At 44.7% G+C, this 115,343-nt stretch carries 96 protein-coding genes and 5 tRNA genes (2 of these 101 only partly in view); 64 read left to right on the top strand and 37 right to left on the bottom strand.

The genetic code is table 11. The features are described from left to right. Positions 1 to 643, top strand: partial view of an oxygen-independent coproporphyrinogen III oxidase gene (gene hemN, locus L9Q39_RS12945; RefSeq protein ID WP_237485439.1) — the 3' portion only. Its footprint begins 749 nt before the window's first position; 643 of the gene's 1,392 nt are visible here — the last part of the coding sequence; the start codon falls outside the window, past its left edge; its stop codon occupies positions 641 to 643. A 115-nt stretch (positions 644 to 758) separates the two neighbouring features. On the opposite strand, the gene glnG is transcribed toward hemN, so the two are convergent. From glnG to glnA, 3 genes are all read right to left on the bottom strand, one after another. Next, positions 759 to 2,162: a nitrogen regulation protein NR(I) gene (gene glnG, locus L9Q39_RS12940; RefSeq protein WP_237485438.1), complete on the bottom strand. Its 1,404-nt coding sequence runs from the start codon at positions 2,160 to 2,162 to the stop codon at positions 759 to 761. Positions 2,163 to 2,206: 44 nt separating this feature from the next. After that, a complete protein-coding gene (glnL, locus tag L9Q39_RS12935) occupies positions 2,207 to 3,256 on the bottom strand; it encodes a nitrogen regulation protein NR(II) (protein WP_290369153.1) in 1,050 nt (349 codons plus the stop codon). 343 nt (positions 3,257 to 3,599) lie between these two features. Continuing rightward, positions 3,600 to 5,009 (bottom strand): glutamate--ammonia ligase, encoded by a 1,410-nt coding sequence (gene glnA, locus L9Q39_RS12930; RefSeq protein WP_237485437.1) that lies wholly within the window; start codon positions 5,007 to 5,009, stop codon positions 3,600 to 3,602. A 574-nt stretch (positions 5,010 to 5,583) separates the two neighbouring features. Between glnA and typA the strand changes: the two genes are divergently transcribed. After that, on the top strand, positions 5,584 to 7,416 hold the full coding sequence (gene typA / locus L9Q39_RS12925) for a translational GTPase TypA (protein ID WP_237485436.1): 1,833 nt from the start codon (positions 5,584 to 5,586) through the stop codon (positions 7,414 to 7,416). A gap of 104 nt (positions 7,417 to 7,520) precedes the next feature. On the opposite strand, the gene pssA is transcribed toward typA, so the two are convergent. Together pssA and L9Q39_RS12915 are read right to left on the bottom strand one after the other, a co-directional pair. After that, the gene (gene pssA, locus L9Q39_RS12920) at positions 7,521 to 8,861 is read right to left on the bottom strand and encodes a CDP-diacylglycerol--serine O-phosphatidyltransferase (protein ID WP_237485435.1); all 1,341 of its coding nucleotides are present in this window, start codon (positions 8,859 to 8,861) and stop codon (positions 7,521 to 7,523) included. A gap of 93 nt (positions 8,862 to 8,954) precedes the next feature. Further along, positions 8,955 to 9,386 carry a GNAT family N-acetyltransferase gene (locus L9Q39_RS12915; protein WP_237485434.1) on the bottom strand — a complete coding sequence of 144 codons (432 nt, stop codon included), beginning with the start codon at positions 9,384 to 9,386 and terminating at the stop codon, positions 8,955 to 8,957. 59 nt (positions 9,387 to 9,445) lie between these two features. Between L9Q39_RS12915 and murB the strand changes: the two genes are divergently transcribed. Both murB and birA read left to right on the top strand, forming a co-directional pair. Beyond that, the gene (gene murB / locus L9Q39_RS12910; RefSeq protein ID WP_237485433.1) at positions 9,446 to 10,480 is read left to right on the top strand and encodes a UDP-N-acetylmuramate dehydrogenase; all 1,035 of its coding nucleotides are present in this window, start codon (positions 9,446 to 9,448) and stop codon (positions 10,478 to 10,480) included. 14 nt (positions 10,481 to 10,494) lie between these two features. Further along, positions 10,495 to 11,457, top strand: a complete 963-nt coding sequence (gene birA, locus L9Q39_RS12905; RefSeq protein WP_237485581.1) for a bifunctional biotin--[acetyl-CoA-carboxylase] ligase/biotin operon repressor BirA — start codon at positions 10,495 to 10,497, stop codon at positions 11,455 to 11,457. Between the two features lie 56 nt (positions 11,458 to 11,513). Here the strand turns inward: birA and coaA are convergent, their stop codons facing one another. After that, entirely contained in the window at positions 11,514 to 12,443 is a 930-nt protein-coding gene (coaA, locus tag L9Q39_RS12900) for a type I pantothenate kinase (protein WP_237485432.1), read from the bottom strand. A 209-nt stretch (positions 12,444 to 12,652) separates the two neighbouring features. On the opposite strand from coaA, the gene L9Q39_RS12895 reads away from it, so the two are divergent. The 13 genes from L9Q39_RS12895 to rpoC all read left to right on the top strand — a co-directional run bounded on the left by L9Q39_RS12895 (position 12,653) and on the right by rpoC (position 26,693). Beyond that, positions 12,653 to 12,728, top strand: a tRNA-Thr gene (locus tag L9Q39_RS12895). Between the two features lie 46 nt (positions 12,729 to 12,774). Then, positions 12,775 to 12,859, top strand: a tRNA-Tyr gene (locus tag L9Q39_RS12890). A gap of 35 nt (positions 12,860 to 12,894) precedes the next feature. Then, positions 12,895 to 12,969 (top strand) — tRNA-Gly (locus L9Q39_RS12885). 13 nt (positions 12,970 to 12,982) lie between these two features. Beyond that, positions 12,983 to 13,058: transfer RNA gene (locus tag L9Q39_RS12880), tRNA-Thr, on the top strand. Between the two features lie 138 nt (positions 13,059 to 13,196). After that, entirely contained in the window at positions 13,197 to 14,381 is a 1,185-nt protein-coding gene (gene tuf, locus L9Q39_RS12875) for an elongation factor Tu (protein WP_237485431.1), read from the top strand. 286 nt (positions 14,382 to 14,667) lie between these two features. Further along, the gene (gene secE / locus L9Q39_RS12870; protein WP_237485430.1) at positions 14,668 to 15,045 is read left to right on the top strand and encodes a preprotein translocase subunit SecE; all 378 of its coding nucleotides are present in this window, start codon (positions 14,668 to 14,670) and stop codon (positions 15,043 to 15,045) included. A gap of 13 nt (positions 15,046 to 15,058) precedes the next feature. Beyond that, entirely contained in the window at positions 15,059 to 15,607 is a 549-nt protein-coding gene (nusG, locus tag L9Q39_RS12865; protein WP_237485429.1) for a transcription termination/antitermination protein NusG, read from the top strand. Positions 15,608 to 15,773: 166 nt separating this feature from the next. Next, a complete protein-coding gene (gene rplK / locus L9Q39_RS12860) occupies positions 15,774 to 16,202 on the top strand; it encodes a 50S ribosomal protein L11 (protein ID WP_237485428.1) in 429 nt (142 codons plus the stop codon). A 4-nt stretch (positions 16,203 to 16,206) separates the two neighbouring features. Further along, on the top strand, positions 16,207 to 16,908 hold the full coding sequence (gene rplA, locus L9Q39_RS12855; protein WP_237485427.1) for a 50S ribosomal protein L1: 702 nt from the start codon (positions 16,207 to 16,209) through the stop codon (positions 16,906 to 16,908). 258 nt (positions 16,909 to 17,166) lie between these two features. Beyond that, positions 17,167 to 17,661, top strand: coding sequence for a 50S ribosomal protein L10 (gene rplJ, locus L9Q39_RS12850; protein ID WP_237485426.1), 495 nt, complete (start codon positions 17,167 to 17,169; stop codon positions 17,659 to 17,661). A gap of 59 nt (positions 17,662 to 17,720) precedes the next feature. Then, complete coding sequence (rplL, locus tag L9Q39_RS12845) at positions 17,721 to 18,089, top strand: 50S ribosomal protein L7/L12 (RefSeq protein ID WP_237485425.1); 369 nt, start codon at positions 17,721 to 17,723, stop codon at positions 18,087 to 18,089. Between the two features lie 250 nt (positions 18,090 to 18,339). Next, entirely contained in the window at positions 18,340 to 22,368 is a 4,029-nt protein-coding gene (gene rpoB / locus L9Q39_RS12840; protein ID WP_237485424.1) for a DNA-directed RNA polymerase subunit beta, read from the top strand. 122 nt (positions 22,369 to 22,490) lie between these two features. Continuing rightward, a complete protein-coding gene (gene rpoC, locus L9Q39_RS12835) occupies positions 22,491 to 26,693 on the top strand; it encodes a DNA-directed RNA polymerase subunit beta' (RefSeq protein ID WP_237485423.1) in 4,203 nt (1,400 codons plus the stop codon). 319 nt (positions 26,694 to 27,012) lie between these two features. Here the strand turns inward: rpoC and rsd are convergent, their stop codons facing one another. After that, on the bottom strand, positions 27,013 to 27,507 hold the full coding sequence (gene rsd / locus L9Q39_RS12830; protein ID WP_237485422.1) for a sigma D regulator: 495 nt from the start codon (positions 27,505 to 27,507) through the stop codon (positions 27,013 to 27,015). A 161-nt stretch (positions 27,508 to 27,668) separates the two neighbouring features. On the opposite strand from rsd, the gene nudC reads away from it, so the two are divergent. From nudC to L9Q39_RS12815, 3 genes are all read left to right on the top strand, one after another. Further along, positions 27,669 to 28,463, top strand: coding sequence for an NAD(+) diphosphatase (gene nudC, locus L9Q39_RS12825; RefSeq protein ID WP_237485421.1), 795 nt, complete (start codon positions 27,669 to 27,671; stop codon positions 28,461 to 28,463). A 128-nt stretch (positions 28,464 to 28,591) separates the two neighbouring features. Continuing rightward, complete coding sequence (hemE, locus tag L9Q39_RS12820) at positions 28,592 to 29,659, top strand: uroporphyrinogen decarboxylase (protein WP_237485420.1); 1,068 nt, start codon at positions 28,592 to 28,594, stop codon at positions 29,657 to 29,659. A gap of 127 nt (positions 29,660 to 29,786) precedes the next feature. Further along, a complete protein-coding gene (locus tag L9Q39_RS12815) occupies positions 29,787 to 30,317 on the top strand; it encodes a DUF4136 domain-containing protein (RefSeq protein WP_237485419.1) in 531 nt (176 codons plus the stop codon). 80 nt (positions 30,318 to 30,397) lie between these two features. Here the strand turns inward: L9Q39_RS12815 and L9Q39_RS12810 are convergent, their stop codons facing one another. Continuing rightward, positions 30,398 to 31,324 (bottom strand): D-2-hydroxyacid dehydrogenase, encoded by a 927-nt coding sequence (locus L9Q39_RS12810; RefSeq protein WP_237485418.1) that lies wholly within the window; start codon positions 31,322 to 31,324, stop codon positions 30,398 to 30,400. 67 nt (positions 31,325 to 31,391) lie between these two features. Between L9Q39_RS12810 and L9Q39_RS12805 the strand changes: the two genes are divergently transcribed. Together L9Q39_RS12805 and greB are read left to right on the top strand one after the other, a co-directional pair. Continuing rightward, entirely contained in the window at positions 31,392 to 31,979 is a 588-nt protein-coding gene (locus L9Q39_RS12805; RefSeq protein ID WP_237485417.1) for a YjaG family protein, read from the top strand. Positions 31,980 to 32,009: 30 nt separating this feature from the next. Further along, positions 32,010 to 32,492: a transcription elongation factor GreB gene (gene greB, locus L9Q39_RS12800; protein ID WP_237485416.1), complete on the top strand. Its 483-nt coding sequence runs from the start codon at positions 32,010 to 32,012 to the stop codon at positions 32,490 to 32,492. 167 nt (positions 32,493 to 32,659) lie between these two features. On the opposite strand, the gene L9Q39_RS12795 is transcribed toward greB, so the two are convergent. Beyond that, positions 32,660 to 32,744, bottom strand: a tRNA-Tyr gene (locus L9Q39_RS12795). Between the two features lie 429 nt (positions 32,745 to 33,173). On the opposite strand from L9Q39_RS12795, the gene ompR reads away from it, so the two are divergent. Both ompR and envZ read left to right on the top strand, forming a co-directional pair. Then, a complete protein-coding gene (gene ompR / locus L9Q39_RS12790) occupies positions 33,174 to 33,893 on the top strand; it encodes an osmolarity response regulator transcription factor OmpR (protein ID WP_237485415.1) in 720 nt (239 codons plus the stop codon). A 229-nt stretch (positions 33,894 to 34,122) separates the two neighbouring features. Further along, positions 34,123 to 35,436 (top strand): two-component system sensor histidine kinase EnvZ, encoded by a 1,314-nt coding sequence (gene envZ / locus L9Q39_RS12785; protein ID WP_237485414.1) that lies wholly within the window; start codon positions 34,123 to 34,125, stop codon positions 35,434 to 35,436. Between the two features lie 22 nt (positions 35,437 to 35,458). Here the strand turns inward: envZ and recG are convergent, their stop codons facing one another. Further along, a complete protein-coding gene (gene recG / locus L9Q39_RS12780) occupies positions 35,459 to 37,546 on the bottom strand; it encodes an ATP-dependent DNA helicase RecG (protein ID WP_290369152.1) in 2,088 nt (695 codons plus the stop codon). Positions 37,547 to 37,700: 154 nt separating this feature from the next. On the opposite strand from recG, the gene L9Q39_RS12775 reads away from it, so the two are divergent. Next, positions 37,701 to 38,069: a four helix bundle protein gene (locus tag L9Q39_RS12775; protein WP_237485580.1), complete on the top strand. Its 369-nt coding sequence runs from the start codon at positions 37,701 to 37,703 to the stop codon at positions 38,067 to 38,069. Between the two features lie 137 nt (positions 38,070 to 38,206). Here the strand turns inward: L9Q39_RS12775 and trmH are convergent, their stop codons facing one another. From trmH to gmk, 4 genes are all read right to left on the bottom strand, one after another. Further along, positions 38,207 to 38,893 carry a tRNA (guanosine(18)-2'-O)-methyltransferase TrmH gene (trmH, locus tag L9Q39_RS12770; RefSeq protein ID WP_237485412.1) on the bottom strand — a complete coding sequence of 229 codons (687 nt, stop codon included), beginning with the start codon at positions 38,891 to 38,893 and terminating at the stop codon, positions 38,207 to 38,209. A 64-nt stretch (positions 38,894 to 38,957) separates the two neighbouring features. Next, entirely contained in the window at positions 38,958 to 41,075 is a 2,118-nt protein-coding gene (gene spoT / locus L9Q39_RS12765) for a bifunctional GTP diphosphokinase/guanosine-3',5'-bis pyrophosphate 3'-pyrophosphohydrolase (protein WP_237485411.1), read from the bottom strand. 42 nt (positions 41,076 to 41,117) lie between these two features. Then, positions 41,118 to 41,390 carry a DNA-directed RNA polymerase subunit omega gene (gene rpoZ, locus L9Q39_RS12760; RefSeq protein ID WP_006071268.1) on the bottom strand — a complete coding sequence of 91 codons (273 nt, stop codon included), beginning with the start codon at positions 41,388 to 41,390 and terminating at the stop codon, positions 41,118 to 41,120. Positions 41,391 to 41,609: 219 nt separating this feature from the next. Next, the gene (gmk, locus tag L9Q39_RS12755) at positions 41,610 to 42,233 is read right to left on the bottom strand and encodes a guanylate kinase (protein WP_237485579.1); all 624 of its coding nucleotides are present in this window, start codon (positions 42,231 to 42,233) and stop codon (positions 41,610 to 41,612) included. A gap of 971 nt (positions 42,234 to 43,204) precedes the next feature. On the opposite strand from gmk, the gene L9Q39_RS12750 reads away from it, so the two are divergent. The 13 genes from L9Q39_RS12750 (at position 43,205) to wbaP (ending at position 57,745) form a co-directional block, all read left to right on the top strand. Beyond that, positions 43,205 to 44,335 carry a polysaccharide export protein gene (locus L9Q39_RS12750; RefSeq protein ID WP_237485410.1) on the top strand — a complete coding sequence of 377 codons (1,131 nt, stop codon included), beginning with the start codon at positions 43,205 to 43,207 and terminating at the stop codon, positions 44,333 to 44,335. A gap of 64 nt (positions 44,336 to 44,399) precedes the next feature. Beyond that, positions 44,400 to 44,843 (top strand): arsenate reductase/protein-tyrosine-phosphatase family protein, encoded by a 444-nt coding sequence (locus L9Q39_RS12745; protein ID WP_237485409.1) that lies wholly within the window; start codon positions 44,400 to 44,402, stop codon positions 44,841 to 44,843. A 312-nt stretch (positions 44,844 to 45,155) separates the two neighbouring features. Then, positions 45,156 to 47,321 carry a polysaccharide biosynthesis tyrosine autokinase gene (locus tag L9Q39_RS12740; protein ID WP_237485408.1) on the top strand — a complete coding sequence of 722 codons (2,166 nt, stop codon included), beginning with the start codon at positions 45,156 to 45,158 and terminating at the stop codon, positions 47,319 to 47,321. Between the two features lie 288 nt (positions 47,322 to 47,609). Then, on the top strand, positions 47,610 to 48,356 hold the full coding sequence (locus tag L9Q39_RS12735) for a sulfotransferase domain-containing protein (protein ID WP_237485407.1): 747 nt from the start codon (positions 47,610 to 47,612) through the stop codon (positions 48,354 to 48,356). A 108-nt stretch (positions 48,357 to 48,464) separates the two neighbouring features. Further along, positions 48,465 to 49,139 (top strand): sulfotransferase family 2 domain-containing protein, encoded by a 675-nt coding sequence (locus tag L9Q39_RS12730; RefSeq protein ID WP_237485406.1) that lies wholly within the window; start codon positions 48,465 to 48,467, stop codon positions 49,137 to 49,139. Between the two features lies 1 nt (position 49,140). Continuing rightward, entirely contained in the window at positions 49,141 to 50,172 is a 1,032-nt protein-coding gene (locus L9Q39_RS12725) for a hypothetical protein (RefSeq protein WP_237485405.1), read from the top strand. Between the two features lie 670 nt (positions 50,173 to 50,842). Continuing rightward, entirely contained in the window at positions 50,843 to 51,298 is a 456-nt protein-coding gene (locus L9Q39_RS12720) for a hypothetical protein (protein WP_237485404.1), read from the top strand. After that, positions 51,276 to 52,337 carry a glycosyltransferase gene (locus L9Q39_RS12715; protein ID WP_237485403.1) on the top strand — a complete coding sequence of 354 codons (1,062 nt, stop codon included), beginning with the start codon at positions 51,276 to 51,278 and terminating at the stop codon, positions 52,335 to 52,337. Before L9Q39_RS12720 ends, L9Q39_RS12715 begins: the two co-directional genes overlap by 23 nt. A 16-nt stretch (positions 52,338 to 52,353) precedes the next feature. Beyond that, positions 52,354 to 53,151: a 3-deoxy-8-phosphooctulonate synthase gene (gene kdsA / locus L9Q39_RS12710; RefSeq protein ID WP_237485402.1), complete on the top strand. Its 798-nt coding sequence runs from the start codon at positions 52,354 to 52,356 to the stop codon at positions 53,149 to 53,151. 61 nt (positions 53,152 to 53,212) lie between these two features. Then, entirely contained in the window at positions 53,213 to 53,986 is a 774-nt protein-coding gene (kdsB, locus tag L9Q39_RS12705) for a 3-deoxy-manno-octulosonate cytidylyltransferase (protein ID WP_237485401.1), read from the top strand. Next, positions 53,964 to 54,893 carry a KpsF/GutQ family sugar-phosphate isomerase gene (locus L9Q39_RS12700; RefSeq protein ID WP_237485400.1) on the top strand — a complete coding sequence of 310 codons (930 nt, stop codon included), beginning with the start codon at positions 53,964 to 53,966 and terminating at the stop codon, positions 54,891 to 54,893. The genes kdsB and L9Q39_RS12700 overlap by 23 nt, the downstream gene beginning before the upstream one ends. A gap of 27 nt (positions 54,894 to 54,920) precedes the next feature. After that, positions 54,921 to 56,231: an oligosaccharide flippase family protein gene (locus tag L9Q39_RS12695; protein WP_237485399.1), complete on the top strand. Its 1,311-nt coding sequence runs from the start codon at positions 54,921 to 54,923 to the stop codon at positions 56,229 to 56,231. A 47-nt stretch (positions 56,232 to 56,278) separates the two neighbouring features. Further along, positions 56,279 to 57,745 carry an undecaprenyl-phosphate galactose phosphotransferase WbaP gene (gene wbaP, locus L9Q39_RS12690; RefSeq protein ID WP_237485398.1) on the top strand — a complete coding sequence of 489 codons (1,467 nt, stop codon included), beginning with the start codon at positions 56,279 to 56,281 and terminating at the stop codon, positions 57,743 to 57,745. Between the two features lie 71 nt (positions 57,746 to 57,816). Here wbaP and rfbB read toward each other — a convergent pair whose 3' ends face one another. Then, entirely contained in the window at positions 57,817 to 58,821 is a 1,005-nt protein-coding gene (gene rfbB / locus L9Q39_RS12685) for a dTDP-glucose 4,6-dehydratase (RefSeq protein ID WP_237485397.1), read from the bottom strand. A gap of 173 nt (positions 58,822 to 58,994) precedes the next feature. On the opposite strand from rfbB, the gene L9Q39_RS12680 reads away from it, so the two are divergent. After that, a complete protein-coding gene (locus tag L9Q39_RS12680; RefSeq protein WP_237485396.1) occupies positions 58,995 to 59,549 on the top strand; it encodes a nucleotidyltransferase family protein in 555 nt (184 codons plus the stop codon). A 285-nt stretch (positions 59,550 to 59,834) separates the two neighbouring features. On the opposite strand, the gene L9Q39_RS12675 is transcribed toward L9Q39_RS12680, so the two are convergent. Next, the gene (locus L9Q39_RS12675; RefSeq protein ID WP_237485395.1) at positions 59,835 to 60,059 is read right to left on the bottom strand and encodes a hypothetical protein; all 225 of its coding nucleotides are present in this window, start codon (positions 60,057 to 60,059) and stop codon (positions 59,835 to 59,837) included. Positions 60,060 to 60,495: 436 nt separating this feature from the next. Here L9Q39_RS12675 and L9Q39_RS12670 point away from each other — a divergent pair, with 436 nt between their 5' ends. The 3 genes from L9Q39_RS12670 (at position 60,496) to L9Q39_RS12660 (ending at position 64,929) form a co-directional block, all read left to right on the top strand. Continuing rightward, the gene (locus L9Q39_RS12670) at positions 60,496 to 61,866 is read left to right on the top strand and encodes an NCS2 family permease (protein WP_237485394.1); all 1,371 of its coding nucleotides are present in this window, start codon (positions 60,496 to 60,498) and stop codon (positions 61,864 to 61,866) included. Between the two features lie 201 nt (positions 61,867 to 62,067). Further along, complete coding sequence (locus tag L9Q39_RS12665) at positions 62,068 to 63,507, top strand: mannose-1-phosphate guanylyltransferase/mannose-6-phosphate isomerase (protein WP_237485393.1); 1,440 nt, start codon at positions 62,068 to 62,070, stop codon at positions 63,505 to 63,507. Positions 63,508 to 63,510: 3 nt separating this feature from the next. Continuing rightward, positions 63,511 to 64,929: a phosphomannomutase gene (locus L9Q39_RS12660; protein ID WP_237485392.1), complete on the top strand. Its 1,419-nt coding sequence runs from the start codon at positions 63,511 to 63,513 to the stop codon at positions 64,927 to 64,929. Positions 64,930 to 65,127: 198 nt separating this feature from the next. Here L9Q39_RS12660 and L9Q39_RS12655 read toward each other — a convergent pair whose 3' ends face one another. Beyond that, positions 65,128 to 65,994 (bottom strand): YicC/YloC family endoribonuclease, encoded by an 867-nt coding sequence (locus L9Q39_RS12655; RefSeq protein ID WP_237485391.1) that lies wholly within the window; start codon positions 65,992 to 65,994, stop codon positions 65,128 to 65,130. 223 nt (positions 65,995 to 66,217) lie between these two features. On the opposite strand from L9Q39_RS12655, the gene rph reads away from it, so the two are divergent. From rph to L9Q39_RS12640, 3 genes are all read left to right on the top strand, one after another. Beyond that, positions 66,218 to 66,934: a ribonuclease PH gene (rph, locus tag L9Q39_RS12650; RefSeq protein WP_237485390.1), complete on the top strand. Its 717-nt coding sequence runs from the start codon at positions 66,218 to 66,220 to the stop codon at positions 66,932 to 66,934. Positions 66,935 to 67,050: 116 nt separating this feature from the next. Then, positions 67,051 to 67,692, top strand: coding sequence for an orotate phosphoribosyltransferase (gene pyrE, locus L9Q39_RS12645; protein ID WP_237485389.1), 642 nt, complete (start codon positions 67,051 to 67,053; stop codon positions 67,690 to 67,692). A 145-nt stretch (positions 67,693 to 67,837) separates the two neighbouring features. Next, positions 67,838 to 68,965, top strand: a complete 1,128-nt coding sequence (locus tag L9Q39_RS12640) for a glycosyltransferase family 4 protein (RefSeq protein WP_237485388.1) — start codon at positions 67,838 to 67,840, stop codon at positions 68,963 to 68,965. Positions 68,966 to 69,066: 101 nt separating this feature from the next. Here L9Q39_RS12640 and L9Q39_RS12635 read toward each other — a convergent pair whose 3' ends face one another. Genes L9Q39_RS12635 through coaD form a run of 4 tightly spaced genes read right to left on the bottom strand, consistent with a single transcriptional unit; the run spans position 69,067 to position 72,498 of the window. Then, complete coding sequence (locus tag L9Q39_RS12635; protein ID WP_237485387.1) at positions 69,067 to 70,044, bottom strand: glycosyltransferase; 978 nt, start codon at positions 70,042 to 70,044, stop codon at positions 69,067 to 69,069. A gap of 57 nt (positions 70,045 to 70,101) precedes the next feature. Further along, a complete protein-coding gene (gene lpxL / locus L9Q39_RS12630) occupies positions 70,102 to 71,049 on the bottom strand; it encodes an LpxL/LpxP family Kdo(2)-lipid IV(A) lauroyl/palmitoleoyl acyltransferase (RefSeq protein ID WP_435532820.1) in 948 nt (315 codons plus the stop codon). Positions 71,050 to 71,060: 11 nt separating this feature from the next. Next, on the bottom strand, positions 71,061 to 71,987 hold the full coding sequence (locus L9Q39_RS12625) for a glycosyl transferase family 90 (RefSeq protein ID WP_237485386.1): 927 nt from the start codon (positions 71,985 to 71,987) through the stop codon (positions 71,061 to 71,063). A gap of 28 nt (positions 71,988 to 72,015) precedes the next feature. Beyond that, positions 72,016 to 72,498: a pantetheine-phosphate adenylyltransferase gene (gene coaD, locus L9Q39_RS12620; protein ID WP_237485577.1), complete on the bottom strand. Its 483-nt coding sequence runs from the start codon at positions 72,496 to 72,498 to the stop codon at positions 72,016 to 72,018. Between the two features lie 204 nt (positions 72,499 to 72,702). On the opposite strand from coaD, the gene L9Q39_RS12615 reads away from it, so the two are divergent. Continuing rightward, positions 72,703 to 73,404, top strand: coding sequence for a 3-deoxy-D-manno-octulosonic acid kinase (locus L9Q39_RS12615; protein ID WP_237485385.1), 702 nt, complete (start codon positions 72,703 to 72,705; stop codon positions 73,402 to 73,404). 99 nt (positions 73,405 to 73,503) lie between these two features. Here the strand turns inward: L9Q39_RS12615 and waaA are convergent, their stop codons facing one another. The 5 genes from waaA to rfaD all read right to left on the bottom strand — a co-directional run bounded on the left by waaA (position 73,504) and on the right by rfaD (position 78,473). Continuing rightward, positions 73,504 to 74,787: a lipid IV(A) 3-deoxy-D-manno-octulosonic acid transferase gene (gene waaA, locus L9Q39_RS12610; protein ID WP_237485384.1), complete on the bottom strand. Its 1,284-nt coding sequence runs from the start codon at positions 74,785 to 74,787 to the stop codon at positions 73,504 to 73,506. 7 nt (positions 74,788 to 74,794) lie between these two features. Continuing rightward, the gene (locus L9Q39_RS12605; protein ID WP_237485383.1) at positions 74,795 to 75,190 is read right to left on the bottom strand and encodes a GtrA family protein; all 396 of its coding nucleotides are present in this window, start codon (positions 75,188 to 75,190) and stop codon (positions 74,795 to 74,797) included. Beyond that, a complete protein-coding gene (locus tag L9Q39_RS12600; protein ID WP_237485576.1) occupies positions 75,174 to 76,190 on the bottom strand; it encodes a glycosyltransferase family 2 protein in 1,017 nt (338 codons plus the stop codon). Before L9Q39_RS12600 ends, L9Q39_RS12605 begins: the two co-directional genes overlap by 17 nt. A gap of 154 nt (positions 76,191 to 76,344) precedes the next feature. Further along, complete coding sequence (gene waaF / locus L9Q39_RS12595) at positions 76,345 to 77,376, bottom strand: lipopolysaccharide heptosyltransferase II (protein ID WP_237485382.1); 1,032 nt, start codon at positions 77,374 to 77,376, stop codon at positions 76,345 to 76,347. Positions 77,377 to 77,531: 155 nt separating this feature from the next. Continuing rightward, positions 77,532 to 78,473, bottom strand: coding sequence for an ADP-glyceromanno-heptose 6-epimerase (rfaD, locus tag L9Q39_RS12590; protein ID WP_237485381.1), 942 nt, complete (start codon positions 78,471 to 78,473; stop codon positions 77,532 to 77,534). Between the two features lie 268 nt (positions 78,474 to 78,741). Between rfaD and L9Q39_RS12585 the strand changes: the two genes are divergently transcribed. From L9Q39_RS12585 to cysN, 9 genes are all read left to right on the top strand, one after another. Beyond that, positions 78,742 to 78,963 carry a hypothetical protein gene (locus L9Q39_RS12585; protein WP_237485380.1) on the top strand — a complete coding sequence of 74 codons (222 nt, stop codon included), beginning with the start codon at positions 78,742 to 78,744 and terminating at the stop codon, positions 78,961 to 78,963. A gap of 337 nt (positions 78,964 to 79,300) precedes the next feature. Beyond that, positions 79,301 to 79,942 (top strand): YjbF family lipoprotein, encoded by a 642-nt coding sequence (locus tag L9Q39_RS12580; protein ID WP_237485379.1) that lies wholly within the window; start codon positions 79,301 to 79,303, stop codon positions 79,940 to 79,942. 64 nt (positions 79,943 to 80,006) lie between these two features. Then, on the top strand, positions 80,007 to 80,783 hold the full coding sequence (locus L9Q39_RS12575; protein ID WP_237485378.1) for a capsule biosynthesis GfcC family protein: 777 nt from the start codon (positions 80,007 to 80,009) through the stop codon (positions 80,781 to 80,783). 11 nt (positions 80,784 to 80,794) lie between these two features. After that, on the top strand, positions 80,795 to 83,011 hold the full coding sequence (locus L9Q39_RS12570) for a YjbH domain-containing protein (RefSeq protein WP_237485377.1): 2,217 nt from the start codon (positions 80,795 to 80,797) through the stop codon (positions 83,009 to 83,011). 206 nt (positions 83,012 to 83,217) lie between these two features. After that, positions 83,218 to 84,951 carry an SLC13 family permease gene (locus tag L9Q39_RS12565; RefSeq protein WP_237485376.1) on the top strand — a complete coding sequence of 578 codons (1,734 nt, stop codon included), beginning with the start codon at positions 83,218 to 83,220 and terminating at the stop codon, positions 84,949 to 84,951. Positions 84,952 to 85,008: 57 nt separating this feature from the next. Beyond that, positions 85,009 to 85,923 carry a sulfate adenylyltransferase subunit CysD gene (cysD, locus tag L9Q39_RS12560; RefSeq protein WP_237485375.1) on the top strand — a complete coding sequence of 305 codons (915 nt, stop codon included), beginning with the start codon at positions 85,009 to 85,011 and terminating at the stop codon, positions 85,921 to 85,923. Beyond that, positions 85,923 to 86,567, top strand: coding sequence for an adenylyl-sulfate kinase (gene cysC, locus L9Q39_RS12555; RefSeq protein WP_237485374.1), 645 nt, complete (start codon positions 85,923 to 85,925; stop codon positions 86,565 to 86,567). Before cysD ends, cysC begins: the two co-directional genes overlap by 1 nt. Position 86,568: 1 nt before the next feature. Continuing rightward, the gene (locus L9Q39_RS12550; RefSeq protein ID WP_237485373.1) at positions 86,569 to 87,531 is read left to right on the top strand and encodes a DHH family phosphoesterase; all 963 of its coding nucleotides are present in this window, start codon (positions 86,569 to 86,571) and stop codon (positions 87,529 to 87,531) included. 46 nt (positions 87,532 to 87,577) lie between these two features. Then, on the top strand, positions 87,578 to 88,987 hold the full coding sequence (gene cysN / locus L9Q39_RS12545) for a sulfate adenylyltransferase subunit CysN (RefSeq protein WP_237485372.1): 1,410 nt from the start codon (positions 87,578 to 87,580) through the stop codon (positions 88,985 to 88,987). A 103-nt stretch (positions 88,988 to 89,090) separates the two neighbouring features. Here cysN and galE read toward each other — a convergent pair whose 3' ends face one another. Next, a complete protein-coding gene (gene galE / locus L9Q39_RS12540) occupies positions 89,091 to 90,104 on the bottom strand; it encodes a UDP-glucose 4-epimerase GalE (RefSeq protein ID WP_237485371.1) in 1,014 nt (337 codons plus the stop codon). 272 nt (positions 90,105 to 90,376) lie between these two features. Here galE and L9Q39_RS12535 point away from each other — a divergent pair, with 272 nt between their 5' ends. From L9Q39_RS12535 to L9Q39_RS12520, 4 genes are all read left to right on the top strand, one after another. After that, positions 90,377 to 91,543, top strand: a complete 1,167-nt coding sequence (locus L9Q39_RS12535; protein ID WP_237485370.1) for a nucleotide sugar dehydrogenase — start codon at positions 90,377 to 90,379, stop codon at positions 91,541 to 91,543. Positions 91,544 to 91,649: 106 nt separating this feature from the next. Beyond that, positions 91,650 to 92,609: a hypothetical protein gene (locus tag L9Q39_RS12530; RefSeq protein ID WP_237485369.1), complete on the top strand. Its 960-nt coding sequence runs from the start codon at positions 91,650 to 91,652 to the stop codon at positions 92,607 to 92,609. Positions 92,610 to 92,850: 241 nt separating this feature from the next. Beyond that, entirely contained in the window at positions 92,851 to 93,531 is a 681-nt protein-coding gene (locus L9Q39_RS12525; RefSeq protein WP_237485368.1) for an acylneuraminate cytidylyltransferase family protein, read from the top strand. A 2-nt stretch (positions 93,532 to 93,533) separates the two neighbouring features. Next, positions 93,534 to 95,792, top strand: coding sequence for an N-acetylneuraminate synthase family protein (locus tag L9Q39_RS12520; RefSeq protein WP_237485367.1), 2,259 nt, complete (start codon positions 93,534 to 93,536; stop codon positions 95,790 to 95,792). A 117-nt stretch (positions 95,793 to 95,909) separates the two neighbouring features. Here L9Q39_RS12520 and rraA read toward each other — a convergent pair whose 3' ends face one another. The 7 genes from rraA to priA all read right to left on the bottom strand — a co-directional run bounded on the left by rraA (position 95,910) and on the right by priA (position 104,061). Next, positions 95,910 to 96,428 (bottom strand): ribonuclease E activity regulator RraA, encoded by a 519-nt coding sequence (gene rraA / locus L9Q39_RS12515; RefSeq protein WP_237485366.1) that lies wholly within the window; start codon positions 96,426 to 96,428, stop codon positions 95,910 to 95,912. Between the two features lie 74 nt (positions 96,429 to 96,502). Then, positions 96,503 to 97,420, bottom strand: coding sequence for a 1,4-dihydroxy-2-naphthoate polyprenyltransferase (locus L9Q39_RS12510; protein ID WP_237485365.1), 918 nt, complete (start codon positions 97,418 to 97,420; stop codon positions 96,503 to 96,505). Positions 97,421 to 97,733: 313 nt separating this feature from the next. After that, positions 97,734 to 99,068: an ATP-dependent protease ATPase subunit HslU gene (hslU, locus tag L9Q39_RS12505; protein WP_237485364.1), complete on the bottom strand. Its 1,335-nt coding sequence runs from the start codon at positions 99,066 to 99,068 to the stop codon at positions 97,734 to 97,736. 55 nt (positions 99,069 to 99,123) lie between these two features. Continuing rightward, complete coding sequence (gene hslV, locus L9Q39_RS12500; protein ID WP_237485363.1) at positions 99,124 to 99,657, bottom strand: ATP-dependent protease subunit HslV; 534 nt, start codon at positions 99,655 to 99,657, stop codon at positions 99,124 to 99,126. 295 nt (positions 99,658 to 99,952) lie between these two features. Further along, on the bottom strand, positions 99,953 to 100,507 hold the full coding sequence (locus tag L9Q39_RS12495; RefSeq protein ID WP_237485362.1) for an SPOR domain-containing protein: 555 nt from the start codon (positions 100,505 to 100,507) through the stop codon (positions 99,953 to 99,955). A gap of 73 nt (positions 100,508 to 100,580) precedes the next feature. Next, positions 100,581 to 101,591, bottom strand: a complete 1,011-nt coding sequence (gene cytR / locus L9Q39_RS12490) for a DNA-binding transcriptional regulator CytR (RefSeq protein WP_290369159.1) — start codon at positions 101,589 to 101,591, stop codon at positions 100,581 to 100,583. Positions 101,592 to 101,859: 268 nt separating this feature from the next. After that, on the bottom strand, positions 101,860 to 104,061 hold the full coding sequence (gene priA, locus L9Q39_RS12485; protein WP_237485360.1) for a primosomal protein N': 2,202 nt from the start codon (positions 104,059 to 104,061) through the stop codon (positions 101,860 to 101,862). Positions 104,062 to 104,350: 289 nt separating this feature from the next. Here priA and rpmE point away from each other — a divergent pair, with 289 nt between their 5' ends. Together rpmE and L9Q39_RS12475 are read left to right on the top strand one after the other, a co-directional pair. Further along, positions 104,351 to 104,569 (top strand): 50S ribosomal protein L31, encoded by a 219-nt coding sequence (gene rpmE, locus L9Q39_RS12480; protein WP_237485359.1) that lies wholly within the window; start codon positions 104,351 to 104,353, stop codon positions 104,567 to 104,569. A 295-nt stretch (positions 104,570 to 104,864) separates the two neighbouring features. Beyond that, entirely contained in the window at positions 104,865 to 106,124 is a 1,260-nt protein-coding gene (locus tag L9Q39_RS12475; protein ID WP_237485358.1) for a malic enzyme-like NAD(P)-binding protein, read from the top strand. A 123-nt stretch (positions 106,125 to 106,247) separates the two neighbouring features. On the opposite strand, the gene metJ is transcribed toward L9Q39_RS12475, so the two are convergent. Next, positions 106,248 to 106,568: a met regulon transcriptional regulator MetJ gene (metJ, locus tag L9Q39_RS12470; protein WP_237485357.1), complete on the bottom strand. Its 321-nt coding sequence runs from the start codon at positions 106,566 to 106,568 to the stop codon at positions 106,248 to 106,250. A 298-nt stretch (positions 106,569 to 106,866) separates the two neighbouring features. On the opposite strand from metJ, the gene L9Q39_RS12465 reads away from it, so the two are divergent. The 3 genes from L9Q39_RS12465 to metF all read left to right on the top strand — a co-directional run bounded on the left by L9Q39_RS12465 (position 106,867) and on the right by metF (position 111,691). After that, entirely contained in the window at positions 106,867 to 108,036 is a 1,170-nt protein-coding gene (locus tag L9Q39_RS12465) for an O-succinylhomoserine (thiol)-lyase (protein ID WP_237485356.1), read from the top strand. Positions 108,037 to 108,044: 8 nt separating this feature from the next. Beyond that, positions 108,045 to 110,456 (top strand): bifunctional aspartate kinase/homoserine dehydrogenase II, encoded by a 2,412-nt coding sequence (locus tag L9Q39_RS12460; RefSeq protein WP_237485355.1) that lies wholly within the window; start codon positions 108,045 to 108,047, stop codon positions 110,454 to 110,456. Positions 110,457 to 110,794: 338 nt separating this feature from the next. Next, positions 110,795 to 111,691, top strand: a complete 897-nt coding sequence (gene metF / locus L9Q39_RS12455; protein WP_237485354.1) for a methylenetetrahydrofolate reductase — start codon at positions 110,795 to 110,797, stop codon at positions 111,689 to 111,691. A gap of 94 nt (positions 111,692 to 111,785) precedes the next feature. On the opposite strand, the gene L9Q39_RS12450 is transcribed toward metF, so the two are convergent. Together L9Q39_RS12450 and ppc are read right to left on the bottom strand one after the other, a co-directional pair. Further along, complete coding sequence (locus L9Q39_RS12450; RefSeq protein ID WP_237485353.1) at positions 111,786 to 112,325, bottom strand: PadR family transcriptional regulator; 540 nt, start codon at positions 112,323 to 112,325, stop codon at positions 111,786 to 111,788. Between the two features lie 413 nt (positions 112,326 to 112,738). Then, positions 112,739 to 115,343, bottom strand: partial view of a phosphoenolpyruvate carboxylase gene (gene ppc / locus L9Q39_RS12445; protein ID WP_237485352.1) — the 3' portion only. It continues 29 nt past the right edge of the window; 2,605 of the gene's 2,634 nt are visible here — the last part of the coding sequence; its start codon lies beyond the right edge, outside the window — the gene reads right to left on this strand; the stop codon is at positions 112,739 to 112,741.

Below are 115,343 nucleotides of genomic sequence, written 5' to 3'. Positions count from 1 at the left end.
TATGCCCAATCTGTTTGCGGCTCAGCGCAAGATCAAAGATGAAGATCTGCCCGCACCGAAAGAGAAGATGGCGATTCTACAAGATACCATCACTCGCTTAACCGATGCCGGGTATCAATTTATCGGTATGGACCACTTTGCCTTGCCAGAAGATGAACTGGCGACCGCTCAACGTGCCGGTGAATTACATCGAAATTTCCAAGGCTATACGACACAGGGTAATTGTGATCTGGTTGGTTTTGGGGTTTCTGCTATTTCTATGATTGGCGATAGCTATGCACAGAATCAGAAAGAGCTGAAAAAATACTATGAACAGGTCAATGAGCAGCGCCATGCACTGTGGAAAGGGGTGGTACTTGACCAAGATGATCTGATCCGTCGCGAAGTGATTAAGCAACTCATTTGCAACTTTAAGCTCGATGTTCAAGGCATTGAAAGAGACTTTGCTCTAACGTTTAACTCATATTTCGCCGAAGATATGAAACTGCTACAGACCTTCGTTGACGATGAATTGGTGAAGGTTTCGGAGACCAGTATCGAAGTGACCTTACGAGGTCGACTACTCATTCGTAATATCTGTATGTGTTTTGATAAATATCTGCGCCAGAAAGCGAGGCAGCAACAATTCTCGCGCGTGATTTAACCTACACTCAATACGCGCTACAAAACTTCCAATATGGACAGTAGTTCCAATACGTACAACAGAAAAATGGCCACAGCGAAAACTGTGGCCATTTTTATAAGCGCAATATAAAGGATTAATATAATTCTTTGAGCTTACGAGTTAGGGTGTTTCTACCCCAGCCCAGCACCTTAGCCGCGTCCTGTTTATGGCCGTTAGTATGGTTTAGAGCTGCTTCCAACAAGATGCGTTCAAATTGTGGCTGAGCTCGGTTGAGGATCTCAGTCTCTCCCGACTGCAACGCATTTTCGGCCCATGAAGAGAGCAGTTGTTGCCAATCACCACTGCCCATCTCAGAAGCGCGTTTAGGTTCATCGAGTAACTCTGACGGTAAATCGTTGGGCAGTATTTCACTGCCGCTCGCCATCACGGTGAGCCAACGACAAGTATTTTCTAATTGACGTACGTTACCTGGCCAGTCGAGCTTATTGAGGATATCCACAGTTTCAGCGTTGAGTGACTTGGTCTCTACGCCTAATTCATCAGCCGCAAGCGACAAGAAGTGAAGCGTCAGTTTCTCTATATCTTGCTTACGCTCTCTCAGCGCTGGAATATGGATGCGAATAACGTTAAGGCGATGGAATAAATCCTCACGGAAATCCCCCTCGGTCACCAGTCGTTCAAGATTTTGGTGGGTTGCGGCCACAATGCGTACGTCCACTTTTACTGCGGAATGACCACCAACGCGATAAAACTGTCCATCAGCGAGAACACGCAGCAGGCGAGTTTGAATGTCTAAAGGCATGTCGCCAATCTCATCCAAAAACAGTGTGCCGCCGTTGGCCTGTTCAAATCGCCCTTGGCGCACGCTGTTAGCACCCGTAAACGCGCCTTTTTCATGGCCAAATAGTTCAGACTCAATCAAGTCCTTGGGAATGGCTGCCATGTTAAGGGCGATAAAGGGCTTGCTGGAGCGGGGACTATGTCGATGTAAGGCATGGGCGACCAGTTCTTTACCGGTACCAGACTCACCATTGATTAGCACCGAGATCGATGAACGAGAAAGGCGTCCGATTGCTCTAAACACTTCCTGCATTGCCGGCGCTTCACCAATGATTTCTGGTGCGTCGGTGGTAATCACTTCATCCGTGACTTGGCTACTCTTTTGCTCGTGACTGTGGACAATTGCACGCTCAACCAGAGTTAAGGTCTCATCGATATCAAAAGGTTTAGGAAGATATTCAAACGCCCCTTTCTGATAGGCATTGACAGCAGCATCAAGGTCGGAGTGTGCGGTCATAATAATAACAGGCAGATCCGGTGCCATTTCTTGTACACGATGCAGCAGTTCAATACCGTCGATACCAGGCATGCGGATATCTGACACCAATACATCGGGTAATTCACGTTCTAGCGCCAACAACACACTCTCAGCATCAGCAAATGTCTCGCATTTGATATTTGCTGAAGAGAGGGTTTTGTCCATTACCCAACGAATTGAGCTGTCGTCATCGACGACCCATACATATCCTTTACTCATAGCCAAACTTCCTTACAGCGGGCCAATCTTAATTGTTCACTTTATTAAATTGGCAGATAAATAGTAAAAATGGTGCGACCAGGCCAACTTTCAACGTCAATCTTGCCGTTGTGTTGGTCGATCAAATTTTGTGAAATTGATAAGCCTAAACCTGTGCCGCCTTCTCGACCGCTCACCATGGGGTAGAACAGCGTATCTTGCAGATCAGAAGGGATCCCCGGACCGTTATCAATAATCTCGATACGCGCCGCTAACTTGTGTCGGCAGCCGTGAATATTGGCTTGGTGAACCGTTCGAGTACGGAAAATAATCTGACCATTGTCTTGTTTTGATAGTATTTGTGCAGCGTTACTGACGATGTTGAGCAGAGCCTGCTCTATCTGGTCGGTGTCCATCACAAGGTGAGGCAAACTCGGGTCATAATCGCGTTCGATAATAAGATCCGTACCCGCCTCAAGTTCCACCAGTTGGCGTACTTTTTCCAAGATTAGGTGCAGGTTTTCTTCGGTTTTTTTGCCGGGTTTTTGTGGACCCAGCAGTCTATCCACTAGGGCTCTCAATCGATCGGCTTGCTCGATAATAATATTGGTGTATTCATTCAGTGATGGGTCTGGCAACATTTTGGCCAGTAACTGAGCGGCGCCCCGCAACCCACCCAGCGGATTTTTGATTTCGTGAGCCAGCCCTCTAACCAACAACTTCGCCGCTTGCTGCTGTGCGTGCTGGTTTAATTCTTGTGACAAACGTTTCTGCTGACCAATTTTTCTCATTTCAATAAGTAACATCAGTTGCTTATTCCATGAGAGTGGACTGACCGTTACCTCTAAAAGCAGAGGTTTACCGTCGACGACAAAAGTGACATCACTGTCGGTAATACTTTGACCACTTTGCAACGGCTGCGACAGTAGCGCTAAATCCAGTGAAGCGTGTTGGATGAACTGAGATAAGTGGGCATCGATTAATCGCTTAGAGCTTTGAGAGAACAATTGCTCAGCGGCGGGATTGGCGTACTTCACGGTCAGACCTTCGTCCAACATCAAAGTTGCCGTTACAGTATTATCCAAAATCGTTTTAGTCAGTTCTGAGTCCGTCACTGGATATCCTTAGATTGCTCAAAAAAAGTGCAATGCACAGCTGTTGATAATACATATGCACCAAAAAAGTGCAACATCAACTATCATGCGTCCTGCGATGGTTTAATAATCTCGCAGAAGACGTTTATTCTCTAGGTTTGCACCTAAAACGACACGATTGCACTATTGCTCTTGATAACAATGCAATAACAATGCCGATTCATGAGATTATTCAGTGCAATCTATTGTTCTTCAAAGGAAACCTAAAAACAGAGGTATTGTTTGGAAGGAGAAAGGTGTAGTACGGAATAAAAAAGGCTTGCCGATTGGCAAGCCTTTGAGTGTTAGCTAATAACAACGAGAATTATACAGAGTAGTATAGTTCGAACTCTAGAGGAGTCGTTGTCATGTTAACTTTCTCTACGTCTTGAGCTTTAAGATCGATGTAAGAATCGATAAAGTCATCAGAGAATACGCCACCAGAAGTTAGGAACTCACGGTCAGCATCAAGTTCTGCTAGCGCGTCTTTTAGTGAGTAAGCCACTGTTGGGATCTCTGCTGCTTCTTCAGCTGGTAGATCGTAAAGGTCTTTATCCATCGCTTCGCCTGGGTGGATCTTGTTCTTAATACCGTCAAGACCAGCCATAAGCATAGCGGCAAATGCTAGGTATGGGTTAGCTGCTGGGTCACCGAAACGAACTTCGATACGACGTGCTTTAGGGCTAGGTACCACTGGGATACGGATAGAAGCAGAACGGTTACGAGCAGAGTAAGCTAGCATTACCGGTGCTTCGAAACCTGGTACAAGACGCTTGTACGAGTTAGTCGCAGGGTTAGCAAATGCGTTGATTGCACGAGCGTGCTTGACGATACCGCCGATATAGTAAAGAGCCGTTTCAGATAGACCGCCGTACTTGTCACCAGCAAATAGGTTAACACCGTCTTTTGCTAGAGATTGGTGAACGTGCATACCAGAACCGTTATCACCCACTAGTGGCTTAGGCATAAATGTTGCTGTCTTGCCAAATGCGTGTGCTACGTTGTGAACAACGTACTTGTAGATTTGGATTTCGTCAGCTTTAGTGGTTAGCGTGTTGAAACGAGTTGCGATTTCGTTCTGACCCGCTGTTGCCACTTCGTGGTGGTGAGCTTCAACAACAAGACCCATCTCTTCCATAACGAGACACATTGCAGAACGGATGTCTTGAGAAGAGTCAACAGGAGCAACTGGGAAGTAACCACCTTTAACGCCTGGACGGTGACCTTTGTTGCCTTCTTCGAAATCAGAACCCGAGTTCCAAGAAGCTTCTACGTCGTCAATTTTGTAGAAAGAACCAGACATGTCAGTTGAGAACTTAACATCGTCAAATAGGAAGAATTCTGGCTCAGGACCGATAAGAACGGTGTCAGCGATACCAGTAGAGCGCATGTAGTCTTCAGCGCGCTTAGCAATAGAACGTGGGTCACGATCGTAGCCTTGCATCGTTGCAGGCTCAAGGATGTCACAACGAATGTTCAGAGTTGCATCTTCAGTGAATGGGTCAAGAACTGCGCTAGATGCATCCGGCATCATAACCATGTCTGATTCATTGATGCCTTTCCAGCCAGCAACAGATGAACCGTCAAACATTTTGCCTTCTTCAAAGAAGTCTGCATCTATTTGGTGAGCAGGGATAGAAATGTGTTGCTCTTTACCCTTAGTGTCTGTAAAGCGTAGATCAACGAATTTAACTTCGTTCTCTTGGATCAGCGATAGAACATTTTCTACTGACATCTCGGAAAACCTCCAGTGTTATTAAAGCGGTTAATAGCTCGATAGTGATAATCGGCATTGATTAACGTCTGCGTATTTGAAGTGCGTTAATCGATGCTGATTTAGCTATAGCTAAAACTGTGCCAAAAATAAAAATCCTTTTAATTCATAACCTTAAAAGTTACTGCGACATATTGGTTCATAGATTTGCACCATTATGGATCGCTGTTGTGTCAAATTGGTGCAAGAATTAAGTTTTGCACCAATTTGATACAACAAGCCCATATATTCAGCATGGTTTTTGGTGAGCTGTCAATAACATACCGCGACAGAGTAAAAAATTATCTCTGCACCCTATTTTACAACCCCATTTTTGCAAACCTATTTTTGCGAATAAGTCGTGAGCGTAATCAAAGCGACACTATTGATACCTTAAATGAACAAAGTAAGGAAAATTTACTATAAACAGGCTATGTTTAGGCAAGATTTCAACGAAGAAGATCACAACTCTCGTAATTTCTGTTATATTGCGGGCGTTTTTTTAATCGAGTCAGCGGCGATAGTGCGGCGACTCTTGACTGAGTGAAAGAAATCCATGTCAACTCCACAGATTGATAAGTTAAGAAACATAGCGATTATCGCGCACGTTGACCACGGTAAAACTACCCTAGTTGACAAGCTACTTCAGCAATCCGGGACGTTAGAGTCTCGCGGTGAAACTGAAGAACGCGTGATGGACTCGAATGATATTGAAAAAGAGCGTGGTATTACCATTCTTGCAAAAAACACGGCGATCAACTGGAACGATCACCACATCAATATCGTAGATACTCCGGGACACGCGGACTTCGGTGGTGAAGTAGAACGCATCATGTCGATGGTAGACTCTGTACTGCTTATCGTTGACGCTGTTGACGGTCCTATGCCACAAACTCGTTTTGTAACGCAAAAAGCGTTTGCACACGGTCTGAAGCCAATTGTTGTTATCAACAAAATTGACCGTCCAGGCGCACGTCCTGATTGGGTTATGGACCAAGTATTCGACCTATTCGATAACCTAGGTGCAACTGACGAACAGTTGGACTTCCAAGTGGTTTACGCATCAGCACTTAACGGTTGGGCAACACTTGAAGAAGGCGAAATTGGCGAGAACATGGAACCTCTGTTCCAAGCAATCGTTGACAATGTTGCTGCACCAGATGTTGACCTTGATGGTCCATTGCAGATGCAAATCTCTCAGCTAGACTACAGCTCTTACGTTGGCGTTATTGGTGTAGGTCGCGTAACACGCGGTACTGCGAAACCAAACCAACAAGTGACAGTCGTCGGCGCAGATGGCAAGACTCGTAACGGTAAAGTAGGCACAGTACTGGGTTACCTTGGTCTTGAGCGTCACGAAGTTGAGCAAGCGAACGCGGGCGACATCATTGCGATCACGGGTCTGGGCGAACTTAAAATCTCAGATACGATTTGTGCGCAAAACCAAGTAGAAGCACTACCAGCACTGTCGGTTGACGAACCAACCGTTACCATGACGTTCCAAGTAAACACGTCGCCTTTCGCTGGTAAAGAGGGTAAGTTCGTGACGTCACGTAACATCCTTGAGCGCCTTGAGAAAGAACTGGTACACAACGTTGCATTGCGCGTAGAGCAGAGTGATGATCCAGACAAATTCCGTGTTTCTGGTCGTGGTGAGCTTCACCTTTCTATCCTGATTGAAAACATGCGTCGTGAAGGCTTCGAGCTAGCGGTATCTCGTCCAGAAGTTATCATCAAAGAAGAAGATGGTCAGCTGATGGAACCGTTTGAAACCGTAACGATTGATGTTCTTGAAGAACATCAAGGCGGCATCATGGAGAAAATCGGTCTACGTAAAGGTGAGCTGAAAGACATGGCACCAGACGGCAAAGGTCGTGTGCGTATGGACTTCAATATGCCTTCTCGTGGCTTGATCGGTTTCCAAACTGAATTTTTGACGCTAACTTCGGGTTCAGGTCTGCTTTACCATACGTTTGATCACTACGGTCCACACAAGGGCGGTACCATTGGTCAACGTAACAACGGCGTATTGATTGCAAACGCAGCGGGTAAAGCACTGACTAACGCACTGTTTAACCTACAAGAGCGTGGTCGCCTATTTATCGGTCACGGTGTTGATGTTTACGAAGGTATGATCATCGGTATTCATAGCCGTGATAACGACCTAACCGTTAACGCACTGAAAGGTAAGCAGCTAACCAACGTTCGTGCATCTGGTACTGATGAAGCTCAGGTTCTAACGCCGCCAATCAAGCACACGCTTGAGCAAGCGCTAGAGTTTATCGATGAAGATGAACTAGTAGAAGTGACGCCAGAAAGCATTCGTCTTCGTAAGAAGTTTCTTTCTGAGAGCGATCGTAAGCGCGCAAGCCGCGTAGCGAAGTCTTAATTGGACTGCTTATTATGAAAAAAACCAGCTTCGGCTGGTTTTTTTGTGCTTGCTGTAATGTCGCAGTGATGGTTATTAAAAGTGATGGTTATTAGTGATGGTTATTAAAGCAGTCGCTTCAACACTCGATCCGCTTTAACGCGAGTAATTTTGCGAATCAATTTCTGTGCAGGCACTGGGTAGTGCTCTACTTTCTCGAACTGCTTATAAGTGCAGATAAGCTGAGTATGCTCAAGAATATTGGCTACTTCTTGTTCAAACTTCTCAACTAAATGTCCATGTGGATCGCGAATTAACAGTGCGTTCTCTAAGTCCAAAGTCCATGCTCTTGGATTGAGATTATTGCCCGTGATCAGCATATTGGTCTTATCCACCCAAATACCCTTGAGGTGGAAACTGTTATCGTCGTGCTTCCAGAGTTTGATACTCAAGCGACGACTAGCAATGTGCGCTTCATTCGACTTGGCAAAACGGCGCAAGTTGAGTTCGTACATATAAGGCAGACCGCCAATGGTTTTAAACTCTTCTTCTGGCGAGATATAAAAGTCATTCGCCGTTTTATCGCCCACCACGATGCTGACTTTGACGCCACGTTTTAGTGCGCGTTTAATCTGTTTAGCCACCGATTTTGGGAAGTTAAAATAGGGGGTGCAGATAAATATTTCATTCTTGGCTCTTGCCAACAGTTGGTTTACGGCATGATTGAGTCTATTACGACGCTTACCAATACCGACCAGAGGAGTGACCGCCACTTGATCCGCGTTCAATCGCTCAGGCGTGAATTGATATTGTGCCTGTGATAGTGAGCCACGGAGTTGACGAATATCCGACTTGATCTGCTTAGTGGTGGGTTTTTCGCTCAGAGACAGGTCGTTGACAGCAGGGTTGGCAATCATCTCTTGGTTGATGAATTGCACCATGGAATCAGCAAGAGACGGATTTCCCAGAACATGGTAGCGATCAAAGCGATAGCGATCTTTATAGTTGAGATAGATATTGTTCAAGCTAGCGCCGCTGTATATTACGGTATCATCGACCACAAAGCCTTTTAGGTGAAGTACGCCAAAGACTTCTCGACCACGCACAGGAACCCCAAAGACGGGAACCCCATGCTGATGGTTTTGGCGATACTCACGATACATCACAGCATTACCGTCAGATTGGTCAGCACCAATCAGACCGCGTTGGGCGCGATGCCAGTCAACGCAGACCTTGATATCTAAGTCAGGATTGTTTTGCTTGGCGTTGTATAATTCAGACAGGACAGCGCGTCCCGCTTCATCATCTTCGAGATACAATGCAACTAGGTAGATTCTAGATTTTGCTTCACGAATCGCTTGAATCAAGTACTCACGGTATTCACTGGCTGATGCAAGAACATGAAATTTATTCGGATCTTGCGCAAGTGAAGGGAGTTGTTCAAAAGAGTTCCTAAGAGCCATCATGATGAAAGAGATTACCTTTATATCGTTGCAAAATTGCCAACACACGATTTTATCAAACTTTGATGACAGTTGGATAGTAAACAGTTTATAAGTTTAATCGCGATCATGATATCGCATTGCGACAAGCGCTTTACCACTGCCGGTATAGCGACTGAATAATTGTTTCAAAGTATTGGGGAGCGCTTCAGTATCAATGTGTTGAAAACCATGTTGATTGTAAAAGCCCTCTAAATGAGCAAGGGCGAAGCAGTAATCATTGTCGGTCAACTCATTCTGTTTTAGATGCTGCATCAGTTGATGAGCAATCCCTAGACCACGGCATGCTGGAATTACTAACATACCCGTCATCAAACGTTGTTGCTCAACGGTTTTCAGCCTTACGACGGCGACCGTTTGGCTCTCTTGTGTCGCGATAATAATACGCTCGTCGGATTTGGGCTTACCCGCTGGGTAATGAGACTTATAGATCTTTTTCACTAGCGGTATTTTTACCGGGTCAAGAACACTGAACTTGAAGCTAGTCATAGCCAACTCTGGTTGCTAGAGGATAGAATGGCGCAAGTTTAAATCATCAAAGAACGCTCATGCAAATTCAACACAATGCACAATTGTCTCACTTCCATACCTTTGGTATTGCTCAAACCTGTGCCGTCTTAGCCAAAGCCCAAACCATTGACGATTTGATTGCTCTTTACCGAGATGAGCAGTGGCAGGCAATGGAAAAGCTGATGTTAGGTAAGGGCAGCAATATGCTGTTTACTCAACCGTATCAAGGATTAGTTGTAGTGAATCAATTGATGGGGCGTGAACATCGACAAGATAGTGAGTATCACTATTTGCACGTGAGCGGTGGTGAGGATTGGCCTGAACTGGTTGAGTGGGCGACGAAAGCAGGCTTTTCTGGATTGGAAAATCTGGCTCTAATTCCCGGTTGTACCGGTAGCGCTCCGATCCAAAACATTGGCGCATACGGGGTAGAATTCAAAGATATCTGTGAGTATGTGGATTACCTCTGCTTAGAAAGCTTCGAGGTGAAGCGTCTGACTCAAGTGGAATGTCAGTTTGGCTATCGTGACTCTATTTTTAAACACCAACTGAAAGACAGAGCCATTATTACTGCGGTAGGTATTAAACTGGCAAAACAGTGGCAACCTAATCTCAACTATGGACCGCTGCAGCAATTAGATGAGCAAACCGTAACTGCCCAGCAAATCTTCGACATTGTTGTCGATGTTCGTCAACAGAAATTGCCCGATCCCGAAGTGACCGGCAATGCGGGCAGCTTTTTTAAAAACCCCGTGATCTCTCAGCAACAGTATCAACAACTCAATCAGTTGTTCCCCAATTTAGTAGCTTACCCTGCGGGTGAGCAGATGAAACTCGCTGCGGGCTGGTTGATCGATCAGTGTGGACTTAAGGGCTATACGTTAGGCGGCGCTATGGTGCATCCAAACCAAGCTTTAGTGTTGGTGAATGCGAAACAAGCAACGGCACAAGATGTGGTTGCTTTAGCAGCCTATGTTAGAGATCGAGTGCTGGAGAAATTTAACGTAGAACTGGAACATGAAGTTCGCTTTATGGGTGCGTTGAATGAGGTGTATTTAAGGGATTTGGTATGAAAGAGCGATTTGTTATGAAAGAGCATAACACCAAGTTGGCGATACTGTCTCTATTAGCACAAGGCGGCTTTCATTCCGGTGAGCGACTGGGAGAACACTTGGGCATATCTCGAGCTGCCGTCAGTAAGCATATAAAAGGCATCCAAGAGTGGGGCGTTGATATTTTTCGCGTCCAAGGCAAAGGCTATCAATTGGCAACACCGATAGAACTGCTCGACCCTAAGCAACTGGAACAAAACCTAGTGGTGCCTTTCGAATTGATCCCAATTATTGACTCGACCAACCAATATTTGATTGAGAAGCAAGACACCTTGCCGTCTGGAGCGGTATGCCTAGCGGAATATCAAGCGGCAGGACGAGGAAGGAGAGGGCGTCAGTGGGTTTCTCCATTTGCAAGCAACCTTTATTTGTCGATGTATTGGCGTCTCGACGCCGGTATGGCTGCTGCGATGGGGCTGAGCTTAGTCGTGGGTGTTGCTATCGTTGAATCTCTGGAGCAGCAGGGGATCCATGATGTAAAACTCAAGTGGCCAAATGACCTCTATTATAAAGATAAAAAGCTAGCTGGCATTTTGGTTGAAATGTCAGGGCAAGCAGGTGGAGCTGCAAACTTAGTCATAGGGATGGGAATGAACCTGATGATGAGTGGTGAAGTCTCCGCTATTGATCAGCCTTGGACTTCATTAGCCGAGGCGAGCGATCAACCTTTGCAGCGAAATCAGTTGGCAGCTTCGTTTGCTAATGCTTGGTATAGCGCCTTGAAGCAGTATGAATTTCAGGGGATGCAAGGATTTGTGGAGCGCTGGAATCAATACGACAACTTCTTAAATCGCGAGGTGAAGCTGATTATGGCTAACCGCGAGATAAAAGGGATCGCCAGAGGAATTGATGCCAGTGGCGCTATTCTTCTGGAAACCGATGAAGGCATCACGCCCTATATCGGAGGTGAGATCTCATTGCGAGGTGACGACCGCTAACCAGCGTCAATGCGTGAGTTAATGAGTGTGTGAGTCAGAGCGCTGGCAGCATCATGCTACTGCTTACGCAAATAGATTTTCTCGACACTATGATTCATGCCTTTTTGCAAAATCAGATGTGCGCGCTCTTTAGTGGGAAGAATATTGTTTTCAAGGTTGATGCCATTGATAGAAGTCCAGATGTTTTTGGCTTTCTTAATGGCTTCTTGCTCATGCAGTTGGGTGTAATGACTGAAGTAGGAGCCCGGCTTGGTAAAAGCACCTTGACGGAACTTCATAAAGCGATCCACATACCAATGCTCAATCAACTCACTCGGAGCATCCACATAGAGTGAGAAATCAAGGAAGTCAGAAATAAACACCCGATGCGGATCGTGTGGATAATCCATTCCTGACTGCAATACATTGAGCCCTTCAATAATTAAGACATCGGGTCTGTCGACTACTTTCTGCTCGTCGGTAATATCATAAGTGATATGGGAATAGACAGGGGCGACGACATCGCGCTTGCCTGATTTAACATCAGACACAAATTGAACCAGGCGGCGAATATCATAAGACTCTGGAAAGCCTTTGCGAGCCATCATACCTTTCTCGTCCAAGACTTTATTGGGGTATAAGAAACCGTCAGTGGTAATTAACTCCACTTTTGGATGGTTCTCCCAGCGTCTAAGCAGCGCTGTTAATAAGCGAGCCGTTGTCGATTTACCGACTGCCACACTACCGGCAATGCCAATAACGAAAGGTGGAGGGGTTTGCGTGGTTTTACCCAAGAACTCACTCAGCACGGAATTACGGCGCTGCCTTGCAGCAACGTAAAGGTTGAGTAAACGCGATAGAGGTAGGTAGATCTCCATCGCTTCTTGCATCGTCAGGTTTTCATTAATACCTTGCAATTCGATGAGATCATCCTGTGTCAAAGTCATCGGCACAGCGTTACGCAGCTTAGCCCACTGTTCACGACTGAAGGAAATGAAAGGACTCATGATTAATCCATCTAATGTTGTTTAATGAAGAGTGCTGAACATACCCTAACAAGACGAGAAATCAAAGAATTCCGACAACATACACCGTGCTCAGCCTAGAAATTTGAACAAAAAAACATCAAATAACTCGAAACTGGCAAAAAAGCGTTTTTTTTTTGATATAACGGTTGCATCACTTTAATGGATTCAATAAAATGCGCCCCACTTGTGCCGACTTAGCTCAGTAGGTAGAGCAACTGACTTGTAATCAGTAGGTCACCAGTTCGATTCCGGTAGTCGGCACCACTTTCACTTTGCCTAGGGCAATGATGACGAAAGTGGCAAGTAATTTGGAGGGGTTCCCGAGTGGCCAAAGGGATCAGACTGTAAATCTGACGGCACTGCCTTCGATGGTTCGAATCCGTCCCCCTCCACCATATTCTTAAGGAAATAGCTCTCTGAGTTACGTGTTGCGGGCATCGTATAATGGCTATTACCTCAGCCTTCCAAGCTGATGATGCGGGTTCGATTCCCGCTGCCCGCTCCAACTCTTTTAGAGTGCTGATATAGCTCAGGTGGTAGAGCGCATCCTTGGTAAGGATGAGGTCGGCAGTTCGAGTCTGCCTATCAGCACCAGCTTTCTAAGCAATTATTTCCTTTTGATACTTTCTTTTGGCTAAACTATGTTTAGTGCTTAAGAGAAGGTTTATTACCAATATTTTTTGGTTGCGTGGTCCACAAAGCCACCTAAATCCGTACCTAGAGGGACAACTCATGTCTAAAGAAAAATTTGAACGTACGAAACCGCACGTAAACGTTGGTACTATCGGCCACGTTGACCACGGTAAAACAACTCTTACTGCTGCAATCTGTACTACACTTGCAAAAGTTTACGGCGGTGTAGCGAAAGACTTCGCATCTATCGATAACGCTCCAGAAGAGCGTGAGCGCGGTATCACAATCGCAACTTCTCACGTTGAGTACGATACTCCAGCTCGTCACTACGCACACGTAGACTGCCCAGGACACGCGGATTATGTTAAAAACATGATCACTGGTGCTGCGCAAATGGACGGTGGTATCCTAGTTGTTGCTGCAACTGACGGTCCAATGCCTCAGACTCGTGAGCACATCCTACTTGGCCGTCAGGTTGGTATCCCATACATCATCGTGTTCATGAACAAATGTGACATGGTTGATGATGAAGAGCTTCTAGAGCTAGTAGAAATGGAAGTTCGTGAACTTCTATCTGAGTACGATTTCCCAGGTGATGACCTACCAGTTATCCAAGGTTCTGCACTAGGCGCTCTAAACGGCGAAGAGCAGTGGGAAGCGAAAATTGTTGAACTTGCTGAAGCACTAGACAGCTACATCCCAGAGCCAGAGCGTGCAGTAGACCTACCGTTCCTACTACCAATCGAAGACGTATTCTCGATCCAAGGTCGTGGTACAGTTGTAACTGGTCGTATCGAGCGCGGTATCCTACGTGTAGGTGACGAAGTAGAAATCGTTGGTATCAAAGAGACGACTACAACGACTTGTACTGGTGTTGAAATGTTCCGTAAGCTTCTTGACGAAGGTCGTGCAGGTGAGAACGTTGGTGCACTTCTACGTGGTACTAAGCGTGATGACGTTGAACGTGGTCAAGTTCTAGCGGCACCGGGTTCAATCAACCCACACACTAAGTTCGAATCAGAAGTATACGTACTGTCTAAAGATGAAGGTGGTCGTCACACTCCATTCTTCAAAGGCTACCGTCCACAGTTCTACTTCCGTACAACTGACGTAACTGGTGATATCTCTCTACCAGAAGGCGTAGAAATGGTAATGCCAGGCGACAACATCCAAATGCAAGTTGAGCTAATCGCTCCAATCGCAATGGATGAAGGCCTACGTTTCGCTATCCGTGAAGGTGGCCGTACAGTAGGTGCTGGTGTTGTTGCTAAGATCTTCGACTAATTCTTAGAATTGTCGCAAGCTCAGGTAAAATCTTTGAATAAGATTTGACTAAGCACTAGCAAAAAGGGCATCATTTGATGCCCTTTTTATGCACTACTCTTTTGGGTTGTGCATTATTCGCTCACAGGGCGGGTAAATAAAGGATTATAAAGGCTGAGAGTTTTTAATTCTGAGTCTTCACGTATCGAGGTTCGACTCAAATGAAACCTTGGTACAGAGTAGGAATAAGCCCTGCAACAGCGGGGTTGTTGTCGTCTAATAGTTAGACTTGTCACAGGTTGGTTTTATGAAAGCAAATGCTGAAACTCCTGATAGCTCAAATGCAGCAGATGTAATGAAGTGGATTATCGCTTTTGTCCTGCTAGCCGTTGCTGTTGTGGGTAATTACCTGTATGGAGAATATTCTTTCGTTCTTCGAGCAGCAGGTGTGGTTGTATTAATTGCTGCAGCATTAGGTGTAGCTGCAACTACAATTAAAGGTAAGGCAGCGATTACCTTCGCACGTGAAGCACGTGTTGAAGTGCGCAAAGTGGTTTGGCCAACGCGTCAAGAAACGATGCAAACAACGCTAATTGTCCTTGCGGTAAGTATTATCATGGCGCTCGCGTTATGGGGTATCGACGGCATTATGGTTCGTCTTGTTGCTTTTGTAACCGGGTTATAGAGGGTTTTAATTCATGAGTGAAGCTCCTAAAAAACGCTGGTACGTTGTTCAAGCCTTCTCTGGTTTCGAAGGACGTGTGGCTCAATCTCTTCGTGAACATATCAAAATGCATGGTATGGAAGAATACTTTGGTGATGTACTAGTACCGACTGAAGAAGTTGTGGAAATGCGTGCAGGCCAACGTCGTAAGAGTGAGCGTAAGTTCTTCCCAGGCTACGTTCTTGTTCAAATGATCATGAACGATGAATCTTGGCACTTAGTACGCAGTGTTCCGCGAGTAATGGGCTTCATTGGTGGTACCTCAGACCGCCCTGCACCTATCACAGACAAAGAAGCTGACGCTATCTTGAATCGTCTTGAGAAAGCGAGCGAAGCTCCTCGCCCAAGAACCATGTTTGAAGCTGGTGAAGTGGTACGTGTTAATGAAGGTCCATTTGCAGACTTTAACGGTACCGTTGAAGAAGTGGATTACGAGAAGAGCCGCATTAAAGTGTCTGTATCGATCTTTGGTCGTGCAACACCGGTTGAACTCGAGTTTGGTCAAGTTGAAAAACTAGACTAAACCACTCTTTTTAAAAGAGTATAAAAAATAGCCTTTTTAGGCTTGTATAAGGCGCGAATTATGCTTATAATTTCGCGCCTTTTTGCAGCAAGACTGCAGAAAGTTTTATCTAAACAACGGGGAGCTTTCCACTCGGACGGCGCTTGTACCCAAACTAGGAAATATCATGGCTAAGAAAGTTGAAGCTTATATCAAGCTGCAAGTTGCAGCGGGTATGGCAAACCCAAGTCCACCGGTTGGTCCTGCTCTAGGTCAACACGGTGTGAACATCATGGAATTCTGTAAAGCGTTCAACGCAAAAACAGATTCTGTTGAGAAAGGTCTACCGACTCCAGTTGTTATCACTGTATACAACGACCGTTCTTTCACATTTGTAACTAAGACTCCACCAGCTGCAGTTCTTCTTAAGAAAGCAGCAGGCGTTAAGTCTGGTTCTGGTCGTCCTAACACTGAAAAAGTGGGTACTGTGACTGACGCTCAAGTCCAAGAAATCGCAGAAACTAAAGCTGCAGATATGACTGGTGCTGACATTGAAGCGATGAAGCGTTCTATTGCGGGTACTGCTCGTTCAATGGGCCTAGTGGTAGAGGGTTAAGAACATGGCAAAACTTACTAAGCGTATGCGCGTAATTCGCGAAAAAGTTGACGTAACTAAAGAATACGAAATCAACGAAGCAGTTGCTCTTCTTAAAGAACTAGCAACAGCTAAATTCGTTGAGTCTGTTGACGTTGCAGTTAACCTAGGCATCGATGCTCGTAAATCTGACCAGAACGTACGTGGTGCAACTGTACTACCTCACGGTACTGGCCGCGACATCCGCGTTGCAGTGTTCACTCAAGGTGCAAACGCTGAAGCAGCTAAAGAAGCTGGCGCAGACATCGTAGGTATGGAAGATCTTGCTGAGCAAGTTAAGAAAGGCGAAATGAACTTTGACGTAGTTGTTGCTTCTCCAGATGCAATGCGCGTTGTTGGTCAACTAGGTACTATCCTAGGTCCTCGCGGTCTTATGCCAAACCCTAAAGTTGGTACTGTAACTCCTAACGTTGCTGAAGCGGTTAAGAACGCTAAAGCGGGTCAGGTTCGTTACCGTAACGACAAAAACGGCATCATTCACACTACCATTGGTAAGGTGTCTTTCGAAGCAAACCAACTACAAGAGAACCTAGAAGCTCTACTAGTTGCGCTTAAGAAAGCGAAGCCGTCTTCAGCGAAAGGTACTTTCCTGAAGAAAGTTAGCATCTCAACTACAATGGGTGCTGGCGTATCAGTAGATCAATCTACTCTAGATACTCAAGCTTAATTGCTTGCATAGGCGCAAAATTTCAGTATAATTTTGCGCCTATCAATTTGTGGTTGGGGCTGAAATTCCTTTGGAAATTTAGCCTCCGTCCAAGACCGTAGGCGTTCTGAAAAGAACTTAATCATACCTACGTAGATGGTGCCAGACTGAAAGAAAGTTGAGCGTAATGTTTATCTTTCTTCTGGAAAAAGCACCGTATGAACTCCCAAAATCGTGAAGATTTCGGGTGGTGTAAAAACAACCAGGAGTAAATCCAAGATGGCTTTAAACCTTCAAGACAAAAAAGCAATTGTTGCTGAAGTCAACGAAGCAGCCAGTGGTGCACTTTCTGCAGTTGTAGCTGATTCTCGTGGCGTTGAAGTAGGCGCGATGACTTCTCTACGTAAACAAGCGCGTGAAGCGGGTGTTTACATGAGAGTTGTTCGTAACACTCTAGCACGCCGTGCAGTAGAAGGTACTGAGTATGAGTGTCTAACAGACACTTTCACTGGTCCAACTCTACTTGCATTCTCTAACGAGCACCCAGGTGCTGCAGCGCGTCTTTTCAAAGACTTCGCTAAAGAGAACAAAGATTTCGAGATCAAAGCTGCTGCATTTGAAGGCGCGGTTACTGATGCTGACGTACTAGCGACACTACCAACTTACGACGAAGCAATTGCACGCCTAATGATGTGCATGAAAGAAGCTTCTGCAGGCAAGCTGGTACGTACTATCGCTGCACTACGCGACCAGAAGCAAGAAGAAGCTGCTTAATCAGCTTGCTTTTTACTGGTTGCAAAATAAACTTATTGTTGACTTAAAAGAGAATTGTTATGTCTATTACTAACGAGCAAATCCTAGACGCAGTTGCAGAAATGTCTGTAATGCAAGTTGTTGAGCTTATCGAAGCTATGGAAGAGAAATTCGGCGTATCTGCAGCAGCTGCTGTAGTTGCTGGCGGTGCTGCAGCTGGCGAAGCTGCTGCTGAGCAAACTGAATTCGACGTAATCCTAACTGCTGCTGGCGGTAACAAAGTTGCTGTTATCAAAGCGGTACGTGGCGCAACAGGTCTAGGCCTTAAAGAAGCTAAAGGTCTTGTAGACTCAGCTCCAGCACCTCTAAAAGAAGGCGTTGACAAAGCTGAAGCTGAAGCTCTTAAAGCTCAGCTAGAAGAAGCTGGTGCTTCTGTTGAAGTTAAGTAATTTATACTTAATTTCTTAGCCTAACAGGCTAATGGCTGGTGGTTTATTGACCACCGGCCTTTTTGCGCTGTAGGGCGTAGGTGAATTTTCCTGCTGTTTAAGCACCTGCGTATCCATGCAAAAAACGTTGCTCTTTGCTTGAGTTAACGTCACTACAGTAAACAGTTGTTAGTCACTGTCTAATCACCCGCCTTAAGTAACTAGGTTGGGCAGACAGTTTGGGTCACTTATCAGCGAGCTGAGGAACCCCATGGTTTACTCTTATACCGAGAAAAAGCGCATCCGTAAGGACTTTGGTACTCGTCCACAAGTGTTGGACATTCCATACCTGCTATCGATCCAGCTTGATTCTTTCGACAAATTCATCGAACAGGATCCGGAAGGGCAATATGGACTTGAAGCTGCTTTTCGTTCTGTATTCCCGATTCAGAGCTATAACGGCAATTCTGAGCTGCAATACGTTAGCTACCGTCTTGGTGAGCCTGTATTTGATGTTAAAGAATGTCAAATCCGCGGCGTCACTTACTCGAAACCACTACGCGTAAAACTACGCTTAGTTATTTTCGATAAAGACGCACCAGCAGGTACTGTAAAAGACATTAAAGAACAAGAAGTCTACATGGGCGAAATTCCGCTTATGACAGACAATGGTACCTTCGTTATCAATGGTACCGAGAGGGTTATCGTATCCCAGCTGCACCGAAGCCCAGGCGTGTTCTTCGACAGCGATAAGGGTAAGACCCACTCATCAGGTAAAGTTCTTTATAACGCACGTGTTATTCCTTACCGTGGTTCATGGCTCGATTTCGAGTTTGACCCGAAAGATAACCTGTACGTTCGTATCGACCGTCGTCGTAAGCTACCAGCATCGATCATTCTTCGTGCATTAGGCAAAACTTCAGAAGAGATCCTAGACGTCTTCTTCGAGAAAGTTAACTTCGAAGTGAAAGACCAAACTCTACTTATGGAGTTGGTTCCTGAGCGCCTACGTGGTGAGACGGCTTCATTCGATATTGAAGCAAACGGCACGACTTATGTAGAAACTGGTCGTCGCGTAACTGCGCGTCACATCCGTCAACTAGAAAAAGACGGTGTGGAATTCATTGAAGTACCTGTTGAGTACATCGTAGGTAAAGTCTCATCGAAAGACTACGTCAATGAAGACACAGGCGAGATCGTTATCGGTGCAAACCAAGAGATCAGCCTAGAAGGCTTAGCTAACCTATCTCAAGCAGGTCACAAGCAGCTTGAAGTGCTATTCACAAACGACCTAGACCACGGTCCGTTTATGTCAGATACACTACGTATCGATAGCACAGTAGATCGCATCTCTGCATTGGTAGAAATCTACCGCATGATGCGCCCTGGCGAGCCACCAACAAAAGAAGCTGCAGAAGCGCTATTTGAAAGCTTATTCTTCGCTGAAGAGCGTTATGACCTATCGACTGTTGGTCGTATGAAGTTTAACAGCTCTATCGGTCGTGAAGACGCTGGCGAACAAGGTACGCTAGACGAGACCGATATCGTTGAAGTGATGAAGAAGCTGATCGCGATCCGTAACGGTATTGGTGAAGTTGATGATATCGACCACCTTGGTAACCGTCGTATCCGTAGTGTTGGCGAAATGGCAGAAAACCAATTCCGTGTTGGTTTAGTACGTGTTGAACGTGCGGTTAAAGAACGCCTAAGCCTTGGTGATCTTGACGCTATCATGCCTCAAGACCTAATCAACGCTAAGCCGATTTCTGCTGCAGTTAAAGAATTCTTCGGTTCTTCACAGCTGTCTCAGTTTATGGACCAGAACAACCCACTATCAGAAGTCACGCACAAGCGTCGTATCTCTGCATTGGGTCCTGGTGGTCTAACTCGTGAGCGTGCTGGCTTTGAAGTACGTGACGTACACGTAACGCACTACGGTCGTCTATGTCCTATCGAAACGCCTGAAGGTCCGAACATCGGTCTAATTAACTCGCTATCTGCGTTTGCACGTTGTAACGAGTACGGTTTCCTAGAAACTCCGTACCGTCGTGTCGTCGATGGTGTAGTGACAGACGAAGTGGATTACCTATCTGCAATCGAAGAAGGTCAATTCGTTATCGCACAGGCTAACGCTGCGTTAACGGAAGAAAGCACTTTTGCAGACGAGCTAATCACTGCACGTCAAAAAGGTGAATCTGGTCTTCACCCACGCGACCATGTTAACTACATGGACGTTGCAACAAACCAAGTAGTATCTATCGCTGCGTCGCTTATCCCGTTCCTAGAACACGATGATGCGAACCGTGCATTGATGGGTGCGAACATGCAACGTCAGGCTGTTCCAACACTTAAGGCAGATAAGCCTCTTGTTGGTACGGGTATCGAACGCAACGTAGCCGTTGACTCTGGTGTAACAGCAGTCGCTAAACGTGGCGGTACCGTTCAGTCTGTAGATGCTTCTCGTATCGTTATTAAAGTTAACGAAGATGAGCTGATCCCTGGCGAAGCCGGTATCGACATCTACAACCTGACTAAGTACACGCGTTCAAACCAGAACACTTGTATTAACCAGCGCCCAACCGTACTACCTGGTGAACCAGTAGCACGTGGTGATGTTCTTGCTGACGGTCCTTCAACCGACCTTGGTGAGCTAGCGCTTGGTCAAAACATGCGTATCGCGTTCATGCCTTGGAACGGTTATAACTTCGAAGACTCGATCTTAGTATCTGAGCGCGTAGTTCAAGAAGACCGCTTCACGACGATCCACATTCAAGAGCTTTCTTGTGTGGCACGTGATACTAAGCTGGGCTCTGAAGAGATCACAGCGGATATTCCAAACGTAGGTGAGTCTGCTCTGTCTAAACTAGACGAGTCAGGTATCGTTTACATCGGTGCTGAAGTTAAGGGTGGCGACATCCTAGTTGGTAAAGTAACGCCTAAGGGTGAAACTCAGCTAACGCCTGAAGAGAAGCTACTACGTGCTATCTTCGGTGAAAAAGCATCGGATGTTAAAGATACTTCACTGCGTGTACCTAACTCTGTTTCAGGTACCATCATTGACGTTCAAGTCTTCACTCGCGATGGCGTAGAGAAAGACAAGCGTGCTCTAGAAATCGAGCAGATGCAGCTTAAAGAGGCGAAGAAAGACCTTACCGAGGAGTTCCAAATCCTTGAAGGTGGTCTTCTAAACCGTGTTAGAGCTGTACTTCTACAAGGTGGTTACTCTGACGCTAAGCTTGATGGTGTTGACCGTAAGCAATGGCTAGAACTGACTCTTGAAGATGACGCACTGCAAACTCAGCTTGAGCAACTTGCAGAGCAGTATGACGAGCTAAGAGCAGACTTCGATAAGAAGTTTGAAACTAAGCGTCGTAAGATCACTCAAGGCGATGACCTAGCACCTGGCGTTCTGAAGATTGTTAAGGTTTACCTAGCGGTTAAACGTCGTATCCAGCCTGGTGATAAGATGGCAGGTCGTCACGGTAACAAGGGTGTAATCTCTAAGATCAACCCTGTAGAAGACATGCCTTACGATGAGAAAGGTCAGCCTGTAGACATCGTACTTAACCCACTGGGTGTACCATCGCGTATGAACATCGGTCAGATCCTTGAGGTTCACTTAGGTCTGGCAGCGAAAGGTATCGGTGACAAGATCAACGAGATGGTGAAACAGCAGCAAGAGCTAGCGAAATTCCGCGAATTCCTGCAGAAAGTTTACGATCTTGGTGGCACTCGTCAGAACGTTGACATTGCGTCACTGTCTGATGACGAAGTACGCACACTGGTTAAAAACCTACGTGGCGGTCTACCGATTGCGACACCTGTCTTTGACGGTGCATCAGAGAAGTCAATTAAAGAGCTTCTAAAACTGGGTGACCTACCAGAATCTGGTCAGCTAACTCTGTTTGATGGTCGCACGGGTGATGCGTTTGAGCGTCCTGTAACTGTTGGTTACATGTACATGCTGAAACTAAACCACCTTGTTGATGACAAGATGCACGCTCGTTCAACGGGTTCGTACAGCCTAGTAACTCAGCAACCACTTGGTGGTAAAGCTCAGTTCGGTGGTCAGCGTTTCGGTGAGATGGAAGTATGGGCACTAGAAGCATACGGTGCGGCTTACACTCTACAAGAAATGCTAACTGTTAAGTCAGATGACGTTAACGGTCGTACCAAGATGTATAAGAACATCGTTGACGGTAACCATAGCATGGAACCTGGCATGCCAGAGTCATTCAACGTACTGTTGAAAGAGATTCGCTCGCTAGGTATCAACATCGAGCTAGAAGACGAAGAGTAATCTCTTTCTCTCTCAACTTTACTGCACTGAATGCTTAGGGTTGAGAGAGTAAAAAGCGGATTATTTGGTAGAAGGTGCTCACTTAACGGTGAGCTCCTTTTAACTCCTTACAGGAGCTGATTGTGAAAGACTTATTAAACTTTCTAAAAGCACAGCATAAGGCCGAAGAATTTGATGCAATCAAAATCGGTCTATCTTCACCGGACATGATTCGTTCATGGTCTTTTGGTGAAGTGAAAAAACCTGAAACGATCAACTATCGTACGTTCAAACCTGAGCGTGATGGTCTGTTCTGTGCGCGTATTTTTGGTCCAGTAAAAGACTACGAATGTCTTTGTGGCAAATATAAGCGTCTAAAACACCGTGGTGTGATCTGTGAGAAGTGTGGCGTTGAAGTAACCCAGACTAAAGTTCGTCGTGACCGTATGGGCCACATCGAGCTTGCGTCTCCAGTTGCACACATTTGGTTCCTAAAATCACTACCGTCTCGTATCGGTCTACTGATGGATATCCCTCTGCGTGATATCGAGCGTGTTCTTTACTTCGAAATGTACGTAGTAACAGAACCGGGTATGACGGATCTAGAAAAAGGTCAGATGCTTACTGAAGAAGAGTATCTTGATCGTCTAGAAGAGTGGGGTGACGAGTTTACCGCTAAGATGGGTGCAGAAGCGATCAAAGATCTGCTGTCTACAATGGACATGCACGCTGAAGCGGAAATGATGCGCGAAGAGCTAGAAACAACTAACTCTGAGACTAAGCGTAAGAAAGTCACTAAGCGTCTAAAACTGGTTGAAGCGTTTATCCAATCTGGTAACAACCCAGAGTGGATGATCCTAACTGTACTTCCAGTTCTGCCGCCAGATCTACGTCCTCTAGTTCCACTAGATGGCGGTCGTTTTGCGACTTCAGATCTGAACGACCTATACCGTCGTGTGATCAACCGTAACAACCGTTTGAAGCGTCTACTAGAGCTTGCTGCTCCGGACATCATCGTACGCAACGAAAAGCGTATGCTGCAAGAGTCTGTTGATGCGCTTCTCGATAACGGTCGTCGTGGTCGTGCGATCACAGGTTCTAACAAGCGTCCTCTAAAATCTCTTGCTGATATGATCAAGGGTAAACAAGGTCGTTTCCGTCAGAACCTACTTGGTAAACGTGTAGACTACTCTGGCCGTTCTGTAATCACAGTAGGTCCATACCTTCGTCTACACCAGTGTGGTCTTCCTAAGAAGATGGCACTTGAGCTATTCAAACCATTTATCTACAGCAAGCTAGAAACTCGTGGCATGGCGACGACGATCAAAGCAGCGAAGAAGATGGTAGAGCGTGAAGAAGCGATCGTTTGGGATATCCTAGACGAAGTTATCCGCGAACACCCAGTACTATTGAACCGTGCACCAACACTTCACCGTCTTGGTATCCAGGCGTTCGAACCAGTACTAATCGAAGGTAAAGCGATTCAGCTACACCCACTTGTGTGTGCGGCGTATAACGCGGACTTCGATGGTGACCAAATGGCGGTACACGTGCCTCTAACTCTAGAAGCACAGCTTGAAGCTCGTACTCTGATGATGTCGACAAACAACATTCTGTCGCCAGCGTCAGGTGATCCGATCATCGTACCTTCTCAGGACGTTGTATTGGGTCTTTACTACATGACTCGTGAGAAGATCAACGTTAAAGGTGAAGGTATGTACCTTGCTGGCCCGGAAGAGGCTGAAAAGGCATACCGTACTAAGAGCGCAGAGCTACACGCTCGCGTAAAAGTACGTATCACTGAAACCGTGGTTGATGAAGATGGCAACAGCACAACAGAGACTAAGATGGTTGATACCACTGTTGGTCGTGCAATGCTATGGCAAATCGTACCAAAAGGTCTTCCATACAGCTTGGTAAACCAAAAGCTAGGTAAGAAACAAATTTCTAACCTACTGAACGAGGCATACCGTAAGCTGGGTCTGAAAGATACCGTTATCTTTGCTGACCAAGTAATGTACGCCGGTTTTGCTTATGCAGCACTTTCTGGTGTTTCTGTTGGTATCGACGATATGGTTGTACCTCAAGCGAAGTACGACGAGATCGAATCAGCAGAAGAAGAAGTTCGCGAAATCCAAGAGCAGTTCCAATCTGGTTTGGTAACGGCAGGTGAGCGCTACAACAAAGTGATCGATATTTGGGCATCGACCAATGATCGCGTAGCGAAAGCGATGATGGACAACCTTTCATCTGAAACGGTAACTAACCGTGACGGTGAAGAAGAACAGCAAGAGTCGTTTAACAGCATCTACATGATGGCTGACTCGGGCGCTCGTGGTTCTGCAGCTCAGATTCGTCAGCTTGCTGGTATGCGTGGTCTGATGGCACGTCCAGATGGTTCAATCATCGAGACGCCAATCACCGCGAACTTTAAAGAAGGTCTAAACGTACTTCAGTACTTTATCTCAACGCACGGTGCTCGTAAGGGTCTTGCGGATACGGCACTGAAAACAGCGAACTCGGGTTACCTAACTCGTCGTCTTGTTGACGTTGCTCAGGACGTTGTTGTTCACGAACATGACTGTGGCACCCATGAAGGTGTTGACATGATGCCTCACATCGAAGGTGGTGACGTTAAAGTTGCACTTTCTGAGTTGGCACTAGGTCGTGTTGTTGCTCAAGACGTTCTTAAGCCAGGTACTGAAGATGTTCTGATCCCACGTAATACTCTGATTGATGAGAAGTGGTGTCAGATCATGGAAGACAACTCTGTAGATAGCATGAAAGTGCGCTCAGTAGTGACCTGTGACGCGGACTTCGGTTGTTGTGCACAGTGTTATGGTCGTGACCTAGCACGTGGTCACCTAGTGAACCAAGGTGAAGCAGTTGGTGTTATCGCTGCTCAGTCTATCGGTGAGCCGGGTACACAGCTTACGATGCGTACGTTCCACATCGGTGGTGCAGCATCGACAGCAGCAGCAGAGAACAGCATTCAAGCGAAGAACACAGGTTCTGTGAGACTTCACAATGCTAAGTTTGTTATCAACAAAGACAAGAAACTTGTTATCACCTCTCGTGCGTCAGAAATGACCATTATCGATGAGTTTGGTCGTACTAAAGAGAAGCACAAACTTCCTTACGGTTCGATGCTAACTAAGGGTGACAACGACGCAGTTCAAGCTGGTGAAACAGTGGCAAACTGGGAAGCGCACACACTACCAATCATTACTGAAGTAGCGGGTCGCATCCAATTTGTTGACATGATCGACGGTGTAACAGTATCTCGCCAAACTGATGACCTAACGGGTCTATCTTCAAGCGAAGTAACTGAACCAGCCGCTCGCCCAGCAGCAGGTAAAGATATGCGTCCAGCGATCAAACTTGTTGATGAGCAAGGTAACGACGTAATGATCGCCGGCACAGATATGCCAGCACTTTACTTCCTACCAGGTAAAGCGATTGTAAACATCGAAGATGGTGCTGAAGTAGGCATTGGTGACACATTAGCTCGTATCCCTCAGAAATCTGGCGGTAACCGAGACATCACCGGTGGTCTACCTCGCGTAGCAGACCTATTTGAAGCACGTAAGCCGAAAGAGCCTGCAATCCTTGCTGAGCACTCAGGTACCGTTTCATTTGGTAAAGAAACCAAAGGTAAGCGTCGTCTAGTGATCACTCGCGATAGCGGTGATGCATACGAAGAGATGATTCCTAAGCATCGTCAGCTAAACGTGTTCGAAGGTGAACGTGTTGAGCGTGGTGACGTTATTGCTGATGGTCCAGAAACTCCGCATGACATCCTACGTCTACGTGGTATTCACGCTGTGACTCAATACATCGCGAACGAAGTTCAAGAAGTATACCGTCTACAGGGTGTTAAGATTAACGATAAGCACATTGAGACTATCGTTCGTCAGATGCTACGTAAGTGTACGATCACTCACGCAGGTGACTCTGAGTTCCTACCAGGTGAGCAGGTTGAGTACTCTCAAGTTAAGATTGCTAACCGTACACTAGAAGCAGAAGGCAAAGAGCTTGTACGCTTCGAGCGTGACCTACTAGGTATCACGAAGGCATCGCTAGCAACAGAATCGTTCATCTCTGCGGCATCGTTCCAAGAAACGACGCGCGTACTAACAGAGGCAGCGGTATCTGGTAAGCGTGATGACCTACGTGGTCTGAAAGAGAACGTGATTGTGGGTCGTCTGATCCCAGCGGGTACTGGTTTTGCGTATCACCAAGACCGTCAAGCTAAGCGTAACGAAGAGCAAGAAGGTCCATCTGCTGAACAAGCAACGGACAATCTAGTCGCTCTACTGAACGCAGGTTTCTCTGCTGAAGAGTAATCGATAGCGAGATAGTAAAAAGGCACCGAAAGGTGCCTTTTTTGTGTCTGGAGCTTTTTTGTGTTATTGAGCCGCTCGTTAATCTTTGACGTCTTTCGTAATTCACTACGTCTTTCCTAATTAATTACGTCTTTCCTAATTAATTACGTCTTTCCTGCGAAGGCAGGAATCTACTTGAGTGGGGCACGCGCTTTGAGTAGGTCCCTGCCTTCGCAGGGACGACGTTAATAAAGGAGAGCGTTAATAAGGGAGAACGTTAATAAGGAACGACGTTCATTGTGTTAGGCGGCGACGCTCATTGTATTAATAGAACCTAATCTCAAGCCCCGGGCGGTATCGCTAAACTATCCGCAATCAACTGTATCAAATGGTCTTCCACTTCAAACCTTAGCTCAAGGATTTCTCCCACCTTGGACATATCCGTTTCAAAAGCGGTCAGTTCATCATCGGCGAGAAGTTTTGAATACTTGTCGTTAAATTCAAGCAGAGGTTCAGTGGTCATCACTATCTTGGCATAAGTAGCATCAATGTCTTCATTGGTTTTAAAGCCGGTTGCTTGCCATTTATCCATGACCATGTCGTAGATTTTAAAATGACCTTCCGAGATGTAGTCAACCAAGTGACCTGAGAAAGACTTGAGATCTTTAGGCGAGGGGAGTTCCGCAACATTGCCTTGAGAGGAAGAAGGCTGTAGTGATGCGAGTTTACAATATTCAACAATAAGCGCTTGGCGCGTTTCTAACCAATGATCGATGACCTCACTTGAGCCACCCCATTGTTCTTGTACTTGCTTGAATTTATTTAGCATGACCATGTCCTCATGATCGGGGCTGCAAATCAACAGCCTCAAAAATTTTAATGAAAATTACGTGCTGATTTCCCTAACATACCACGTTTAGAAATCTAAATTTTCTATGTTGGTATCGTTTTAGATTGCCAGTAAAATGGTCGAACTGCAAGTAAAGAGGATGGAAGATGTTAAAAAAAAGTGACAGTAAAGATTTGAAGGCTTACTGGTGTATCGTTGCTGGAAATGACGTCTGGTTGATCAACGATCAACTTCCTTTGGCAACCGCCAATGAGCTTGAGCTCAACACAGAACAGGCGATACAAGTCGGAGACTTTGATGGGTATCCAGTGATGTGGCTGAACGACAGTGAGTTAGAGGGTCAGCGCGAGCTGTTTTCATTGCGAACGTTACTGCACTTGCCAGAAGCACTTTTTTACTTAGTCTCAAAAGCGATACAGTATGGCTACATGACGCAAAGTATGCGCTATTGTCCCCAATGCGGCGGTCGTAATCATCTCAATCACAATCAACTTGCTATGCAGTGCCAAGATTGTCGAACGCTGCACTATCCTCGTATCTTCCCGTGTATCATCGTTGCAGTACGCAAAGGCACCCAAATACTGCTCGCCAATCACAATCGACATACTAGCGGAATGTATACCGTGATCGCTGGCTTCCTTGAAGTAGGCGAAACGCTAGAAATGTGTGTCGCCCGTGAAATTGAAGAAGAGACCGGGATCAAGGTCAACAACATTCGCTACTTCGGCAGCCAACCTTGGGCATTTCCTTCCAGTATGATGATGGCATTTCTCGCCGACTATCAATCGGGAGAACTTAAGCCCGATTTTAGTGAGCTAAAAGATGCTCAGTGGTTCGAAACGACCCAATTACCTCATGTTGCCCCCGAAGGAACCATCGCCAGAGCACTGATCGCCGAGACCGCACAACAAGTTCAGCAAGATGTGATTCGGAAAGTGTGACGGTGATGGCAACGGATTGGACGATATTTAGCCATAAGGTCGGTATTTGGTAACAGAAATGTTATCTGATAGTGCCAATGCTAAGGAATTAGCGATACACTAGCGCTTTCTATGGGAGAGAAAATAGAATGACAGAATTGAAGAATGATCGCTATCTAAGAGCGTTACTAAAGCAGCCCGTTGATTACACGCCAGTATGGATGATGCGCCAGGCCGGTCGTTATCTACCAGAATATCGCGCAACCCGAGCGGTGGCCGGTGACTTTATGTCGCTGTGTAAAAATGCTGAGCTAGCGTCAGAGGTAACGTTGCAGCCTTTGCGCCGCTTCCCACTTGATGCAGCTATCTTGTTTTCTGACATCCTTACGATCCCAGATGCAATGGGACTAGGTCTTTACTTTGAAACTGGTGAAGGACCTAAGTTTGAGCGTCCAATTACTTGTAAAGCAGATGTTGACAAGATTGGCTTGCCTGATCCAGAAGGTGAACTGCAATACGTTATGAATGCGGTTCGCCAAATTCGCAAAGACCTGAACGGCGATGTGCCTTTGATTGGCTTCTCCGGCAGTCCATGGACACTGGCGACCTACATGGTTGAAGGTGGCAGTTCAAAAGCGTTCACCAAAATTAAGAAAATGATGTATGCAGAGCCACAAACTTTGCACGCTTTGCTGGATAAACTTGCTGATAGCGTTATCGAATATCTAAACGCACAGATTAAAGCGGGCGCTCAGTCCGTGATGGTCTTTGATACTTGGGGTGGCGTATTGACACCTCGTGATTACAACCTATTCTCACTGCAATACATGCACAAAATCGTTGATGGTTTGATTCGTGAAAACGAAGGTCGTCGAGTGCCTGTGACGCTATTCACTAAGAACGGTGGTATGTGGCTAGAACAGATCGCCGCGACAGGTTGTGATGCGGTTGGTCTAGACTGGACGATAAACATCCAAGATGCCAAGCGTAGAGTGGGTGATAAGGTTGCCTTGCAAGGTAATATGGACCCTTCTGTTCTTTATGCACCGAGAGAGCGTATAAGAGAAGAAGTAGCGACGATTCTTGAAGGTTACGGCGATACTGGCACGGGGCACGTGTTCAACCTTGGACACGGCATTCACTTAGATGTGCCGCCAGAAAACGCAGGCATCTTTGTCGAAGCCGTTCACGAGCTATCAAAACCTTATCATAAGTAACTGCTATTAATAATAATCATTCCCACTTTGCTTGCTGGTGATTATTCTTTTAAGCTAACATAAGTGACTTAATATCATTGCTCTGCCTTAAGCGTCGCTTGAGGCAGAGAAAACCAAAGGTGTTCGCATGTATAAAGCTCTTATATCCGCTGTTGTTAGCTTATTCTTGGTTGCGGGTTGTGCCTCGGATGTAGCCACAGACTTCAATGCCGATGTTGATTTTTCCTCATACACTCAATACCAATATAAAGAAGACCCTGATACGCCTATCAGTTTAGATGCCGCACGAATCAAATCCGCCGTTGACCAACAATTGGCACAAAAAGGTCTTAAAAAAGTCGACGCTGATGCAAATATGTTGGTTTACTACAGCATTATCGAAGCCAGCGAACTGCTCGCCGACGGTCCAAGTTTTACGTTTGGTGTCGGTAGTGGGCGTTATCGCGGCGCAGGTTATGGTGTCGGCGTCAGCACCCCAGAGCGTATTAAAGAACGTAAATACGGCAAGATTAATGTCGAACTGATCGACGCTAAGACCAATCAGGTAATTTGGCGTTCAATCTCTCAACGACAATTAACAGAGTCCATGTCACCGCAAGACCGCGAAGCGTTTATTAATGATCAGGTCGCGAAGATGTTTGTGGAGTATGGTAATTAGAGGACTAGGTTTTAGGTACTAGGCGCTAGGGAAAGCCCCCCTACAACCTAGACTCTAGTACCTACAACCTTCAGTTTATTCTAATACCCTTTCTCAAAATCAATCAAAAACTTTAGCTGATAGCCATCAATCCAACGCTGATAGTTTTCGGCAAAGACTTCAATCACTTGTTCTGGCAAGCTGATTGCTGCGATGTGCGGGGTGACGGTTACCTGAGGGTTGTGCCAGTAGGGGCATTCTTGGGAGATAGGTTCGTCGATAAAAACGTCCAAGAAGGCGTGTTCAACATTTCCAGCCTCCAATGCACTCAATAGCGCACCGCTGTCCACGGCATGACCGCGACCCACATTAAAGAACAGCACGCGATGACAAGCCTCAAATAACGGTTTATCGAAAAGACCGACGGTCTCCGGGGTGTTGGGTAAGGTATTCACCACAATGTCCGCTTTAGATAATGCCAATTTCGCTTCATGCACGTGATAGGTCGCCTCAAAAGCCGATTGTTTTGGGGGAATGCCAGTGCGATTGACGCCAATCGGCACTAAACCCAACGCTTTGACACTATTGGCGAGAGAGTTCCCGATGGCACCTGTGCCAAATATCACGATCAGTTTTCCGCTCAGTGATTGATAGGGATGCGGTTGCCAATCTTGATTGCGCTGCTGTGAATGATAAAGATTGAAATGGCGATAGTGGCTAATGGCATAACCCAGTACATACTCGCTGATCAAAGGTCCAAACATGCCCTTCACATTGGTGAGCTTATAGTCTTTTCTTAACGCTTCATTAAGCAGAGCATCGACACCGGCATAAGTGGATTGAACCCATTCGAGTTGGCTTGCGTGGTCGAGAGACGGGACCAGTTGCGGAGGCGCTGCTAATACAATCGTCGCATCGGCGAGGTTATCGACCACCTCTAGCTCAGGGAGTTGCAGGTTATTGAGCAGAGCAAGATAGCGTTCGTTGTCTTCGGTAACAAGGGCTAAACGATGCGAAGATACAGTCATAACTGGCTATTTTCCTTATGTATGAGTTACACTTCCGATGTTTAATATTCACCATGGCAGAGCCACTATGTTAAGAAACCCTATTCAGGTACGTATCGAAAAATTTGAGCCTTGGCAGCATATCACCTTTATGACCTGCTTGTGTGAGCGCATGTACCCAAATTTCGCAGCTTTTTGTGAAAATACCCAGTTTGCCGAGGCCCGAATCTATCGCGATATTCTGGATAGCGTTTGGGAACTGTTGACGGTGAAAACGGCTAAAATTAACTTTGAAAAACAGCTCGAAAAGCTCGAAGAGATCATCCCAACCTCAGAAGAGTTTGACTTCTACGGCGTATATCCAGCGATTGATGCCTGTGTTGGGTTATCGACTCTGCTACATGGTCTACTCGATAGAGACTACCTCTTTGATTCGACGCTAAAAATTAGTCAACAGTCTGTCGTTACCGTCGCAGAGTTAGAAACCGCACAAACCGGTGAAGAAATCACAGATGAAAACCAAAAGGAAAATGAAGCCGTGTGTGCAGAATGGGACATGCAATGGGCCATCTTCCGTCCGCTAAGAGACGCGACAGAGCGCGATATTGATCTCATCAAAGATCTAAGAGTCGAACTGAAAGAGCAGGGTATCAGTAACATCGGCATTGAGCTGTAACCACAGCGACGAATAGGTGAGGAGTTTCGATTGAAAACCAAACTGATTACTCGTGAGGGTTACAACAAGCTAAAGCAAGAACATGATTACCTGTGGAATGAACGACGTCCAGAGGTGACCAAGATAGTGACTTGGGCGGCAAGTTTGGGCGATCGCTCAGAAAACGCAGACTACACCTTTAATAAGCGCTTGCTGCGTCAGATTGATCGCCGAGTGCGCTTCTTAAGAAAGTTTTTACCCGAGGTGACGATTGTTGATTATTCACCTCAACAAGAAGGGAAAGTCTTCTTTGGTGCTTGGGTGGAGATAGAGAACGAAGCGGGTGACATTAAGAAGTTTCGTATTGTCGGACCGGAAGAGATCTACGGTGACGCTAAAGAGTATATCTCCATCGACTCACCAATGGCGCGAGCGCTCCTTAAGAAACAAGTCGACGATGAATTTGTGGTACGCACCCCCGAGGGTGATAAAGAATGGTTTGTGAATTCCATCGAGTACAGCAAGTCGCAATAAAACAGGTCGCAATAAAATAAAGCGCTATAAAACAAGTCGCTATAAGTCATCCCACCAAGGCATCAATGGCTGTAGCTAGCAACGATGGCGGCAGTTTGAGACTCAAGTTAGAAATAACTCAAGCCAAAAACGACGAAAGCCAGCACATTGTGCTGGCTTTCTTTATATGGTGGAGGGGGACGGATTCGAACCATCGAAGGCAGTGCCGTCAGATTTACAGTCTGATCCCTTTGGCCACTCGGGAACCCCTCCAGAGGGCAGAAATAATAGCAAACAATATTGACCAAAGTACAGCAACTTTTTTTAAATTATCACAACGAACCGCCGATCAAGATCGTTCACCGGAAACGTAACGAAAGTACAAAAGTGGTAAAAAACCGCACTAAGCAGACACATATCATCAAGTATATTAATGAAGAATGGACCAATTTGTACTAGTGGGTTGCTAAAACAGGGACTTATCCAGCGCAGTTGTGTAAATTTTATGTAAGAAGTAACCCGTATTAATAAACGTTAACAATTATATGAACAAAAAAGCATCATCTAATGTTACATTTAGCCCTGTTCAATTTTGCCGTATAGCTGCTCCAAATAAGTCTATATTTATATGAGTGTCGATTGATATTAATCGATAGCTATAGGGTTAAAGTGTCAATGGCTTAAGAGTGGTGGAATCGAAATATGCAAGAAAATCTAAAGATTTTAGTTGTTGATGATGATGCACGTTTGCGTGCATTACTAGAGCGTTACTTATCAGAGCAAGGATTCCAAGTACGCAGTGTTGCTAACAGTGAGCAGATGGACCGCCTGTTAACCCGAGAAAACTTCCACCTAATGGTACTGGATCTCATGCTACCTGGTGAAGATGGTCTTTCAATCTGTCGTCGTTTACGCAACGCCAACAACATGTTGCCTATTTTGATGTTGACTGCAAAAGGTGATGAGGTTGATCGCATTGTGGGTCTTGAAGTCGGTGCTGATGACTATCTGCCTAAACCGTTTAACCCTCGTGAATTGCTAGCTCGTATTAAAGCGGTACTTCGTCGTCAGACGATTGAGGCTCCGGGAGCACCAAGCCAAGAGGAAGCAGTGGTTGAATTTGGTGAGTTTAGACTTAACTTAGGCACGCGTGAAATGTTCCGCGGTGAAGAAAGTATGCCACTGACTTCGGGTGAGTTTGCTGTGCTTAAAGCCTTAGTTACCAACGCTCGCGAACCGATGTCCCGTGATAAGTTGATGAACATGGCCCGTGGTCGTGAATACTCAGCAATGGAACGTTCTATTGACGTACAGATCTCCAGACTGCGCCGCATGCTAGAGATTGACCCAAGCAAACCACGCTACATCCAAACGGTGTGGGGGTTAGGTTACGTCTTTGTTCCGGATGGTAAAGAAGCGTAATACTATAAAAGGCTCTGGTTATTCCAGAGCTTTTTGCGTTAGGGGGAAAAGAAAGGTATTAGGTGGAAGAAAAGGTACTAGGTGCTAGGCGGTAGGAAAGTGCCTTTCTCATTGTAAAGCGAACTAAAGATGGGCAAAGGGATTTTGCTTGCGAAACTTTAGTGAGTTTGTTTAGCTTGTTAAGCAAGCAAAAATAGCTTTAAAAAATATAACTCAAGGAAATGTTGTTATGCGATTTCGCAGTTCTTTTACGCAATCAATTTTACTCTTCTTTACCCTGCTGATTGCTAGTCAAATTTTCTCTTACTATGCGGTATACAATTATGCATTAGTGCCGAGTTTGCAGCAGTTCAACAAATTATTAGCCTACGAAATGGCTTTTTTCCTCGAAGATCAAGAAGAAGAAAACGAAGAGTTAGAGATGGATGCGCCGTTAAAAAGGCGAGTGCTGGAAGAGCTGGGCGTAACGATTCATGCTGAGAATAGCGACATGGCGAGCGAGTTTATGCACGCAATGCCGATTGATCTCATGAGCGAAGAGATGACCGATGAGTTGAAATCCAACACTGAGGTTCGGCTGATTCTCGGCGAGGAAAGTTATATTCTTTGGATGAAAATAGATGCACTGCCAAGTTCCTTGATCCGTATTCCTTTGGCTGAACTGCAGCAAGAAGATTTTACCCCTCTATTCCGTAATAGTGTGATTATGGCCTTGCTGGTGATTTCTGGTGGTTGGCTGTTTATTCGATTGCAAAATCGTCCGTTACTCGCCCTTGAAAAAGCGGCGCTTTTAGTCGGTAAAGGTGAAACGCCACCGAGTATGCCAGAAACAGGCGCGATAGAAATCCGCTCGGTGACGCGGGCATTTAACCAGATGGCAGAGGGCATTAAGGCGCTAGAGGAAGATCGATCCTTGCTGATGGCGGGAATCAGTCATGATATTCGCACCCCATTAACGCGAATCCGCTTAGCAACGGAAATGATGTCACCAGAAGACAGTTACCTTGCCGAGGGGATTATTAGCGATACCGAAGAGTGTAATGAAATCATTGGTCAGTTTATGGATTACCTTAAACCGGCTAATACCGAATCTTATGAGTCGTTGAGCGTCAACGACATTGTAAAAGACATTGTTTACTCGGAGCGTAACCAAGACGTCACTATTGACTATGAACCCTACCAGCAGGTCAAAGAGATACAAGGCAGCCCGATTGCATTGAAGCGCGCCATTACCAATCTTGTCGTTAACTCTGTTCGTTATGGCAATGGTTGGGTGAGAGTCAGTACGGGTATTACGGCAAACAGCAAGCATGTCTGGGTGATCGTAGAAGACAATGGTCCCGGTATTGAAGATAGCCAGATCAGTCGATTGTTTGAACCTTTCACCCGAGGTGATACCGCGCGAGGAAGTGAAGGGACAGGGCTAGGCTTAGCGATTGTGAAACGTATTATTGGTCAACACCATGGCGCGGTCAGCGTATCGAATCGCAGTGAGGGAGGGTTAAAGGTGCAGCTTAATTTCCCTGTTATCAAAGGGGCATAATGCCCCTCTTATCTATCGCTGTTTACGCTTTAGCATAGAGTTCTCTATCGCCCAACCAACGGTCGATAATTTTTTCTGCATTGTCTGGGTATTGCTCGTGAACATGGCGAGCAATTCTTTGTACTTCCGGAATCAACCGTTGATCTCGCACTAAATCGGCAATTTTAAAGTCCGCCAGTCCGGTCTGTTTGGTACCCAATAACTCACCGGGACCGCGTATTTCCAGATCTTTTTGGGCAATCACAAAGCCATCGTTACTTTCTCTGAGTACCCCAAGACGCTTTTGTGCCGTTTTAGATAAAGGTGAGTGATATAAAAGCACGCAATGACTCGCCACCGATCCTCGCCCAACTCGCCCTCGCAACTGATGCAATTGGGCAAGACCAAGGCGCTCTGGGTTCTCGATGATCATCAAGCTTGAGTTGGGTACATCCACACCGACTTCGATCACCGTTGTTGCCACCAAAAGGTGCAGTTCGTTGTCTTTAAACTGCTGCATCACCTGCTGTTTTTCGGCTGACTTCATTCGACCATGTACCAAACCTATTTTTATTTCGGGTAGTTTGCGTTGCAGCTCATCGGCGGTTTCCGCTGCCGCTTGCGCTTCCAAGACTTCCGACTCATCAATTAAGGTACAAACCCAATAGGCTTGTTTGCCTTCATTGAGACAGGCGTTTCTCACCCGCTCGATAATGTCATCACGCTTGGTATCAGGGATGGCGACGGTTTGTATCGGTGTTCTCCCCGGCGGTAACTCGTCGATCACCGAGGTTTCAAGATCGGCATAAGCGGTCATCGCCAGAGTGCGAGGAATTGGCGTGGCGGTCATAATCAACTGGTGCGGATGGAAACCTTGCTTTTCACCCTTGGCTCTTAGCTCCAAACGCTGGTGAACACCAAAGCGATGCTGCTCATCAATAATCACCAAAACCAGACGTTCAAACTCAACCGACTCTTGAAATAGCGCATGAGTGCCGACCACCATCTTAGCTTCACCACTCTTAATCAAATCCAGTTGCTGCTGCTTCGCCTTACCCTTTTGCTTGCCGGATAACCAGCCCACTTGGATACCTAGCGGCTCAAACCATTGCGAAAAATTGATCGCATGCTGCTCTGCAAGCAACTCGGTCGGTGCCATCATTGCTACTTGATAACCCTGCTCAATCGCTTGCAGCGCGGACAATGCAGCGACTAACGTCTTGCCAGAACCGACATCACCTTGCACCAATCGCATCATTGGAATCGACTTTGCTAGGTCGCCGACTACCTCGTCAACTACGCGACTTTGAGCACCAGTAGGTGAGAAAGGTAACTGCGCGAGCAACTGTTGTACAAGCGTTGTAGATCGAGGAAGAGAGATCGCATCATCTTGCTGACCTTTCGCTCTGACGGCCAACATCGAAAGATTCTGTGCCATTAACTCTTCGATGATCAGACGTTGCTGAGCAGGATGCTTACCTTGGTCAAAATCATCAAGGTTAATGTTCGGTGGTGGCCGATGAATGGTGTGCAGCGCTTCTACGAGGGTCATTTGTTGGTGATATAAGCCACTTGGCAGCAGCTCATCGACCGCGGCTTTATTCATCAACGCCAACGCTTGGTCAGTCAGGCTTTTGAGTGTGAGCTGTCTAAGCCCATCAGTGGTTGGGTAAACCGGCGTCAGGGTTTGCTCTAGCTTGACGTTGTTGCCTTCGGTATGAAACTTATATTCAGGATGAATGATTTCCAGTCCATGGTTACCTCGTTTCACTTCCCCATAAGCAACAACGACTCGACCTTCACTAAAGTTATTCTTCATCGCTGCAGTGAAGTTAAAGAAGCGCAGGGTAATCGTGCCATTACCATCACTCACCTTAACCGTCAGCATCTTGCGTCGACCAAAAGCAACATCGCTCGTCATTATCCTCCCCTGAACAGACCCCCAAAGCCCGGGATGGAGCTTAATAATCGGATAGATCCGAGTACGGTCTTCATAACGATGAGGCAGATGAAACAGCAAGTCTTGAACACTATGCAAACCCACTTTCTCCAGCTTCTCCGCGACCTTAGCCCCAACACCATTAAGTGAAGTTAAAGGAATTGCTGAGAGTAACTGAGCCATATCGACCATCCGATTTTGTTTTTGGTAATGAGTAAATATATTACTGTTATTTTGTACAGTTTTAAAGGTTGGAAGGGACTAGAGGTTGTAGAGGCTAGGTTGTAGGTGCTAGGCGGTGTTTTGTGAGATTCTGAGGAAAACTAGTTGATTGGAGGGTGTGGTGATGCGTTTTGAGCGACTTAATGTTTGGAAGAGAAGTTGTCGTTTGTGTGTTGATATTGTTCGAACAATGGATAGCTGTAAGAATTTCGGACTAAAAGACCAACTATGTCGAAGTTCGCTCTCCGTACCTTCTAACATCGCGGAGGGAGAAGAACGCCAGACTAAGCGAGAGTCAGCTCGATTTTTCTACATAGCAAAAGGCTCATGCGGCGAAGTTATCACTCAGCTCTACATCGCTTCCGAGCTAGGTTATATAAGAAAAACTCAAGCTATTGAATTTATTAATGAAGCGAAACAAATCTCAGCGATGCTAGCGCAATTGATAAAGATTAGGGAAAGGGAAGGAAAGGGACTAGATTCTAGGAGTTAGAGGGAGCGCGCTTTAATGTCTAAGGTATCGATAGTTTTTCTGTAGTAGCAGACTTTTAGTCGCTCGCTCAGCCTATTACCTAGCACCTAGCACCTAGCACCTAGCACCTAGCACCTAGCACCTAGCCCCTTCTTCTACTACTTATTTTGCATTTCACCCCACCACCCCTCATCCGCCACAACCTGTCCTTGCTCATCCAATGCTGGATAGGCTAACCCTTTCTTCTTCGCTACCTTCGCTAAAACCGGATGCCCGCGTTCAAACAGAATGCGATGAATGGTCTCTTGCGGCAAAGCACTGTACTCACGGTCATACATCCCCGCTAATTGGCGCTGCCTTTGTGCTTCAAACAGGATCAAAGCGCTTGCTACGGAGACATTGAGTGACTGCACCATGCCGACCATGGGAATAATAATATCTTGGTCTGCTTCAGAGAGTGCGTCTTGGGTAATGCCGTGCTTCTCGCCGCCGAGGATAATTGCGGTTGGTTTGGTGTAGTCGATTTCACGAAAGTCGACGGCACTGTCCGATAGGTTGGTCGCTAAAACTTGCATTCCTTGTGACTTTAACTCGCGCACCGCGTCGGCGACGGTGTCATGGGTTTCGACTTCCACCCAGTTTCTTGCGCCGGCGGAGGTATGGCTGAGAGTACGCATTTTTTCATCAGGCCAGACGGCGTGAACTTTATGAACACCCGCGGCATCGGCGGTACGGATAACCGCAGACACATTGTTGGGCTTATGGACTTGCTCAAGTAGCAGAGTGAGATCAGGTTGGCGTGCTTTTAGCACCTCTAAAATGCGCTGGTAACGTTCTAAATTCATTAATAGATTCCAAATAAAACGGGCTCGATATGATATCGAACCCGTATTAAATTAAGCGTTGGTACTAGTTTTTACGACGTCTGACACGAAGTGCATGAGGCATCACGCGAATACGCTTCATAATACCAGCGAGGTGGACACGATCTTTGGTCGTCAACAGCACGGTGACGGTATACAAACGACCATCACGCTCTTCGGTTGAAATACCGTGAATATTCGAGCCAGTTTTCGCAATGACATTGGTCAATTCTGCCAGTGCACCTTGGTGGTTTTGTAGGTCCACTTTCAGTTCGGCCGTAAATTCCTGTTCGTAATCATCACTCCACTCAACTGCCATATATTTATCCGGCTCTTTTTGATAGCCACGAACATTTGGACAGGTTTCACGGTGAACCACAAGACCACGCCCCGGAGAAACGTGCGCAATAATATGATCGTCTGGAATCGGATGGCAGCAATTGGCAAAGGTCAGCAAAATACCTTCCGCGCCACGAATCGGCAGTCTCTTACCAGATGATGGAACCGAACTGGTTTGTGTCAGTTCATCGGTATCACCCAATAGTCGGCGAGCAATCACGATGCTCATCAATTCACCAAGACCGATAGCGGCAAGCAATTCATCGGTGCTTTCCAGTCTAAGATCGCTTAATACTTCGGCCACATTTTCTGGATAGATAGTATCAATCGAGTGACGACCTAAAGCATGGTTGAGTAAACGACGACCCAACACAATCGATTCTTCGCGACGCATCGTCTTAAGTACCTGGCGGATCTTAGTGCGAGCCCGAGAGGTCACCACATAGTTCAGCCAAGCGGCATTTGGTCTGGCACCAGGGGCGCTGATGATCTCAACCGTCTGTCCGTTCTTAAGGGCTTTGCTCAAAGGATAAGGGCTGCGATCGACTCTGGCGCCAACACAAGTATTACCCACATCGGTATGTACCGCGTAAGCAAAATCAACGGCAGTAGCACCCAACGGCAATTCGACGATGCGACCTTTCGGTGTAAAGACGTAAATCTCATCAGGGAACAGGTCAGATTTTACGTTTTCGATAAATTCAAACGAGTTACCGGCGCTTTGCTGTAGCTCAAGTAGGCTTTGCATCCAGCGTTGTGCTTTAATCTGTGCTGTGGTGCCAGTGCGGTCACCATTACCTTTATAAGCCCAGTGTGCCGCCACACCTTTGTCTGCCATCTGGTCCATATCTTCAGTACGAATCTGTACTTCAACAGGAACGCCGTGAGGACCGACCATCGAGGTATGCAAAGATTGATAGCCGTTCGCTTTCGGAACCGCGATGTAATCTTTCATGCGACTTGGACGAGGCTTGTACAGGCTGTGAACCTGACCTAACACGCGATAACAGGTGTCAGCACTATCTACGATGACGCGAAACGCATAGATGTCCATAATGGTATGGAATCTCTGCTCTTTCGATTTCATCTTGTTGTAGATGGAATAGAGGTTCTTTTCACGACCTAAGACGCGACATTGCAAACCGAACTCGTCTAAGCGACCTTCAATTTCACGGTGAATGCGCTGAATCATCTCTTTACGGTTACCGCGAGCCGCCTTAACGACGTCACGCAATACGCGATAGCGATTCGGATAAAGTGCCTCAAACCCCAACTCTTCTAGCTCGGTCTTAATATTATGGATACCAAGACGGTGAGCGAGTGGCGCGTAGATCTCCAAGGTTTCACGCGCGATACGACGTTTTTTGTCGGGACGCAGGGCACCAAGGGTACGCATGTTGTGGGTTCGGTCACTAAGCTTAATCAGGATGACGCGAATATCTTGCACCATCGCCAGAACCATTTTTCTAAAGTTCTCGGCTTGGGCTTCTTTACGATCGCGGAATTTCAGCTTATCGAGTTTAGAAACACCATCAACCAGTTCGGCTACACTGTTACCAAATTGCGCTTCTAGCTCTTCTTTCGTGACTTCAGTGTCTTCAATGACATCATGCAACAGTGCCGCTTGTAGCGTCTCCAAATCCAGGCGCATTTCTGCCAAGATGCGAGCTACAGCAACAGGGTGAATGATGTAAGGTTCCCCGCTTGAGCGGGTCTGCCCTTCATGGGCATCTCTTGCTACCACATAAGATTGACGCAGAGCCTCAATTTGAGGCTCTGTTAGGTATTCTTGGGCAACGTCTTTAAGGCTATCGAATAGGTACAAATTTTAGGCCCGAAAGTCGATGAAACTCTAAGTAGGAGAGAATTAACGGTTGTGAGCGATGCTGCTGACTGCCGCTAGTTCTGCTGCTTCTTGCTCTTGCTGCTCTTGACGCTCACGTGCATCAAGAACTTCTTTAGTGATCAAACCTTCTTCGATTTCGCGTAGAGCGATAACCGTTGGTTTATCGTTCTCTTCTGGCACAAGTGCATCTTTACCACCGATTTGCATCTGACGTGCGCGGCGAGCCGAAATAAGAACAAGATCAAAGCGGTTACCAACTTTTTCAACAGCGTCTTGAACAGTTACGCGTGCCATAAGAACTCCAATAATTAACTAAATTTTGAATGACGAGAAAGTATACAAGTTATTAAGAATAGATTCTAGATAACAATTAATAAATAGATATCAGACTTTAGGGTCTAGGGGGCTAGATTCTAGGATGTAGGGGGCTTTACCCTAACACCTAACACCTAACACCTAACACCTAACACCTAACACCTAACACCTAACACCTAACACCTAAATTCTAAAACTCTACTCCGAAAGCAAAGCATCAAGCATACCCTTATACTTCGTCGACTGCTTATCTTGCTTTAGACGTTCAGCACGAAGGATCGCTTTGAAATCAACCAGCGCACCATCAAAGTCGTCGTTAACGATCACATAGTCGTACTCGCCATAATGAGACATTTCAGACTTCGCTTCGCTCATGCGCTTGGCGATCACTGCTTCGCTATCTTGACCACGGACATTCAGGCGACGCTCGAGCTCGCTGTTTGATGGCGGCAGAATAAAAACGCTTTTTGCTTGTGGCATCTGTTCACGAATTTGGCGTGCACCTTGCCAGTCGATATCTAGGAAAACATCGATACCTTTATTCAAGGTCTCTTCAATCCATGGGCGTGACGTACCGTAGTAGTTACCAAACACCTCAGCGTACTCTAAAAAAGCATTTTGTTTGATCAGGGCTTCAAACTCATGTTTCTCAACAAAGTGGTAATGGACACCATGCTCTTCACCCGGACGCATACCACGAGTCGTGTGTGATACCGACACCTTCATGGCATAGGTCGGGTTGGTTTCTAGCATAGCGGAAATCAAGCTCGATTTACCTGCGCCACTTGGAGCAGATACGATATAAAGAGTGCCTTTGCCGATCATCTGTTTGAACCTTTGAGTTTGGTAAGAACCGACTTACTTATCGGAGAGTCAGTGATGAAATTGGGTTATCAACTTAATCTTCTATTTGTGAACCTTCTAACAACTACCCATAAGTGTAGAAAATTCACTCAGAAAAAGGGAGGCGAAGATTAACATACCTTGTGAGTTAAGGACAAGATTGCAGATTTACTCCGAGATTTGCAAGCCCCCTTGTTCCTATGAAAAAGGAAAGCGAATGCATAGGAATATAACTAACATGGCAATAAAAATAAAGACGTCAAAGAAGTTACAAATATGACCAGTTTGCTTTTGTATCTTACGCAATAAAATAATAATCAATCTGTCAATAAATGCTGGTCATTACTGGGTTTGTGGGGATTTACTGATGAGTAAAGTGTTATTATCTTGTCATCTATTTCGTAGGTGGAAAATTGGTACGTTAATATTTGTTATTTAAGGTATGCATCAATTGTAAAAGCGACCATATTATGGATAATGGTGCGGCAGATTTGCATGCGTGATTAGCGATGTTCAAACTATCGCAACTTTGATTGTGACATTTAAGCTTCACATTTGTGGCATAAAGTTATGTGGCATAGAACGACTGCTGTAACTAACTAGCCACGATACTTAGCAACAACGAGTAAACTCGCAGCGACATTAACGGACTAAATCGAATTGCACAAAATGGTTGAGTGCTGAACACCGGCGGGCGGTAGCGTACCAACTTGATGTTAATCGCAATTTACTAACAAAACTATAATCAAGCCTTGACTTGAGACGGCTAGACAAAACGATAATGGAACCCTAGACCCTAGACCCTAGACCCTAGACCCTAGACCCTAGACCCTAGACCCTAGACCCTAGACCCTAGACCCTAGACCCTAGACCCTAGACCCTAGACCCTAGACCCTAGACCCTAGACCCATAAAATTATCCTTGCTGTAAAACTCGGAACTTACACTTTAATGAACAACGTCAAAAAAACTACGATAGCGTTATTCCTACCTCTGATCATCGCAGGATGTGCAATGCCCGGAGGACACATCTCCACTAAAAACAAGCATGTCATCCAAGCAGAGGATGAAACCACCGATATTTCCTCTTTGGTTAACGTCTATCCTCTCACCCCAGAGCGTGTTGCTTCATTTAAATCCCCGGAGCCAACCGCCCAAGCCAACACTTCTCTTGACCTTGAAATCGCCCAATACCAATACCGTGTTGGTCCTGGTGATATCCTTAATATTACCGTTTGGGATCACCCAGAACTAACGATTCCCGCTGGTTCGTACCGTAGCTCCGAAGAGTCGGGCAATTGGGTCAATGCCGACGGCACCATCTTCTATCCCTATATCGGTTTTGTACAAGTGGACGGAAAAACCACGCGTGAAATTCGTGCCGAGATGCAACAGCGCTTGACCAAATACATTGAAAGCCCGCAAGTGGATGTCAATGTGGCGGCGTTTCGCTCTAAGAAGGTCTATGTGACTGGTGAAGTTGAAAACCCAGGTCAACAAGCGGTCACCAATATTCCCATGACGCTGTTGGACGCGGTGAATCAAGCGGGTGGCTTGGAAACAGATGCAGACTGGCGCAATGTCGCTTTGACTCGTAATGGGGTTGAACAACGCATCTCTCTTTTTGCTTTAATGCAAAAAGGCGATTTAACTCAAAACCGTTTGATGCAACCTGGCGATATTATCCATGTTCCACGTAACGATGCGCAAAAAGTATTTGTGATGGGTGAAGTTGTCTCACCGCAAACATTAAAAATGGAACGTAACGGTATGAGCTTAACCGAAGCGTTAAGCACCGTCGGCGGTATTAATGAGATTGGCGCCGCAGCAACGGGGATCTTTGTTATTCGACCGAATGCGAGCAAGGAGCTATCAGATAAAATCGCTAATGTTTATCAGCTAAATATGCAAGATGCGACATCGTTGTTTTTAGGCACCGAATTTGAGTTAGAGCCATACGATGTGATTTACGTAACAGCGACACCGCTAACACGTTGGAACCGTCTACTAGCGCAAATTATCCCAACCATTGATGGCATTAATACCGTCACCGAAAGTGTCAACCGAGTTCGCACTTGGTAAGTAATTTACCTAGGTCCTAGATTCTAGGACCTAGGATCTAGGATCTAGGATCTAGGAATTAGATATGTTCGATAAAATTCTTGTAGTCTGCGTAGGCAATATCTGCCGCTCTCCAATCGGCGAAAGACTCCTTAAGAAACTATTACCACACAAAGACGTCGCTTCAGCCGGTATTGCCTCTGCCAAAAGTGGATTGGTTGGCAAACCAGCAGATCGAACCGCCATTGAAGTCGCTGCTGAGCATAATGTGAATGTGGCAGAACACGCCTCACAACAATTGACCAGTGAATTATGTAAGCAATATGACTTAATTCTAGTGATGGAAAAAGGACATATTGAAGCACTCACCAGCATCGCCCCTGAAGCACGCGGCAAAACAATGCTATTTGGACAGTGGATCGGTCAAAAAGACATCCCAGATCCTTATAGACAAAGTAAAGAAGCGTTTGAATTCGCTTATGACTTGATTGAACAATCAGCGAATGAGTGGGTTAGAAAGTTAAAATGAATGTACTTAAAGGGGCTAGGTCCTAGAATCTAGGGTTTAGGGGTGTTTGTTGTTAGTGCAAACCCGCCTCTTTTGTTTCATGCTTGACTAAAAAACTATTGACATCACTAACTCAAAATTAAAAATTTTACCTAGCACCTAGCACCTAGCACCTAGCACCTAGCACCTAGCACCTAGCACCTAGCACCTAGCACCTAGCACCTAGCACCTAGCACCTAGCACCTAGCACCTAGCACCTAGCACCTAGCACCTAGCACCTAGCACCTAGCACCTAGCACCTAGCAATTAAAATAAATCGGATTTATATAAACAATGCAAACCCCAACTTCTCCACAAAGTTCCAATTCCAATTCAGCCGACGAAATCGATTTAGGCAAACTGTTTGGTATTTTACTTGATGCAAAATGGTTAATTGTTTTTGTTACCTTCCTATTCGCTTGTTTGGGTGTAGCTTATGCCTTGATGTCGACGCCGATATATAAAGCGGATGCTTTGATTCAGGTAGAACAGAAAAGTAGTGGTATGTCTTCACTGATCGGTGAAGGATTAGGGGATATGTTTGCACAAGAGTCTTCGGCGACCACGGAAATCGAGTTAATTAAATCTCGTATGGTGTTGGGTCAAACGGTCGATAAGCTAAATTTAACCACCGTCGCATCCCCAAGCTATATACCAGTCATTGGCAAAGGTATTGCTCGTTTAACGGGGCAGCAAGGTTATATCAGTGTTGGCCGACTTGAGTTGCCAGAGCAGTGGTACTACAAACAAGACCAATCACTCACGTTACGCCAAACCGATGAGCAAAATACTCAATACGATTTGTTGGATGCTGAAGACCGCATTGTTTTATCCGGTGTGGTGGGTGAACTTGCTCTAGACGGTGGCTTTAAACTGTTTGTAACGGAATTAAGTGGTCAACTCGGGCAAGAATATAGTTTAGGTAAAATTGCTCGCATTGATGCTATTTCAGAGTTACAAAAATCACTGTCAATTTCTGAACGTGGCAAGCAAACCGGCATTTTACAAATGTCACTAGAGGGCGAACACAAACCAACCATTGAGCGTGTTCTTAATGATATCAGCCAGAACTATTTTCTTCAGAATGTAGAAAGACAGTCTGCGGAGGCTGAGCAAAGCTTAGAGTTTTTAAAAAGCCACTTGCCGGATATTAAAGCGAGCTTGACTGTAGCGGAAGATACGCTAAACAGCTTTCGTCAAGAAAATGAGTCGATCGATCTAGGCTTAGAAGCGCAGTCAACGCTGAAAGTGATGGTCGAGCTCGAAGCGCAATTGAATGAGTTAACCTTCAAAGAGAGTGAAATTAGTCAGCGCTTTACCCAAGATCATCCATCTTATCGTGCGCTACTAGAAAAACGTCAAACCTTACTTGGCGAAAAAGAGCGTCTAAATCAGCAAATCCAAAAGTTACCCAAGACCCAACGTGAAGTGTTGCGTATGACACGTGATGTTGAAGTGAACCAACAAATCTATCTGCAACTATTAAACAAAGTTCAAGAATTGAATATTGTTAAAGCGGGCACGGTGGGTAATGTGCGCATTGTTGATGCTGCAACGTCATACACTGAAGCCGTGAAACCTAAGAAGCCGTTAATAGTAGTCTTGAGTATATTGTTGGGTGGCATGCTGAGTGTGGCATTTGTGTTGGTGAAAGCGGCTTTCCATAAAGGTGTGGAAAGTGCAGAAGAAATCGAAGCGATGGGTCTTCCTGTGTATGCAAGCGTTCCTAAGTCGGATATTCAGGAACAACTGGACCAAAGACGTAAATCCAAAAGAGGTAAGCAGGAACTGCTAGCTATCCATAACCCGGCTGAATTATCGATTGAAGCGTTGCGTGGCTTACGCACGAGTTTGCACTTTGCCATGATGGAAGCAAAAAATAATGTCGTCATGATTTCGGGTCCAGCGCCAAGTATCGGTAAATCATTTATCTCAACCAACTTTGCCGCGGTAGTGGCAAATACCGGACAGCGCGTGTTGTTGGTGGATGCCGATATGCGTAAAGGTTACCTACAGCGCCCATTTAACTTGGATTGGGACAACGGTCTATCCGAATTGCTCAGCGGCAAGATTGAGCAAACTCAATCGGTTAAAAAAACCAATATCGAGAACTTAGACATTGTCACCAGAGGACAAGTTCCACCAAACCCGTCAGAACTGCTGATGCATCCCCGTTTTGCTGAGTTTGTTGAGTGGAGTTCGCAGAATTATGATTTGGTAATTATTGATACACCGCCGGTGTTAGCAGTGACCGATCCAAGTATCGTCGGTGCTTTAGCCGGTACCACATTGATGGTTGCACGCTACGGGCAAAATACCGTGAAAGAGATTGAAGTCGCAAGAGGTCGCTTTGAACAATCAGGGATTGAAGTGAAAGGGGTGATCTTCAATGCGATCGAAAGAAAAGCGAGTAACTCATATGGTTACTATAATTATTCATATATTAGTGATAAAGGCTAAGTTAAAAATATAGGCATAATTGTAAAAGTATTTTTATGCTAAAGTTGGTTGATAACTAGTAAATACATAACGATTAGTAATGATTCTTACTAGAATAAATTCAGAATTTATATAAGATGAATTATCAACTCTTATGTAGGGAAACTAAATTTATTTAATGAAAAATATCAACTGAATATAGTGTAAGTGTGCGAATGAAGTAGTTGGTAGAATAGCTGGAAGTTGTATATAAAAATCATATATCTTTTGGGTTATTTATGCTCACCTGGGACTAATTAAGGTTATTGTATGTGGAAAATGAAAATTGGCAACAAACTGTTAAGGTTAACCAATTTAGTGAAAATGTTATTTTCGAAAGAAGTTATTATTGTTTATCAAATGGGGAAGGTAGGTTCTACATCTTTATATAATAATATTAAACGTTCAACGACTGTTCCTGTTATTCAAATTCATCGGCTTAGGCTTGTGCCAGGTACATTTGTTAATAGAGGTGGTGTCAGATTCCAGTTGAGGAAAATATGGGTCTATGTGATAAAGAAAGCAATCAGGAACAAGAACATAAAAATAATATCAGTGACACGGAATCCGATTAAACGCAACATATCTGATTTTTTTCAAACTTTAGATCATTTTATAAAAGTAAATGAATTAAACGTTAAGCAACTCAAGACAGACGAGTTGATTGAAATATTTTTAACCCAATATCCTCAATATAGTTCGATTAGTTGGTTTTATGAGCAAGTTGAGAAGTATTTTGAAATCAATGTTTATGAAAGTAAATTATTGAAAAAAAATAAGATTGCCAAATTTAAAAACAAAAATGTAGAATTGCTTGTTTTTAGAATAGAAGATATAAAAGAACGAATGTTAGAAATAGAAGGTTTTTTAGGTTTTGATATAGGTGAGTTAAAAAGAGATAATAGCGCGGAAAAAAAATGGTACGGTGATGTATATGCGAACTTTATTAATGAGTTTGAACCACATAGATTGAATTATTTAAAAGATACCCAGTACTATGAATTTTTCTATAAATAATGCTTAGTCTGTGAATTTATCTGCATTTAAAAATTTACTCGATTTATAGTCTTTATTTTGATAGTTGTCATCAATGGATTTTATACTATCCCTTTAAAAGGTTTTATTATGATGATAAAAATAAGGTATTTTACAGAGCTAGGGAAGGTGAAGTTTCCTAACTTTAGGCGTTTCTATTTAGAAGTGCGAGGGTTTATGGGAAAGAAAATAGTCAATGAACAGTATGTGAAATGCAAAGCTATATTTATTCATATACCAAAGGCTGCAGGGAGATCGGTTGCAGGTGAAATATTTGGGAATGAAAAACCTGGGCATTACTATTCGATTGACTATTTTAAAGAATGCTCACATAAATTTGAATCTTATTATAAGTTTACGTTTGTTAGAGACCCTTTAGATCGTATTAGCTCTTCATATCATTACCTTATTTCAGGAGGGGGTAATGAAGTTGACAAAATGTTCGGAGAAAAATTAAAAAGAGAAACTTTGGATTTTGAAGACTTTGTGATGAATTGGCTTGATGATAAGAAGATTCGAAGTTGGATACACTTTGTTCCTCAATATGAATATATAACAATTGAGGGGGATTTGTCTGTAGATTACGTGGGAAGGTTTGAAAACATTGAAAGTGATTTCAAAGAAATATGCTTAAACTTAGATATAGACAAGACTTTAAAGCATAGAAATAAAGGTCGTGTTTGTAAGCCTAAGGAATATAGTGAATTAGTTAAAGAAAAAATCAGGTCGCTTTATAAACTAGATTACAAGCTATTAGGTTATTAGATTGAAAATACTATTTATCGAGCCAAGGTTTTATTTTGAACGGCTGATTTCAATTGAAGATTTAATTATTAAAGGGCACGAAGTAAGGTTCGGTGTCCCAGTCGTTATAACAAGCTTAAAAAGTTTTTGTGAACAGTACGATTTAGTTGTTACGTGCATTGAGCATAGTGCTGTATCTAGAAGACTTATCTCGTATTGTAACTATTTAGGTTTAAATACAGTGTTAATTATGGATGGTACATATGAATTTAGCAATTCACATAGTAATCCATACTTGAAGAAAATAAAATTTAAACTTCTACATAGTAACAAGTTTACATATGTGTTTTCTATTGATTTAATGATGAAGGGATACATAGAATCTCTTGGTTCTAAATTTGTTGGGTACTGTCCAAGGCATGCGAATCCTATAAAAAAAATGAAAAACTTAACTAATGATAAGATTCTTTTAACTACAGCAAATTCTGCTTACTTTGATGAATTTGAATTCTGTAGTTTGATTAGATTGCTTACTAAAATTATAGACTATCTAGAAAAGAGTAATATTGATTATAGTTTTAGGATATATGATAAAAGAGTAATAAATGAATTGAATATTGAACAAAATAAAAATGACATTAATGAGGGTTTTCAAGAAACTTTACTCAAGTATAGTCATGTTGTGAGTACTCCATCAACTATTATAAATACGGCGGTTGAAGCTAATATTCCAACTGCATTGCTTTTATATCGAGATGCGCCAATTACTCAACCAGCTGGTTGGATTATATCAGATGGTGTTGAATTAAATCGAACATTTATTTCTTTTCTAAGTAAATCATCAGATAGAATGAATTTCCAGAAGCGATTTAGCCTCGACTCAAACATTGATGCGTGTAAAACCATAGATGACTTGGTGTGCGGAAATGAAAATGAATCCATCTCAGAGCATATTAATAAAGATTATTTAAATTTATCAATTGAATATAAAGTTAGACTTTTAAATACCTTTAACTGGTTCAAGAGCGTTATCTCTAAGGTCAAAAAAAAATAAAATGGCAATTCTAACAAAGAGTAGATTGTCTGCTGTTATAATATCCTTGCTAATATCGATATATTCTATCGTTCTATCATCTGATCTGTTATCAATATCATTGAAATCCATATCTTTTTTATTGATATACTTCACGACCATAATCATAATTATGCTTCGCGGTAGCATTCGATTATTTATTTCTAGTCGGGTTGTTGTTTTCTTTTCTTTTTTGATTTTTTTACTCTTCAAAGACCTTTATCTATTTGCTTATATGAATGCATCTATACATATAGTGCAGTATTCATTTTTAAGACTTATTGTTTGTGTTCTCACCTATATTGTAATAATAAATGTCACTTTTAATCAAGAAAGAAAAGTACTGGATTCGCTTTTTTTAGCTTCAGTGGTTACATTTATCTTATCAGTGGTGCTGAATATAAAGCTCAGCGGCAATATTATATTGATCATGGCATTGTACTCTATAATGACAGTCAGTTCCCTGAGAGTAAAATTTGTTAGGTGTCTATTTATTGCTTTTCTATCAATATATTTAGATTCTCGCACGGGACTTGTTGTTGTTTTTTTGTATCTTGTCCATGGGGCATTTTTGAAGGTAAGTATATACCAAAGGAATTGGATCAATATATTGATTTTTTCGTTGATTTCTATAGTTGTTATTCAATTGTATATGGCTGTTTTTCTATATGATGACGCTTATTTAAATACCTTGCTAACTAAGCGTCCTTACATTTGGGGAGTCTATATAGAGAATGCATTATCAAATGTTATGAGCTTTCTTATGGGGCATGGTAGAATATCTGGTGATTTTGCTGAGCAAGTAGGCGTTATAGTTTCAGAAGAATTTGGAATCGGAAGGAAATATAGTGCGCATAGTTTTTATATTAACTTTATTTATGAGCACGGATTTGTTGGTTTAATCACTTTCCTTAGCATGATATTTTATGCATTAAAGAAAAATGTTTCTCTCGCTTTGATGAAATATAATGAATATGTATTGTTTACATTGATTGCTGGGCTAGTCATTCCGATGTATATCGGTGGTGTTTCCGTGTTTGACATATTGTTAACGTATTTAATTTTAAGGTTGTTTGTGGTGAGTAATGAAAATAGTACATATAATTGAATCTACCGCGACAGGTACATTGTCAATTTGTTCTTTGATGGCAAATATACAAGCCAAATACAAACACAATGTAAGTGTAATATTTTCTAGAAGAAAGGATACACCTGATGATGTTAAAGCTAACTTTGATTCAAGTGTGAAGCTTATCGAATGCAACTTGTCTATTGTGAATGCTTTTAGGTCTGTCATTAGGCTAAGGAGAGAGTTAAAAGAAATTGCTCCTGATGTGGTACATGCGCATTCTTCAATTGCGGGATTTATATCACGTATGTCTTGTTTGGGGTTAGATATTGATATTTTATATAGTCCTCATTGTATATCTTTAATGCGAAAAGATATTGGACATGTGAAGAAGTTTCTTTTTCGAATGTTTGAGTGTTTTGCCTGTATAAAGAAATCCAAATACATTGCTTGCTCAAGAAGCGAACAGGAAGTAATCGCAGCAGCGCTTCCTAATGTAGACGTAGTGTTACTAGAAAATGCAGTAGTATTGTCGGACTTTAAATACAATCCAATTGCTAGAACAATTGGTGATGAATTGAAAGTTATAACTGTAGGAGGTATTAGACCTCAGAAAGGTTATCTTGAGTTTATTAGAATTGCAAAAAATTTTAAATGCAAAAATGTTAGTTTCATCTGGGTTGGAGATGGAAATGATACTGAAAAAAAATTACTTAATGAAGCTGGCGTTACTGTAACAGGTTGGAAATCTAAGCAAGAGGTTATTCAAGAATTATATTCAGCTGACTTATACCTCTCTACCGCTCGATGGGAAGGAATGCCGGTATCATTGATAGAGGCAAGTGCAGCATGCTTGCCAATTATTGCCAATTCATGTCTCGGAAATGTTGACATCATTGAGCATAAAGAAACTGGTTATCTATTCAATACTACTTCCGAAGGTATTGAATTAGTAGAACAATTTATACAGGATCGGACTCCTTATAAAAAGTGTGCTGAAAACGCATATCATGTTGTTTTTGAGCGTTTCTCCGTTGAACGTTTTTCAAAAGAGCTTATTGCACTATATAAAAGTTAAGATATTAGAGGAAGTTATGTTTTTAATCTCAGGACCATGTGTTATTGAATCAGAAGATCTTGTATTTGAAGTTGCTTCTACTATGAAGCAGATTACAAACGAGTTAGGTATGGAATATATTTTCAAGGCAAGTTTTGATAAGGCTAACCGCAGTTCAACATCTAGTTACCGAGGTCCAGGAATAGAAAAGGGTTTAGAAATTCTTGCAAATGTAAAAAAAGAATTGGGTTTACGCGTATTAACAGATGTGCATGAAGATACTCCCATCGATGAAGTTGCTTCGGTGGTTGACGTTATGCAAACCCCAGCTTTTTTGGTGCGTCAAACGAATTTTATTCAGAAAGTGGCTGCAGCAGGAAAGCCTGTCAATATCAAAAAAGGTCAATTCCAAGCCCCTTGGGATATGGAGCAAGTAATCAATAAATGTCACGAAGTAGGAAATAAAGATATTTGGTTGTGCGACCGAGGAACCTCTTTTGGTTACAACACTCTCGTTTCGGATATGCGCGGTCTATCAGTAATGCGACAAACTGGATGTAAAGTTGTTTTTGACGCGACACACTCTGTACAACAGCCAGGTGGTCAAGGCGCGACTTCAGGTGGGCAGCGTGAGATGGTGCCTGTACTTGCGCGTGCAGCCGTTGCTGCTGGTATCGATGGCTTATTTATGGAAACCCATCCCAACCCAGAAGTTGCGTTAAGTGATGGACCCAATATGCTGCCATTATGCCATATGAGAGAGTTGCTTGAGACTTTACTCGAACTTGATGAGGTTGTGAACAAGCGTCCATTTATTGAATCTAAATTGGTTTAAGAGTAAAGCTGGAGTTTGATCACTTATTGCAGCTGCTTTTTGTTGACTATGGTTAAAAGCAATGACTAACAAAATTAAAGTCGTGATCCCGGCAAGGTATGGATCTTCTCGTTTACCAGGTAAGCCGTTATTAGAGTTATGTGGAAAACCGATCTTTTGGCATGTTTATCAACGTGCTATTGAGGCAGGTTTGCATTCTGAAGATATCGTTCTAGCGACAGACGATGAACGTATTTTCAAGCTGGCTTCTCAATCAAATATCGCGGTTATTATGACTGATGCTAGCCATAATAGTGGAACTGATAGATTGAATGAAGTCGCGACTAAATTAAATTGGAGCGATGATACCTTAGTTATTAATGTGCAAGGAGACGAACCATTAATCCCCAGCACTCTAATAAGTCAGCTTATTAAATTTACTCAGCAGAACCTGCAATTTGACATTACAACAGTGATTTCCCCCTTAAGTTGTCACGAAGATGCTAACAATCCAAGTATCGTTAAGGTTGCTGTGGGGGAATCAAGTCAGGCTGTATACTTCTCTCGTCTACCAATACCTTATAATCGTGATCATTCGGGAATTCTCGATGCAATCTACAGACATATCGGGATCTATGCATATTCAGTTAGGAGTCTTCGACAGTTTTGCCAATACCCAGAATCAACATTAGAGCGTATAGAGAAGCTTGAACAACTAAGAGCACTAAGTAACGGCTTGTCCATTGGCGTAACAGTAGTAGAGCAAGCCCCTCCGCATGGTATTGATACAGAACAAGACTATTTAAAAGTTAAAACAATAATGGAAAAATTACATGTCAGTAATAGAACGTGCTAGAGACGTTATTCGCACCGAAATTGGTGGATTGGAATATATGTCCAAACAGCTTGGTCAATCATTTGAAGTTGCCATTGCTACTATCCTAAATAATAAAGGTCGTACTATCATCTGTGGTATGGGTAAATCCGGTATTATCGGTAAAAAAATTGCCGCGTCATTGGCAAGCACTGGGACAGCGAGTTTTTTTATGCACCCAGGAGAGGCATTTCACGGTGATTTAGGTATGGTTAAGCCTGAGGATGTATTTATTGCTATTTCCAACTCCGGTGAAACAGATGAAGTACTGAAATTACTCCCTTTTTTACGTGATAATGGCAATTTCATTATCGCTATCACTGGTCGTGCAGAATCGACTTTAGCACAGGCTGCGCAATGTCATTTGAATGTTGCCGTGCCTAAAGAAGCTTGCCCTTTACAACTCGCACCCACAGCATCGACGACGGCCACGTTGGCTATGGGTGATGCTTTAACTATTTGTTTAATGGAGCAGCGTAATTTTAAACCTGAAAATTTTGCTCGCTTCCATCCTGGAGGGAGTCTTGGTCGCCGTTTGCTAGGGCGAGTGAGTGATGAAATGGTGTGCAAAAACTTACCCGTTATTCATACTCATAGTGTTTTGCCAGAGATTATTGCGAAAATATCGGAAGGTCGCTTGGGGTTAGCTATTGTGTTGAGCGATGGTGAAATTCAAGGGATGATTACAGATGGTGACCTTCGTCGAACAATAGAAAAATATGGTAAAGATTCGTTTTCTATTACTGCTGAGTCAATATATACACCAAACCCGATTACAACTACACCACAAATGTCGATTCAAAGTGCTTATGAATTGATGGATGTATCCAATATAAGTGCGCTAGTCGTTGTAGATGATCGTAAACTGGTAGGTATTTTGAAAAAGTGAGCTTATTAATTATGAAGGCTAGAAATAATGGCTAGCTTTATTTCTAGAATGGGTAAGAGACTAAAAGATCCCTCACTAATAATTGGTGCGCTCAGTGCTTTCGGTGTAAAGCTGTTAGCAGCCGGCGGAGCATTTTTGCTCAATGTTATTGTCGCTCGTAATCTTGGTGCAGAGCAAGCGGGGTATTTTTTCCTAGCGCTGGCCGTTTGTATAATGATTGCCAACCTAACTCGACAAGGGTTGAATAACGCCTTGGTTCGTTTTATTGCTGGTTATAGAGTGTCTGGCGATATAGAGAAAGTTGGTGGTTTATTTAAATATGCGTCTTTACGAGTATTTTTTGTCGGCTGCTTGGTTTCTTTAATTTTATACTTTCTGTCTCCATGGCTTAGTAATACAGTATTTAACAAACCGCTATTGACACCAATACTTGAGGCTGCAAGTTTTTTAATAGTGCCATTGGCTCTGAGTCAATTGATAGGTTTTTGTTTCCAAGGTATGAAAAAGGTTGTACCTGCAATATTTTATCAATCAGCTTTGTTAGCTACGCTCGCTGTCGTGGTACTTTGGCTTCTGTCGCCTGACGATTCATTATCAGCGATTTGGATCTACGTTATTTGTACTTTTACTGTTGCGACACTGGCTTTTTTGCATTGGCTTAAAGTCGTTGGGAGAACTTATGAAGTGCTAGGCGCAAGGGATAAGTATGAAGTTAATCAAGCAATTAAACCACTCTTTTTGATTTTATTGATGTCGCAGGTTACACAGTGGGCGGGGCAGTTGGTGCTGGGTATTTGGAGCACGCCCCATGAAGTTGCTCTGTTTGCAACTGCACAGCGCACAGCAATGCTAACCAGTTTCATCTTGGTTGCTGTTAATGCTATTGCCGCTCCAAAGTTTGCTGAGGCTTTTAAGAAAAATCGCCATGATGAAATTGAACAGATAGCACTTTCATCTAGTCGTCTTATGACCGCAGCCGCCATCCCAGTACTAATATTTATGGTCATTTTTGCTCCTTGGTTAATGAGCTTATTTGGTCCTAGTTTTGCGGAAAGTGCGATAATATTACGAATTCTTGCAGTTGGACAGTTTATTAATGTTATTACTGGTTCAGTAGGTTATTTATTACAAATGACAGCGAATGAGCGTGTGTTACGAAATAACATGGCTATATCAACGCTAATTCTTGTTGTGGGTTCAGTTATATTCACACCTATTTTGGGTATGTTAGGGGTAGCTGTGATTACAGCATTGGCTATCGCAACGCAAAATATATTGTGTATATATCAAGTGAAAAGGATTTTTGGCTTTAACACTTTAAATATTTTTGCTCGATAGTATTTATGAATTAAAGTCACTAAGAAAACTTTAAGAGGTATAGTTGTATGAGTGAATTGCAAACATTGGAACATGCTTGCAGGTTGGATCTTAAGGGTAATTTTTCTGCAAGTAAAAATAAAAAATTCCTTATATTAAGTGATACTCTGTCTTTTTTTGTGGCGGCTTTAATAGGAAGTGTCACTTATTTCTCTAGCTTCAATTTTTTTGATTTCGAAATAAATAACGATACAGTAACTAGAGCAATTGTATTCTCAAGTGTGACATTTTTATCAATCGCTTGGTTTTGGGGTAGTAAGCGTCACTACACGTATCGAAAACCATTTTGGGATGAACTTAGAGAATCCTATATAACTTTGTCATCTATCGCACTTATTGATTTGGCATTAACAACATTTGTTGCATTGGAAGCTAAACCGATGGTTTGGTTAATTACCTGGTCAAGTTTGTTTGTTATTTTGCCTTTGTTTCGAGCTTGTACAAAGTACTATTTGAATCTAGTTGGTTCATGGGCGATGCCAAGTGTTATTATTGGTGATGAAAAAAATGCAAATGAGGCATATTTGGCTATTAGAAGTGAACCATCGACAGGATTCAGAATAGACGCTTTTATAGCGCCAAAGTATAAAGTACAGAAGGCAACTTTTGTGGATGATATTCCATATTTATCGCCATTGGATTTCTTACAACAGAGTGAATCTGTTCCATTTAAGATATTTATTGCACTAGAAAAAAACCAAACTGAATTAAGAGATGAGTGGTTTAGAACTCTTGCTAAAATGGGAATAAGTAATATTTCTGTTGTGCCTGACTTACGTGGTGTGCCGCTTGTGGGTATGGATGTATCACATTTCTTTAGTCACGAAGTGATGATGCTTCGGATTAGGAATAATTTAGCTCGAAAGTCATCGCAGTTTATAAAGCGCCTTTTTGATATTTTTGTGTCTTCCGCGCTATTGTTAGTGTTAGCTCCATTTTTTGGTTACATTTCATATAAAGTAACTCGAGATGGTGGCTCTGCGACGTATGGGCATGAGAGGATAGGGTATAAAGGTAAGCCATTTAAGTGCTTAAAGTTTCGCTCTATGGTTATGAACTCTAAGGAGGTTCTTGAGCAGCTCTTAGCGACAGACCCGATAGCAAAGGCTGAGTGGGACAAAGAGTTTAAGCTTAAGCACGATCCACGAGTGACGCCAACAGGTGCTTTTTTGCGACGAACAAGCCTTGATGAATTACCTCAGCTATGGAACGTGCTTAAAGGAGAGATGAGTTTAGTTGGTCCACGCCCAATTATAGATGAAGAGCTTCAACGGTATAAAGAGGATGTTGCCTATTACTTGATGGCTAAACCTGGTATGTCTGGTTTATGGCAGGTAAGTGGTAGGAGTGACACTGACTATGAGACCCGAGTCTATTTAGATGCTTGGTACGTTAAAAATTGGTCATTGTGGAGTGACATTGTTATTTTATTTAAAACCGTTGGCGTTGTTCTGAAGCGTGATGGCGCTTATTAACCATGCTAATTTCGTGATCAAAGGGTGTTTATGCTGACGCTAATAAGCAACTTAAACACCCGCTGTTGTCATTAGTGCTCAGTTTGTAGAATGAAGTGTCTAATTAAATAAGGCAGTTCATACTCAAGACTTTTTGATGGATACCAACCTAAGTTTTTAATTTTGTTCGTATTAACTGAATAGCGTACATCGTGCCCTTCTCTATCCTTCACATGTTGGATCAAGTCGATATGCGGTGCATGGTTTGGAAACAAGCCATCCATCGTTTCACAAATACGGTTAACTATTTCTAGGTTCGCTCTTTCGCATTCCCCACCCACACAGTATGTCTCCCCAACTTTTCCCTTTTCCAGTAGTAACAACATTGCTTGAGCATGATCGTCAACATGCAGCCAATCTCGAATTTGCTGTCCATCACCATAGATAGGCAAAGGGAGCTGTAGATAAGCATTATGGATTAATTTAGGAATCAGTTTTTCCGCATGTTGATACGGTCCATAATTATTGCTGCAGTTACTGATTAAAATCGGCAGTCCATAGGTTCGGTGCCAAGCTCTAACCAAATGATCGGACGACGCTTTAGAGGCTGAATAAGGGCTACTTGGTTTATAGCGGGATCGCTCGGTAAACGGAGCGTCATTAGGTTCTAAATCACCAAAAACTTCATCTGTTGAGATATGGAGTAAACGAAATGCTGACTGTTTGTCCGTTTCTAGGGTGTGCCAATAACCTAATGTACACTGCAATAATTGATAGGTTCCAATAATATTGGTTTGAATAAAGGCGCTCGAGGCGTATATCGATTTATCCACGTGGCTTTCTGCCGCTAAGTGGACCACATAATCAGGCTGGTGTTTATCAAAGGTCGCTTCTAACTGATCTCCATCGCAGATATCGCCATGAATAAAGGTGTAGTTGGGATGTGATTGGTAGTTATCCAGCGACAAAGGATTGACCGCATAAGTGAGCTTGTCAAAGTTAATCACACGATGTGACGTGTTATCAAGTATATGTCTAATCAGCGCAGAACCGATAAAACCAGAGCCACCAGTAATGAGTAGGGTTGATGCTTTCATGGTGAGCATTGTACAGGAGCGAAAGAATATTGGGTAGAGTGGTTGACAGGTGTCGATAATCTTAACTAAGCCTCACTTTTTCGCCTTAGCTTCCATCGTCAAACTTGCTATACTCCCATTCATCTTTAGTCATATCAGATTATTTATAACTCAGTTAAAGTCGTGGAGGTGGGATGAAAGGGCAAGTTAAAAAGCTCGTTGAAGAGATCAATAGAATTCATAAAGAGTTTTCAGAGTCTTGCTTCGATAAGGGGATGTTTGAGCGAGTGAAACTATCTAGGACAATCTCGAACGTTCCAACCTCTCATATCTATAAATACCGATTGGTGCTTCATGAAAGCATCAATGACTATTTGATGACATCCCATATTGAGTTGAAATTCTTTTATCGAGTAAAAACAAGAGAGAGTATCGACGACAAAATTGTGCGTTATAGTGAGCGTGAAAATCAGTATCCGGTGAACAATTGGCTCAATGATATTTTTGGAGCTAGGGTCATTTTAACCGAGTCTGAGATCGCAGAAGTGATGGAAGAACTGGATAACTGGCAAGATGAACTTGGTTTAAAAAACTGGTATTTGCGCGATAAGGAAGGCTATAAAGGGCTTCATATCTATTTTAAGAATAGTAGTAATTTTTACTTCCCGTGGGAACTTCAAATTTGGGATCGAGAAGATTTAAAATCGAATGTCGAAAACCATGAAAAGTTTAAACGAAGTTTCATTTAACACATTGAACCCTCGCGTTCTAACCTTTCAGCACAAATAATATAGTCAACACGCCAATCATTCTCCCCACTCCGTCATTCCTTTCCATCCCCGTCATTCCTTTGTAGAAAGGAATCTTGTTAAAGCGAACACTTGCTTCAAGTAGCCCCCAGCCTCCGCTGGGGAGACGTAAATCTTGGGGGAGACATAATTTTTTGGGGAGACGTAACCTATTAGGAGAGCTCAATTTTTGGGTTAATCTAGCACCTAGCACCTAGCACCTAGCACCTAGAAAACCTTTATCACCTAATCCGCCATCGTCCTTCTCATCTTCTCTGCACGGTTAAAAAACCAAAACGACACAATACAGAAGAAAATCGTGCCGAGCGCTGAAAGCAGCACGTTAACATTAGAGCTGATTAACATAGCGGCACAGGCTGTCATGGCAAGCGCAACCATCAAAAACTCAAAACAACGACCCATCATTTTGTTCTTGTGGCGGAAAATGGCGTAGCGTAGAGTTAAATTCATGATATCGACCCATTTACAGTTATTAGGATATGAAACTTCAATTCTTTCAACCGGAACACACATCCTAAGTTTGTATAATAGTTATTTTTAATTTTTACGGCATTTTGCATTGTTTGGTTATTCGTCTCAATGCGCTATTGACAATAAAATCAGTGGTATTTTGTGTTTTTGGTAGAGTATCACAAATTGGCGCAATAATTGCCAGACCGATGGTAAGTGTATTGTTGTTTTTTGTTACTTATGAATTACGTATGTTTTATTATTGTATGCTTTGTGTGAAATAAGCAACTGGCTGTAATAAAGATTGAATTATTTACAAAGATCCTTACAATTCGCGCAAACGTTTGCTCCAGTGCGATATGAGTCGGTTAATTGATTCAAATTCATCAGGTATCGAGAGCAAATCATCATTTCGTCAAATTGATAAGGTTGTAAAGTGAATACCCAAGTAAGTGCAGACCGTACTAAGCAAGGCGGTTGGTTAGAATCTACTTTTAAACTCTCTGAGCGTAAGACCACGGTAGGTACTGAGGTTTATGCTGGTTTTATTACCTTCCTCGCGATGAGTTATATCCTAGCGGTTAACCCAGCCATTTTGGGTGGGATCCCTGGAATGGAGAAGGGCGCGGTATTTACTGCAACCGCACTGGCGGCGGCGCTAGCGACTCTCATCATGGGTATCTGGGGCAACTATCCTGTGATGTTAGCGCCCGGCATGAGTATGAATGGCTTTTTTAAAGGTATGCTACTCAGCGGCTCGGTTGCTTTGGTTTGGCACGAAGCGTTATTTGGTATCTTCTTGTCCGGTGTGTTGTATTTAATCTTGTCTTTGACCAATATTCGCAAAGCTATGATTGAATCAATACCCGAAGATCTTAAGTTGGCGATTACCGTCTCCCTTGGATTGTTTATTGCGTTCTTAGGATTAAAAAACGCCGGTATTATTGTTTCCAACCCTATCATCCTCGTCAGCATGGGCGACATCGCCGACCCTAAAGTTATCATTGCTTACATCAGTATCTTTGTCGCCTTGGGTTGTATGGTACGTGATATCAAATTGGCGACCTTTGTCTCGTTTATTACGGCGATTGTGCTGACTATTCTGGCGGATGTGATGATGGGCACCAACAATGCACCAATCCCCGAACAATTCTTTACCGCACCACCGAGTATTGCCGGTAGCTTTGGCGCTGTGTTTGATTTTTCAGGCTTAACGGCGGATAAGATGTTTGACCTGCTGTTTATTGTCATTATCTTCCTGATTGTCGATTTCTTTGATGGTTTAAGCACGATCATCGGTGTTGGTCGCGATGCGGGGATTATCGACAAAGACGGCAAGGTACCGAATGCCCGCTCTGCGCTGGTGGCGGATGCAGGCGGTACGGTGATAGGCTCGGTATTGGGCACAACTTCAATCACCGCTTTCTCTGAATCGGGGATAGCCTCTTCACAAGGTGCGAAAACAGGGCTTGCTGCGGTCACGGTTGCGGGACTGTTTCTGCTATCACTGTTCATGTATCCGATTTTCTCTATTTTCTCTGCGGGAATGGTGGCACCTGCCATGGTCGTTGTCGGTATCTATATGATTGGTCGACTGGGTCAAATCAGTTGGGACCAGAAAGAGTCACGTATAGCGGCGTTTTTCACCATTATGTTTACGGTTCTTAGTTTTTCTCCTGCGAATGGTATGGCGATGGGCTTTATTAGTTATGCCTTTAGCATGGTTGTAGCAGGCAAAGGTAAGCAGGTTCATCCGGTAATTTATGTGTTGTGTGGACTGTTTATGACGTATTTGATTTTGCTCTAGTTATTGGTCTTAATTAGAATTAACGGTACTATTTCTTGTCAATAACTATTAAGCCCCAAGCGTTGATATACAACGATTGGGGCTTTGTCGTTTATGGTAGCGTTACTGTAGCTTTTTGCAGATTTTGGATAGAGTCGGCGATAATCTTTATGGTACGCTTGAGCTAAATTACGCACAGAAGCGGAAAGATCCGAGGATGATATGTTAGTACCGATAATTATGGCTGGTGGAACAGGCAGTCGACTTTGGCCTTTGTCTCGTGAATTGTATCCAAAGCAGTTTTTAAAATTGTTTGGTGAGCAATCTATGCTTCAGCAAACAGTATCAAGATTACATGGCTTGGAACATCAAGCGCCTTTATTGATTTGTAATGAAGAACATCGTTTTATTGCAGCGGAGCAGATGCGACTGGGTGGCTTCGAGCATTCGGGGATTATCTTAGAGCCAGTGGGGCGTAATACGGCTCCCGCTATTGCACTGGCGGCTATCCATGCACTTACGCAAGCTCAAGAGAGTGACTTACAACAAGATCCTATTCTTTTAGTTCTCGCTGCAGATCACTTGATTGAAAATCAAAACGCTTTTCAAACTTCGGTCAGCAAAGCACTCGACTATGCTCGTAAAGAACATCTTGTTACTTTCGGTATTGTTGCGACAGCTCCAGAAACCGGTTACGGCTATGTTAAAAGAGGTGAAAACCGAGATGACGGGGCGTTTACAGTGGCAAACTTTGTTGAAAAACCAGACGTAAACACTGCACAAGAGTATCTTGATTCTGGCGAATACTACTGGAACAGCGGTATGTTTATGTTCAAGGCGTCAGCGTACCTTGATTCACTGAGAAAGTATCATCCTGATATGCTCGATGCTTGTAAAAAGGCGATGGAAAATACTCAAGCAGATCTTGAGTTTGTTCGAGTCAATAAAGAGGCATTTGAAGCCTGCCCATCCGACTCGATTGATTACGCGATTATGGAGCCTGTGTGCGCCGATGGGCAAGCAGACTTGACGGTTGTGCCTATGGATGCCGGATGGAGTGATGTAGGTTCTTGGTCTGCGCTATGGGATGTATCTAAGAGAGACGGTGATGACAACGCTCACATTGGTGATGTTTTATCGGTAAACTCTAACAATAACTATGTCCACTCAGAGAATAAGTTGATTGCTACCGTAGGCGTCAGTGATATGGTGATCGTAGAAACCAAAGATGCCATCTTGGTGGCTGATAAGTCTCAGGTTCAAGATGTAAAAGCGGTTGTTAAGCAGCTTAAAGAGGCTGGGCGTGGTGAGTATAAAGTCCATAGAGAGGTTTATCGTCCTTGGGGGAAATATGACTCCATAGACGTGGGTCAACGTGACCAAGTAAAACGAATTACCGTCAATCCCGGTCAGAAGTTGTCGATTCAAAAACACTATCATAGAGCTGAGCACTGGATTGTGGTATCAGGAACTGCAAGTGTGACGAATGGTGATGAAGTGATTTTAGTCACGGAAGATCAATCCACCTATATTCCATTGGGCACCATTCATGCTTTGGAAAACCCAGGGAAAATTCCGTTGGAGATGATTGAAGTGCAAACCGGCTCATACTTAGGTGAAGACGACATCGTTCGTTTTGACGATCGCTATGGGAGAGTGTAACTCATGCTTAAAAGTGCAGAAGTAATATCAGGTAGCGGTATTCAATTTGGAACCAGCGGCGCGAGAGGGTTAGTTGAACAGTTTACATCTGATGTCACTGCTGCTTTTACTCACGCATTTATCCATGGAATGCAGCAAGAGTTTAGTTTTGATACCGTCGCAGTGGCAATAGATAATCGTCCAAGCAGTGAACGTATGGCTCAAGCTTGTATTAGGGCTCTAGAGCAAGCAGGTATTAATGCGGTGTATTACGGTGTTGTTCCGACACCAGCTTTAGCGTATGTTGCCATGCAAGATGACATGCCATCCATTATGGTGACTGGTAGCCATATTCCTTTTGATAGAAATGGACTTAAGTTTTATCGCCCTGATGGTGAAATCACCAAAGCTGATGAGCAAGCTATCATTGCTGCCAATGTTGCTTTTGAATCAATAGATGACCTGCCTGAATTGTGTGTCTCACCTAGAGCCGGCAAAGAGTATATTGAGCGTTATACTCGCTTGTTTAGCCCTGATTTTTTAAAGGGTAAGCAGATAGGTATCTATGAACACTCGAGTGCAGGTCGTGATCTTTATGGAGAATTGTTTACTCGTTTAGGTGCAGATGTCCTGTCTCTTGAGCGCAGTAATGAATTTGTTCCAATCGACACCGAAGCCGTCTCGCAAGCCGATCAGCTAAAAGCGAAAGGTTGGGCGGAAAAACATCACTTTGATATGATTTTTTCTACCGACGGAGACGGAGACCGTCCGCTGATCGCTGATGAAAATGGCATTTGGTTACGTGGAGATATACTTGGTCTGCTTTGTTCAAAAGCGCTTAACATAGAGGCGTTAGCAGTACCAGTGAGCTGTAATACATCGATTGAAGCTAGCGGTTTGTTCGATTTTGTCGAGCGTACAAAAATAGGTTCTCCTTACGTTATTGCTGAGTTCGCTACACTCAATGCTCGCTTTCAAAGAGTCGCTGGCTTTGAGGCCAATGGTGGCTATTTGTTGGGAAGTGATGTTGTAATTAACGGTCATCATTTAGCCGCTCTTCCAACCCGTGATGCGGTGCTTCCTGCCATCATGCTACTCCTAGCGGCAAGTGAGACGAGTATCGCACAGTTGACCATGAGCTTACCAAGTCGTGTGACCTGCAGTGATAGAATCCAGAACTTTGCCACTGAACGTAGTCAGCAAATTATCGCTGATGGCATTAATGCCCCAGCCACATTGATAGCCAAGCTTGGTCTAGAACCGCTCGTAGCATCTAAGCTGGATTTGACCGATGGATTGCGTGTTACATTATCGGACAATAACATTATCCATTTACGTCCGTCAGGAAATGCACCAGAGCTGCGCTGTTATGCAGAAGCTGATACAGCTGAGCGAGCAAAGCAGTTGGTGGATGAGGTTCTTGCTCATATCGTTGACTGTTAACTGGTGCCAGATTGTGAGAACGAGACCTCAATGAATATTGGGGTCTTTTTTTTGAAAGTGAAAAGGGGATTGGTGTGGCCGTTGGGTAGATCCCGGCTTTCGCCGGGATGACGTCATCTTTAATTTTAATGACATAAAATTGGATTTTTGGATAAGGTAAAACTCGCGTTGTTGGTGAGTTAACCAGCCAATATGAGGTTATTCAATATTCTGGATCTGCTCTCTCATTTGCTCAATGAGTACTTTCAATTCTACGCCTGATGCTGTGATGTCAGTGCTGATCGATTTAGATGCCAGAGTATTTGATTCACGGTTAAACTCTTGCATCATAAAGTCCAAGCGACGACCGACTGCGCCACCTTTGTTTAAGATGTTGAGGGTTTCTTTTACGTGAGAGTCTAGGCGATCTAACTCTTCAGCGACGTCGGATTTTTGAGCCAGTAAAATCAGCTCTTGTTCGGTGCGTGAAGGATCAAGTTCGATTTTTGCGTCTTCAAATTTGCTCTGTAGACGTTCACGTTGCCATTCGATGATTTCAGGCATACGAGCGCGCACTTTGACCACTTCATCGGTGATGGTCGTGAGACGTTGCTCGATTAGGCTGCGCATGTTGCTACCTTCACGACCACGAGCCTCAATAAAGTCCGACAGTGTGTTTTCAAATGCTTCAAGCAGCTGTGTGTTGATACTGTCCATATCCTGTTCAGGTGTTTCCATCACGCCGGGCCACTGCATCACTTGGAATGGGTTGAGACGGCTCTCTTCGCCAGTCAATGTCATGATCTGCTGTGCGGCACCAATGACTTGCTTTGCCAACGTTTCATTGATATTGAGCTCACCTTTTGCCGCTGGGTTCGCTTCAAAGCGCAAGTGACATTCAACCTTGCCACGTGCTAAACGTTTACGGAATTTTTCACGAAGAACGGGCTCTAGACCACGAAATTGCTCAGGTAAACGGAAGTAGGTCTCTAGGTAACGTTGATTGACTGAGCGAATTTCCCATACTGCGCTGCCCCAGTCCGCTTTGACTTCCTTACGTGCATAAGCTGTCATGCTGTAGATCATGGATAGATGTCCTTGGTAAATGAATCATTGATAAACGGCGATTATGTTAGCACATCAGAGTGTCACTGGTTAATTTTTTGCGTCGATGCTTAGGGCTGCATTGATGGTATTAGTCATCAATAGCTTCAGTCATTAATGGCTTCAGTTTCAATCCTATGCAGTATTCAGGAATTCCGCTATAATCCTTTTCCAATCTAATAGACTCCCAACCAAAGGTACTTCCATGCGTCCAGATAATCGCGCAGCAGACCAAGTGCGCCCAATAAAAATGACTCGCAACTATACCGCTTATGCAGAAGGCTCTGTACTTGTTGAATTCGGTAATACCAAAGTGCTTTGCAACGCGACAGTAGAAGATAATGTGCCTCGTTGGCTAAAAGGCCAAGGTAAAGGTTGGGTAACCGCAGAATACGGAATGCTGCCACGTTCGACGCACTCAAGAATGCGCCGCGAAGCCGCGAATGGTAAGCAAGGTGGACGCACGATGGAGATCCAAAGGCTGATCGCTCGTAGTCTGCGTGCCGTGGTCGATCTTGAAGCGATGGGTGAGGTTATGGTCACCGTTGATTGTGATGTCATTCAAGCTGATGGTGGAACGCGTACCGCGTCTATCTCTGGTGCCAGCGTTGCCATGGCAGATGCATTCCAATCGCTGGTGGAAAGCGGCAAGCTAAAGAAAAACCCGATGAAAGGTCATGTTGCCGCGGTTTCTGTGGGTATCCTTGGCGAAGAGGTTCTTTGTGACCTAGAGTACGTGGAAGATTCTGCCGCGGATACCGATATGAATGTGGTGATGACGGAAGACGGTCGTATGATAGAAATTCAGGGTACGGCTGAAGGCGAACCGTTTAGTCATGAAGAATTGCTGGCGTTGTTGGCCTCGGCGAAGAAAGGCATTACAGAGATCGTCGCAGCGCAGAAGCAAGCGCTCGAAGACTAATTTATTAAGCTCCCTTTTTTGGGAGCTTTTTGTATCGGCATTACCTTGCTAAGTGATAGACGTCGTCCCTGAATACGTCGTCCCGCTTTTAGACAGTAACAATAGAGAGAAGAGACATGAAAGCATATCAGCGTGAGTTTATTGAATTTGCACTAGAAAAACAGGTTCTAAAGTTTGGTGAATTCACTCTTAAATCGGGTCGTAAAAGCCCTTACTTTTTTAATGCTGGTCTGTTTAATACAGGTCGTGATTTAGCGCGTCTTGGTCGTTTCTATGCGGCAGCGCTAGCAGATTCAGGTATTGAATATGATGTGCTATTTGGTCCAGCTTACAAAGGTATCCCAATTGCGACCACAACGGCGGTCGCGTTAGCGGATCACCATGACGTTGATACGCCTTATTGCTTTAACCGCAAAGAAGCTAAAGACCATGGTGAAGGCGGTAATCTCGTCGGCAGCGCGCTTGAGGGACGTATTATGCTGGTGGACGACGTCATTACAGCGGGCACGGCGATCCGTGAGTCAATGGAGATCATCCAAGCTAATGGCGCTGACTTGGCGGGTGTACTTGTCGCGATTGACCGACAAGAAAAAGGGAAAGGCGAGCTATCGGCAATCCAAGAAGTCGAGCGTGACTTTGGCTGTGCGGTTATCTCTATTGTTAGCCTGACCGATCTGATTACTTATCTTGAAGAAGCGGGCGGTGATACGGAACATTTGGCTGCGGTTAAAGCCTATCGCGCGGAATACGGCATTTAAAATAATAAATATTTTTCTTAAGCTAGGTCAGAGGGTATGATTCCTCTGACCTTTTTTATTTTAGTGAAAATAATGGATTACCTAGGGCGCTAGGGTTTACTTGTACTCGTTTCGTTTTCCATCTGTTTTTAGGAGATGCCAAGTTATGAAAATCGCCATCGTTCACCTTCGCCATGGATATTCCGGTGGAGTTGAACTCTATTTGAATAAAATGGCTGCGTATTTGGCAGAGCGAGGCGCTGAGGTATCGATTATCTGTCGCTCTCACGAAGACACCCCGCCGCACCCCAACGTCAAGTTTGTGCGTTTACGTGGTTTCAGTATTGGTAAAACTCACCGCTTATGGAAGTTTGCTAAATCAGTAGAAAAGCATGTTCAAAGCGCTGACTATGATCTTGTTTACGGTCTGGCTCATGCTTGGACCCACGATGTACTGCGGATTGGTGCGGGTACGGCGCTGCATATGTCGCAGGCATTAAACCGTCCAATGCGATTTAAAGATCGAGTGAACAATATCATCGAACGAAAAGCGATGTCTCCGGGGGCGTATTATCACGTGATATGCAACTCGCACAAAAGTGCCAGTGAGGTGCAAGATATTCATGGCGTTCCAGAAGATAAAACGACCGTTATACACAACTTTGTCGATACTAAAAAATTCTCAGCTGAGCGCGTCGCTGAACCTGCGCTGGCATTGAAGCAAGAGTTGGGGGTCGATGATGGCAAACCGGTTTATCTGTTCTTGGGCACGGGCTATGAGCGTAAGGGCTTAAAGCAGGCGCTTGAGGCATTCTCTAAGCTAGAGTTTCCGGCTCATATGCTCATTGTCGGTAGAGAAACCCATGATGGTGAGTACAAGGCGCACGCCAAGCAATTGGGTGTTGCCGATTCTTGTCAGTTCTTAGGAGAAGACAAGCGCCCAGAACTCTTCTTTGCGCTTGCTGATTGCTATGTCCTACCAACACTCTACGAACCATTTGGCTTTACCGTGATTGAGTCTATCGCATCCGGAACGCCAGCGATTTTGACTGAAAACTCAGGTGCGAAAGAGGTGGTGAATGAGCAAGTGGCGACGGTCATTGGTGGTGATGTCAATATCGATGAACTGACACAGGCGATGATCTATTGGGCCGACAAAAAGCGCACCACAGAGGTTAGTCAAACCTGTCGTCAACTGGCATTGTCTATGGATGTTGATATTGTGCTTGAGCAAAACTATCAAAAATTGCTTGAGGTTTATGAGATGAAGAGAGCTGGTAAAGCGAGCCAGTAATCGCTCACTAAATCAATAAAAAGGTCGCAAATTGAACTGAACCCCAATAGTTGTTCTCTTGCGACCTTTTTGATTCCAATCCGTGGATTTATATCTGTCGATTACTTGATATAAGTGAGCCCTTTCTTTTTTTCTAACGGTGTCGATAAAAACTGGTTGAGAGGTTGCTGTGCGATCGCTTGCTCATATTTCTCAATATAGCTTTTTGCCATGCTGAGGTGATCAAAGTATTCACGCGCATATTCATGGCACAGGCGAGGTGAGAAGTTGCCATGCTTCACTGCCTCAACTAACTCGTCTTCCTTGTTGGATAGAACACCAACCTCATTGGTGATTAACTCAGGTAGTGAACCATAAGGCGTGCTATATACTGGGCAACCCATATACAGGCTTTCGGTAATGGCTAAACCGAAAGGTTCTTCCCAAGTGACCGGGAAGATCAGTCCTTTTGAGCGCTGCAAAACCTGACACTTTAGATCGTTGCCAACCATGCCGTGAAATTTCACATGCATGTCGAGGGTTAGTCTAAAACCCATTTTAAGATTTAATCGACTGCCGCCTAATACGTCCAGTTTGGTACCAGACTTTTTGGTAATGTCGATGGCGCCTTGAACGTTCTTAATACGCCAAGCTGCTTTACCTAAAAAGTGATAGCGGTTATCTCGGTTCTCGATCTGTAGGTTCGGTTGTTGATAGTCACTCCAGTCCAAACCATTGTGAACATACGCCTCACCACCATGATTTAAGGCATGTTTGTGAGAAACAAAAATGGTATTGGCGTCGTGTTTGTCGGTAGCAGCACTATTGCCATGACGAGTGATAACGTAAGGTTTGTCGCTTTTTCCGCTATTTTGGAAATGCACAACATCAATATAGCTTGGTATTTGTGCTTCTAAAGGCTTGGATTTGTCTCGATGGATACAAGTTACCCACGGAGAATCGATCGGCTCGCTGGTCAGCAAATACACTTTGTGGTTGAGTTGTGCTAATCCTTTGATCAAGCTCCAAACAACACGTTGTGTGCCGCCATAAGTGGTCGGTGGCAGTTCACCGTTATAGACCATCAGAATATTTAACAAAACTTCCTCTATCTTATTGTTGTCGTGAAAATTAAATGAATGAGCCATAACCTTTGGTTATTGGTAGAGCTTACCTTTTTTGGTGCTGGGATCTTTAGCCGTCTTGAATCTTTTATGTAACCACATCCATTGTTCAGGAGCGCGAAGAATCGTCTCTTCGACATATTGATTCATATACGCCGCTGCGGCTTGTTCATCTTTTTGTGGGTAGTGTTCGTCAATGGTTTTATCGGCCATAAGTTGGTACTTACCCTCATCATTTCGAAACCCTGAGCCTGGAATAATCGCGCAACGACTGGTATAGGCGAGAATGCTGGTTCCCGTCGTTGTACAGGCTTCTTTTACCGCAAAGAAAGGCACAAAGACCGATTTATTTCGACCGTAGTCATGATCGGGTAGGTAAAACAGTCGTCCCCCTTGTCGAAGCACTCTGATCATTTGTTTGAGATCTTTACGATCGATCAGCTTGTTTCCATTTTGAGTGCGACCACGATATTGAATCCAGTTATAGGCGGGATTGGCATGTGGACGATACGCGCCATACCCAGCATAACCTAGCACCGCAAATGCTCGGGCGGTGATTTCTAAATTGAGGGCATGTACGCAGCACAGCAGCACGCCTTTATTGTTCTCACTGCAACGTTTAAGTGCGTCGATGTCTTGCTCGACGATCAGGCGCTTAAAGCGCCACGTTGGCCAAAACCAAGTGATGCCAGTTTCAATTAATGCCATGCCGGTATTGGCAAAGTTTTTAACGATGAACTGGTCTCGTTCAGTATCAGACATCTCTGGAAAGCTAAGCTCTAGGTTACGGCGCACAATATGAGCGCGCTTTTTGCCGTATTTGAGTCCCAGCCGACCAAAGGCTTGTCCCATCTTGGACAAAATCGCATAAGGCAGTAGGTTGACTACAAGGGCAAGCAAACCAAACCCCAGCCATACTCCCCAGTTTTGTGGTTTGAGTAGTGAAAGTGAAAACACTGGCTGATCGTATTTATTATTCATAATGGTAGAACCTACATTTGCCCCGATTTTTCAAAGTACTTTTTAGCGACTAATAGTGAGATAAGACGCTCACGTTTTTGGTCTCTAAATTGATCGACCCATTGATGCGCATTGGCAATAATCGCTTCGGCGGCTTCTGGATGCTCATTGTAGTATTCCATCTTCTCGATAAGATCGGAGTAATCGGCTTTGACTTCCGCATAATGGACATTGGGCTCAAGGCGACCTTCCATAAACCAAGTCTCAAATTTGGGTTTTGCCATCAGCACTAAAGAGTTAGAAGACATGGCCCATTTTAGACCACTGGCGACATCATTGCCTTCGATAGAAACCAGATATTTGTATTCGAGTTGTTGCTCGATGGACAGAAAACCTTTCTCCCACGGATCGCCATTGATCGGTTTGGTCTGCCCAATATCACACAGAGGGTGTTGGTAGTATTGCTGGATCACCACTTGTCGATGCCGTTTCTTGCCGATGCCTCGCCAAACCGCCATGGGCTTTTTATCCTTGAAAGCTCGCTTGTCATCAACAAAATTGAAGTGACGCACGGCATTGAGTTTTAATACCACACCATTTTGGTTGTTGTCGGCGATGGGACGACTTTTGAGAAAGCTTGGACGCTCGGGAATAAATTGAATGTCGCCATTAAGGACATGAAAGCGAAACTTGGCGTTGAATCCCTTGATGACTTTGAGCATATCGAGGAAATAGGTAGTTCCTCCATTCTTTTTAAAATCTTTAATCGCAATAGCTTCGTTGTCTAAGGTAAAAGTTTGCTCAAGCTTATTGTAATAATCGACTCGGGTTTGGATATCGCTGGATTCTTGTTGAGAATACTCAGCCAGTCGCTTGTTCGCCCAATGGCGAAACAGAACCCTTGGAATAAGCGCTAACAGAGCCGATTGACTGTAATAATGCAGTTTAGTGAATTTCATAAATGGCTATCTAAGCAAAGTTGAGAGGTTAGGCGGTTTTTTGTTTTATCGCATTCTGTACACATTCTGGTACAAAGCGGGTGATATCACCACCGTGAATGGCGACCTCTCGCACGATAGTCGAGGAAAGAAACGCATACTCTTCAGAGGGAGTCAGGAAGATGCTCTCTAAATTGGGTAAAAGGCGTCGATACATGCTGGTGAGTCCGAATTCATATTCAAAATCCACCGTGGTACGCAACCCGCGCACGAGAATGTTCGCCTGTTGCTGTTGGGCAAAATCAACCAATAAGCCACTAAAACCCATAGCGCTGACGTTCTCAAGTGAATGACAAGCTTCAGAGATAAGATCAACTCGTTCCTCTAAACTAAACATGGTTTTTTTCGAGGGACTCGCTGCGACGGCAACCACGACCTCATCAAACATATTGGCCGCTCGGTGAATAATATCAATATGACCATTGGTCACTGGATCAAAAGTGCCAGGATAGATGACTTTTTGCGTATTCATTGCTGTGTATTCACCATGAGTTATCGGAGTTACTGCGCCTTGGCGGATTTCACTCACCAGGGCAAGTCTCTGTGTTAGTTATTAAACTAGCAAAATCTATGTGGTAAGAATTATGCAGCTCAACGGTTTGAATGTAAAATCATTGCCCAAGATTTGCTGAATAAAGCCGATGACCGAATCAATGGTGAATAAGGATTGCTGACGATGGAAACCTATAAACACAACCAAACCTGTTATTGGTTTGATAAAGCGCTACTAACCGAGCCCGTTGAGTCTGTGTTTGATGTCGCTTTTTGGCAGCAGCAAGATAAAGTGCTAGGCAGTGCACAGGGGCGCGGCACAACGTGGTTTGTCGCCACGCAACAACTGCCCGCTGCACTAAGACATTATCGCCGCGGGGGACTGTTTGGCAAACTGGTAGAAGACCAGTATTGGTTTACTCAGTGGGAGAAAACCCGCAGTTATATGGAATTTGAACTACTCACTCGCTTGCGAGAGGCGGGCGTTAATGTTCCGAGACCTATCGCAGCTCGAGCGGTGAAGTTTGGTCTATTCTATCGTGCCGATCTATTGAGTGAAAAAATCCCCAACGCACAGGATTTGGTCGGCATTATTCAGCAGCAAGCATTGCCAGTCAGCATGTACCAAAAGATCGGGCAGGAGATCGCTAAAATGCATCAAGCTCAGGTCAACCACACTGATCTGAATATCCATAACATCTTAATTGATGACCAACAGCAAGTGTGGATCATCGACTTTGACAAGTGCTATCAACAATCAGGCGATGATTGGAAACAAGGCAATTTAGACCGCCTTAAGCGTTCGTTTTATAAGGAACGTGATAAATGCGGCGCGAAATTCAGCGAAGAAGACTTAAACATTTTGTTTGAAGCCGTAAGTTATTAGAATCTAGGCGCTAGGTCCTAGAATCTAGGGGTGATCCTGCCACTTTTAAAGGCTCATATCGAAATCACTTCCTAGCCCCTAGCCCCTAGCCCCTAAAATCTAGCCCCTTTTGTCTAAAATCTCAATCGTCCTCCCAACCGCTCCTTTACTTTGTCTCACAAACGCCTTCGCATTTCGACCTTGCTCAATTCGATCCGTCTCCGAATCAATCAACCCTTCAACCGCCTTCGCAATGGCTTCCGGTGTCTCTACAACCTGACACGCCCGAAGTGCTATCAACTGCTCACTGATGTCTTTAAAGTTAAAGTAACTCGGTCCGGTTAGCATAGGCATACCGATCTCTGCCGGTTCTAATAGGTTATGTCCACCCACCTTATCGCCAAGCAGACTGCCGCCCATAAAGCAGATATCAGCCGCTGATAGCATGGACATCATCTCCCCCATCGTATCGGCAAGATAGACTTGGGTGTTTGGGGTAATGGTTTCTCCGCTGGTGCGAGTTACGATAGTTAAGCCTTGTTGGCTTACCAAGTTTGCAACAGCATTAAAGCGCTCAGGGTGGCGAGGCACTAGGATTAATAGCGCGTTAGGGTGCGATTTTAAAAGAGTTTGATGAGCTTTTATAATGGGCAGATCTTCACCCTCATGGGTACTCGCTGCAATCCAAACTGGGCGTTGGCCGATTGGTTGGCGTAGTGCTTGTCCTTGGGTTAGTGCCGTCGGGTCAACTTGGATATCAAACTTAATCGAGCCCGTCACAAATACTTTTTCAGCATCGACTCCTAGGCGAATAAAGCGCTCGGCGTCATCTTGATATTGGCAAAGTAGCGTGGTGAGATTTTTAGAAACGAGATCAAACACGGATTGGAACTTGGCGTAACGTTGGTATGAGCGCTCAGAAAGTCGAGCATTGATGACTGAAATAGGGATCCCTGCTTGCGCCACCTTGTGTAAGGTGTTGGGCCAAAGTTCAGTTTCGACGATGTACAGTGCTTGAGGTTGGATGGCTTTGATAAAACCCGAGACCGCAAAGCCAAAATCAATGGGCATATAGCGATGTTCAACCCACTCACCGAGTTTACTCGCTTGCTCGGCACCGGTTGGTGTGGTGGTGGTAAGGACAATCGTGGTTTCTGGTTGCTGTTGTTTCAACTGGCGGATTAGAGGCGATATTGCAATCACTTCGCCGACGGAAACCGCGTGAATCCACACTGGGCGAGCGTTGGGATTACTGAGCTTAGGCGTGCAGCCAAAATGCTCTTTCCAGCGAGACCCTACAGAGGGTTTACCTGGTTTTTTTTTGTATAACCCCAAGAGTAAAATTGGGCTAGCCACAGCAAGAATAAGGGTATAAATCAGTCGAATCATAGGCTTCGGTTTCATCGATTGATCAGATTTTGCTTGGTTGAGCAAAGGTCCAAAAGCGATGAATCAAATAAGTGATAATAGGCAATATAATAACAACAAACAGCACCTTAAGGTAACTGTTGCTGTGGGTCAGTAATGCACTGCTGGCTTGACTAAGCATTAATGCGCCAAACTGCACCATGAAAAAACGTAGGGCATTGTGCAAGTTGAGTTGGCGCTGAAAAACCAGTTTGGTTTGTGCAAAGTAAGAGAAGACAAATGCCAAACAGAACCCCAGTATGTTCGCGAGCAAGACACTGTCTTTAATTAAATAGAGAAAAGCAAAGGCAACACTGAGGTGGATCGCGGTGGCAATCCCACCGACCAACCCGAAGCGTACGATTCTTATTGCTAACAGTTTGTCACGCCAACTTGTCAAAGTGTTCACTCTTCTCTTGGGTTAATGATGGGCTTTCAACAGGGTTGTGATGAAAGGGATCGCTAGCTGATTCTGCATCATCATGTTCAACAATATAAATCGGACGTCGTTTGGATTCCATATAGAGTCGCCCAACATATTCACCCAATACGCCAATTCCGATCAACTGCACGCCACCCAAGAACAGAATAACGGTGAGCATGGAAGCGTAACCGGGCGCGTCGATACCAAACATTAAGGTTTTTAATATCGTGAAGCTGCCGAATAGGAAAGACAGAGCCGAGATAACGCAGCCAATATAAAGCCAGATACGCAGCGGGGCAGTGCTAAAACTTGTGATGCCGTCCAGTGCGAAGTTCCATAGTTTCCAACCATTAAAGCTCGATTCACCAGCTTCCCTTGCATCGCGTTTGTATTCCACCACCGAGGTTTTAAAGCCAACCCAAGAGAACACCCCTTTCATAAAGCGCTGGTTCTCGGGCAGTAATTGAATCGCTTGCACGACTCGACGATTGATTAGGCGGAAATCGCCGACGTTTTCTGGGATCTCGACTTGGGCAACCATGTTGTGAAACTTATAGAACATCTCTGCCGAGAATTTCTTAGCCCAAGTGTCGCTGCTACGGTCGACGCGTTTTGCCACCACGACGTCATAACCTTTTTGCCACTCGCGGATAAAATCGTGGATCAGCTCTGGTGGATCTTGCAGATCGGCATCGATCGGGATCAACACTTCTCCCTTGGCGCGATCAATCCCCGCGGTCAGAGCGGCTTCTTTGCCAAAGTTGCGAGATAAATTGATGGCACGAACTCGGGTGTTCTGTTCACTCAATTGGTAGATCACATCAAGTGTATTGTCCTTGCTGCCATCATTGATGAGTAGGATTTCATACTCCAAGTTGGTTTGTTCGAGCACAGGAGTAATGCGTTGCATAAAGCTGTTTAAGCCCTCTTGCTCATTGTAGCAAGGGCAAATAACAGAAATGGTGGGGGTTGGCATAGACATGATAATAGCCACTCGCAGTCAATGGTGAATGTTAGCTTAGAGCTGCATGTTAACTTAGCGTAGATAGAAAAATCGTGAACAGCCCTATAAAGCGCCATTTGGATACAAGATGCCCTCCCAAATCTTTGAGATTGGAAGGGCATTTCACTTAAGTATTTTCTAATTCTTCTATCGCGGTAATGATTCGTTGCGGCTCAAGGTCGACTAAACATTTAAGGTGTCCAAGGGGACATTCTCGTTTAAAGCACGGACGACATTCAATATCAGTATGAATAATGCGAACTTTATCCGTTAATGGCGGGGTGTAATCTGGCGAGGTAGAACCATAAACCGCAACGATATTACAACCCACAGCCGCAGAGACATGCATCAAACCTGAGTCGTTACTGACGACAGTTTTACAAGCGGCAAGAAGATCGAGCGCTTCGGTGAGTGAAGTTGCGCCAGCAAGGTTAAAACAGGACTGCTGAGCCTCGGGAGTTAGGGCATTGCGAATCTTATCGGTTGTCTCTTTATCTTTGGCGGAACCAAATAACCAAACCTGCTTGCCACTGTCGATTTGTTGCTGAGCGACCGAGGTGTAATGCTGTTCTGGCCAACGTTTTGCTGGACCAAACTCTGCCCCGGGGCACATACCAATAATCGCGGACTCGCGGGTAAGTGAGAACTTACTTAGGGTTTGTTGTTGCTGTTGTGGATTCACCGACAGACTAGGTCTTGGGCAGTGTTCTATGGACACTTCTTGTTTCATTGCGGCTTTACTGGAAGCAAGGGCGACAAAACGCTCGACATAAAACTGGAAGTCACGTTTGTTAGGGCGCAGGTCTGTGAGCAGGCCGTAGCGGCTTTCTCCCTTCCAGCCGATACGGTTTGGAATACGAGCAAACAGAGGAATCAATGCGGATTTGGCAGAGTTCGGCAACACAAAAGCGTGGCTGTATTGCTCAGATTTGAGCTGACGACCAATTTTCCAACGACCCGCTAAGTCAAATGAGCCGTGACCGATAGGCATTTCAATCGCTCGATTCACTTCTGGCATACGCTCAAGGATTGGCTTACACCATGCTGGAGCCAGGACATCGATTTGTGCTTGTGGATGACGATGTTTCAGTTCGCTGTACAGGCTTTGCGACATCACCATATCACCGACCCAGGATGGGCCTATAATTAGAATTTTCATTGTATCGGGTCCGAAAGGGTCTGTTCGATCTATTGATTAGGCTAATGAAACAAGCAAAGTAACTACTTACTTTGCTTGTTTATGAGTGAGTATAACACTTGGTTAATCTCAGGGTTATTGGCTAACAATTAACAGTTAAAAATTAGCAATAACAATTAGCCATTAACAATCGCCAAGTACTCCGCCACACCTTGTGCGACAGTCTTGAAGCTATGTTGGCAACCCGCAGCGCGGAGATTGGTTAAATCGGCCTGAGTAAACTCTTGGTAAGCGCCTTTTAAATGCTCAGGGAAAGGAATCGTTTCAATTTCTCCACGTTGGTGGAACTGGATAACCGCTTTGGCGACTTCCTCAAACGATTCCGCATTGCCCGTACCGAGGTTGAAGATACCCGAGGTTCCATTTTGCAAGAACCATAAGTTAACGGCGGCAACATCACCCACATAGACGAAATCACGCCTAAAACCTTCACTACCTTCAAACAGTTTTGGATTTTCACCTGCGTTCATTTGGTTATTGAGGTGGAATGCAACAGAGGCCATGCTGCCTTTGTGTTGTTCACGTGGACCGTAGACATTGAAGTAACGGAAACCTGTGATTTGCGAAAGGGTTTCACCATGCTCTTTGGCATCTTGCCATAGGCGGCGTACATAGTTGTCGAATTGCTGTTTTGAGTAGCCGTAGACGTTGAGCGCGCCTTCGTATTGGCGCTCTTCTTTAAAGATCTTGGTTTCGCCGTAGGTTGCCGCCGAAGAGGCGTAAAGGAAAGGAATCTCACGGTCTAGACAGTAGTGCAGAAGCTCTTTTGAATACTCGTAGTTGTTGAGCATCATGTATTTTCCATCCCACTCAGTGGTTGCTGAGCAAGCGCCTTCATGAAACACCGCGTCAATAGGACCGAAGTCATCACCAGCCATGATCTGGGTAAGGAAATCATCGCGATCCATATAGTCGGTAATATTAAGGTCGACCAAGTTTTGGAACTTGCGACCGTTTTTAAGATTGTCGACAACCAGAATATCATTGTGGCCCGCTTCATTGAGTGCTTTCACGATGTTGCTGCCAATCATGCCAGCTCCGCCAGTTACGATGATCATAAGTGCTTCCGTTTTTGAATTAAATTATTGGCAATTATATAGGAAATCATCTTGGCTGCCCACAAGGGGCAAGCTGATTAGGTCGTCAATGAGGTCACAAATGACTGATAAGTAAATAATGATTATTAATCCTATTATTTTGGGTAAATATCTTGATGAGGGGAAATGTCCGTTTCATTAGCGGAAATTTTCGACTACTATTAGAGGTCAGTGTCTTCAACTGATTGCACTGAATTATCGATAATTTAGTAAGTTAAGGAATGCGACAATGAAAAAAATCGCTCTAGTAATGGCGATGGCTGCAGCAATGTCTTCTCCGGCATTCGCTGAAGCAGAGTCGGCAGGTGCTGCGAATGCAGCAGCAGCTGGTTCGGGTGCAGCAGTGTCTGGCGGTATGGCTGCTGGTGCTGCGCTTGTTGTTGGTGCAGTTGCTGTTATCTCTTCAGATGACGACAATGCAACAACAACAACTGTAACTGCTGGTCAGTAATTGCTGTTGATATAGACTCTAAAGCCCCTTTTGCTAGTTATGGCGGGGGCTTTGTTTTGTCTTCTAGATAATTTGCTATATCGATAAGGTCATTTGTTTTATCGACAGAACCAATCTCTAGGGCAATGCTGTGGAGCAGTATACGGATTAAAGAGTACGATTAACGATGCTAGACGCTTAACGCTAAAATTAATCAAGATAATTACCTGGCTTTAATTACTTTAATAGCTTGTAATATCGCTAAGCTAACATCTCATTTATTCATTTATTGAATCGACTTCATTATTTGGCATCTTGGTGAAAATAGATGCAACAGAATTTATTCAAGGACGTAGTTTTGAAAACTAAAAGGTTAGTTTTGTCGTTGTCACTGCTGTTATTGACAGCTTGCTCTCAGCGTTTTCAGGATGTGAACGCCACCTTTTCTCACGCTTTTTATGGTCCCGATGATGCGGTTTTAACGGCAGAGCAAATCAGTGACCTTCCTTATGCCAGTACTTATGTGCGTATTAACGATGGCGCTCAGATATTTATGGTGCTGGCTTTCGCACAACAAAATCCTTTGACGGGTTATACGCAATACAAATGGATGTCCAGCGACAGAGCCATGATCGTTACTGAACAAGGACGTATTGTGAAAACACTCGGCTTGCTTGGAGACAACTTAGTTGGCTTGGAACGTAAAGCACAAACCAACACATCTTGGTCCGTCACCTATGATTGGTCGCCACAATATCGCTACGGCTACAACGGCATTGCGATACAGACTGCGTTAACTCAAGAAAGCATCTCAACCCCTTTGCAGAATTACAACACCAGAAAATATGCAGAGACGGTGAGCTTCGACGCGATCGACGCTAAGATCACCAATTATTACTGGAAAGATATCGTCAGCAATCAAGTGATCAAACAAATAGAATATATTGGTCCACAGATGCACAAGATAGAAATGACTCTACTAAAGGCTCCAACTATCTAACTAATCTCTGCCTAGCACCTAGCACCTAGCACCTAGCACGGCCATAACATCAGGAAAAATAAAAATGCACCAAGGAAGCATAAGATTACTACGACTCGCGATACCTTTGTTATCACTGGTTTTTCCCGTAAGCGCTGCATCACTTAAGGTCAATCTCCCCCAGCAACAAGTGAGTTTTGACTATCAACAACCGACCTCTCTTGAGCAGCTATTGGGTGATGTTCACCAGCGTGCGGTTAAGGAACAGCCAGATCGTTCAGTATGGCAATATGTTTCATGGCAAGCACAACTCTTTGATCTGACAAAACAAGCAGAGATTGAAAGTCAAAAGCAAGCTGTATTGATGAGGTTGCAACAACTGCAAAATGAGTATCCGAACTCCGGAGCGAAAAGCATTTTGAACCAGTTACAAGCCATGAAGTTTAAGTCGCGACAGTGGGTGTCCCTGGATTTTGATGATGTGCAATCGCAACTGGATGCCAACCCGATTTTAGCGGGGCAATTTGAACTTAACCTGTTTCCTCGTGATAACTCAGTGTACTTTTTGGGGGCAGTCAAAAAGCCGCAATCCTTGTCTCATAAGGCGAGATGGTTCTTATCTGACTACTTCGAGCATATCGGCAGTGTTAAACTCGATGCTGCGAGTGGCAGTTATGCTTTAGTGGTGCAACCCACCGGTGAAGTGCAAATCGCGCAGTATGGTATTTGGAACTTCCAACCGCATTTTATTGCACCGGGTGCCTTAGTTTGGGTTCCCTTTGATAACTTACCGAGTGACTATCAATCTCTCAATGCCGACATTGCTCAACTGCTGAGCAATAAAGTCTCTTATTCACAATAGGTTGTTGCGCGATGTCTGCGAATATTTTATCTCATTCTGGTTTACGTCCGACCTTGTTGTCAGGTCTTATTGCTTCGTTGTTTTCGCCTGTGTTGCTGGCGGATGCTTTTTCGCCTACGGTACTCAAACCTTCTCAATCTGATTTTGGAGGCGTGGGTCTGATGCAGATGCCATCTGGTCGAATGGCTGCTGAGGGGGAGTTTAGTCTCAATGGTGATTGGAGCGATGAATATCATAAATACAATGTTAATCTACAGGTAATGCCTTGGTTGGAGACAACGATACGCTATACCTTGGTTCAGGATAGTCTTTATAGCCATTCGCCAAGCTTTAGTGGTGATACCAAATATACCGATAAAGGCATCGATTTTAAGATCCGTTTATGGCAAGAATCGACCTTTCTCCCGGAGACCTCGGTCGGCTTTAGGGATTTTGGCGGCACCGGATTGTTTGATGGCGAGTTTATCGCGGCAACGAAACGCTTTGGCAATCTCGATTTTACCTTGGGTATGGGCTGGGGTTATCTAGGAACGCGTGATAGCATCACCAATCCATTTTGTAAGGCGAGCGATAAGTTCTGCGATCGTCCTTCTGATGTTCGTGGTAACGGAGGCAGTGTCGATTATGATCGTTGGTTTAAAGGACCGGCTGCACTGTTTGGTGGGATTGAATATCAAACGCCTTGGAAGCCGTTGCGTTTTAAGTTGGAATATGACTCCAATGATTATTCACAAGACTTTGCAGTATTACGTGGTCGTGATGTCGATATGACACCGGAAACGCCTTGGAACGTTGGTGTTCTTTATCGACTGGGCGACTGGGGCGATGCAAGGGTGAGTTATCAAAGAGGTAATGCTCTTGCGTTAGGTCTGACGATGCGCACCAATTTCAATGATATGAAAGCCATGTGGCTAGATGAACCAGCACTTAAACCAAGACCCAGTGAAGCCGCACCGTCTATCGAACAGGTTAACTGGGACTCGCTAGCGAAACAGTTACAGAGTAATGCCGGCTATAGTGATGCTCGTATTGATATTGAAAACAACACGCTTATCGTGACGGCGACTCAGACTAAGTATCGCGATAGAGAGCAGGCCCAACAGCGTGCTGCGGCGATTATCGCTAGCTTTGTACCGCAGACTATTACTCACTACCGGATTGTTGAAACCGCTGAAAATATGCCGCTCACCTCCGTTGATATTGATAGCTTCGAATATAAGTCTCAGCAAAGCACACCTTTGCTAGGTAGTGAGTTTGCACAAGTAAAATCAGACCCTCAAGAAGTACCGAGTCGTCTAACCGATGACCCTTATGTTGATAACCTTAAGCGCTTTGATTATTCAATTTCGCCAAGTCTCGCACAGTCTTTTGGCTCAGCAGAGGGCTTCTATCTTTACGAAATTGGTCTTAATGCCGCGGCAGAATATCGCTTAACGCGTCATTTAATCGCTTCTGGTGGATTGCATTTTAATCTTATCGACAACTACGATAAGTTTAATTACGAAGTGCCGCCCGATGGTACCAGCGTACCAAGGGTAAGAACCTTGTTCCGCTCTTATGTCTCTGACAACGCCGCATGGGTTAATAACTTGCAGCTAACGTATATGAACCAAGTCGTCGATGGCGTGTATGCGCAAGCTTATGGCGGCTACCTAGAAAGTATGTTTGCTGGTGTGGGTGGTGAGTTGTTATATCGTCCATTAAATCGAAATTGGGCCATAGGTGCGGATGTTAACCTAGTTTCTCAGCGAGATCCGGATAGTGTATTTGGGCTGTTTAGCGAAGATCGTCAATATAGCAATGCAGATGGTGTCTATTATCAAGTGCAATCGCAAGGTGTCACTGGTTTTGTGACCGGATATTACATGCCACAATGGCAGTTCCTGGAGAGTACCTTGTTGAAAGTTGGCGTGGGTCAGTTCTTAGCGGGTGACTTCGGGACTCGAATTGATTTCTCTAAACAGTTCGACAGTGGAGTGATTGCCGGCGCTTATGCCAGCTTCACTGATATGAGCACCGAAGATTATGGTGAAGGTAGCTTTACCAAGGGCTTCTATGTCTCGATCCCATTTGATGTGATGACGGTCAAGCCAAGCAACAATCGAGCAGATATTTCTTGGCAGCCGATTACCCGTGATGGCGGTCAGATGTTGGGTAGGAAGTATCAGTTGTTTGATTTAACAGATGCTCGCTCGCCTTGGTTCCAAAGACCTAGTCAGGTGGAGTAACCTTGTTCCTTGCTCGCAAATCAAGCGACAGGTTTCTAATAACATGAGACCTGTCCTTTTAGGTATTAGGGATAAAACGGTCGAAAAGTTTAGCCTTTATTCCCATATATTTGTCTTTATTGCCATATGTTTGTTTTAGTGCTCTTTTTTTGTAGTACGATATGCAATTCAAAATGACAGGATTATAGTTGATAACAGAACGGATTATGCTGGCCACCTTTTCTCCTTACATTGTTCTCGCACTTTTTATCGCCACAATCGTAGGGTTAATCAAATATCAGAGTAAACCTGAAAGAGTATTCGGTTTGCTGTTGCTGGTGCTTTATTTGACTAACCTAGTGACGACCAGTCAGGTGATCAATAGCTTTGCCAATCAAGGGCTATTGACTCTTATGTTACTAATGATTTGCTCTCTAGCACTAGAAAAAACCAAACTGCTTAGGCGCATCGCTAATTTTATTATTAAGCCAAGTTATCACTTAACTTGGTTACGTTTATTTAGCCTGACCGCGATTTCATCCGCTATCTTGAATAATACAGCGGTGGTCTCGACCATGATCGCACCGATCCGTAACAACCCACACCATTCAGCGAGTCGATTATTGTTACCGCTCTCTTATGCGGCCATTCTCGGTGGTACGTTGACCTTAGTGGGGACCTCAACCAATTTGATCGTCAACAGCATGGTATTGGAAGCCAATCTTCCCAGTTTGAGGTTTTTTGATTTTACCTTAGTCGGACTTATTGTTGTGATGGGTTGTGGCTTGTTACTGTTTTTATTGTCAGGCTTATTGCCAAATCGTGGGAAAGATTCTCTATCTGCAGCGAGTTACTTTCTTGATGCTAAGGTTGAGCGCGGATCGAACTTGATCGGTCGTACTATTGAAGCCAATGGCTTAAGAAACTTAGAATCGCTGTTTTTGGTGGAGATTTTGCGTGAAGGACGACTGATTTCTCCAGTCTCCCCACAAGAGGTGATCAAACCCGACGACCGCTTAATGTTTAGTGGTGATATTAAAAAAGTGACGCTACTGAACCAGTTTGATGGGCTCAATCTGTTTGCTCATCAAAATGGCTTACCTTTAGATAACCTGATTGAGGTGGTTATCCGCCCCGGCAGTATGCTTTCGGGCAGAACGCTTAAGAGAGCGGGTTTTCGAGCACTTTTTGATGCTGCCGTGGTGGCGATGAAGCGCGATGGAGAACAGGTTTCAGGGAAATTAGGGGAGATGGTGCTGAGCCCCGGTGACTATTTGATTCTTGCCGTCGGTGAGGACTTTAAGGCGAGACGTAATCTAAACAAAAACTTTTTTATGCTCAGCGGCATAGAAACCGAGCACCAATTACAAGGTAGCAAAGAGGGGTTATCAATCTTCGGTTTTTTTGGTGCGGTTGTGTTGGCGGCACTTGAAGTGGTTCCATTGTTTCAAAGCATGCTGGTGTTGCTGGGTGTACTTTTGTTAACGGGATGTTTGACTACCAATGAGATTTTGCAACGCTTACCGATACAGATTTGGGTGATCATCTCCTCGGCACTGCTCCTTTCTCAAGCCTTGATTAATACCAACGCCTTATTGATATTGGACACCGTCATAAGTAACAACCAAGAGTTCTTTACGCCCTTTGTCGGTTTGGTGATAGTGTATGTGTTAACCTGGTTGTTAACAGAATTAGTCACCAATAATGCCGCCGCCGCGTTAATTTTTCCTATTGCTCATGGCTTAGCGATAGGTTTGGATGGCAATCTGCATAGCTATATTTTAGCGGTTGCATTTGGAGCAAGTGCCAGCTTTATTAGTCCGTACAGTTATCAGACTAATTTAATGGTACACAACGTCGGTCGTTATAAAATAATAGACTTTGTGAAAGTAGGGGCGCCAATCGGGCTGCTTTACGGCATTCTTGTTGTCTCTGCAATCACCTTGATTTATGGCGTGTAGTAACAGGGTTAGTACACGGCAATGTTATCTCTTTAAATATTTATACAGGAACAGAGAATGAAGATTTCTCCAGAACGTATGACTCACCTAAAGCAGTTGGAAGCTGAGTCGATTCATATTATGCGCGAAGTCGCAGCAGAGTTTGATAACCCAGTTATGCTTTATTCTGTAGGTAAAGACTCGTCGGTCATGCTGCACCTAGCGAAAAAAGCATTTGCTCCGGGCGTCCCGCCCTTCCCACTGATGCACGTCGACACCACTTGGAAGTTTAAAGAGATGATCCAGTTCCGTGACCAGATGGCGGAAAAAGTGGGCATGAAGCTTATTGTGCATCAAAACCCAGAAGGCTTGGCGATGAACATTAACCCATTTGTTCACGGCAGTTCAAAACATACGGATATCATGAAGACTCAAGGTCTAAAACAGGCGCTGGACAAGCATGGCTTTGATGCGGCTTTTGGTGGCGCACGTCGTGATGAAGAGAAGTCTCGTGCCAAAGAGCGAGTTTATTCTTTCCGTGATGAACACCATCGTTGGGATCCGAAAAACCAGCGTCCTGAGCTTTGGAATATTTACAACGGTAAGGTCAATAAGGGCGAAAGTATCCGCGTTTTCCCGCTATCCAACTGGACTGAGTTGGATATTTGGCAATATATCTATCTTGAGAGCATTGAGATCCCAGGTTTGTACCTTTCTGAAATGCGCCCAGTGGTAGAGCGTGACGGTATGCTTATCATGGTGGACGATGAGCGCATGGAGTTGCAACAGGATGAAGTGGTTGAAGAGAGAATGGTGCGTTTCCGTACCTTGGGCTGTTATCCACTGACCGGTGCGGTTGAGTCACAAGCCACTACACTACCGGAAGTGATTCAAGAGATGTTGCTCACCACGACTTCTGAGCGTCAAGGTCGCGCGATTGACCATGATAGTTCTGGCTCGATGGAGAAGAAAAAGCGAGAAGGATATTTCTAATGACCACACCTTACGAGCGTAAACAAAACGACTCCGTGAGTGATGATGTGGTTTGGCATAACACCACCGTGAGTCATCAAGACCGCATTGAACTTAAACAGCAACAGCCAGCCGTGCTTTGGTTTACCGGTCTTAGTGGTTCCGGAAAATCTACCGTGGCTAATGCGGTCGAAAGCAAACTGCTGAGCTTAGGTAAACACAGCTATTTACTTGATGGTGATAATGTTCGCCATGGTCTTAATAAAGACTTGGGTTTTAGCGATGATGACAGAGTTGAGAACATCCGTCGCATTGGGGAAGTTGCCAAGCTATTTGTCGATTCTGGCACCTTGGTGCTGTCGGCTTTTATTTCGCCCTTTATTAGCGACCGCCAGCAAGCTCGCGATCTGTTAGAGGCAGGGCAGTTTCTTGAGGTGTTTATCGATACACCGATAGAGATATGTGAGCAGCGTGACCCTAAAGGTTTGTATAAAAAGGCGCGCGCCGGTGAAATTAAAAACTTCACTGGCATTGATTCTGCTTATGAAGCACCGGTGAACCCGGAAATTCATGTCCAAACCGCGGATAAAAGTGTCGAAGAGTGTGCAGAATATGTGGTCGCACAACTGGCCGAACTCGGTTATCTCACTTTGGGAGAGGGTTAGTATGCATTACGATCTATTTAACGGCGATGCCGATGGCATTATTGCATTGATTCAGATGCGCCTTGCTGAGCCTAAAGAGTCTGTGTTGGTAACGGGTGTGAAGCGAGATATTAAGCTACTAAGCAAGATAGTGGACAACAGCGATGTGAGTTCAGTGACGGCTCTGGATATTTCAATGGAAAAGAATCTTGAACCGTTGAATCAGCTGCTGGACAAAGATATTGAGGTCTTCTATTGCGATCACCATCGAGCGGGTGAAATACCGGCCTCAGACAAGCTAACAGCATTGATCAATTTGGATGCCGAAGTTTGCACCAGTTTGTTGATCAACCAAAAACTCAATGGACAGTTTGCTAAATGGGCGGTTGCCGCTGCCTTTGGTGACAACTTGTTTGCAAGTGCAGAAACGTTGGCCAATGACATTGGGTTATCAGAGCAAGATACCGAGTTCCTAAAAGAGTTAGGCACACTGATCAACTACAACGGCTATGGTGCCTCACTGGATGATCTGCACATTGAGCCTGCTGAGTTATACCGCCAATTGCTGCAATACCCTTGTCCATTGGCACTGAGAGAGGATCTCGCCTCGCCATATTACATTCTTAAGCAAGGCTATGCGTCCGATTATCACAACGTCGAACAGTTGACGCCGATTAGTGATAACTCAATTGCCCGAGTGTTTGAGTTGCCTTGTGAAGCGTGGGCAAGACGTATCAGTGGTGTGTTCGGCAACGAATTAGCCAACCTAGCTCCGAGTACAGCCCATGGCGTACTGACACTCAACAGCAGTGGAAACGACTATACCGTCAGTGTAAGAGCCCCCCTTAATAATCGCGTTGGCGCAGATGAGATTTGCTCTGCTTTTCCAACCGGAGGTGGGCGTAAAGCCGCAGCAGGGATTAACCAACTCCCTGTTACGAGCAAAGCGGACTTTATTGACGCACTGAATCGTTTCTACCAATAAACATTTAAAAAGTGACGAGATCATTTTTTACTAAAAGGATATAGACATGTCTCACTCTTCTGAATTGATCGCTACCGATATCGAAGCGTATCTCAAAGTCCATGAAAACAAAGATCTGCTGCGTTTCCTGACCTGCGGTAACGTTGATGATGGTAAGTCCACCTTGATTGGTCGCCTGCTGTTTGATAGCAAACTGATCTACGAAGATCAGATGGCGGCAATTGAAAAAGATTCGCAGAAGTTTAATACCACTGATGAAGCTTTTGATCTTGCACTGCTAGTGGATGGTCTGCAATCGGAGCGCGAACAGGGCATTACCATTGATGTTGCCTATCGTTATTTCTCTACCGATAAGAGAAAGTTTATCATCGCCGACACTCCTGGGCATGAGCAGTACACTCGTAATATGGTGACGGGCGCATCGACTTGCGATCTTGCTATCGTGATGGTGGATGCTCGTTACGGTATTCAGACGCAAACTAAGCGTCACAGCTACATCTGTAGTTTGTTGGGTATCAAACACATCATTGTTGCGGTGAACAAGATGGATTTGATGGAGTACAGCCAAGATGTTTACCAAAAAATCAAATCTGACTATCGCGAGATGGCGAAGAACTTCAATATCGATGATATTCGCTTTGTGCCTATCTCAGCGCTAAAAGGGGATAACGTTGTTACCCCAAGCGAGAATATGGGTTGGTATCCTGGGGCGACACTCATGAAGTTGCTTGAGACGGTGAAGATTGGTCAAGATAAAGATCTTAAGCGTATGCGCTTCCCGGTTCAGTATGTGAATCGTCCAAACTTAGACTTCCGCGGATTCTGCGGCACGCTAGCGTCTGGTGTGGTACAAGTCGGTGACGAAGTGACCGCACTTCCGTCAGGTAAAGCATCGCGTGTTAAGGCGATTTATACGCATGATGGTGAACTTGATACCGCTTATCCAGGTCAAGCCATCACACTGACCTTGGAAGATGAAATTGACGTCTCTCGCGGTGATATGTTGGTGTTGTCAGGTCATGAGCCTGCGGTGACCAACAAAGTGGATGCGCATATAGTGTGGATGGATGAAAATCCAATGCGCACTCACAAAGAGTATATCTTCAAGTTCGCGACTAAATCGTGTACTGGTAAGGTATCTGACATTGCTCATAAGGTGGACGTGAATACCTTGCAGCAACACGCAGAGGGCAGTGAGAGCCTGGAACTGAATGAGATTGCTTTGTCTAGTATTTCGCTCACCGATAAAGTGGCTGTTGATGTGTATCGCGAATTGCCACAAACCGGTGCGTTTGTTGTCATTGATCGCCATAGCAATGTGACTGTCGGCGCGGGTATGGTGAACAAGATTGCAACGGGTAGCGAGGAAGAAGGCAGAATTTACTCGCAAGCAGATAAAGAGCTGAACGCCTATATCCGTAAGCACTATCCAGAATGGGATTGTGCGGAGATTTAAGCTGTTAGAGTGATAATATCGATAAAGGCTCAGGACATTGAATGTCGCTGAGCCTTTTATTTTTCTGAAACAATGAGTCTGATGCTTACCGTGTTACAACGACCTATTCCGGATAGCCGTTAGGGTTCCCAGACTGCCAGCGCCAAGTATCTTGTGTCATGTCTTCCAGTGTTTTAGTGGCTACCCAGCCTAACTCTTTCTCCGCTTTGCTAGGATCTGCCCAGCACTCAGCGATGTCGCCCGGACGACGTTCCACCAACTGGTAAGGTACGGGTTGACCACTGGCTTGTTCAAATGCAGCCACCATTTCTAATACACTCGAGCCGTTACCCGTCCCTAAGTTGTAGACATGCAAACCCGATTGGCTGCCCACTTTTTGCAGTGCAGCGATATGCCCGTCAGCAAGATCCATCACATGAATATAGTCACGAACCCCAGTGCCATCTTTGGTTGGGTAATCGCTACCAAATACCGATAGAAACTCTCGACGACCGACCGCCACTTGAGAAACAAAAGGCATCAAGTTATTCGGAATACCCTGTGGATCTTCACCTAATTCGCCGCTTGGGTGTGAGCCAACCGGATTGAAGTAACGCAGTAAGGTAATGCTCCACTCTGGATTCGCAGCTTGGAAGTCGGTCAGGCACTCTTCGACCATCAACTTACTGCGTCCGTATGGGTTGGTGGCGCTCGTTGGGAAAGACTCTGTGATGGGCACTGAAGCCGGATCGCCATATACCGTTGCTGAAGAGCTAAACACTAAGCTTTTCACGCCACACTCACGCATCGCATCAACCAGCACCAAGGTACCATTAACGTTATTGTCGTAGTATTCGAGCGGTTTCTGCACTGATTCGCCGACCGCTTTTAGACCCGCAAAGTGAATGACGGCATCGATATCGTGCTGTTTTAGCACCTCAATCAGCCGTTGTTTGTTACGAATGTCGCCCTGAATAAATTGCGGCTGCTGACCACATACCTTTTCAATTCGTGGCAGCACCGATGCCTTGCTGTTGTCTAAATTATCGAAAATAATGGGTGTCATGCCAGCATGGATCAACTGGATGCATGTGTGGCTACCTATGTAGCCCATTCCACCGGTTACTAGAATATTCATTGACCTAACCTTAAACGTTGATGACTCTATATTTGTATGATTCTAGTGTAAAAGATATACCTATTGATGTCTGTATCGTTACTGGGAAATTACACTTTAGTAAGTGACTTGGAGCCAAATCCCATTCATATCCATTCAATAGTTTAGATTTTAATGATGCAATAGTATGATTACCCGTCTAAACAGGCATGTTGTAGACTTATACCCAAGTTACCTCGCATCTTGAGGTAACTTGGCTACATGCTTAGTTATCAAATTACAAGGTCATGAAAATGAAAATAGCAATCGCAGGTACCGGATATGTTGGCCTGTCTAACGCAATGTTGTTGGCGCAACACAATGAAGTCGTCGCGATCGACATTGTGGCAGAGAAAGTTGATTTACTGAATAATCAACAATCTCCGATTGTCGATGATGAAATCTCAGACTTTCTGGCGAATAAGTCTCTAAATTTCAAAGCAACACTGGATAAGCAACTTGCCTACCAAGGGGCAGATTATGTCATTATCGCCACGCCAACCGACTATGATCCTGCAACCAACTACTTCAACACATCCTCAGTTGAAGCCGTGATCAAAGATGTTATGTCGATTAACCCTGATGCGGTGATGGTGATTAAATCAACGGTTCCGGTCGGTTACACTGAGCGTATTAAGCAAGAGTTTGCTTGTGACAATCTTATCTTCTCGCCAGAATTTTTACGCGAGGGTAAAGCGCTGTACGACAATCTTCATCCGTCACGCATTATTGTCGGTGAGCGCAGCGCACGTGCAGAAGTGTTTGCTAACCTATTAGTGGAAGGTGCAATTAAGCAAGATATCTCGGTGTTATTTACTGATTCAACTGAAGCAGAAGCGGTGAAGCTATTCTCAAATACCTATCTTGCTTTACGCGTGTCTTATTTTAATGAACTTGATACCTATGCGGAGACCCATGGTTTAGACTCGCGTCAGATCATTGAAGGTGTCGGTTTAGACCCACGTATTGGGAATCACTACAACAATCCGTCTTTTGGCTACGGCGGTTACTGCTTACCAAAAGATACCAAACAACTGCGCGCTAACTATCAAGATGTGCCGAACGAAATTATTGGTGCCATTGTGGAAGCGAATCGCACGCGTAAGGACTTTATTGCTGACTCGATTGTGAGCAAAAATCCAAAACGCGTGGGTATCTATCGTCTTATTATGAAATCCGGTTCGGACAACTTCCGTGCTTCAAGTATCCAAGGGGTCATGAAGCGCATTAAAGCCAAAGGTATTGAGGTTGTTGTGTATGAGCCAGTGCTTGAAGAAGCGGAATTTTTCCATTCTGAAGTGATCAAAGATCTTAACGAATTTAAAGCGACCTGTGATGTGATAGTCTCTAACCGTATGGTGGATGAGATTAAGGATGTTGCCGATAAGGTTTATACTCGAGACCTTTTTGGTAGTGATTAACGAGTCGATAGATCACCGATGGCATCGTTTTACTGCTTGAATATGGCAAGACCATGTTGTTATCGAGAGTCACAAGTATTATTTGTTTTTTATAAAGGTAGCCTAAGTGATTAATGTATTTAATGTAGAGAGCCCTCTGCAGTTAAAGATGGCTCAAAAAGCTATCGAGGATTTAAAACTGATCAATAATGCTTTGGTCATCAATATGTCTAACAGTACGAATAATACCAATCAGATGGTGCGAGTGTTGGATAAGGCTCTGTTCTCAAAGATAATTTACATCAACGAAAGTAAGAGCGGCAAGAAGGTTAAAACCTTTGGTAAAGTGGTGTCGCCTTTGCTGTCGCTGTTAAAGCATCGGGTCAATTATTACTTTTACGGGGAATACCGCAATAAACATATGCGCAGGCTAGGTTTCTTACTGATGCCCAAAAAAGTCTTGTTGCTAGATGATGGTGCTTACACTATTACCGCTCAGCGCAGTATCAACAAAACTAAACCTGCATTGTTACCAAACGTTGATAAGGTGATTAGACCGAATCTTTATTCGGTGTTTAAATTTACTCAGTATCCAGAAGGTCGAAAAAACTATTTTGATCATCATGCGCTAGTACCAAAGAAGGTCGAGATAGGCAGTAGCGTGTTTGTTATGGGATCGAAGTTCTCTGAAGCACATATCGTGAGCCCAGACCAAGAACTTAAGTTTTTATCCTATGTCTATAACTTGTATAAGCAGAGCAAGGATCAAGTTTATTACTTCCCGCACCGAGAAGAGTCACAAGATAAGCTCGAAAAAATTGCGAGTATCGGGTACACAGTCAAAACCATGACCCTCCCGTTTGAGTTGTATCTGCAACAGTCGCGAGACTACCCATCAGTGATCGCTTCATTTGCTTCAACCGTCGCCTACAATATTTTTATTGAGTATGAAAATATTGAGTTAGTGAATTTTGATATTACCGACTTTTATATTGATCCTAAGAGAGTAGTATCTGCCAATAATATTAACGCTTACTACTCAGAAATTGGTATTGAAACCATAAAAATCGACAAACAGTTAGTGTGATAAAAACGCAATTTGGACAGTAACTGTTGGATGTGGGTTACCAATGATGGGATTGATATAGACTTGGCTAGCCAAGGAAATTCTAACTATGCTACATGTTGAGCATGAATTTATCATTATCCATTTTCCCAGTGGAATTACGCCTGTTGATGCTAATTGATGTAGAATCGTAAGTAGCCATTGAATCGTGCGTAGACAGTACGAAAAATAAACAAAAAAAGCTGAAAGAGAGTGTAACAAAATGACAATTAGCAATAATGTGGTCGCGATTATCCCAGCAAGGGGGGGCTCTAAAGGGGTGCCTAAAAAAAATATCAAGCCTCTTTTAGAAAAGCCGTTAATTGCTTACTCAATTGAACAAGCTGTCGCAACTAAGAGCATTGATCGAGTTATTGTCAGCACAGACTGTGATGAGATTGGCGCGGTGTCAGTTCAGTACGGCGCTGAAGTAATCAAACGACCTGATGATATTAGTGGCGATTTTGCTTCCTCTGAAGATGCATTAATTCATGCGATTAATGAACTAACTGCTACAGGCTATCAAGCATCCCATCTCGTTTTCTTACAATGTACTAGTCCTATCCGTGATTTGAATGATATAGAAGATTGCCTTGGTTTGGTGACCAATGGTCAATTTGATAGTGCGTTGAGTGTGGTTGAAAATCACAAGTTCTTATGGAGAACGGATGATGCTGGTGTGGCGACGCCGGTAAACTATGATCCAAATAATCGTAAGATGCGCCAAGAAATTAAAGAGTACCAAGAAAATGGTTCAATTTACGTGATGAAAACAGAGGATCTACTCGCATCCAAATGCCGTTTGAATGGCTCGGTAGGCGTACACGTCATGAGAGAAGAAACGGGCTTTGAGATAGACACCTTTGTAGATTTTGACATCATCGAACAATTAATGAGTAAATAGCAATGTATATCAATCGAGATACCGAAAGCTTTAAAATTTCCTATACCTCTACGCTGCTACAGGCCCTAGAAAAGCTATCAGAAAAAAAGACCAAAATACTCTTCGTCGTTGATCATAACGGCTCTGTCATTGGGGCACTAGCAGACGGTGATATACGTCGTTACTTAGTTGAAAAGAGCCAAGATCTGACCGCGACGGTCGTACAAGCGGCAAACCGTGATTTTCAATATATTTATAATGACCAATCTATTTCTAATGGCTACAACTTACTGTCGAGTAAGATCAAGAATGTCCCAATTCTTGATAAGTCAGATTTGCTGGTAGGTGTGATCGGTAATGATGAGCCTGTTATTGAGATTGCTGGTCGTCGTATCGGTGATCAAGAGCCATCATTTATCATTGCCGAAATTGGCAATAATCATAACGGCTCTCTTGAGTTAGCCAAAGAGTTAGTCGATTTAGCGGTCGATGCTGGGGCAGATTGCGTTAAATTTCAGATGCGTGATATGGCGAGCATGTATAACAATGAAGGTGATGATAACGATGCATCACAAGATTTGGGGGCTCAATATGTTCTGGATTTGTTGAAGCGATTCCAACTCTCAGATGACGAATTTATCGAGTTGTTTGCTTATTGTAAGCAGAAAAACATCCTTGCTCTTTGTACTCCATTTGATGAATCAAGTGCGGATAAGCTAGAAAAAATCGGCGTTGCTGGGTTTAAAGTAGCGTCAGCAGATTTAACTAACCATAAGTTACTTAAACATTTAGCTGCCAAGAAGCTGCCATTGATCCTTTCTACAGGGATGAGTGTTGAGCAGGAAATCATTGCCGCGGTTGAACTATTGGAGCAAGAGTCTGCTTCTTTTGCTCTTTTGCACTGTAACTCGACTTATCCTGCACCCTTCAAAGACGTCAACCTTGCTTATCTAGATCGCTTAAAAGCTTTGGGGCGTACTGTGATCGGTTATTCTGGTCATGAGCGTGGGATTGCCATTCCGATTGCGAGTGTTCCATTGGGTGCGAAAATCATCGAAAAGCATTTCACCGTTGATAAATCTATGGAAGGTAATGACCACAAAGTAAGTCTGCTTCCAGATGAGTTCAAAAACATGGTGATGTCGATTAGAGCGGTTGAAGAATCGTTAGGTAGTGCGGATATTTCAAAGACCATCACTCAGGGTGAAATGATGAACCGTGAGACTTTGGCGAAGAGTGTCGTCGCTAATGTGGCAATTTCAAAAGGTGATGTGATTACTGAAGAAATGCTGGCTATCAAATCACCAGGTAAAGGTTTGGCACCTTATAAAATGGGTGACTTGGTTAATCGTGTTGCAGTACGTGACATCGCTAAGAACGACTTTTTTTATCAGAGTGATATCGATGGAAATGTGGTTCAAGCGCGCAAATATCAACTGCCGTTAAAGTATGGTATTCCGGTTAGATATCATGATTTTGCGACTATTTGTGCTGGTGGTGAATTAGAAATGATTGAGTTCCATTTAAGTTACAAAGACCTCAGTGTTGATATTACTGAGTACTTGAATGGCAATTACAATATGGATGTGGCTATCCATGCTCCAGAACTCTTTGAAAATGATCATGTACTTGACCTTTGCTCTCCAGATGAAGAATATCGTCAACAATCTATCAAGCACATGCAGCGTGTGATTGATATGGCTCGAGATGTCAAACAGTACTTCCGTAACAAGAATGATCGTGTCTGTATTGTGGTTAACTGTGGTGGCTTTACTTCTGATGGATTTGTGTCTGAAAGTGAAAGAACAGCCCTGTATGCGAAAGTGGCTGAAAGCTTCTCCATGCTAGACGCTGAAGGCGTAGAGTTAATTCCACAAACTATGCCTCCATTCCCATGGCATTTTGGTGGTCAGCAATATCACAACTTGTTTGTAGATAAGGATGAAATCATCGAGTTCTGTCATCAATACAACTACAGAATCTGTTTTGATTTATCTCATACTGCACTGGCATGTAATTACTATAAGTGGGATCTGAACGATTTCGCTAAAGACATTGCCAAGTATTCAGCTCATCACCATATTTCTGATGCGAAAGGTGCTGATGGTGAAGGCTTGCAGATTGGAGATGGTGACGTGGACTTTATTACTGTTTTTTCTGCGCTTGAAGCTGACGCGCCGAATACCACTTGGATACCTGAAATTTGGCAAGGTCACAAAAATAATGGTGAAGGATTCTGGAAAAGCTTAGCATCTCTAGAAACCGTGTTAAACGCCAAGTGATTAAAGACCTCAGAATATACAGTTAGGTTTTCCTAGGGCACTTTATCCTAGATAAAAAAACGAGTTCATATGAACTCGTTTTTTTTAATATTTCTTCTTGATGAGAGAATGAAATAACTACTCAGCTTCTGCCTCATCAAATTCATCTTCCAAAGACACATCCAGCGACTCCTGAGACAAAATCACCCCAGTATTATCCGCATAAACATAGTCTTCAGGTAGGAAAGTTACACCGCCAAAATTGACTGGGATGTCGACTTCACCTACTTCAGTTTGGATTGCGCCGACAGGAATGGAGGCGAGGGCTTGAATGCCGATGTCCATACCTTCTAATTCGTCCACTTCGCGTACACAGCCGTAAACAATAATGCCTTCCCAGTTGCTCTCTTCTGCTTGCTGGGCAATGTCGGCATCGATAAGTGCTTTGCGTAGTGAGCCACCGCCATCGATAAGAAGAACGCGACCTTCGCCGTCTTGTTCTAGGATATCGCGGATAATGCCGTTATCTTCGAAACACTTGATGGTAGTGACCTGACCTGCGAATGAGGCTCTGCCACCAAAGTTACTAAACATAGGTTCAACAACATCCACCTGTTCCAAATAGATGTCACATAAGGCTGAGGTACTGTATTCCATGGCGGCTCTTCTATTAGTTAACAAACAGTTTTGAGTATATCTGCTGGATAGGTCAATGCAATGACAATACGCAATTAACTGATAAGACTTTGAGCTATAACGGTTCCCGCAAACAGGATATTGGTAATGACCGAGCATTTCACCACCACTGGCATCATAGGCGCTATCTGCGCTGGTTTGGTGGCTTGCCACACCGCTTTGCCGTGTTTAACCACAATCAATAAGCTAATTAAAAATGGTAGGCTCACCCAAAGAGGCGTCGGTTGAATCATCAGATAGAGTGCGAAACAGAGCAGAGCGCTGAGTAGTAAAGCGCAGTGATAGAGTTTCGCTTTCTGTTGACCTAGACGCACTGCAACCGTTCGCTTCCCGCAGGCTTGGTCATTTTCAATATCACGCATATTGTTAACATTCAGAACCGCGACCGCAAGCAGACCACAGCCGATGGCGGGTAAAAAGAGTCGATAGTCCAAGTGACCAGTGTGCAAGAAATAGCTGCCCGAAACGCCAAGCAGCCCAAAGAAAATAAAGACTGAAATATCGCCAAGTCCGACGTAGCCGTAGGGTTTGTTGCCAATGGTGTAGGCAATGGCGGCGGCAATGGCTAACAGCCCAAGTAGGATGAAAGCGATAATATTTTGTAAGGAATCAAGGGCGTGAAAAAGCAGCGTGAGACCCACAAGGATGGTTGCGATGACATTGATGATAATCGCCTTTCTCATCGAATGGACAGAGACATCACCAGACTGAATCGCACGCATTGGACCAAGGCGCTGTTCATTGTCAGTGCCTTTGACGGCATCACCATAGTCATTGGCTAAATTGGACAGAACTTGCAATAGCGTTGCCGTGGCAAGGGCAAGCAGAGTGACGCTCCATGACATACTGTCAGAAGAGAAAGCGAGGGCGCTGCCAGTGACAATGGAGACTAAGGCTAATGGCAAGGTTTTGGGTCTAGCGGCATCAAGCCAGATTTGAATCGATGAGTTCATAATGCAATTGATTGAAAAAGCTTTTTGTTAGTATACCCAAGTTACCTCAAGATGCGAGGTTCAGCGAGATTTGCGTGGTTTGTGGACAAGGCAACGATTCGAAGATTCAGTGGTTCTAAATAAAGAGTCGTTATATAACCCCATCTTGCTGCAATATGCAGGCACCCTTGAGAGTAAATCTTATTTAAATGTCCAAGTTAAATATCCAAAGATACCAGTTAGACGTTCAAGGTAATGGTGGCAGAACAAAAAAACGCCCCTTGATTGTCAGAGCAATCAAGGGGCGCAGTCTAACCTGATAGCGTTTTTAAGCTTATAGAATGAAGCGGCTTAGGTCTTCATCTTCAACAAACTCACCCAGACGAGCGTTGACGTAAGCGGAATCGATGACCATTGTGGAACCTGGTTTGTCCGTTGCGTCAAATGAGATCTCATCCATTAGGCGTTCCATAACGGTGTGTAGGCGACGAGCACCGATGTTTTCTGTGGTCTCGTTAACCGTCCAAGCGGCATCGGCGATCTGTTGGATGCCGTCAGCAGTAAACTCAATAGTCACTTCTTCGGTCTTCATCAGAGCGATGTATTGCTCGGTCAGTGACGCTTTGGGTTCCGTTAGGATACGTTTGAAGTCTTCGCTGCTTAACGCTTCTAGTTCAACGCGGATCGGCAGGCGACCTTGAAGCTCAGGGATAAGATCCGATGGCTTAGCGACCTGGAATGCACCCGAGGTGATAAATAAAATATGGTCTGTTTTTACCATGCCGTGCTTGGTAGAGACGGTGCTACCTTCAATTAATGGCAGTAGATCGCGCTGTACGCCTTCACGAGAGACGTCTGGACCTGATGACTCACCTCGCTTACAGATCTTGTCAATCTCATCAATAAACACGATGCCGTGGTTTTCGACGTTGTAGATCGCTTGCTCTTTCAATTCTTCTTGATTGACCAGCTTAGCGGCTTCTTCTTCCGTTAACGCTTTGAACGCATCTTTAATTTTCAGCTTACGTTTCTTCTTGGTATCACCACCTAGGTTTTGGAACATGCTTTGCAGCTGGTTGGTCATTTCTTCCATACCAGGAGGTGCCATGATCTCGACACCCATTTGTGGTGCGGCGATATCGATTTCAATCTCTTTATCATCGAGTTTACCTTCACGCAGTTTTTTGCGGAAAGTCTGGCGAGTGCTGGAACTGGTGTCTGCCGGTGTTTCGTTTTGTCCCCAAGCGTCGCGAGCGGGTGGCAATAACGCATCAAGAATACGTTCCTCAGCTTGTTCTTGCGCGCGGAATTGAAATTTTTCCATCGCTTGCTGATGCGTCATCTTAATTGCGGCATCGGTGAGATCGCGGATAATGGTTTCCACTTCCTTACCCACATAGCCGACTTCAGTAAATTTGGTCGCTTCCACTTTGATAAACGGTGCGTTGGCCAGTTTAGCTAGGCGGCGTGCGATCTCGGTTTTACCCACACCAGTTGGACCGATCATGAGGATGTTCTTTGGTGTGACTTCTGGACGTAAGTTGTCATCAAGCTGCATTCTGCGCCAGCGGTTACGAAGTGCAATAGCGACTGAGCGCTTCGCTTTCTCTTGACCCACGATATGACGATTTAGTTCGTGGACAATCTCTCTTGGAGTCATTTCAGACATAGGAAATCCTTAAATTTCTTAAACACTATCTTTGTTTATGTGTGGTGTTTAGACCTTATTCTTGGTCGATTTCTAGTTCTTCGATAGTGTGGTTGTGGTTCGTAAATACACAGATGTCGCCAGCAATCTTCAATGCTTTCTCGGCGATGTCACGCGCATCCAACTCAGTGTTCTCAAGCAGGGCGGTTGCTGCGGCTTGGGCAAAGCTGCCACCTGAACCGATAGCAATCAAATCATGCTCCGGCTGCACGACGTCACCGTTACCGGTGATAATCAGAGAGGCGGTTTCATCCGCAACGGCTAACAAGGCTTCAAGCTTTCTCAGAGCACGGTCACTGCGCCAATCTTTTGCCAGCTCAACCGCAGCTTTGGTCAGATGACCTTGATGCATTTGCAGTTTGCTTTCAAAGCGTTCAAACAGAGTAAACGCGTCAGCGGTGCCACCAGCAAAGCCAGCCAATACTTGGTTGTTATAAAGTCGACGCACCTTGCGAGCGTTGCCCTTCATAACGGTATTGCCTAGCGATACTTGCCCATCGCCTGCGATGACAACTTTATTATTACGGCGTACAGATACAATAGTAGTCACGACGTTTGCCTCATGGTTTGTTTCTGAATGGTTATTATCTGGATATAGGGATAGTTGGCGTTGTTTTCAAGGAGGAAGAGAAGTTTTCAAGGCGGAAGCGAAAACAGTGAATGGAAAAACCTTACCGCAATAGTAGAAACCGCAATAGTAGAAAAGGCAGTCAGCTTTAATTGGTCAAAGTTGGAGTACGGAATAAAAAATTGGAGTACGGAATTAAAAAATAAGCCGCGAAGGGTTTAAAGTTTCGCGGCTTATACGGTTTTAATGGCTAATGATGAGGGGAGAGCGCGATGATTTAGAGCGCTTCTTTCCAAATCTTACATGGCTCAATCTTGGCGCGTTGCAGCTTATGTTTATCGCGTTCAGCATCGCGCTTTAACGAATAGGGACCCAGTACGACACGATGAAAGCTGCTGCCTTCTTTTTTTACGATCTGGCTGCTTAGACCTTGAAACGCAATATCCAGTTTACGGCTTTCTGCTTGAGCGATGGTTCGGTAAGCGCCGCATTGCATGATGTAGGGCACTTTCGATTTTATCTGCTCCTTGGCTTGTACTTCGATCTCTCGATTTGGCAAGGTATCCACATAATCCCATTTCTCTTCTGGAGGCGGTGGAATTTGTGCTTTAGGCTTCGCTTTTTGTTCGGTCTGAGTTGCGACCGCTGGGGTTGATTTAGCCGGGATCTCAGGCTCTGGATCAGAGCTTAAGGTATATAACCCCCATGCAAATACACCGGTAGCGATGATCGCTAACAGCCCACTGCGCCATGGTTTTTTTCTGCTGGGTGCTTTTTTACGTGAGGTGCGAGTGCTACCTTTGCCACGTTTTACATAGTCTCGGTTTGCCACTAGGTTTGATACTGATACTTGGGAAATAAACAGACCTCATGGTAAATACCACGAGGCCAAGTTGCAAGTAGGCTTAGAAAGTTCTTGGAGCTGTCGCACTCTCACGGACCACTAATCGAGTCTCTAATAGACGAGAGCCGGGATGAATATCGACACCTTTAAGTGTTTCAAGCATCAGATACATGGCTTGTCGACCTATCTCATAACGTGGCTGCGAGATGGTGGTCAGCGGAGGTTCGCAGTATTGAGCGAACTGAATGTCATCAAAGCCAACGACAGAGAGGTCTTGAGGGACGCGTAATCCTAGCTTTTTCGCCTCTTGCATAGCGCCAATGGCCATGATGTCGTTATGACAGAAAATTGCGGTTGGTGGCTCAGGAAGTGCGAGCAGTGAGCGCACAGATTTCGCTCCGGATTCAAAGGTAAAGTCGCCTCGAATGGTGTACTCAGGTTTCATCGTAAGACCGGCACGACGCAGAGCTTGTTGATAACCTTGCTGCCTAAAGCGGCATAAGAAGGCCGTTTCGGGACCAGAGATTTGCGCGACACGTTTATGCCCTAATTGCGCTAAATAATTCACCGCCTCATAAGCTGAGGTTAAGTTATCAATGTGAACGGTTGGCAAGCCTAATTCAGGTGCAAACTCACAGGCCATCACCATTGGAGGCAGGTTTTTCTGCTCTGGTTTACTGATGTCAAAAGGAAGATCGGTTCCAAGCAGCAGCATGCCATCCGCTTGTTTGGTGAACACTAAGTTTACAAATGAGGATTCACGCTTTTTCGATTGACCGCTGTCGCCAAGTAGCACTAAGTAGCCATGTTCCATCGCGACATCTTCAATGCCACGAATAATCTCTGAGAAATAGGGATCGCAGATATCAGGAACAATGGTCACGATGGTTTTTGACTCATTCTTTCTTAGGTTGCGCGCCAACGAGTTTGGAGAATAACCCGCCTCTAGCACTGCGGATTCTACGCGTTTTCGAGTGGTTGATGAGACTTTTTCTGGGTTCATCAATGCTCTAGATACGGTTGCGGTCGATACCCCTGCTAACTGGGCAACATCCTTCATTGTCGCCATAATATTTTTATCCTCTACTTTATGATGGCTGGATAAGAGTGCTACATCTAACTACCAAAGCAAAGGCACTCTTACGATTATCCATGAATCTAAATGTGTATTACCTTTTTCAGCACAAATGCTTTGGCAACATATAATGACGTATTAATGAGTAATATGCATTTCTTGGCACAAAGTTACGGTTTGTATAACAATAATTACATTTGTTTTGCGACAGTCCTCACGCTTTAATGGTGTGTGAGTTTAATGAACGATCCACTCTTTCTTTTGGTTAGCTGAGATCTTGAGGCTCTATATCCATAGACCAGCGCACTTTTTTTGCATTGGGAAGTTGAGCAATGACTGGCTTGGCACTGGCCAAGATCTTTTGCATCTGGCTGCGACTGGTCACTTGTAACATCAATTGCCAACGGGATTTACCCGCTCGCTTAGCCATAGGAGCCGGTGTGGGTCCTAAAACGATCGCCTGGTGGTCAAATAGTGGGTGCGCTTCAAGAGAGTGGCGAACTTGACGCAAAAATATTTCGGCGTCGTCCGATTGATTCGCTTCCGCTCTAAATAGAGTGAGAAAGCTGAAAGGAGGCAACATGGCATACTTGCGTTCTTGTAATACACTCTGGGCAAAGTGGTGATAGTCTTTGTGCAGTAAGGTTTGCAGCAGCGAGTGCTCTGGATGGTGCGTTTGCAGTAAGACTTCCCCAGGTTTACTGGCTCGCCCTGCGCGTCCCGCAACTTGAATAAATAGCTGTGCTAATCGCTCAGAGGCGCGAAAATCACTGCTATATAAAGAGGCATCAACGTCTAATAGTGCCACCAGAGTCACATTAGGAAAGTGGTGACCTTTAGCGAGCATTTGAGTGCCGATTAATATCTGATATTCATTATTGCGAATCGATTCGAGCGCATTCTCCAGACTGCCTTTACGTCGAGTGCTATCCCGATCGATACGAATCGCTTTGTATTCAGGGAAGAGTGTCGCGAGTTGCTGTTCAAGTTGCTCGGTGCCCACACCGACGGTGACCAACTGATTAGAATTGCAATTTTGGCATTGATGAATCGTTGGACGCTGCGAGCCACAATGGTGGCAGCGCATCTCGCGGCTGGATTGGTGATAGGTATAGTAAGCATCACAGCGTTGGCAATCGGCAGTCCAACCACATTCATGGCACATCAGGGCTGGGCTAAATCCGCGACGGTTGAGAAACAGCATCACTTGATTGCCTTGATTAAGGTGCTTGCGTAATTCAGCAATTAGCGGGGCAGAAAGACCAGCTTCTAGATACTGCCCTTTGACATCAATAACCTTATTCGTGGTGGGGACCGCTAGACCCGCGCGCTGGCTCAGTACTAAATGATGATATTTACCACTTAATGCGTTGTGCAGTGTCTCGAGCGAAGGCGTCGCAGAGCCTAAAATAATCGGTATCTGCTCTTTGGCCGCTCGCATAACGGCGACATCGCGAGCATGGTAGCGTAGGCTATCTTGCTGTTTGTAGGAGGTATCATGCTCTTCGTCGACAATAATAATGCCAAGATCAGCAAAGGGCGTAAGTAATGCTGAGCGTGTACCAATCACAATGCCAGCGTGATTGTCTCGGGCACTGAGCCATGCGTTTAGGCGTTCACTATCATTGAGCCCAGAATGGATCACTTCCACAGGTACATTAAAGCGTTTACGAAAACGGTTGATAGTTTGCGGCGTTAAGCCAATCTCCGGAACCAGTACCAGCGCCTGTCGACCTTTTTCGACAACCGGTTTGATCATTTGCAGGTAGACTTCGGTTTTACCTGAGCCGGTTACGCCTTCCAGTAAATAACACCCAAACTGGTTTTGGCTGTTGACTGAGGCGATGGCAATCGCTTGCTCTGAATTGACCTTGAGATCACCAGGATCATTAGTGATCACTGCTGGTCTTGGTGGCACGGTCACGGTTTTTTCCTCAGAGACAACCCACCCTTTATCTTCAATGGTCTTTAGCGTAGCGCTACTGATTTCATGATCGAGTAGAGATTGATGGTCACAGGGACCAGACTCTAGCATCATCATCGCTTTCGCTTGTTTGACTGCCCGACCAAATCCCTGCATGAGTTGGTTTTTACCACTGTCGGTTAAACGCCACTGAATCGTGGCAGAGAAGTTGGCTTGCTTGCCTTTACGCAGTGCTGCGGGCAGCGCATTGTTGAGGGTGTCACCTAAAGGATGTTGATAGTATTGACTGCACCAAACGATAAGTTCATACAGAGGCTTTGACCAAACCGGTTGAGTATCAAGGGCTTGTTTTATCGACTTGAGTTGTTCAATAGGAAACTCGGACTGATGACTAAACTCGGTAACGATGCCGACTAAAGTCTGTCGTCCAAACGGCACGGATACTCGACCGCCCACCACAGGAAAGAGGTGAGCAGGAACGAGGTAGTCGAACTGCTTATCTAAGGGAACAGGCAGGGCAACTCGGGCGATATTTGGACGCATAATAGAGAGAACTTAAATCAATGGGATTGGTATTCTATACTTAACTGCGGTGATAAAGTTAGGCTTTCCGGCTCATTTTTGTGCTTTGCCTTTGAAGTGACGAAGAATCGTCACCTAAAGGTGGTGAAAAAAGTGGCAATTTTTGTTGATTCCAAGGTGAGTATTCATTAATATACTGCGCCTTGATGGTATGGTCTAATGTCCCTATCATTGCGATTTACTTTTTAACTACGTGTGGTGTCCGGCTTAGAATCGGATGGCGACACGGCCTAAATATTTGAGGTTTCCCATGAAAGCTGGTATCCACCCAGAGTACAAAGCAGTTAAAGCAACTTGTTCTTGCGGTAACGAGTTTGAGTTCAACTCAACGCTATCTAAAGAGTCAATTCACCTTGACGTATGTGACAAATGTCACCCATTCTACACTGGTAAGCAACGTATCGTTGATACGGGCGGCCGTGTTGATCGCTTCAACAAGCGTTTTGGTGCTCTGTCTAGCAAGAAGTAATTCTGCATATACAGATTCCAGAAAAGGACGCCAATCGGCGTCCTTTTTCTTTGCCTCATAGATAAACACGTCATCAACAAGCGTTATATCCGTTCAAGCTTGCCCTTAAAATATATACCCAAGTTACTTCTGAACTCTGCATCTTGAGGTAACTTGGGTATAGTCACTTTATTAGATGACTGCTCCTGCCAGTGTGATTAAATTCACGATGCCTCTTTTCAATTTGTGTGATCTGGGTAGTATGTGATGTTTTAATTAATAGTTATTAAAACGACTCACAGTAAGGTTACACACTATGTCTGATGACAATCTGATCAACGAGTTTCGCCAGCAAGCTCTTGATTACCATGCCCATCCTGTTCCTGGAAAAATTGAAGTCGCACTGACCAAACCGGCTAACTCAGCCAAAGATCTTGCGCTTGCGTATAGCCCAGGCGTTGCAGAGCCCGTGCGTGAAATAGCGCAAAGTGCGGACAACGTTTATAAGTACACCGCGAAAGGCAATATGGTCGCCGTGATCTCAAACGGGACCGCTATTTTAGGTTTGGGTAACTTGGGACCCTTAGCGTCAAAACCGGTTATGGAAGGCAAGGCGTTGTTGTTTAAGCGTTTTGCAGGATTGGATTCTATCGACATAGAAGTGAAGCACCGCACTATCGATGAGTTTGTTGACACTGTAGCCAATATTTCTGACACTTTTGGTGGCATCAACTTAGAAGATATTAAAGCGCCGGATTGCTTTGAAATTGAGAAACGTCTTATCGAGCGTTGCGATGTACCAGTATTCCATGATGATCAGCACGGTACAGCGATTGTAACCGCAGCGGGGATGCTGAATGCCCTTGAACTACAAGGCAAAGAGCTAAAAGAGGCGACCATCGTCTGCTTGGGTGCAGGTGCTGCGGCGATTGCTTGTATGGAATTGTTGATCAAATGCGGCGCAATGCGTGAGAAGATCTACATGCTGGATCGTAAGGGCGTGATCCATACTCGCCGTGATGATCTGAATGAATATAAAGCACTGTTTGCCAATAACACTGACAAACGCACCTTGGAAGATGTGATTGAAGGTGCGGATCTTTTCTTGGGTGTGTCTGGTCCAGACTTACTGCCTGCGGACGCATTAAAGCTGATGGCTGATAAGCCAGTGGTTTTTGCATGCTCTAATCCAGATCCCGAGATTAAACCGGAGTTGGCTTACCAAGTTCGAGATGATTTGATCATGGGTACAGGTCGCTCTGATTATCCAAACCAAGTGAATAACGTACTCTGCTTCCCATTTATTTTCCGTGGTGCATTAGATGTGCGTGCCAGCGAAATTAATGATGAGATGAAATTAGCCGCGGTTGAAGCAATTCGTCAGTTAGCAAAAGAAGAAGTACCAGAAGCCGTTTTACATGCGGCGGGCGTTGAAAGCCTTAGTTTTGGTAATGATTATATTATCCCTAAACCCATGGACCCGCGTCTATTACCTCGTGTCGCGAAAGCGGTAGCGTTGGCTGCGGTTGAGTCTGGGGTGGCGAGGATTGAGTTGCCTGAGAGTTATATGGTTTAAACTAAACTAAATAGGTGCTAGGTGCTAGGTGCTAGGTGATAGGTGCTAGGGTGATATGGTCCCGTGAAAGTAGACGGGACCTAGATTCTAGGACCTAGGGCCTAAAACCTAGAATCTTATCTCTTACTCTTCATCGAAGGCTTCAAACTCAATACCCATCTCCGTCATTAGCTGTTTGGCTTCGGTTGGGATGTCGTCTGGACGGTCTTTTCTTAGGTCTTCATCGGTGGGTAAGGGTTGACCGGTATACGCGTGCAGGAACGCTTCGCAAAGCAGTTCGCTGTTGGTCGCGTGGCGCAGGTTGTTGATCTGGCGGCGAGTGCGTTCATCGGTCAGTACTTTAAGCACCTTTAACGGAATGGATACCGTGATTTTCTTTACTTGCTCGCTCTTTTTACCATGCTCTGCGTAAGGGCTGATGTATTCACCGTTCCAGTCTGCCATAGCGTACCTTCGTTCCACTGTTTGAAATAGAGTAATTCACAATGGCGCAATTTTAGCGGCATTTACTGCCATATGCAAAGCCTTATAGACGTCTAGAAGTGTTGACGTCTTTTTTCGTAATGGTAAAGTGAACCCATTCTACTTTTATGGACTGTTGCGCTTTCGATATTTTGCGCAGCAGTTCGATGAAAATCTGTAAGGTCAAAATTACTGACGATTGTTAGGCAACAAGCCTAGTATCACAGTTTGACTTGGGTATACTAATTTTCATTAATCGCGTTTGATAAAGGATTTTTCTATGAGCGATCGGAAGCCGTCTACAATTGCCGTACGCACAGGTATCGAGTCTGACACTCAACACCATGCTGTTGTTCCCCCTATTTACCTCTCAACCAACTATGGTTTTCCTGCCTTTGGGGAAGTGCCAAATTACGACTATACCCGCTCAGGAAACCCAAACCGAGGATTACTCGAGCAAGCGCTGAGTGAGTTAGAATCCGGTGAAGGCGCAGTGATCACTAACTGTGGTACCTCAGCTCTAAACCTTTGGGTGTCGACATTTTTAGGTCCCGATGATCTGATTGTAGCGCCGCATGATTGCTACGGTGGTACTTTCCGCCTTTTCAATACACGAGCAAATAAGGGTGACTTCAAGGTTAACTTTGTTGATCAAGTGGATGAAGCCGCATTGGACCAAGCGTTGGCACAGAAGCCCAAGTTGATTCTGTTGGAAACCCCATCAAATCCTCTAGTACGCGTGGTGGATATTGAAAAAATTTGCCAAAAAGCAAAAGCGATCGGTGCCATGGTGGCGGTAGACAACACCTTTTTAACGCCTATCTATCAAAAGCCGTTAGAGCTGGGGGCTGATTTTGTTATCCACTCAACCACTAAGTTCATCAATGGACACTCAGACGTGATCGGTGGAGTGATTATTGCGAAGTCAGCACAAGATGCCGAAGAACTGGCTTGGTGGGGCAACTGTATCGGTGCAACCGGCACACCGTTTGATAGCTATATGACCCTAAGAGGACTGCGTACTTTGGGGGCGCGTATGCGAGTCCATGAAGAGAGCTCACTGGAGATCCTTAAATTCCTCACGACGCAGTCTTTAGTTAAAACGATTTATCACCCAAGCCTACCTGAACACCCAGGGCACGAGATTGCCAAGAAGCAGCAATCGGGTTTTGGTTCCATGCTCAGTTTTGAGTTTGCGGGCAGCTTTGATCAGCTTAAGTACTTTGTGGGTGAGTTGTCCTTGTTTTCCCTTGCTGAGTCTCTGGGAGGAGTGGAAAGCCTTATCTGTCATCCAGCCTCGATGACACATCGAGCGATGGGAGAGGAAGCGCTGGCAAAGGCGGGTGTCTCACAACAATTGCTGCGTTTGTCTGTGGGTCTTGAAGATGCCCAAGATTTGATTGCCGATTTACAACAAGCGTTTGCTAAAACGCATCGTTACCAAGGGTGAATAACAAGATGAATACGAAAAGGCAGCTGCATAAATTTGGTGGTAGTAGCTTAGCCGATCCTGAGTGCTATCGTCGCGTAGCCGCGATTTTACGCGATTATTCACACTGTGAAGATCTAGTGGTGGTCTCTGCGGCAGGCAAAACCACCAATCGACTCATTCAATTTCTTGATGCGCTGAGTAAAGATGGGCGTCTTGCTCATGAGCATCTGCACCAACTTAGACAGTTTCAGTTATCCTTGGTGGATGAATTGCTTAAGGATGAGGAAGCCACCGCCCTGTCTGAGTCGATGAGTAAAGACTTTACTCAGCTTGGTGAACTGACCCTACCACTTTCAGAGGCTGAGCGAGCGGCTGTGCTGGGTCACGGTGAAGTCTGGTCATCTCGATTGTTAGCCGCTCTACTTCGTCAGTCTGATCTGGCTGCCGTGGCGCAAGATGCTAGAGCGTTCTTAAGAGCGGAGCCCGGCACTCAGCCTGAGGTGGATCGTGCACAATCCTATCCATTAATCAAAGAGATGTTGGCACAGCATCAACACCACCGAGTGGTGATTACCGGCTTTATGGCACAAAGCACTCAAGGTGACACTGTACTGCTGGGGCGAAATGGTTCGGATTACTCAGCAACCGTGATTGGCGCATTGGCCGAGGTGGATATCGTCACAATTTGGAGTGACGTGGCGGGTGTTTATAGCGCGGATCCAAGACTAGTGAATGATGCTTGCTTGCTGCCCCTGTTGCGACTGGATGAAGCGAGCGAATTAGCAAGACTAGCGGCTCCGGTGTTGCATAGTCGAACGCTACAACCAGTGGCGCAAAGTGCGATGGATTTGAGCTTACGCTGCAGTTATCAGCCAGAGTCTGGCTCGACACGTATCGAGCGCGTGTTAGTCTCTGGGCGGGGTGCAAAAATTATAACCTCTCTCGATGAGGTGCTACTGATTGAGCTGAGTTTTGCCAGCGGTCATGATTTTGAACGAGCCAAAGAGCAGGTACTCAGTAGCTTATACCGCGCCCAATTAGAACCTTTAGCCTTTGAAGCGCAGAGTGATCAGGCTCGTCTTCGTCTCGCTTATACCACCGAGATCGCGTCTGGCGTGCTCGAACAGCTACAAGATTCAGCCGTGACGGCGGAGATCCGCCTGAAAGAAGGCTATTCCATGCTGGCAGCCGTTGGTGCGGGAGTGACCAAGAATGCCAACCACTGTTTTGGCTTCTATCAACAGTTAAAAAATGCACCGACGGAATTCTTCTTTGAGAGTGAATCTGGACTGAGTCTGGTTGCGCTTCTGCGTACCACTGAGCTTAGTGGCTTGGTGAAGTCGCTGCATACTCAGCTGTTCCAAGCCCATAAGCGTGTTGCCATTGCTTTATGTGGAAAGGGCAATATAGGTTCAAGTTGGTTGGAGCTGTTCAAGCGACAAAAGTCTGAGATTGAAAAACGCCGCGGCATGAGTTTTGACTTGGTCGCCATTGTCGATAGCCAAAAGCTTTGGCTCGATCCTAATGGGTTGGATGAGCAGACCGCTCTGGATAGATACAGTGACGAAGCAGTGGCGTATCAAGGCGATGAGTGGTTAAGTCAACTGGCGAGCTTGCAGGGCTACGATGAAGTTGTGGTGCTGGATGTCACGGCAAGCAAAGCACTTTCTGAACGATATATCGATATCGCGGAAAGTGGTATGCATCTGATATCGGCGAATAAGGTAGCGGGATCTGCGCCGAGTGATATTTACCATGCGGTGCAGGATGCGTTTGCCAAAACTGGGCGTCAGTGGCTTTACAACGCCACCGTGGGGGCTGGATTACCGATCAACCACACGGTGCGAGACTTAAAAGAGAGTGGCGATGAGATCACCGCGCTATCAGGCATTTTCTCTGGCACTTTGTCTTGGTTATTCCAGCAGTTCGATGGCAGTGTGCCATTCAGTGAGTTGGTTGATCTAGCTTGGCAGCAAGGTCTGACTGAACCCGATCCACGTTTGGATCTTGATGGCTCAGATGTGATGAGAAAATTGGTGATTCTTGCTAGAGAGTCGGGCGTGAATATTGAGCCAACATCGGTGACGGTTGAGTCTTTGGTGCCAGCGGAGCTGAAGCATCTATCACTGGACGAATTTTTTGACCAAGCGGCTTTATTGAGCGAGCAACTTCAAGAACGGTTGGATAAAGCCAAGCGAGAAGACAAGGTGCTGCGCTATGTTGCTCGCCTTGATAAATACGGTAAAGCAAGAGTGGGTATTGAAGCCTTGTCAAAAGAGCACGCGTTGGCAAACTTGCTGCCTTGTGACAACATATTCGCGATTGAAAGTGCATGGTACAAAGATAATCCGCTGGTGATCAGGGGACCCGGTGCCGGTCGCGAGGTGACGGCAGGGGCAATTCAATCGGATTTGAACCTGTTATCCAGCTTATTCTAACCATTGATTAAGCGCCTTTGTTACGGATTTAGCGAAATCCCAAACAAGGCGCTTTTTTAATGCGCTTTACATCCATCATCTATGAGCGAAAAAATCATCAATTGTCTATTGACTTTAAACCGCGTCCCCGTCATTCTGTAGACATATAGACGTCTAAACGTCGAAAATAACAAAAGCAGTAATACACAACATTACGTTCAAAGTACTTACGTTCACAATTATCTACATTAAAAGTCATTGATGCAGAAAACATAATTACGTTGAAAAAGACCAACCACAAAAACAGACAGGTTTAAGCCAAAGGATTGACCAGGCTTTAGTGTGATAGGGAGATAACCATGGGATACACACACGCAGGACATATTGATGCACTCAACCAGAATATCGCTGAGTTATCGGACGATATTAATGTTTCGTTTGAGTTTTTCCCGCCGAGCACGCCGACAATGGAAGAAACCTTGTGGAAGTCGGTTCATCGTTTAAAAACATTACAGCCCAAGTTTGTTTCAGTCACTTACGGCGCTAATTCGGGCGAGCGTGATAGAACTCACTCCATTATTAAAGAGATCAAATCAGAGACTGGGCTGATTGCTGCTCCACACCTGACTTGTATTGACGCCTCTCGAGAGGAGTTGATTACCATTGCCGATGATTATTGGAGCAATGGTATTGAAAGCATTGTTGCGTTACGTGGTGATATTCCAGAGGGCGGCGGCGCACCAGATATGTATGCCTCTGATTTGGTGGAACTGCTTAAGTCACGCCACGATTTCGATATTTCAGTCGCTGCGTTTCCAGAGGTTCACCCTGAAGCTAAAAGTGCCCAGGCTGACTTACTCAATCTTAAACGTAAAGTTGATGCAGGCGCGAACCGTGCTATCACTCAGTTCTTCTTTGATGTTGAGTCTTATCTGCGGTTTAGAGATCGCTGTGTGGCAGCGGGCATTGATGTTGAAATCGTACCGGGTATTTTACCGGTGACAAACTTTAAGCAGGCCTCTCGTTTTGCTGCCATGAATAACGTTAAAGTGCCCGGTTGGATGCAGAAACAGTTTGAGGGTCTAGATGATGACCCAACGACACGTCAGTTAGTCGGTGCCAGCCAAGCGATTGATATGGTGCGAGTATTAAGTCGAGAGGGAGTGAAAGATTTCCACTTCTATACTCTTAACCGCGCTGAAATGACTTACGCGCTTTGTCATACTCTTGGAGTGAGACCGAACGTCGCGGTTTAAGCAATTCAGTCTGTTACGAAAATCGGTTCGTTAAAAAACAAAAACCTCTCACGCATTGCGTTGAGAGGTTTTTTTATGATTGGAAGAATAAGGGTTAGTTGATCGCTTCTAGTTCAGCAAGCGACTCTTCTGCCCAATCAATCCAAGCCTGTCTCGAAAAAATGTTTCTACGAAGGGTTAGGCGCTCAAGACGCTGTGGCTTAGTCAATGTGTTAGGGGTTGCGTAGTACGCCGCTTCAATCTCTTTGTAGTGGGCAACTAAGCGTTTTGATTCTTCAATCAACGCTTCAAGCTGAATACGAAATGCTGCAGAGGGTTGAACCGCACAAGCGGCTAGTTTTGCTGCAAACTCGTCACGCACTGTCGGGTGGACAGTTGCCTGCTCAAACCACTGACTCAGCGCGACGCGCCCTGCATCAGTGATGGCATAGACTTTACGGTCAGGTTTACCCTCTTGAGGCTCGAGAGTACAGGTTACCCACTCGCTTGAGGCCATCTTGTTAAGTTCACGATAGACTTGTTGGTGGCTCGCTTTCCAAAAGTATCCGATGTTGGCGGAAAATTCTTTAGTAATATCGTAGCCGGTTGCATCTCGTGTGCTAAGAACGGTAAGAATCACGTGTGGTAATGACATGTCTTAAATCCAAATGGTTAAACTAATATAATTATCTTCACTGACGAACACCATTCTGAAAGCAACCTGAGAGCAATCTTGCGTGACTGCCGATCAAACTGCATCGGTGTGATTGTCAGTGGCGTTTACAGGGTTTGCTTATCGAGTCTAAAACTCGAAGCAAAGACCAAACGCGGTATAACCTTATCTAAGCCATTGTCACCTAGGGGGACGATGTGATGACACCTTAACTGTTCGTGTAATTATATAGTATTGAAGTGAACAGAAGGTCAGTGTGTCAGATTGCCTAATAATAAATTAAACGATAATTATTCTCCACCTTAAAATCTAAACAAGCAGAAAATTATCGCTGTTTGAACAAAAAAGACCGCAATTTGCGGTCTTTTGTCTCAGGTATGAAACAGATTGAGTGACTAACCTGTGTTGCGCATACCCGCTGCGATACCCGCTACTGTCACCATCAGGGCTTCTTCGAGTTCCGCTTCGGTCTCTTCACTTTGACGAGTTCGATACAGAAGCTCAGACTGAAGAATGTTGAGTGGTTCGGTGTAAATATTACGAAGGCGGATAGATTCCATCCCCCAAGGATCGCTTTGCATTAAGTGGTCGTTGTTTTCTACGTTCAATACCGCAGTAATATCGCGTTGTAACTGAGAACGGAGCTTGTCGCCAAGCGGTTGTAACTCGACATCCACTAATTGCTGATCGTAATAACGAGAGACTTCGACATTACACTTGGTGTAAACCATCTCTAGCATACCAAGGCGAGTCGAGAAGAACGGCCATTCGCGGCACATCTCTTCAAGCAGCGCTTGATGACCTTTATCGATAGAGTATTGAATCGCTTCACCCGCGCCAAGCCATGCTGGCAGAAGCAGACGGTTCTGACTCCAAGAGAAGATCCATGGAATTGCACGCAGGCTTTCAACACCGCCATTCGGGTTACGTTTCGCTGGGCGAGAACCTAGCGGTAGTTTACCAAGCTCTAATTCAGGCGTTGCTTGACGGAAGTATGGAACAAAGTCAGGTTCGCCACGAACGATCTTACGGTAGGCTTCACAAGACACTTGAGACAGCACTTCCATGAGATCACGCCAGTCTTGTTTTGGCTCTGGTGGCGGCAGTAAGTTCGCTTCTAGAATGGCACTGGCATAGAGGCTAAAGCTGTTTACCGCGATTTCGGGGAGACCAAGCTTAAAGCGAATCATCTCGCCTTGCTCCGTCACACGCAGACCGCCTTTTAGGCTCTTTGGTGGCTGAGAAAGAAGCGCAGCATGCGCAGGCGCACCACCACGACCGATAGTACCGCCGCGACCGTGGAATAGCGTTAATTCAATCCCCGCTTCGTCAGCGACTTCAACGAGGGCTTCCATTGCACGATATTGTGCCCAGCCAGCGGCCATGGCACCCGCATCTTTCGCAGAATCCGAGTAACCAATCATCACCATTTGATTATTTTGAATAAAGCCACGATACCAGTCGATATCGAACAGTTGCTTCATCACATCTTCAGAGTTATTCAGGTCTTCTAGTGTCTCGAACAGTGGGCAAACATCCATACGGAATTTACAACCACACTCTTGTAGGATCAGGTGAACAGCCAATACGTCCGAAGCGGTTCTTGCCATTGAAATCACGTAGGCACCAAAGGCTTCGCGTGATTGAGAGGCGATGACTCGACAAGTATCGAGAACTTCTTGTACCTCTGGAGATGGTTGCCAATCGCGAGGTAGTAGTGGGCGTTTTGAGCTCAGTTCATTGATTAGGAATGAAATCTTGTCTTGTTCACTCCATTGGTCGTAGTCACCCAGACCAAGGTGGCGAGTCAGCTCAGAAATGACGTCTGAATGACGGGTGCTTTCTTGGCGGATATCAAGACGTACAAGATGAACACCGAAGGCTTTTACACGACGAATAGTATCAAGTAGTGAACCGTCAGCGATCAAACACATGCCACTTTCACGCAGTGATTTGTAACACGCCATCAGTGGAGTCCAAAGTTGCTCAACATCTTCAAGAATCGGTTTCTTTGGAACCTCTTGATGAGTGATTTCGGCATCCAGTACTTCGAGTGTGTTGACCAATAGGGTGCGAAGAGGTTTCAGTACGGCACGGTAAGGTTCATGGGCATCACCGGCAAGCTCTCGAACTTCATCGTTACACTTAACCATAGACAGTTCAGAGATAAGCTCTTGAATATCTTTAAGATAAAGCTCAGCCGCTTTCCAGCGTGACAACAGCATGACTTCACGAGTAATGGTGTGAGTCACAAATGGGTTACCGTCGCGGTCGCCACCCATCCAAGATGAGAAGTGCACCGGGCGAGCATCAATAGGCAGACCTTCACCAAGGTAGCCAGTGACGCGCTCATCCAGTTCACGTAGGAACTCAGGCACCGCGTCCCAAAGGGAGTTTTCAACAACGGCAAAGCCCCATTTAGCTTCATCCAGTGGTGTTGGACGCTGCTTACGAATCACGTCTGAATGCCAGCTTTGCGAAATAAGTTGTTCTAGGCGACGCTCGGTCTTCTTGCGCTCTTTGGTTGAAAGCTCATTGAGTTCAAGTTTAGATAGACACTCGTTAATCTTGACCAGTTTGTTGATCATTGTACGACGAGTAATTTCTGTCGGGTGCGCGGTAAGTACCAGCTCAATATTAAGATCACGCACAGCTTCTGCTGTGTCTAATTTGCGTACTTCTTGCTGGCTAAGCTTAGAGAATAGAGCGTCGATTGGATCCGGTACACAGACATCGGCCTCGCAACTGCGAGAAATTGTGTGGTACTGATCGGCAATATTAGTCAGGTTCAAGAATTGGTTAAATGCATGAGCAACGGGTGTTAGCTGCTCATTCGGCAGGCTTTTGATTTCTTCGATTAGCGTTACTCGATCGGCTTCATTGCCTGCACGAACTACTGATTTTGAAAGTTGGCGAATTTTCTCAACCTTCTCCAAAATAGCATCACCATGTGCTTCCTTGATGGTGTTTCCGAGCAAATGCCCAAGCATGCGTACATTG

Origin of the sequence: Vibrio hippocampi (genome assembly GCF_921292975.1) — a bacterium.
GTDB classification, from domain to species: domain Bacteria; phylum Pseudomonadota; class Gammaproteobacteria; order Enterobacterales; family Vibrionaceae; genus Vibrio; species Vibrio hippocampi.
Note: the sequence above shows the minus strand (reverse complement) of the source record. Positions and strands in the feature narration are given on the sequence as shown.

Bases quoted from the DNA above. Each gene is read 5' to 3' on its own strand.
- glnG (WP_237485438.1), bottom strand. From the start codon at position 2,162: ATGAGTAAAGGATATGTATGGGTCGTCGATGACGACAGCTCAATTCGT.
- glnA (WP_237485437.1), bottom strand. From the start codon at position 5,009: ATGTCAGTAGAAAATGTTCTATCGCTGATCCAAGAGAACGAAGTTAAA.
- typA (WP_237485436.1), top strand. From the start codon at position 5,584: ATGTCAACTCCACAGATTGATAAGTTAAGAAACATAGCGATTATCGCG.
- pssA (WP_237485435.1), bottom strand. From the start codon at position 8,861: ATGATGGCTCTTAGGAACTCTTTTGAACAACTCCCTTCACTTGCGCAA.
- L9Q39_RS12915 (WP_237485434.1), bottom strand. From the start codon at position 9,386: ATGACTAGCTTCAAGTTCAGTGTTCTTGACCCGGTAAAAATACCGCTA.
- murB (WP_237485433.1), top strand. From the start codon at position 9,446: ATGCAAATTCAACACAATGCACAATTGTCTCACTTCCATACCTTTGGT.
- birA (WP_237485581.1), top strand. From the start codon at position 10,495: ATGAAAGAGCATAACACCAAGTTGGCGATACTGTCTCTATTAGCACAA.
- coaA (WP_237485432.1), bottom strand. From the start codon at position 12,443: ATGAGTCCTTTCATTTCCTTCAGTCGTGAACAGTGGGCTAAGCTGCGT.
- tuf (WP_237485431.1), top strand. From the start codon at position 13,197: ATGTCTAAAGAAAAATTTGAACGTACGAAACCGCACGTAAACGTTGGT.
- secE (WP_237485430.1), top strand. From the start codon at position 14,668: ATGAAAGCAAATGCTGAAACTCCTGATAGCTCAAATGCAGCAGATGTA.
- nusG (WP_237485429.1), top strand. From the start codon at position 15,059: ATGAGTGAAGCTCCTAAAAAACGCTGGTACGTTGTTCAAGCCTTCTCT.
- rplK (WP_237485428.1), top strand. From the start codon at position 15,774: ATGGCTAAGAAAGTTGAAGCTTATATCAAGCTGCAAGTTGCAGCGGGT.
- rplA (WP_237485427.1), top strand. From the start codon at position 16,207: ATGGCAAAACTTACTAAGCGTATGCGCGTAATTCGCGAAAAAGTTGAC.
- rplJ (WP_237485426.1), top strand. From the start codon at position 17,167: ATGGCTTTAAACCTTCAAGACAAAAAAGCAATTGTTGCTGAAGTCAAC.
- rplL (WP_237485425.1), top strand. From the start codon at position 17,721: ATGTCTATTACTAACGAGCAAATCCTAGACGCAGTTGCAGAAATGTCT.
- rpoB (WP_237485424.1), top strand. From the start codon at position 18,340: ATGGTTTACTCTTATACCGAGAAAAAGCGCATCCGTAAGGACTTTGGT.
- rsd (WP_237485422.1), bottom strand. From the start codon at position 27,507: ATGGTCATGCTAAATAAATTCAAGCAAGTACAAGAACAATGGGGTGGC.
- nudC (WP_237485421.1), top strand. From the start codon at position 27,669: ATGTTAAAAAAAAGTGACAGTAAAGATTTGAAGGCTTACTGGTGTATC.
- hemE (WP_237485420.1), top strand. From the start codon at position 28,592: ATGACAGAATTGAAGAATGATCGCTATCTAAGAGCGTTACTAAAGCAG.
- L9Q39_RS12815 (WP_237485419.1), top strand. From the start codon at position 29,787: ATGTATAAAGCTCTTATATCCGCTGTTGTTAGCTTATTCTTGGTTGCG.
- L9Q39_RS12810 (WP_237485418.1), bottom strand. From the start codon at position 31,324: ATGACTGTATCTTCGCATCGTTTAGCCCTTGTTACCGAAGACAACGAA.
- L9Q39_RS12805 (WP_237485417.1), top strand. From the start codon at position 31,392: ATGTTAAGAAACCCTATTCAGGTACGTATCGAAAAATTTGAGCCTTGG.
- ompR (WP_237485415.1), top strand. From the start codon at position 33,174: ATGCAAGAAAATCTAAAGATTTTAGTTGTTGATGATGATGCACGTTTG.
- envZ (WP_237485414.1), top strand. From the start codon at position 34,123: ATGCGATTTCGCAGTTCTTTTACGCAATCAATTTTACTCTTCTTTACC.
- recG (WP_290369152.1), bottom strand. From the start codon at position 37,546: ATGGTCGATATGGCTCAGTTACTCTCAGCAATTCCTTTAACTTCACTT.
- L9Q39_RS12775 (WP_237485580.1), top strand. From the start codon at position 37,701: ATGCGTTTTGAGCGACTTAATGTTTGGAAGAGAAGTTGTCGTTTGTGT.
- trmH (WP_237485412.1), bottom strand. From the start codon at position 38,893: ATGAATTTAGAACGTTACCAGCGCATTTTAGAGGTGCTAAAAGCACGC.
- rpoZ (WP_006071268.1), bottom strand. From the start codon at position 41,390: ATGGCACGCGTAACTGTTCAAGACGCTGTTGAAAAAGTTGGTAACCGC.
- L9Q39_RS12750 (WP_237485410.1), top strand. From the start codon at position 43,205: ATGAACAACGTCAAAAAAACTACGATAGCGTTATTCCTACCTCTGATC.
- L9Q39_RS12745 (WP_237485409.1), top strand. From the start codon at position 44,400: ATGTTCGATAAAATTCTTGTAGTCTGCGTAGGCAATATCTGCCGCTCT.
- L9Q39_RS12740 (WP_237485408.1), top strand. From the start codon at position 45,156: ATGCAAACCCCAACTTCTCCACAAAGTTCCAATTCCAATTCAGCCGAC.
- L9Q39_RS12735 (WP_237485407.1), top strand. From the start codon at position 47,610: ATGTGGAAAATGAAAATTGGCAACAAACTGTTAAGGTTAACCAATTTA.
- L9Q39_RS12730 (WP_237485406.1), top strand. From the start codon at position 48,465: ATGATGATAAAAATAAGGTATTTTACAGAGCTAGGGAAGGTGAAGTTT.
- L9Q39_RS12720 (WP_237485404.1), top strand. From the start codon at position 50,843: ATGGCTGTTTTTCTATATGATGACGCTTATTTAAATACCTTGCTAACT.
- L9Q39_RS12715 (WP_237485403.1), top strand. From the start codon at position 51,276: ATGAAAATAGTACATATAATTGAATCTACCGCGACAGGTACATTGTCA.
- kdsA (WP_237485402.1), top strand. From the start codon at position 52,354: ATGTTTTTAATCTCAGGACCATGTGTTATTGAATCAGAAGATCTTGTA.
- kdsB (WP_237485401.1), top strand. From the start codon at position 53,213: ATGACTAACAAAATTAAAGTCGTGATCCCGGCAAGGTATGGATCTTCT.
- L9Q39_RS12700 (WP_237485400.1), top strand. From the start codon at position 53,964: ATGTCAGTAATAGAACGTGCTAGAGACGTTATTCGCACCGAAATTGGT.
- L9Q39_RS12695 (WP_237485399.1), top strand. From the start codon at position 54,921: ATGGCTAGCTTTATTTCTAGAATGGGTAAGAGACTAAAAGATCCCTCA.
- wbaP (WP_237485398.1), top strand. From the start codon at position 56,279: ATGAGTGAATTGCAAACATTGGAACATGCTTGCAGGTTGGATCTTAAG.
- rfbB (WP_237485397.1), bottom strand. From the start codon at position 58,821: ATGAAAGCATCAACCCTACTCATTACTGGTGGCTCTGGTTTTATCGGT.
- L9Q39_RS12680 (WP_237485396.1), top strand. From the start codon at position 58,995: ATGAAAGGGCAAGTTAAAAAGCTCGTTGAAGAGATCAATAGAATTCAT.
- L9Q39_RS12675 (WP_237485395.1), bottom strand. From the start codon at position 60,059: ATGAATTTAACTCTACGCTACGCCATTTTCCGCCACAAGAACAAAATG.
- L9Q39_RS12665 (WP_237485393.1), top strand. From the start codon at position 62,068: ATGTTAGTACCGATAATTATGGCTGGTGGAACAGGCAGTCGACTTTGG.
- L9Q39_RS12660 (WP_237485392.1), top strand. From the start codon at position 63,511: ATGCTTAAAAGTGCAGAAGTAATATCAGGTAGCGGTATTCAATTTGGA.
- L9Q39_RS12655 (WP_237485391.1), bottom strand. From the start codon at position 65,994: ATGATCTACAGCATGACAGCTTATGCACGTAAGGAAGTCAAAGCGGAC.
- rph (WP_237485390.1), top strand. From the start codon at position 66,218: ATGCGTCCAGATAATCGCGCAGCAGACCAAGTGCGCCCAATAAAAATG.
- pyrE (WP_237485389.1), top strand. From the start codon at position 67,051: ATGAAAGCATATCAGCGTGAGTTTATTGAATTTGCACTAGAAAAACAG.
- L9Q39_RS12640 (WP_237485388.1), top strand. From the start codon at position 67,838: ATGAAAATCGCCATCGTTCACCTTCGCCATGGATATTCCGGTGGAGTT.
- lpxL (WP_435532820.1), bottom strand. From the start codon at position 71,049: ATGAATAATAAATACGATCAGCCAGTGTTTTCACTTTCACTACTCAAA.
- L9Q39_RS12625 (WP_237485386.1), bottom strand. From the start codon at position 71,987: ATGAAATTCACTAAACTGCATTATTACAGTCAATCGGCTCTGTTAGCG.
- coaD (WP_237485577.1), bottom strand. From the start codon at position 72,498: ATGAATACGCAAAAAGTCATCTATCCTGGCACTTTTGATCCAGTGACC.
- L9Q39_RS12615 (WP_237485385.1), top strand. From the start codon at position 72,703: ATGGAAACCTATAAACACAACCAAACCTGTTATTGGTTTGATAAAGCG.
- waaA (WP_237485384.1), bottom strand. From the start codon at position 74,787: ATGAAACCGAAGCCTATGATTCGACTGATTTATACCCTTATTCTTGCT.
- L9Q39_RS12600 (WP_237485576.1), bottom strand. From the start codon at position 76,190: ATGCCAACCCCCACCATTTCTGTTATTTGCCCTTGCTACAATGAGCAA.
- waaF (WP_237485382.1), bottom strand. From the start codon at position 77,376: ATGAAAATTCTAATTATAGGCCCATCCTGGGTCGGTGATATGGTGATG.
- rfaD (WP_237485381.1), bottom strand. From the start codon at position 78,473: ATGATCATCGTAACTGGCGGAGCTGGCATGATTGGCAGCAACATCGTG.
- L9Q39_RS12585 (WP_237485380.1), top strand. From the start codon at position 78,742: ATGAAAAAAATCGCTCTAGTAATGGCGATGGCTGCAGCAATGTCTTCT.
- L9Q39_RS12575 (WP_237485378.1), top strand. From the start codon at position 80,007: ATGCACCAAGGAAGCATAAGATTACTACGACTCGCGATACCTTTGTTA.
- L9Q39_RS12570 (WP_237485377.1), top strand. From the start codon at position 80,795: ATGTCTGCGAATATTTTATCTCATTCTGGTTTACGTCCGACCTTGTTG.
- L9Q39_RS12565 (WP_237485376.1), top strand. From the start codon at position 83,218: ATGCTGGCCACCTTTTCTCCTTACATTGTTCTCGCACTTTTTATCGCC.
- cysD (WP_237485375.1), top strand. From the start codon at position 85,009: ATGAAGATTTCTCCAGAACGTATGACTCACCTAAAGCAGTTGGAAGCT.
- cysC (WP_237485374.1), top strand. From the start codon at position 85,923: ATGACCACACCTTACGAGCGTAAACAAAACGACTCCGTGAGTGATGAT.
- L9Q39_RS12550 (WP_237485373.1), top strand. From the start codon at position 86,569: ATGCATTACGATCTATTTAACGGCGATGCCGATGGCATTATTGCATTG.
- cysN (WP_237485372.1), top strand. From the start codon at position 87,578: ATGTCTCACTCTTCTGAATTGATCGCTACCGATATCGAAGCGTATCTC.
- galE (WP_237485371.1), bottom strand. From the start codon at position 90,104: ATGAATATTCTAGTAACCGGTGGAATGGGCTACATAGGTAGCCACACA.
- L9Q39_RS12535 (WP_237485370.1), top strand. From the start codon at position 90,377: ATGAAAATAGCAATCGCAGGTACCGGATATGTTGGCCTGTCTAACGCA.
- L9Q39_RS12525 (WP_237485368.1), top strand. From the start codon at position 92,851: ATGACAATTAGCAATAATGTGGTCGCGATTATCCCAGCAAGGGGGGGC.
- L9Q39_RS12520 (WP_237485367.1), top strand. From the start codon at position 93,534: ATGTATATCAATCGAGATACCGAAAGCTTTAAAATTTCCTATACCTCT.
- rraA (WP_237485366.1), bottom strand. From the start codon at position 96,428: ATGGAATACAGTACCTCAGCCTTATGTGACATCTATTTGGAACAGGTG.
- L9Q39_RS12510 (WP_237485365.1), bottom strand. From the start codon at position 97,420: ATGAACTCATCGATTCAAATCTGGCTTGATGCCGCTAGACCCAAAACC.
- hslU (WP_237485364.1), bottom strand. From the start codon at position 99,068: ATGTCTGAAATGACTCCAAGAGAGATTGTCCACGAACTAAATCGTCAT.
- priA (WP_237485360.1), bottom strand. From the start codon at position 104,061: ATGCGTCCAAATATCGCCCGAGTTGCCCTGCCTGTTCCCTTAGATAAG.
- rpmE (WP_237485359.1), top strand. From the start codon at position 104,351: ATGAAAGCTGGTATCCACCCAGAGTACAAAGCAGTTAAAGCAACTTGT.
- L9Q39_RS12475 (WP_237485358.1), top strand. From the start codon at position 104,865: ATGTCTGATGACAATCTGATCAACGAGTTTCGCCAGCAAGCTCTTGAT.
- metJ (WP_237485357.1), bottom strand. From the start codon at position 106,568: ATGGCAGACTGGAACGGTGAATACATCAGCCCTTACGCAGAGCATGGT.
- L9Q39_RS12465 (WP_237485356.1), top strand. From the start codon at position 106,867: ATGAGCGATCGGAAGCCGTCTACAATTGCCGTACGCACAGGTATCGAG.
- L9Q39_RS12460 (WP_237485355.1), top strand. From the start codon at position 108,045: ATGAATACGAAAAGGCAGCTGCATAAATTTGGTGGTAGTAGCTTAGCC.
- metF (WP_237485354.1), top strand. From the start codon at position 110,795: ATGGGATACACACACGCAGGACATATTGATGCACTCAACCAGAATATC.
- L9Q39_RS12450 (WP_237485353.1), bottom strand. From the start codon at position 112,325: ATGTCATTACCACACGTGATTCTTACCGTTCTTAGCACACGAGATGCA.